This window comes from Bradyrhizobium sp. JR4.3 (assembly GCF_040547695.1).
GTDB lineage: Bacteria > Pseudomonadota > Alphaproteobacteria > Rhizobiales > Xanthobacteraceae > Bradyrhizobium > Bradyrhizobium canariense.
Window position 1 is genome coordinate 276133 of record NZ_JBEPQF010000001.1, and the last position, 111309, is coordinate 387441.

The 111309-nt window shown below is 63.9% G+C and carries 107 protein-coding genes and 4 tRNA genes (1 of these 111 only partly in view); 60 read left to right on the top strand and 51 right to left on the bottom strand.

Features of this window, described 5'->3' with window-relative positions:
* Positions 1-137 precede the first annotated feature (137 nt).
* Together ABIB91_RS01430 and ABIB91_RS01435 are read left to right on the top strand one after the other, a co-directional pair.
* Positions 138-419, top strand: a complete 282-nt coding sequence (locus ABIB91_RS01430) for a hypothetical protein (RefSeq protein ID WP_354158909.1) — start codon at positions 138-140, stop codon at positions 417-419.
* Positions 420-1456: 1037 nt separating this feature from the next.
* The gene (locus ABIB91_RS01435) at positions 1457-3919 is read left to right on the top strand and encodes a putative bifunctional diguanylate cyclase/phosphodiesterase (protein ID WP_354158907.1); all 2463 of its coding nucleotides are present in this window, start codon (positions 1457-1459) and stop codon (positions 3917-3919) included.
* Here ABIB91_RS01435 and ABIB91_RS01440 read toward each other — a convergent pair.
* The 3 genes from ABIB91_RS01440 to thrS all read right to left on the bottom strand — a co-directional run bounded on the left by ABIB91_RS01440 (position 3905) and on the right by thrS (position 7975).
* Positions 3905-5173, bottom strand: coding sequence for a serine hydrolase domain-containing protein (locus ABIB91_RS01440; RefSeq protein ID WP_007602606.1), 1269 nt, complete (start codon positions 5171-5173; stop codon positions 3905-3907). The two genes, ABIB91_RS01435 and ABIB91_RS01440, sit on opposite strands and share 15 nt — an antisense overlap.
* A gap of 63 nt (positions 5174-5236) precedes the next feature.
* Positions 5237-5800 carry a nitroreductase family protein gene (locus ABIB91_RS01445; RefSeq protein ID WP_354158904.1) on the bottom strand — a complete coding sequence of 188 codons (564 nt, stop codon included), beginning with the start codon at positions 5798-5800 and terminating at the stop codon, positions 5237-5239.
* A gap of 93 nt (positions 5801-5893) precedes the next feature.
* On the bottom strand, positions 5894-7975 hold the full coding sequence (gene thrS / locus ABIB91_RS01450) for a threonine--tRNA ligase (RefSeq protein WP_354158902.1): 2082 nt from the start codon (positions 7973-7975) through the stop codon (positions 5894-5896).
* Positions 7976-8161: 186 nt separating this feature from the next.
* Between thrS and ABIB91_RS01455 the strand changes: the two genes are divergently transcribed.
* Both ABIB91_RS01455 and ABIB91_RS01460 read left to right on the top strand, forming a co-directional pair.
* Positions 8162-9334: an MFS transporter gene (locus tag ABIB91_RS01455; RefSeq protein ID WP_354158900.1), complete on the top strand. Its 1173-nt coding sequence runs from the start codon at positions 8162-8164 to the stop codon at positions 9332-9334.
* Positions 9335-9426: 92 nt separating this feature from the next.
* Positions 9427-9819 (top strand): hypothetical protein, encoded by a 393-nt coding sequence (locus ABIB91_RS01460; protein WP_007602613.1) that lies wholly within the window; start codon positions 9427-9429, stop codon positions 9817-9819.
* 33 nt (positions 9820-9852) lie between these two features.
* Here ABIB91_RS01460 and ABIB91_RS01465 read toward each other — a convergent pair whose 3' ends face one another.
* Positions 9853-11196 (bottom strand): alpha/beta hydrolase, encoded by a 1344-nt coding sequence (locus ABIB91_RS01465; protein ID WP_354158897.1) that lies wholly within the window; start codon positions 11194-11196, stop codon positions 9853-9855.
* A gap of 329 nt (positions 11197-11525) precedes the next feature.
* On the opposite strand from ABIB91_RS01465, the gene ABIB91_RS01470 reads away from it, so the two are divergent.
* Both ABIB91_RS01470 and ABIB91_RS01475 read left to right on the top strand, forming a co-directional pair.
* Complete coding sequence (locus tag ABIB91_RS01470; protein WP_007602618.1) at positions 11526-12893, top strand: APC family permease; 1368 nt, start codon at positions 11526-11528, stop codon at positions 12891-12893.
* A gap of 2 nt (positions 12894-12895) precedes the next feature.
* Positions 12896-14110 (top strand): hypothetical protein, encoded by a 1215-nt coding sequence (locus tag ABIB91_RS01475; protein ID WP_354158895.1) that lies wholly within the window; start codon positions 12896-12898, stop codon positions 14108-14110.
* Between the two features lie 20 nt (positions 14111-14130).
* Here the strand turns inward: ABIB91_RS01475 and ABIB91_RS01480 are convergent, their stop codons facing one another.
* A complete protein-coding gene (locus ABIB91_RS01480) occupies positions 14131-14694 on the bottom strand; it encodes a helix-turn-helix domain-containing protein (protein WP_354128745.1) in 564 nt (187 codons plus the stop codon).
* 357 nt (positions 14695-15051) lie between these two features.
* Here ABIB91_RS01480 and ABIB91_RS01485 point away from each other — a divergent pair, with 357 nt between their 5' ends.
* The 3 genes from ABIB91_RS01485 to ABIB91_RS01495 are packed head-to-tail and all read left to right on the top strand — an operon-like array spanning position 15052 to position 17895.
* The gene (locus tag ABIB91_RS01485; RefSeq protein WP_219683823.1) at positions 15052-16365 is read left to right on the top strand and encodes an MFS transporter; all 1314 of its coding nucleotides are present in this window, start codon (positions 15052-15054) and stop codon (positions 16363-16365) included.
* A 55-nt stretch (positions 16366-16420) separates the two neighbouring features.
* On the top strand, positions 16421-16942 hold the full coding sequence (locus ABIB91_RS01490; protein ID WP_354158892.1) for an MOSC domain-containing protein: 522 nt from the start codon (positions 16421-16423) through the stop codon (positions 16940-16942).
* The gene (locus tag ABIB91_RS01495) at positions 16939-17895 is read left to right on the top strand and encodes a PDR/VanB family oxidoreductase (protein WP_354158890.1); all 957 of its coding nucleotides are present in this window, start codon (positions 16939-16941) and stop codon (positions 17893-17895) included. Before ABIB91_RS01490 ends, ABIB91_RS01495 begins: the two co-directional genes overlap by 4 nt.
* Positions 17896-17904: 9 nt before the next feature.
* Here ABIB91_RS01495 and ABIB91_RS01500 read toward each other — a convergent pair whose 3' ends face one another.
* Both ABIB91_RS01500 and yidD read right to left on the bottom strand, forming a co-directional pair.
* Positions 17905-18117, bottom strand: coding sequence for a hypothetical protein (locus ABIB91_RS01500; protein WP_354158888.1), 213 nt, complete (start codon positions 18115-18117; stop codon positions 17905-17907).
* 90 nt (positions 18118-18207) lie between these two features.
* Positions 18208-18546: a membrane protein insertion efficiency factor YidD gene (gene yidD, locus ABIB91_RS01505; protein WP_035994626.1), complete on the bottom strand. Its 339-nt coding sequence runs from the start codon at positions 18544-18546 to the stop codon at positions 18208-18210.
* A gap of 241 nt (positions 18547-18787) precedes the next feature.
* Here yidD and ABIB91_RS01510 point away from each other — a divergent pair, with 241 nt between their 5' ends.
* Positions 18788-19687: a COG3904 family protein gene (locus ABIB91_RS01510; protein ID WP_354158886.1), complete on the top strand. Its 900-nt coding sequence runs from the start codon at positions 18788-18790 to the stop codon at positions 19685-19687.
* A gap of 62 nt (positions 19688-19749) precedes the next feature.
* On the opposite strand, the gene ABIB91_RS01515 is transcribed toward ABIB91_RS01510, so the two are convergent.
* Entirely contained in the window at positions 19750-20205 is a 456-nt protein-coding gene (locus ABIB91_RS01515) for an iron-sulfur cluster assembly scaffold protein (RefSeq protein WP_007602629.1), read from the bottom strand.
* A gap of 231 nt (positions 20206-20436) precedes the next feature.
* Between ABIB91_RS01515 and folE the strand changes: the two genes are divergently transcribed.
* The 4 genes from folE to ABIB91_RS01535 all read left to right on the top strand — a co-directional run bounded on the left by folE (position 20437) and on the right by ABIB91_RS01535 (position 24127).
* The gene (gene folE / locus ABIB91_RS01520; RefSeq protein WP_007602630.1) at positions 20437-21129 is read left to right on the top strand and encodes a GTP cyclohydrolase I FolE; all 693 of its coding nucleotides are present in this window, start codon (positions 20437-20439) and stop codon (positions 21127-21129) included.
* 27 nt (positions 21130-21156) lie between these two features.
* Positions 21157-21579 carry a phosphoribosyl-AMP cyclohydrolase gene (gene hisI, locus ABIB91_RS01525; RefSeq protein WP_354158883.1) on the top strand — a complete coding sequence of 141 codons (423 nt, stop codon included), beginning with the start codon at positions 21157-21159 and terminating at the stop codon, positions 21577-21579.
* 87 nt (positions 21580-21666) lie between these two features.
* Positions 21667-22746 carry a lytic transglycosylase domain-containing protein gene (locus ABIB91_RS01530; RefSeq protein WP_354158881.1) on the top strand — a complete coding sequence of 360 codons (1080 nt, stop codon included), beginning with the start codon at positions 21667-21669 and terminating at the stop codon, positions 22744-22746.
* A 205-nt stretch (positions 22747-22951) separates the two neighbouring features.
* Positions 22952-24127: a DUF2336 domain-containing protein gene (locus ABIB91_RS01535; protein ID WP_354158879.1), complete on the top strand. Its 1176-nt coding sequence runs from the start codon at positions 22952-22954 to the stop codon at positions 24125-24127.
* A 122-nt stretch (positions 24128-24249) separates the two neighbouring features.
* On the opposite strand, the gene ABIB91_RS01540 is transcribed toward ABIB91_RS01535, so the two are convergent.
* The 3 genes from ABIB91_RS01540 to ABIB91_RS01550 form a co-directional block, all read right to left on the bottom strand.
* A complete protein-coding gene (locus ABIB91_RS01540; protein ID WP_007602646.1) occupies positions 24250-24828 on the bottom strand; it encodes an Hpt domain-containing protein in 579 nt (192 codons plus the stop codon).
* Positions 24829-24859: 31 nt separating this feature from the next.
* Positions 24860-25405 carry a response regulator gene (locus tag ABIB91_RS01545; RefSeq protein ID WP_007602647.1) on the bottom strand — a complete coding sequence of 182 codons (546 nt, stop codon included), beginning with the start codon at positions 25403-25405 and terminating at the stop codon, positions 24860-24862.
* An 88-nt stretch (positions 25406-25493) separates the two neighbouring features.
* Entirely contained in the window at positions 25494-26273 is a 780-nt protein-coding gene (locus tag ABIB91_RS01550; RefSeq protein ID WP_354158877.1) for an NAD kinase, read from the bottom strand.
* A gap of 255 nt (positions 26274-26528) precedes the next feature.
* Between ABIB91_RS01550 and ABIB91_RS01555 the strand changes: the two genes are divergently transcribed.
* On the top strand, positions 26529-28106 hold the full coding sequence (locus ABIB91_RS01555) for a S10 family peptidase (protein ID WP_354158875.1): 1578 nt from the start codon (positions 26529-26531) through the stop codon (positions 28104-28106).
* Here ABIB91_RS01555 and ABIB91_RS01560 read toward each other — a convergent pair.
* Both ABIB91_RS01560 and ABIB91_RS01565 read right to left on the bottom strand, forming a co-directional pair.
* On the bottom strand, positions 28093-29481 hold the full coding sequence (locus ABIB91_RS01560) for a serine hydrolase domain-containing protein (protein ID WP_354158873.1): 1389 nt from the start codon (positions 29479-29481) through the stop codon (positions 28093-28095). The genes ABIB91_RS01555 and ABIB91_RS01560 overlap by 14 nt on opposite strands.
* Positions 29482-29589: 108 nt before the next feature.
* On the bottom strand, positions 29590-30132 hold the full coding sequence (locus tag ABIB91_RS01565) for a tetratricopeptide repeat protein (protein ID WP_354158871.1): 543 nt from the start codon (positions 30130-30132) through the stop codon (positions 29590-29592).
* Between the two features lie 252 nt (positions 30133-30384).
* Here ABIB91_RS01565 and ABIB91_RS01570 point away from each other — a divergent pair, with 252 nt between their 5' ends.
* Positions 30385-30768 (top strand): His-rich protein BRANT, encoded by a 384-nt coding sequence (locus tag ABIB91_RS01570; RefSeq protein WP_354158869.1) that lies wholly within the window; start codon positions 30385-30387, stop codon positions 30766-30768.
* A 73-nt stretch (positions 30769-30841) separates the two neighbouring features.
* Here ABIB91_RS01570 and ABIB91_RS01575 read toward each other — a convergent pair whose 3' ends face one another.
* Positions 30842-31057, bottom strand: coding sequence for a hypothetical protein (locus ABIB91_RS01575; protein ID WP_354158867.1), 216 nt, complete (start codon positions 31055-31057; stop codon positions 30842-30844).
* A 100-nt stretch (positions 31058-31157) separates the two neighbouring features.
* Between ABIB91_RS01575 and ABIB91_RS01580 the strand changes: the two genes are divergently transcribed.
* The 3 genes from ABIB91_RS01580 to ABIB91_RS01590 all read left to right on the top strand — a co-directional run bounded on the left by ABIB91_RS01580 (position 31158) and on the right by ABIB91_RS01590 (position 33046).
* Entirely contained in the window at positions 31158-31553 is a 396-nt protein-coding gene (locus ABIB91_RS01580; RefSeq protein ID WP_035961651.1) for a hypothetical protein, read from the top strand.
* 289 nt (positions 31554-31842) lie between these two features.
* Complete coding sequence (locus ABIB91_RS01585; protein WP_219683804.1) at positions 31843-32550, top strand: outer membrane protein; 708 nt, start codon at positions 31843-31845, stop codon at positions 32548-32550.
* Positions 32551-32803: 253 nt separating this feature from the next.
* Positions 32804-33046, top strand: coding sequence for a hypothetical protein (locus ABIB91_RS01590; protein WP_345946858.1), 243 nt, complete (start codon positions 32804-32806; stop codon positions 33044-33046).
* Between the two features lie 54 nt (positions 33047-33100).
* On the opposite strand, the gene ABIB91_RS01595 is transcribed toward ABIB91_RS01590, so the two are convergent.
* Together ABIB91_RS01595 and ABIB91_RS01600 are read right to left on the bottom strand one after the other, a co-directional pair.
* Positions 33101-33355 (bottom strand): hypothetical protein, encoded by a 255-nt coding sequence (locus ABIB91_RS01595; RefSeq protein WP_007602660.1) that lies wholly within the window; start codon positions 33353-33355, stop codon positions 33101-33103.
* A 305-nt stretch (positions 33356-33660) separates the two neighbouring features.
* A complete protein-coding gene (locus ABIB91_RS01600; protein ID WP_354158864.1) occupies positions 33661-34026 on the bottom strand; it encodes a hypothetical protein in 366 nt (121 codons plus the stop codon).
* A 102-nt stretch (positions 34027-34128) separates the two neighbouring features.
* Between ABIB91_RS01600 and ABIB91_RS01605 the strand changes: the two genes are divergently transcribed.
* Complete coding sequence (locus tag ABIB91_RS01605; RefSeq protein ID WP_007602663.1) at positions 34129-34293, top strand: hypothetical protein; 165 nt, start codon at positions 34129-34131, stop codon at positions 34291-34293.
* Between the two features lie 3 nt (positions 34294-34296).
* Here ABIB91_RS01605 and ABIB91_RS01610 read toward each other — a convergent pair whose 3' ends face one another.
* Entirely contained in the window at positions 34297-34476 is a 180-nt protein-coding gene (locus ABIB91_RS01610; protein WP_354158862.1) for a hypothetical protein, read from the bottom strand.
* A gap of 246 nt (positions 34477-34722) precedes the next feature.
* Here ABIB91_RS01610 and ABIB91_RS01615 point away from each other — a divergent pair, with 246 nt between their 5' ends.
* Positions 34723-36420, top strand: coding sequence for a methyl-accepting chemotaxis protein (locus ABIB91_RS01615; protein WP_354158860.1), 1698 nt, complete (start codon positions 34723-34725; stop codon positions 36418-36420).
* Positions 36421-36636: 216 nt separating this feature from the next.
* On the opposite strand, the gene ABIB91_RS01620 is transcribed toward ABIB91_RS01615, so the two are convergent.
* Complete coding sequence (locus ABIB91_RS01620; protein WP_354158859.1) at positions 36637-37398, bottom strand: dienelactone hydrolase family protein; 762 nt, start codon at positions 37396-37398, stop codon at positions 36637-36639.
* A gap of 85 nt (positions 37399-37483) precedes the next feature.
* Here ABIB91_RS01620 and ABIB91_RS01625 point away from each other — a divergent pair, with 85 nt between their 5' ends.
* Positions 37484-38167, top strand: a complete 684-nt coding sequence (locus tag ABIB91_RS01625) for a class I SAM-dependent methyltransferase (RefSeq protein WP_354159288.1) — start codon at positions 37484-37486, stop codon at positions 38165-38167.
* A gap of 59 nt (positions 38168-38226) precedes the next feature.
* Entirely contained in the window at positions 38227-38640 is a 414-nt protein-coding gene (locus ABIB91_RS01630; RefSeq protein ID WP_354158857.1) for a GFA family protein, read from the top strand.
* A gap of 17 nt (positions 38641-38657) precedes the next feature.
* On the opposite strand, the gene ABIB91_RS01635 is transcribed toward ABIB91_RS01630, so the two are convergent.
* Positions 38658-38732: transfer RNA gene (locus ABIB91_RS01635), tRNA-Thr, on the bottom strand.
* A gap of 165 nt (positions 38733-38897) precedes the next feature.
* Positions 38898-39398, bottom strand: coding sequence for a hypothetical protein (locus ABIB91_RS01640; RefSeq protein ID WP_007602678.1), 501 nt, complete (start codon positions 39396-39398; stop codon positions 38898-38900).
* A 283-nt stretch (positions 39399-39681) separates the two neighbouring features.
* Between ABIB91_RS01640 and ABIB91_RS01645 the strand changes: the two genes are divergently transcribed.
* Together ABIB91_RS01645 and ABIB91_RS01650 are read left to right on the top strand one after the other, a co-directional pair.
* Positions 39682-40167 (top strand): hypothetical protein, encoded by a 486-nt coding sequence (locus tag ABIB91_RS01645; protein WP_354158855.1) that lies wholly within the window; start codon positions 39682-39684, stop codon positions 40165-40167.
* Between the two features lie 43 nt (positions 40168-40210).
* Positions 40211-40744 carry a hypothetical protein gene (locus ABIB91_RS01650; protein ID WP_354158853.1) on the top strand — a complete coding sequence of 178 codons (534 nt, stop codon included), beginning with the start codon at positions 40211-40213 and terminating at the stop codon, positions 40742-40744.
* Between the two features lie 66 nt (positions 40745-40810).
* On the opposite strand, the gene rlmB is transcribed toward ABIB91_RS01650, so the two are convergent.
* Positions 40811-41641, bottom strand: coding sequence for a 23S rRNA (guanosine(2251)-2'-O)-methyltransferase RlmB (gene rlmB, locus ABIB91_RS01655; RefSeq protein WP_354158851.1), 831 nt, complete (start codon positions 41639-41641; stop codon positions 40811-40813).
* A 206-nt stretch (positions 41642-41847) separates the two neighbouring features.
* On the opposite strand from rlmB, the gene ABIB91_RS01660 reads away from it, so the two are divergent.
* Positions 41848-41933: transfer RNA gene (locus ABIB91_RS01660), tRNA-Tyr, on the top strand.
* A gap of 113 nt (positions 41934-42046) precedes the next feature.
* Here ABIB91_RS01660 and ABIB91_RS01665 read toward each other — a convergent pair.
* The gene (locus ABIB91_RS01665) at positions 42047-43078 is read right to left on the bottom strand and encodes an LLM class flavin-dependent oxidoreductase (protein WP_354158849.1); all 1032 of its coding nucleotides are present in this window, start codon (positions 43076-43078) and stop codon (positions 42047-42049) included.
* 150 nt (positions 43079-43228) lie between these two features.
* Entirely contained in the window at positions 43229-44158 is a 930-nt protein-coding gene (locus ABIB91_RS01670) for a LysR family transcriptional regulator (protein ID WP_354158847.1), read from the bottom strand.
* Positions 44159-44264: 106 nt separating this feature from the next.
* Here ABIB91_RS01670 and ABIB91_RS01675 point away from each other — a divergent pair, with 106 nt between their 5' ends.
* From ABIB91_RS01675 to ABIB91_RS01685, 3 genes are read left to right on the top strand one after another with little or no spacing between them, the layout of a single operon-like run.
* Positions 44265-45623, top strand: coding sequence for an MFS transporter (locus tag ABIB91_RS01675; protein ID WP_354158845.1), 1359 nt, complete (start codon positions 44265-44267; stop codon positions 45621-45623).
* On the top strand, positions 45620-46117 hold the full coding sequence (locus ABIB91_RS01680; protein WP_354158843.1) for a GAF domain-containing protein: 498 nt from the start codon (positions 45620-45622) through the stop codon (positions 46115-46117). Before ABIB91_RS01675 ends, ABIB91_RS01680 begins: the two co-directional genes overlap by 4 nt.
* A 17-nt stretch (positions 46118-46134) precedes the next feature.
* Complete coding sequence (locus tag ABIB91_RS01685) at positions 46135-47382, top strand: metal-dependent hydrolase family protein (RefSeq protein WP_354158841.1); 1248 nt, start codon at positions 46135-46137, stop codon at positions 47380-47382.
* A gap of 6 nt (positions 47383-47388) precedes the next feature.
* Here ABIB91_RS01685 and ABIB91_RS01690 read toward each other — a convergent pair whose 3' ends face one another.
* Entirely contained in the window at positions 47389-49446 is a 2058-nt protein-coding gene (locus tag ABIB91_RS01690; RefSeq protein ID WP_354158839.1) for an ATP-dependent helicase, read from the bottom strand.
* A gap of 127 nt (positions 49447-49573) precedes the next feature.
* Between ABIB91_RS01690 and ABIB91_RS01695 the strand changes: the two genes are divergently transcribed.
* On the top strand, positions 49574-50164 hold the full coding sequence (locus tag ABIB91_RS01695; RefSeq protein WP_007602905.1) for a TMEM175 family protein: 591 nt from the start codon (positions 49574-49576) through the stop codon (positions 50162-50164).
* Between the two features lie 9 nt (positions 50165-50173).
* On the opposite strand, the gene ABIB91_RS01700 is transcribed toward ABIB91_RS01695, so the two are convergent.
* Positions 50174-50554, bottom strand: a complete 381-nt coding sequence (locus ABIB91_RS01700; RefSeq protein ID WP_007602906.1) for a YciI family protein — start codon at positions 50552-50554, stop codon at positions 50174-50176.
* Positions 50555-50752: 198 nt separating this feature from the next.
* Here ABIB91_RS01700 and ABIB91_RS01705 point away from each other — a divergent pair, with 198 nt between their 5' ends.
* Complete coding sequence (locus tag ABIB91_RS01705; RefSeq protein WP_354158837.1) at positions 50753-50944, top strand: hypothetical protein; 192 nt, start codon at positions 50753-50755, stop codon at positions 50942-50944.
* Positions 50945-50993: 49 nt separating this feature from the next.
* On the opposite strand, the gene ABIB91_RS01710 is transcribed toward ABIB91_RS01705, so the two are convergent.
* Entirely contained in the window at positions 50994-51707 is a 714-nt protein-coding gene (locus ABIB91_RS01710) for a substrate-binding periplasmic protein (RefSeq protein WP_354158835.1), read from the bottom strand.
* Positions 51708-52088: 381 nt separating this feature from the next.
* On the opposite strand from ABIB91_RS01710, the gene ABIB91_RS01715 reads away from it, so the two are divergent.
* From ABIB91_RS01715 to ABIB91_RS01740, 6 genes are all read left to right on the top strand, one after another.
* Positions 52089-54491, top strand: coding sequence for an ATP-binding protein (locus ABIB91_RS01715; protein WP_354158833.1), 2403 nt, complete (start codon positions 52089-52091; stop codon positions 54489-54491).
* 369 nt (positions 54492-54860) lie between these two features.
* Positions 54861-54934, top strand: a tRNA-Gly gene (locus ABIB91_RS01720).
* A 364-nt stretch (positions 54935-55298) separates the two neighbouring features.
* Positions 55299-55751, top strand: coding sequence for a DUF2231 domain-containing protein (locus ABIB91_RS01725; protein WP_354158831.1), 453 nt, complete (start codon positions 55299-55301; stop codon positions 55749-55751).
* Entirely contained in the window at positions 55748-57082 is a 1335-nt protein-coding gene (locus tag ABIB91_RS01730) for a PQQ-dependent sugar dehydrogenase (protein WP_354158829.1), read from the top strand. The genes ABIB91_RS01725 and ABIB91_RS01730 overlap by 4 nt, the downstream gene beginning before the upstream one ends.
* A gap of 18 nt (positions 57083-57100) precedes the next feature.
* Positions 57101-57304 (top strand): hypothetical protein, encoded by a 204-nt coding sequence (locus tag ABIB91_RS01735; RefSeq protein ID WP_007611681.1) that lies wholly within the window; start codon positions 57101-57103, stop codon positions 57302-57304.
* 36 nt (positions 57305-57340) lie between these two features.
* Positions 57341-57511 carry a hypothetical protein gene (locus tag ABIB91_RS01740; RefSeq protein ID WP_219683770.1) on the top strand — a complete coding sequence of 57 codons (171 nt, stop codon included), beginning with the start codon at positions 57341-57343 and terminating at the stop codon, positions 57509-57511.
* A 58-nt stretch (positions 57512-57569) separates the two neighbouring features.
* Here ABIB91_RS01740 and ABIB91_RS01745 read toward each other — a convergent pair whose 3' ends face one another.
* Together ABIB91_RS01745 and ABIB91_RS01750 are read right to left on the bottom strand one after the other, a co-directional pair.
* Positions 57570-57953 (bottom strand): type II toxin-antitoxin system VapC family toxin, encoded by a 384-nt coding sequence (locus ABIB91_RS01745; RefSeq protein ID WP_007602914.1) that lies wholly within the window; start codon positions 57951-57953, stop codon positions 57570-57572.
* Positions 57950-58207, bottom strand: a complete 258-nt coding sequence (locus tag ABIB91_RS01750) for a type II toxin-antitoxin system Phd/YefM family antitoxin (RefSeq protein ID WP_007602915.1) — start codon at positions 58205-58207, stop codon at positions 57950-57952. The genes ABIB91_RS01745 and ABIB91_RS01750 overlap by 4 nt, the downstream gene beginning before the upstream one ends.
* A gap of 370 nt (positions 58208-58577) precedes the next feature.
* Here ABIB91_RS01750 and ABIB91_RS01755 point away from each other — a divergent pair, with 370 nt between their 5' ends.
* The 6 genes from ABIB91_RS01755 to ABIB91_RS01780 all read left to right on the top strand — a co-directional run bounded on the left by ABIB91_RS01755 (position 58578) and on the right by ABIB91_RS01780 (position 64566).
* The gene (locus ABIB91_RS01755) at positions 58578-59969 is read left to right on the top strand and encodes an MFS transporter (protein WP_354158826.1); all 1392 of its coding nucleotides are present in this window, start codon (positions 58578-58580) and stop codon (positions 59967-59969) included.
* 122 nt (positions 59970-60091) lie between these two features.
* Positions 60092-60940 (top strand): 3-oxoadipate:acetyl-CoA acetyltransferase, encoded by an 849-nt coding sequence (locus tag ABIB91_RS01760; protein ID WP_354158824.1) that lies wholly within the window; start codon positions 60092-60094, stop codon positions 60938-60940.
* Positions 60941-61054: 114 nt separating this feature from the next.
* The gene (locus ABIB91_RS01765; protein ID WP_354158822.1) at positions 61055-62260 is read left to right on the top strand and encodes an MFS transporter; all 1206 of its coding nucleotides are present in this window, start codon (positions 61055-61057) and stop codon (positions 62258-62260) included.
* A 169-nt stretch (positions 62261-62429) separates the two neighbouring features.
* The gene (locus ABIB91_RS01770; protein WP_354128763.1) at positions 62430-63659 is read left to right on the top strand and encodes a CaiB/BaiF CoA transferase family protein; all 1230 of its coding nucleotides are present in this window, start codon (positions 62430-62432) and stop codon (positions 63657-63659) included.
* Between the two features lie 190 nt (positions 63660-63849).
* Positions 63850-64065: a hypothetical protein gene (locus ABIB91_RS01775; RefSeq protein WP_007602925.1), complete on the top strand. Its 216-nt coding sequence runs from the start codon at positions 63850-63852 to the stop codon at positions 64063-64065.
* A 96-nt stretch (positions 64066-64161) separates the two neighbouring features.
* Positions 64162-64566, top strand: coding sequence for a RidA family protein (locus tag ABIB91_RS01780; protein ID WP_354158819.1), 405 nt, complete (start codon positions 64162-64164; stop codon positions 64564-64566).
* Between the two features lie 175 nt (positions 64567-64741).
* Here ABIB91_RS01780 and ABIB91_RS01785 read toward each other — a convergent pair whose 3' ends face one another.
* Positions 64742-65404 carry a TetR/AcrR family transcriptional regulator gene (locus ABIB91_RS01785; RefSeq protein WP_219683762.1) on the bottom strand — a complete coding sequence of 221 codons (663 nt, stop codon included), beginning with the start codon at positions 65402-65404 and terminating at the stop codon, positions 64742-64744.
* Positions 65405-65627: 223 nt separating this feature from the next.
* Here ABIB91_RS01785 and ABIB91_RS01790 point away from each other — a divergent pair, with 223 nt between their 5' ends.
* From ABIB91_RS01790 to ABIB91_RS01800, 3 genes are all read left to right on the top strand, one after another.
* Positions 65628-66863 (top strand): acyl-CoA dehydrogenase family protein, encoded by a 1236-nt coding sequence (locus tag ABIB91_RS01790; protein ID WP_219683761.1) that lies wholly within the window; start codon positions 65628-65630, stop codon positions 66861-66863.
* Positions 66864-66995: 132 nt separating this feature from the next.
* Positions 66996-68054, top strand: coding sequence for a phosphotransferase family protein (locus ABIB91_RS01795; RefSeq protein ID WP_007611655.1), 1059 nt, complete (start codon positions 66996-66998; stop codon positions 68052-68054).
* Positions 68055-68143: 89 nt separating this feature from the next.
* Positions 68144-68770 (top strand): LysE family translocator, encoded by a 627-nt coding sequence (locus tag ABIB91_RS01800; protein WP_354158816.1) that lies wholly within the window; start codon positions 68144-68146, stop codon positions 68768-68770.
* Positions 68771-68872: 102 nt separating this feature from the next.
* On the opposite strand, the gene ABIB91_RS01805 is transcribed toward ABIB91_RS01800, so the two are convergent.
* From ABIB91_RS01805 to ABIB91_RS01815, 3 genes are all read right to left on the bottom strand, one after another.
* Positions 68873-69229, bottom strand: a complete 357-nt coding sequence (locus tag ABIB91_RS01805) for an immunity 8 family protein (protein ID WP_354158814.1) — start codon at positions 69227-69229, stop codon at positions 68873-68875.
* Positions 69230-69432: 203 nt separating this feature from the next.
* The gene (gene argE / locus ABIB91_RS01810; RefSeq protein WP_354158813.1) at positions 69433-70605 is read right to left on the bottom strand and encodes an acetylornithine deacetylase; all 1173 of its coding nucleotides are present in this window, start codon (positions 70603-70605) and stop codon (positions 69433-69435) included.
* 1061 nt (positions 70606-71666) lie between these two features.
* A complete protein-coding gene (locus ABIB91_RS01815; protein ID WP_219683755.1) occupies positions 71667-72452 on the bottom strand; it encodes an SDR family NAD(P)-dependent oxidoreductase in 786 nt (261 codons plus the stop codon).
* A 134-nt stretch (positions 72453-72586) separates the two neighbouring features.
* On the opposite strand from ABIB91_RS01815, the gene ABIB91_RS01820 reads away from it, so the two are divergent.
* Both ABIB91_RS01820 and ABIB91_RS01825 read left to right on the top strand, forming a co-directional pair.
* Complete coding sequence (locus tag ABIB91_RS01820; protein WP_354158811.1) at positions 72587-73285, top strand: histidine phosphatase family protein; 699 nt, start codon at positions 72587-72589, stop codon at positions 73283-73285.
* Positions 73286-73360: 75 nt separating this feature from the next.
* Positions 73361-74128, top strand: coding sequence for an SDR family NAD(P)-dependent oxidoreductase (locus tag ABIB91_RS01825; protein WP_219683752.1), 768 nt, complete (start codon positions 73361-73363; stop codon positions 74126-74128).
* A 162-nt stretch (positions 74129-74290) separates the two neighbouring features.
* Here the strand turns inward: ABIB91_RS01825 and ABIB91_RS01830 are convergent, their stop codons facing one another.
* The gene (locus tag ABIB91_RS01830) at positions 74291-75544 is read right to left on the bottom strand and encodes a serine hydrolase domain-containing protein (RefSeq protein ID WP_354158809.1); all 1254 of its coding nucleotides are present in this window, start codon (positions 75542-75544) and stop codon (positions 74291-74293) included.
* Between the two features lie 150 nt (positions 75545-75694).
* On the opposite strand from ABIB91_RS01830, the gene ABIB91_RS01835 reads away from it, so the two are divergent.
* A tRNA-Trp gene (locus tag ABIB91_RS01835) sits at positions 75695-75770 on the top strand.
* A 73-nt stretch (positions 75771-75843) separates the two neighbouring features.
* Here the strand turns inward: ABIB91_RS01835 and ABIB91_RS01840 are convergent.
* The 18 genes from ABIB91_RS01840 to ABIB91_RS01925 all read right to left on the bottom strand — a co-directional run bounded on the left by ABIB91_RS01840 (position 75844) and on the right by ABIB91_RS01925 (position 95411).
* The gene (locus ABIB91_RS01840; protein ID WP_354212978.1) at positions 75844-76572 is read right to left on the bottom strand and encodes a site-specific integrase; all 729 of its coding nucleotides are present in this window, start codon (positions 76570-76572) and stop codon (positions 75844-75846) included.
* A gap of 1918 nt (positions 76573-78490) precedes the next feature.
* Complete coding sequence (locus ABIB91_RS01845) at positions 78491-79546, bottom strand: acyltransferase family protein (protein ID WP_354212979.1); 1056 nt, start codon at positions 79544-79546, stop codon at positions 78491-78493.
* 550 nt (positions 79547-80096) lie between these two features.
* Positions 80097-81131 (bottom strand): Gfo/Idh/MocA family protein, encoded by a 1035-nt coding sequence (locus ABIB91_RS01850; RefSeq protein WP_219684105.1) that lies wholly within the window; start codon positions 81129-81131, stop codon positions 80097-80099.
* Positions 81128-82339: a class I SAM-dependent methyltransferase gene (locus ABIB91_RS01855; RefSeq protein ID WP_007602944.1), complete on the bottom strand. Its 1212-nt coding sequence runs from the start codon at positions 82337-82339 to the stop codon at positions 81128-81130. Before ABIB91_RS01855 ends, ABIB91_RS01850 begins: the two co-directional genes overlap by 4 nt.
* The gene (locus ABIB91_RS01860) at positions 82332-83549 is read right to left on the bottom strand and encodes a class I SAM-dependent methyltransferase (protein ID WP_354158627.1); all 1218 of its coding nucleotides are present in this window, start codon (positions 83547-83549) and stop codon (positions 82332-82334) included. The genes ABIB91_RS01855 and ABIB91_RS01860 overlap by 8 nt, the downstream gene beginning before the upstream one ends.
* Positions 83542-84162, bottom strand: coding sequence for a WbuC family cupin fold metalloprotein (locus ABIB91_RS01865; protein ID WP_007602946.1), 621 nt, complete (start codon positions 84160-84162; stop codon positions 83542-83544). The genes ABIB91_RS01860 and ABIB91_RS01865 overlap by 8 nt, the downstream gene beginning before the upstream one ends.
* The gene (locus tag ABIB91_RS01870) at positions 84140-84805 is read right to left on the bottom strand and encodes a class I SAM-dependent methyltransferase (protein WP_007602947.1); all 666 of its coding nucleotides are present in this window, start codon (positions 84803-84805) and stop codon (positions 84140-84142) included. Before ABIB91_RS01870 ends, ABIB91_RS01865 begins: the two co-directional genes overlap by 23 nt.
* 25 nt (positions 84806-84830) lie before the next feature.
* Positions 84831-85223: an LIC12192 family sporadic carbohydrate cluster protein gene (locus ABIB91_RS01875; protein WP_247396583.1), complete on the bottom strand. Its 393-nt coding sequence runs from the start codon at positions 85221-85223 to the stop codon at positions 84831-84833.
* Entirely contained in the window at positions 85216-86022 is an 807-nt protein-coding gene (locus ABIB91_RS01880) for a sporadic carbohydrate cluster 2OG-Fe(II) oxygenase (protein ID WP_354158624.1), read from the bottom strand. Before ABIB91_RS01880 ends, ABIB91_RS01875 begins: the two co-directional genes overlap by 8 nt.
* Positions 86019-87137, bottom strand: a complete 1119-nt coding sequence (locus ABIB91_RS01885) for a DegT/DnrJ/EryC1/StrS family aminotransferase (protein ID WP_354158622.1) — start codon at positions 87135-87137, stop codon at positions 86019-86021. The genes ABIB91_RS01880 and ABIB91_RS01885 overlap by 4 nt, the downstream gene beginning before the upstream one ends.
* Positions 87127-88233: a DegT/DnrJ/EryC1/StrS family aminotransferase gene (locus ABIB91_RS01890; RefSeq protein WP_354158620.1), complete on the bottom strand. Its 1107-nt coding sequence runs from the start codon at positions 88231-88233 to the stop codon at positions 87127-87129. Before ABIB91_RS01890 ends, ABIB91_RS01885 begins: the two co-directional genes overlap by 11 nt.
* Before the next feature lie 8 nt (positions 88234-88241).
* Positions 88242-89201 (bottom strand): transketolase family protein, encoded by a 960-nt coding sequence (locus ABIB91_RS01895; protein WP_007602952.1) that lies wholly within the window; start codon positions 89199-89201, stop codon positions 88242-88244.
* A 10-nt stretch (positions 89202-89211) separates the two neighbouring features.
* Positions 89212-90060, bottom strand: a complete 849-nt coding sequence (locus ABIB91_RS01900; protein WP_354158618.1) for a transketolase — start codon at positions 90058-90060, stop codon at positions 89212-89214.
* Positions 90057-91085, bottom strand: a complete 1029-nt coding sequence (locus tag ABIB91_RS01905) for an aminoglycoside phosphotransferase family protein (protein ID WP_354158616.1) — start codon at positions 91083-91085, stop codon at positions 90057-90059. The genes ABIB91_RS01900 and ABIB91_RS01905 overlap by 4 nt, the downstream gene beginning before the upstream one ends.
* The gene (locus ABIB91_RS01910) at positions 91082-91693 is read right to left on the bottom strand and encodes an HAD family hydrolase (RefSeq protein ID WP_354158614.1); all 612 of its coding nucleotides are present in this window, start codon (positions 91691-91693) and stop codon (positions 91082-91084) included. Before ABIB91_RS01910 ends, ABIB91_RS01905 begins: the two co-directional genes overlap by 4 nt.
* A gap of 5 nt (positions 91694-91698) precedes the next feature.
* Positions 91699-92700, bottom strand: coding sequence for an NAD-dependent epimerase/dehydratase family protein (locus ABIB91_RS01915; RefSeq protein ID WP_354158612.1), 1002 nt, complete (start codon positions 92698-92700; stop codon positions 91699-91701).
* Between the two features lie 27 nt (positions 92701-92727).
* A complete protein-coding gene (locus ABIB91_RS01920) occupies positions 92728-94299 on the bottom strand; it encodes a PfkB family carbohydrate kinase (protein WP_354158610.1) in 1572 nt (523 codons plus the stop codon).
* Positions 94300-94382: 83 nt separating this feature from the next.
* The gene (locus tag ABIB91_RS01925; protein WP_354158608.1) at positions 94383-95411 is read right to left on the bottom strand and encodes an SDR family oxidoreductase; all 1029 of its coding nucleotides are present in this window, start codon (positions 95409-95411) and stop codon (positions 94383-94385) included.
* A 162-nt stretch (positions 95412-95573) separates the two neighbouring features.
* Here ABIB91_RS01925 and ABIB91_RS01930 point away from each other — a divergent pair, with 162 nt between their 5' ends.
* From ABIB91_RS01930 to rpoC, 11 genes are all read left to right on the top strand, one after another.
* The gene (locus ABIB91_RS01930) at positions 95574-96161 is read left to right on the top strand and encodes an SIS domain-containing protein (RefSeq protein WP_354158606.1); all 588 of its coding nucleotides are present in this window, start codon (positions 95574-95576) and stop codon (positions 96159-96161) included.
* 76 nt (positions 96162-96237) lie between these two features.
* Positions 96238-97506 (top strand): methyltransferase domain-containing protein, encoded by a 1269-nt coding sequence (locus ABIB91_RS01935; protein ID WP_354212980.1) that lies wholly within the window; start codon positions 96238-96240, stop codon positions 97504-97506.
* A gap of 376 nt (positions 97507-97882) precedes the next feature.
* Complete coding sequence (gene secE / locus ABIB91_RS01940) at positions 97883-98074, top strand: preprotein translocase subunit SecE (RefSeq protein WP_007602984.1); 192 nt, start codon at positions 97883-97885, stop codon at positions 98072-98074.
* Positions 98074-98628, top strand: coding sequence for a transcription termination/antitermination protein NusG (gene nusG / locus ABIB91_RS01945; protein WP_007602985.1), 555 nt, complete (start codon positions 98074-98076; stop codon positions 98626-98628). Before secE ends, nusG begins: the two co-directional genes overlap by 1 nt.
* Before the next feature lie 130 nt (positions 98629-98758).
* Positions 98759-99187: a 50S ribosomal protein L11 gene (gene rplK, locus ABIB91_RS01950; protein WP_007602986.1), complete on the top strand. Its 429-nt coding sequence runs from the start codon at positions 98759-98761 to the stop codon at positions 99185-99187.
* Between the two features lie 6 nt (positions 99188-99193).
* Positions 99194-99886: a 50S ribosomal protein L1 gene (gene rplA / locus ABIB91_RS01955; protein ID WP_354158601.1), complete on the top strand. Its 693-nt coding sequence runs from the start codon at positions 99194-99196 to the stop codon at positions 99884-99886.
* 90 nt (positions 99887-99976) lie between these two features.
* Positions 99977-100924: a 2-hydroxyacid dehydrogenase gene (locus tag ABIB91_RS01960; protein WP_354158599.1), complete on the top strand. Its 948-nt coding sequence runs from the start codon at positions 99977-99979 to the stop codon at positions 100922-100924.
* A 576-nt stretch (positions 100925-101500) separates the two neighbouring features.
* Complete coding sequence (gene rplJ / locus ABIB91_RS01965) at positions 101501-102019, top strand: 50S ribosomal protein L10 (RefSeq protein ID WP_035995742.1); 519 nt, start codon at positions 101501-101503, stop codon at positions 102017-102019.
* Positions 102020-102073: 54 nt separating this feature from the next.
* Positions 102074-102451, top strand: a complete 378-nt coding sequence (gene rplL / locus ABIB91_RS01970) for a 50S ribosomal protein L7/L12 (RefSeq protein ID WP_007602994.1) — start codon at positions 102074-102076, stop codon at positions 102449-102451.
* Positions 102452-102933: 482 nt separating this feature from the next.
* Positions 102934-107049, top strand: coding sequence for a DNA-directed RNA polymerase subunit beta (gene rpoB / locus ABIB91_RS01975; RefSeq protein ID WP_007602996.1), 4116 nt, complete (start codon positions 102934-102936; stop codon positions 107047-107049).
* A gap of 128 nt (positions 107050-107177) precedes the next feature.
* Positions 107178-111309, top strand: partial view of a DNA-directed RNA polymerase subunit beta' gene (rpoC, locus tag ABIB91_RS01980; protein ID WP_007602997.1) — the 5' portion only. It continues 65 nt past the right edge of the window; only the first 4132 of its 4197 coding nucleotides appear in the window; the start codon lies at positions 107178-107180; the stop codon falls past the right edge of the window.

Sequence of the window (111309 nt, forward strand, 5' to 3'; positions counted from 1 at the left end):
TGGCAGCGCTACCAAGCAGGACCGATCGACACCGGCATCGGCGGCTTATTCCGGCGGCGCCGCGACTTCCTCACAGCTGGTGCAAGATACCTATTTCCGATAATCAATTTTATTCGCTTTCCATCCTGCCGCGTTATATGTCGGGCATCACTCCAACGGGGGAGGCCGGAGCAGGCTCGTGCATCTGCGAGACCGGCAAGGAGCAGGGGACCAAGCTCGTCGGCATGTTCGAAGTGATCCTCACCAGGCGTAAGCGGTTCGGCTGGCGGTGGCAGGTGTGCGACCAATCCGGCAAGAAATTTGCCGATGGCTTCGAGCGCACCCGGCCGTCCGCAAAATATCATGGCGAGCGCGCATTGTTCTTCCTGTTGTCGCAGGCCCATCTGCGCAATCGCTTGGCGACGTCCAGCGAGGACTAGTCGCGACTCGCGTGCAGTCCGGTAGGTCTCGTAGCCCGGGTGAGCGAAGCGATACCCGGGACAGCTCGTGGTAGAATCCCGGATGTCGCTTCGCTCATCCGGGCTACAAGATATCGCGTTGCCCGTCGGGCAAAACACCCAAGCTGCCGGTCAACCCGCGTGGCTCAAAATATTCCACTTTACCGAATTTCGGAATTGCGTATATTCCGCCTCACTCCGGCCCAAGAAAGAGGGGCGTATCGCGATCGTCACGAACGCGGGCCGGACGGCGGTGGACGTGGGCCACATCGGCGCGAAGGGTTTCGCAGGGCGGGCAACCGTGAGCGAAGCCGCCGCGCACACGACCGGTGTGATCGGCGTACGGCGAAATCGTGTGGTCCTGGCGCCCGGGGTCTGTGCGCCAAGCGTTGCGGTGATGTCGCGGCCCAACCGGGGCGCGTGCATCAGCCATCCGCAAGGCGACGGGGGCAATAGTGCATCGCTCCCCGGGGAGAGCACGACATAAGCCGTAAAGCCACTGCGCAGGGAAGGCCGGATGTTGGGCTTCACCTGTATGCCGCTGTGCAATCTCGTTACGACAATCTCGCACAGTGGACCGCGGGTGCCAGCCGGCACCCGGTCTTCCCTGCGCCCTCTTCATTTGAGGGTGAGGCATCGAAGCAAAGCTCGGGCGAATGCGCCGCGAGGATGCGAAGGTGTGTCTGCGATCCGCAACGCGAATGGAAGCGCGACACTGCCGCCCAGAGACTCCGTCATTGCGAGCGCAGCGAAGCAATCCAGTCTGCCGCCGCGGAAAGATTCTGGATTGCGTCGCTGCGCTCGCAATGACGCTGCTGATGCAGCGGTGCGCCAAAGCTTCGGTCTCACGCGCCTCCTACGCAACGCCTTCGCACAACCGTCATAGTCTCTAACGCCCACTAACCAACGCCCGACTTTAAACTGTCATAATCGCCGAACAGAACCCGCACTCGCGCGGTCTTTACACGCCGTTAAGCGCGGCTGCATTGGATGCAGCGGAAAGTGCGTTGGGGACTGCCATGAGTGCCGTGAAGAAAGTGTCGGGAAAACCGGCCGCCGAAATGTTCGACGACATCCCGGTGCTTCAGCGCAAATGGCGTGCCGCGTTGAAGCCGGGCGAACGGCTGCCGCGCTACGAGGACGTGATGCTCGGCAGCCTGGGACGGCTCGCCGACCACATCGCGCTGCTCAAGGGCGACGGCGCGCTCGAACTGTCGCGCAGCGGACGCTACGTGCAGAAATGGCTCGGCGAAGAGCGCTGGGACATCCCGGTCGCCGCGCTCTCGCCCGATTGCGCTACCGCGCTGTCGGAAGCCGCGGCGAGCGCGCTCGCCAACGGGCGGCCACACCTGGCCAGCGCCCATTGCGTGCGCGACGGCATGGTCAGGACGTTTGATGTGCTGGCGCTTCCGACCGCATCGCGCTGGGGCGCGACGCTGGTCGGCGCCTACATCAACGAACGCGGCGCGCAATACAATCTCCTGGACGCGATCTTCGCTTCGACCGACGACGCGGTGGTCTCGCTGGCGACGCTGCGCGACGCGGGTGGCAAGCCGTTCGATCTCCAGATCGTGCACCACAACAAGAGTGCGGCGCTGCTGCTGAAGGCCGAAGGGGCGAGCCTGCTGTGGCGCCGGATCGGCGAGGGCGACACGCTGCTGGCCTCGGTTGAAGTCATGGAATTCTTGCTTAAGGCCGTCTCCGGCGGTCGCGGCGAGCAGCTCGAGATCGAGAGCGACGGACGCCATCTCCGGCTGAGCGCCACCGCGTTTGCCGACGTGGTCTCGCTGACGATCTCGGATGTCACTGTGTTGAAGCGGCGCGACGCCTCTTTCCGCCTGCTGTTCGACAACAACCCGATGCCGATGTGGGTGTTCGACGCCGCGAGCAGGCAGTTTCTCAGCGTCAACGACGCCGCGGTCCAGCATTACGGCTACAGCCGCGCCACCTTCCTGCGCATGAAATTGCACGAAATCTGGCCGCAGGACGAATGGGGCAGCCACGCCGAGGCGCTCGAACGCGTCGGCGACGCCTATCACTCCTCGCGCAACTGGCGGCATCTGCGCGCCGACGGCAGCGAGATCGAGGTGTTGACCTTCGGCCGCCGCGTCGCCTTCGACGATCGCGACGGATATCTGGTCGCGGTGGTCGACATCACCGAACGGCGCAAGGCCGAGGCGCGGATCGCCCACATGGCGCACCATGACGGGCTCACCGATCTGCCGAACCGCGAATATTTCCAGGAGCGCTTGAAGCAGGCGCTCGACCAGGCCAGCGGAAAGCGGGTCGGCGTGCTCTACCTCGATCTCGACCTGTTCAAGAACGTCAACGATTCCTTCGGCCATCCGGTGGGCGACCGTCTGTTGAAGGAGGTTGCCGCCCGTCTGAGCACCGCGGTCCGCGGCGCCAATCTCGCGGCCCGGCTCGGCGGTGACGAGTTCGCGGTGATCCTGGCGGCCGACGTCACGCCCAACGAGGCCAGCGCCTGCGCGGGCTTGCTGATCGACCTGCTGAAGGCGCCCTACGAGATCGACGGTCAGGAGATGGTGATCGGCGCCAGCATCGGCATCGCGCTGTCGCCGGGCGATGGCGTGACGTCGGAGGAGTTGATGCGCAACGCCGATATGGCGCTGTACCGGGCGAAATCCGACGGCGGCGGCGTGCATCATTTCTTCGAGCGCGAGATGGATCTGCAGGCGCAGAAGCGCCGTGACATGGAGCTCGATCTGCGCCGCGCGTTTGCCAATGGCGAGTTCGAGCTGCACTACCAGCCGCTGGTCTCGATCGCCTCCGACCGCATCTCCGGCTTCGAGTCGCTGCTGCGCTGGCATCACCCCGACAAGGGCATGATCTCGCCGGCGGAGTTCATTCCGGTCGCCGAGGACATCGGCCTGATCACCCAGCTCGGTGAGTGGGTGCTGCGCGTAGCTTGCTCCGAGGCGGTGAAATGGCCCGTCGACGTCAAGGTCGCGGTTAATCTGTCGCCGGCGCAGTTCCGAAGCCGCAATCTGGTTCAGGTCGTGATCTCGGCACTGGCGCAGTCCGGTCTGTCGCCGAAGCGGCTCGAGCTCGAGATCACCGAGTCGATCTTCCTGGCCGAGACCGATGCCAATCTCGCCATCCTGCACCAGTTGCGCGAGCTCGGCGTCAGCATCTCCATGGATGATTTCGGCACCGGCTATTCCAGCCTCAGCTATCTCCGCAGCTTCCCCTTCGACAAGATCAAGATCGACCGCTCCTTCGTCAAGGATCTGGCAGGGCGGCCCGATTGCGTCGCGATCGTTCGCGCGATCTCGGGGCTTGGCCGCAGCCTCAACATCACCACGACCGCGGAAGGCGTCGAGACCGAGGATCAGCTCGATTGGTTGCGCGCCGAAGGCTGCAACGAAGTGCAGGGCTTCTTGTTCAGCGCGGCGCGGCCCGCCGCCGAGATCGCAAAGCTGCTCGCCGATTTCGGCCAGCGTGCTTCACGGGCGGCGTAACTCGGACGGATAACAATCATAGACCAGCGCTTTGAAGGCGGGCGTGATGCGGCTGCGCTCGTTCTGGGTCTGCTGCATCAGCAGGTAGACCATGTCGAGCTTGGGATCGACGCCGAAATAGGTGCCGCTGCCACTGTCCCATTTCAACTCGCCGAGCGAGCCCGGCGGCGGCGGTCTGGCGTTGCCGGGATCAGTCCGCACCGCGAGGCCATAGCCATAGCCAAAGCCGTCGCCCGGAAAATAGAAATAGTCGCGTCCGACGCCCGAGCCCGGCCCGACGTGATCGGTCGTCATGGCCTTGAAGGCGGCAGGGCTCAGATAGCGCTTGCCGTCGAACTCGCCGCCATTGAGCAGCATCTGCGCGAAGCGCTGATAGTCGGTGATGGTCGAGAGCAGCCCGCCGCCGCCGGACTGCCATTCGGGATGGTCGAGGCGCTCGCGCTCGGCGGCGAGCAGGATGTTGTCGTTCGGCAGCGGCCGCGCCATCCGCGCGAGCTCGTCCTCGGTCGCCAGCGCGAACTTGGTGCTGCTCATGCCGAGCGGATCGAAGATGCGCTGCTTGAGGAATGCGTACAGCGTCTGGCCCGAGATGATCTCGATGACGCTGCCGAGCACGTCGGTGGAATGACCGTAGCGCCACAGGGTCCCCGGCTGCCGCGCCAGCGGCAGCTTCGCGATGCGTTGGGCGAATTCCCTGTTGTCGAATTGACCTTCGAAGATATTGGCGGCCTTGTAGGCCTGCTCGACCCATTTGCCCCCGATGTAGTCGTAGCTGATGCCGGAGGTGTGCCGCAGCAGATCCTCGATGTTGACGGGACGGATCGGCGCCACGAGATCCAGATGCAACGTGCCGTCGGGATTGGTGACCTCCAGGCCCACCTTGGTGTCGGCGAAGAGGGGAACGTATTTCGACACCGGGTCGGTGAGCGCGAGCTTACCCTCGTCGATCAGCATCATCGCGCCAAGGCACGTGACCGGCTTGGTCATCGAGTGGATGGCGAAGATCGTATCGGGCGTCATCGCGAGGCCCGTCCTGGTGTCGCGCACGCCGAAAGTCTTCAGATAGACCGGCTTGCCGTGCTGCTGGACCAGGACCACGGCGCCCGGCAGCCGGCCGCTCGTCACCTCGTTGTCAAAGTACGCGGTGATGCGGTCGAGCCCCTCGGACGACGGAGCGGGGATGTCGGCGGCGCGGGCCCGCGCCATCGTGCCGGCCAGCAGCGCGGCTCCGACCAGAAATTCACGACGCTTCATCCGGGCTTCCTCCCTTGCCGGGATCAAAGCCGCAAGACGTCGAAGGCGTCAACACGCCTTCGACTAAAATCGCGTCACGATTTCGGAAAGGACCGGTCGCGGACGGTCCTCGCTCGGCCTGGTCGGCTTGCCGATATGGACGAAGCCGGCGAGTTTCTCGTCCGGCTTGAGGCCGAGGCCATCCAGCACGTCGCGATCGAACGCGAACCAGCCGGTCAGCCAGCAGGCGCCGTAGCCGAGCGCGGTCGCGGCCGTGACGATGTTCATGACGCTGGCGCCGGCCGACAATTCCTGCTCGAAGGGCGGCACCTTCGGATGCGGCTTGGTGAAGCTGACGATGCCGATCACCAGCGGCGCATCCGTGAGGCGCTTGCGCTCGGTCTCGACATCGGCCGCCGCCGCGCCGGGATTCTTCCGGGCAAACACCTTCGCGATCACCTCGCCGGCGCGCTGGCGCGCATCGCCCTCGAAGATGATGAAGCGCCAGGGCGCGAGCTTGCCATGGTCGGGCACGCGCGCGCCGATGGTGAGGATGGTCTCGAGCTCGGCCGGGGAGGGGCCGGGTCCGGACATCTCGCGCGGCTTGACCGAGCGGCGGGTCTTCAGGAGTTCGATGGCATCGGGCACTGCGGTTTCCTCTTCGGCTGGTCGTCGGGCGTGCAGTCCCCACATAGGAATGCACGCCCGCAACCGAAAGCGAGTTTAGACCGATTTCAGATGTCAGGCCGCGCCACGCGCCCGCTTCACATCCGGCGGGGTCGCCTCGTCGACGAGGGCGGCGATGGCCTCCGCCGTCGTCGTCACCGTCTGGCCGTCGCTGCCGAGGCGGCGGATCGAGACCGACTGCGTCTCGGCCTCTTTCTTGCCGACCACGAGCAGTGCCGGAATCTTGGCCAGCGAATGCTCGCGGACCTTGTAGTTGATCTTTTCGTTGCGCAGGTCGATCTCGGCCCGAAGTCCCGCACGCCGGACTTGCTCCAACACCTGCTTGGCGTACTCGTCGGCTTCCGACGTGATGGTGGTGACCACCACCTGCACCGGCGACAGCCAGAGCGGGAAGTTGCCGGCATAGTGCTCGATCAGGATGCCGATGAAGCGCTCCATCGAACCGCAGATCGCGCGGTGCACCATCACCGGCGGCTTCTTGCCGCTGTCGTGGTCGATGTAGAACGCGCCGAACCGTTCCGGCAGGTTGAAGTCGACTTGCGTGGTGCCGCACTGCCAGTCGCGGCCGATGGCGTCGCGCAGCACATATTCGAACTTCGGCCCATAGAAGGCGCCTTCGCCCGGATTGATCTCGGTCTTGATGTGATTGTTCTGCGACTGGATCTCGCGCAGCACCGTCGCCATGACGCGCTCGGCGTGATCCCACATCGCGTCGGTGCCGACGCGTTTCTCCGGCCGGGTCGACAGCTTGACCGTGAGATCGCCGGTGAAGCCGAAGTCCGCGTAGGTCGACAGGATCAGCTCGTTGATCTTCAGGCACTCGTCGGCGAGCTGATCCTCCATGCAGAAGATGTGCGCGTCGTCCTGGGTGAAACCGCGCACGCGCATCAATCCGTGCATCGCGCCCGACGGCTCGTAGCGGTGCACCACGCCGAACTCGGCGAGGCGCAGCGGCAGGTCGCGGTAGCTCTTCAGGCCATGCTTGAAGATCTGCACGTGGCCCGGGCAGTTCATCGGCTTCAGCGCGAACCAGCGCTTGTCCTCGGCCTCCTCGCCGGCCGACTGCGCCGCGAACATGTTTTCGCGGTACCAGCCCCAATGGCCGGAGGTCTCCCACAACGACTTGTCGAGGATCTGCGGGGCGTTGACCTCGCTGTAGTCGCCGGCGAGGCGTCGCCGCATATAGGCGATCAGCTGCTGGAAGATGGTCCAGCCCTTGGCGTGCCAGAACACGACGCCCGGGCCTTCCTCCTGGAAGTGGAAGAGGTCGAGCTCGCGTCCGAGCTTACGATGGTCGCGCTTCTCCGCTTCCTCGATCTGCTTCAGATAAGCGTCGAGGTCCTCCTGCTTGGCGAAGGCCGTGCCGTAGATGCGGGTCAGCATCGGGTTGTTGCTGTCGCCGCGCCAGTACGCGCCGGCCACCTTCATCAGCTTGAAGGCGTTGCCGACCTTGCCGGTCGAAGTCATGTGCGGGCCGCGGCAGAGATCGAACCAGTCGCCCTGGTAATAGATCTTGATCGGCTCGTTGCCGGGAATGGCGTCGACCAGCTCGACCTTGAACGCCTCGCCCTTGTCGCGGAACACCTGTTTCGTCTTTTCGCGATCCCAAACCTCCTTCGTAAAAGGCTTGTCGCGCGCGATGAGCTCGCGCATCTTTTTCTCGATCGCGGCAAAGTCTTCCGGCGTGAATGGCTCGTTGCGGAAGAAATCGTAATAGAAGCCGTTCTCGATCACGGGGCCGATGGTGACCTGGGTGCCCGGCCACAGCGTCTGCACGGCTTCGGCCAGCACGTGGGCGCAGTCATGGCGGATCAGTTCGAGCGCGCGCGGATCGTCGCGGTTGATCAGCTCGATCCTGGCATCGGCTTCGATGGGATCGTCGAGGTCGGAGACCACGCCGTCGAGCGCCATCGCGACCGTGCGCTTGGCCAGCGACGGCGAAATACCCTTGGCGAGTTCGAGACCGGTGATGCTCTTGGCGTATTCGCGCCGGGCGCCGTCGGGGAAGGTGAGGGTGATTTTTTCCGGCGGGGTCACGGGTCTCAAATTGCTGAGGCTGTACTGAAAGCCGGATTCGGATTTGGGCTGCTCGGACTTGGATTGGTCCTTGGATTGGTCCGTGGGCTGGTCGGTCATGGCATGTCTCCTGAGGCTCACTCCTGCGAACGAGCGCAGGTAAGCGGGAACGAGCGATATATCAGGCGATTCGGCCTGCGCAATCCGGCATTTCCAAGAAAACGGCGCGCAAAAGCGGGGGCGCTGCACGAACTATCCCGGGCAATGCCCTTTAACTGGTCGCAAGGCGGTTCTACATGCGTTTGCATGGAAAATGCACGCGCCGGCCGTTTCGCGCCAACCGCCCTGATGCTCGGCAATCTCGTCACCGGCTGCTCGGTCTTGGCACCGGCCGGCATGCTGCCGGAATTGGCGACGGGGCTCGACGTCAGCATCCATGCGGCCGCGCTCCTGATCACTTTCGGGGCTGTCATCCTGTGCATCGGCTCGCCGCTGACGGCCTGGCTCACCGGCCGGACCGAGCGCCGGACGCTGCTCACCACGACGCTGGCGGTGCTCGCCTTTGGCAATCTGGCCTCGGCCTTTGCGCCCGACTATGCAAGCCTCCTCGTCATCCGCCTGGTGATGCTCGCGGTCGGCGCGCTTTACACGCCGCAGGCTGCCGGCACGGCGGCGCTGATCGTGCCGGTGGAGCGTCGCGGCAGCACGATTGCGTACATCTTTCTCGGCTGGTCGCTCGCTGCCGCCGTCGGCCTGCCGCTGATCACCTTCATCGCCAGCCGCTATGGCTGGCGCGCGGCCTATGGCGGGATCGGCGCCCTCGGCTGTGTCAGCCTGCTGCTGTTGCTGATACGGCTGCCGGCGGGCTTGAAGGGGGCGCCGGTGGACCTGAAGACCTGGAGCGCGGTCGGTCGCAACAGAACGATCCTGCTGCTGCTTGCGATCACGATGTTGCAGATGTCCGGGCAGTTCGTGGTGTTCACCTTCATGGGGCCGCTGCTCAACAAGCTGACCGGCGCAGGGCCCGATGCGATTGGCCTGGTGTTCGCTCTCTATGGCGTCTGTGGCTTCCTCGGCGTTGTCATCGCGACCCGCATCGTCGACACATCAGGGCCCTATCGCACCTCGCTGTTGTTCACCTGCCTGCTGCTTGCGGGGATCACGGGCTGGGCGCTCGGCGCCGGCACGCTCGCGTTGATGGCGGGTGCGGTCGCGATCTGGGGCCTCGGCTTTGCCTCGACCAATTCGATGCAGCAGGTGCGGCTGGTCTCGGCCGCACCGCCGCTGGCATCCGCGACCGTCGCACTCAACACCTCCGTCCTCTATATCGGCCAGGCGGTCGGCTCTGCCGTCGGCGGACTGTTGTTCGCTCGCGAGCTCCTGCATACGCTCGGCTTCGTCGCGGTCGGTTTCGTCGTGGTCGCGCTGATCCTGGTGGTCCTGACCCGGCCCCGGCCGGCAACTGCCGCCCCGGCCTGAACGGAAGCGTGTCCGTGTGCGCAAGGTGCTTGGCAAACCGCGCGCGGGAGCGCTAGAAGGCGAGGCATGGGGACCAAAGAGGGTTGACTGAAATGAGGATGATTCTGGCGGTTGTCGCGGTGCTCTATTCAGCCTCCGCGTTTGCACAAGCCGACAAGCCACCACCGATGGTCGGGGACAAGCCGCTGGTTCAGGTCAAGCCCAAGGGCACCAAGGCGGGGACCAAGGAGGCGGCGGCCAAGCCGGCCGCCGCGCCGAAGGGCAAGCCACAATCGATCGCGGCGCGGCTCCAGGCTTGCCTCGACCTCGATGACGGCACCAAGGACCGGCTCAATTGCTACGACGCCGTGATCGCGCCGACGCCGAAGCCGAAGCCGCCGAAGGCCAAGGGCTACGCCGATTGCCGTTTCTTCAAAGAAGAGGACGAGCGGCTGGCCTGCTTCAACGGCTTTGCCGAAAGCATTCCGAAGCTGCCAAAGAGCTGAGCGACAGACGTAGGCTTAGCGAGTCACGTCCAATCAGCGACTCGATGCGGATGACGCCGTAGCTGCGACGCGCGTCAGCGCCAGTGCCGGCGTCGCTGACATCTTCACCAGCACGTCCTTGAGCGGATATTGCGTCCACGCGCGATTGACATAGTCGCGATGAGTGATGCCGTCCCCGGTTTCGACGAACACCACGCTGCCCGGACGCAAGGGGCCGTCCATGTCTTCGGAGACGGTGATGCCCTTCTGCCGCAGCGTGCTCATCAGTTCGCGGTCGCGCCGCGCGGTGTAGCGGGTGTAGGAGCTGACGAAGAAGCCGGAGCGGTGGCTCTCGATCCATGAGGCGAACTTGTCCATCTCGCCATAGACGGCGTCGAGCAACACGACGCCGCGGACGCGGTCGCTGATGCCACCAACCTCGAGACTCCAGGCGGTCGGCAGGAAGCCGCCGCTGTAGCCGACGATCACGATCGGCATGTTGGCGAAGGCGCGGGCGCTGTTGGGATCGCCCGTGAGCCGGGCCAGATGGTTCGCCGACTCGTCGATGAAGCGCTTGAGGCCGCCGGCCTGCCAGAATTTTCCTGCGCTGGAATCGGCGGCGTCGACCGCCATCTGCGGTGCGAGCAGGATGGCATTGGCGCCGGAATCGGTGATCTGTTGCGGCACCAGCTGGCGGTCGCGCACGTCGCGCTCCAGCGTCGCGCCATTGCCGTGGAAGAACACCACGATCACGCCGGGCTTCCGCACGTCGAAATGTTCGGGCACGTGCATCAAGACGCGGTTATCGTTGTAAGTCTCGTCCTGCCAGAACACGCGCCCGGAATAGCTGCGGTGGCCGCGGCGGTCGCCCTTGGAGATGTTGAGGAATGGCGCGTCGGAGGCAGGGTTGTTGCCGAAATAGGGGAAAGCTGACGACTTCATGCCGACGAGCGTCGTCAGGTCCTCGCGCGGCGGACGCTGGTAGGGGGCCTGCGGCGCGAGCGAAGCGACCTTGTAGGGCGCCTGCTCCGGCTGCTGCTGCACGGCGCGCTTGGGTGAGAAGTCGGACATCTGCCGTTGCAGAAAACCCTCGCTCGCGGATGGGAAGCGCTCCTTGAACTGGGGGGCCGGGAAGCGATCCTCGAACGTGTCGCCGCTTGCGACTTGCTGGCTTGTCTTCGCGACGACCTGGACGTTGGCTGGGACGTTGCCTTGGACATTGGCCTGCGAGTTCGCCGCGAGCGCTGCCGGATTGGGCGCCTTGCCGCATTGAACCAGCGTCAGCGACAACGGCACCAAGGCTGAGATCAGAGCGGTCCGAAGCGCACGACCGCGTGCGCCGGACGTGGTCCGGTCGGCGCGGATGTCAGCTCTCGGTTTCGGAACGGCCCCGACCATTCACCCATGACCCCAAGTCATGACCACAAGTCCATCGGCAATCATTAAGGCAATTGAGCCGACGGGCGTTTAGGCGACGTTAAGTGTCCGGAGAAACTTCCCCACATCCGGAACGCTCGAAGGGACCACGCAATCGTGTCGTGATTGTGGGGGAGGGAGGCGGGATGTCCCGGTGTTTACGAAGCTTTATTGCCCGGATGGTGCATTAATGGTGCTGCAGTACCGATTTGGCCCCGCCTCATTTAACCCTTGTTAACCCTGCTTGAATTGACTGGACCGAGCTGCACGATGCTTCCCACGAGGCGTGACGCCTGAGGTTGAGGACGGCGATGACGGCATCAGATGCGGGTACTGCACCCTGGACCGGCCGGCTGACCGGACGCGGGTCGGGGGTCTCCGTTCTGGTCGCAACCGCCATCGTCGTGGCCGACATGATCGGGGTCGGCGTCTTCACCAGCCTCGGCTTCCAGGTCAAGGACATCCCCTCAGGCTTCTCGATCCTCTTGCTGTGGACCGTCGGCGGCATCGTCGCGCTATGCGGGGTATTCTCCTACAGCGAGCTCGGCGCGATGTTTCCGCGCTCGAGCGGCGAATACAATTTCCTCGGCCGTGCCTATCATCCCGCCTTCGGCTTTCTCGCCGGCTGGGTGTCGGCGACCGTTGGCTTTGCAGCACCCGTCGCGCTCGCCGCGATGGCCTTCGGCGAATACGCCAAATCGGTCGTGCCCGGTGTGCCGCCGATCCCGCTTGCCATCGCCGTGGTGTGGCTGGTCTCGCTCGTGCAACTGACCGGGGTCAGGCACTCCTCGACCTTCCAGTTGATCTCGACCATCCTGAAGGTCGTGCTGATCGTTGCCTTCCTGGTTGCAGGATTCATTGTCGGCGTGCCGCAGCCGATCGCCTTCACGCCGCAGGCGGGCGATCTCGCGCATATCGTCAGCGCGCCCTTCGCGATCGGGCTCGTCTTCGTGATGTATTCGTTCTCGGGCTGGAATGCCGCAACCTACATCATCGGCGAGATGAACATGCCGCAGCGGGACCTGCCGCGCGCGCTGCTCGCGGGCACGCTGATCGTGCTCGTGCTGTACGTCGCGCTGAATGCGGTGTTTCTCCATTCGACGCCGGTCGGCGCGCTCGCGGGTCAGCTCGACGTCGCCAGCGTCGCCGGCAGCGCGATTTTCGGCAATCTCGGCGGCCGGATCGTCGGCGCGATGATCTGTTTCGGCCTGATCTCCTCGATCAGCGCGATGATGTGGATCGGCCCGCGCGTGATGATGACGATGGGGGAGGATATTCCGGCGCTGCGCGTGTTTTCGCAGAGGTCGGTGCGCGGCGCGCCGGCCTATGCCATCCTGTTTCAGCTCGCCGTCGCCAATCTGCTGTTGTTCACGCGCAGCTTCGAGGCCGTGCTCGACTTCATCCAGTTCGCGCTGCTGTTCTGCTCGTTTTTCACGGTCGCCGGCGTCATCAAGCTGCGCATCACGGATCCCGATTTGCCGCGGCCCTATCGTGCCTGGGGATACCCGTTCACGCCGCTCGTTTTCCTGCTCGTGACCGGGTTCATGATGTACTATTTGTTGACCGAGCGGCTCGTGCAATCGCTGTCGGGGATGCTCGTCATGCTCTCGGGCCTGTTGATTTATGCTGTTTTCCGCAGGCGGCCGGTCGCCGCTGGCACGTCACACAATCGCGAATAGACATGTTTCGACCCATGAGAATTGCGGCCGTGGCTCTCGCCTTGCTGGCTGCGGCCGTCCCGTCCGCACGTGCTGCCGAGGCAACCTTCGACGACACCGCGCGCTTCCTCGCGGGCATGCAGCCTTCGGCGGATTCGCCGCTGGTGCCGCTCACAAAGGACCCGGGCTGGCAGCGCCACGCGAGATTCTTCGACGGCGCCTTCGCCCAGCTTGAGGAGCGCCAGCTCTCGAAGATCCGCAACTGGGCCGACGTCAATCTGGCGGCGCCCAGACCGACCATGTTTTATTTGTTCAGCGGCCCCGACTTCCTCTACGCCAACGCCTTCTATTCGAAGGCCAGCACTTACGTGCTCGGCGCGCTGGAGCCGGTCGGTGCGGTGGCTGACCTGACGCGATTGCCACGCGGTTCGGTCGGCGCCGCGCTCTACAATGTCGAGCGCTCGCTCGGCTCGATCCTGAGTTTTTCCTTCTTCATCACCAAGCAAATGAAGGTCGACCTGCACACCAACCAGGTCAACGGCACCTTGCCGATCCTCTACGTCTTCCTCGTCCGCTCCGGCAAGACCATCCGCAATGTCGAAATGGTTGCACTCGACGACAAGGGCGGGATGCATGTCGGCAACGACAACCCCGGACCGAACGCGACGCGCGGCGCCCGCATCACCTTTGCAGGCCCCGACGGCGAGGCGCGCACGCTGTATTATTTCTCGACCGATCTCTCCAATTCAGGTGCACGCGCAGCCGGCTTCCTGAAGTTCTGCGAGACGCTCGGCCCCGGCAACAGCTTGATCAAGAGCGCGTCTTATCTGCTGCACTCCGGCAATTTCACCGTCGCGCGCGACTGGTTGCTCGCCAACAGCGCGACCATCGTCCAGGACGATTCCGGCATTCCGCTTTCGAACTACAATTCGCGGCAATGGCGCTTCTTCCCGTTCGGCCGCTATCTCGGACCCATCAGCGAATTTCCCGGCCGCTACCAGGAACGCTACGCCGCGCTGTTCACGCGCGCCCAGCCGATCGATTTCGGCGTCGGCTACCGCTGGCGGATGCACGAATCGAACTTGCTGCTGGCGGTGAAGGTGCCGGCAAGCGAGACGGCGCCCGGCGCGGAGACCACCTCGTCCGCCGAGCCCTCGCCGAAACCACCGCGTCCGAAGCGGCCACGTCCGCCCGAGCCGGTCCCGCCGCCACCCGGGCGCTTTTTCTGGTCCCGCTAGGCCTGGTGCCAGGCCCGGCGTTATGCCGCCGGGCTCTGGGCGACGACGACCAGGACCTCCGCCTTCTGCCGGCCGAGGCTCCTGACCTCGTGCGGTGTCTCGCCTGAAAAATATAGGCAATCGCCCTTGCCGAGGACGAGTTCTTCGCCGTCGAGCTTGATCGCGATCTTGCCATTGATGACAAACAGCAACTCCTCGCCCGCATGCGAGGCGCGCGTCGCCGATTTGTGCGGCGGGCTCAGGAGGAACGGCTCCATCATCTTGCGGGTGCGGCCGGTTGCCAGTGGCACCACGCCAAAGGTGTCCTGAAACAGCGGCACGCTGCCGCCTTCACGGCGGAACAGCGTGTAGCGCGGCGCGGGCTCGGCGTTCGGGTCGAAGAAATTCGCGACATTGACCTCGAGCGCGGCTGCCATCCGTAGCAGGGCGGCGAGCGAAGGGATCTTCAGGTTGCGCTCGACCAGGGAGATATAGCCGCGCGTGAGATCACTCTGTTTGGCAAGCTGGTCCAGTGTCAGGCCCTTGGCGATCCGCGCCTGGCGAATGTTGGCCCCGACGGCTGCCGCTTTGCTGACGTCAAGCACGCATGAGTCTCCCGAATTGCTGACGTCTCTTTTGCAACAGATGCCGCTCGACTGCCAGTCCGGCGGGTGCGCGCTGTCCCTTCCGTGTACGCGCCGGCTGTATTCCAAAGGAAAACATGTGCGCAGAAATTTAGAGCAAGGTCGCAGATATTGTAAGCAAAGACTCTAGTTTATCGCCAAAATCAGCTCAATTAAAGGGCAATAAGCGTGCTTTGCCGCTCCGGACGGCATTTGCCGCGTTCCACGCCGTTGATTTCCAACAGTAAACATGATCGATTTTTACCGTCCGGGCTGCCGATGGGCTCCGCGGACAGAACCAACTGCTTTCCCTGGCGCCGGTACTTTTTGGAGACATCGATGACCGTAGCAGACGACGTAACCCTGAACGTAGCGCCGGACGAGGCGGCGAGCTTGCGGCGGATCGTGTGGTCGAGCGTGATCGGCACCGCGGTCGAATGGTACGACTTCCTCATCTACGGCACGGCGACCGCGCTGGTCTTCAACAAGGTCTTCTTCGCTGCCGGCAACCCCGCGCTCGCCACGATCGCGGCCTTCGGCACTTATGCGGTCGGCTTTCTGGCGCGACCGCTTGGCGCCGCGATCTTCGGTCACTACGGCGACAGGGTGGGCCGCAAGGCGATGCTCGCGATCACGATCATGGTGATGGGCATCGGCACCTTTCTGATCGGCCTGCTTCCGACCTATCAGCAGATCGGGATCGCCGCGCCGCTGCTCTTGATCGGCCTGCGATTCCTCCAGGGCATTGGCCTCGGCGGCGAATGGGGTGGTGCGGTGCTGATGGTGGTGGAGAATTGTCCGACGCACCGCCGCGGCCTGCTCGGCAGCATGGTGCAGGTCGGCAATCCCATCGGCAATCTCGCCGCGATCGGCATGTTTGCGCTGGTGGCGAGCCTGCCGGAAAGTGAGTTCATGTCCTATGGCTGGCGCATTCCGTTCCTGATCTCGATCTTGCTGGTCGGCGTCGGTCTCTACATCCGCCTCAACATGGAAGAGACCGTGGCCTTCCGCCAGGTCCAGGCCAAAAAGGAGGTCGCAAGTCTGCCGCTGGTCGAGATCTTCAGGCATCACCGCCGTCCTTTCTTTACCGCGGTCGGACTGAAGATCTCGGAGATCGCCTATGCCAGCATCGGCGGCGTGTTCGTGATGTCCTACGCCACCGCGAATCTTGGCTTATCTCGTACGGTGGTGTTGAACGGCGCCTTCGCGGCATCGCTGGTCGCGCTGCTCGCCATTCCGCTGTTCGGCTGGCTGTCCGACATCGTCGGCCGCAAAAAGATGTTCTATGCAAGCTGTCTGTTTTCGGCGCTGTTTGCCTTTCCGCTGTTCTGGCTGCTCAACACCCGCGATCCCACCATCGTCATCTGGACCATCGTGGTGGCGATTACTTTCGGGCAGATGGTGATGTTCGGCATCGGCGCGCCCTGGTACTCCGAGCTGTTTTCCGCGCGGCTGCGCTATAGCGGCGCCTCGCTCGGGTTCCAGGTCGGGGCCGCCATCAGTGGCGGATTGACGCCGCTGATTGCGGCGGCTCTGATGGGCTGGAGTGGCGGCGCCACCTGGCCGGTTTCGCTGCTGCTGATTGGCTGCGCCGCCATCACGGCGACCGCGACCACGTTCGCGCCGGAAATGGCGAACAAGGAACTGACCTGATCCCGCGGCGCGCCGCTGCCGGCGGCGCGCCATCGCTTCTCACAAGGATTTTGTCATGCTCGATGAGATAGGCGCCGGCTCGGCCGATAGCACAGCACGCCTCGGCTGGACTGGCTTGGTCCGCTTCCTCCATCTCGCTCCACGCGCGTTCCTGCCAATGCGCGCGATGGAGCAGCTCGTTCTCGTCGCCGGCCAAGGGATAGAAGGTGACCGCTACATGATCGGGCGCGAGGAAGGATTTTATTCGCACAAGCCCGAAGAGGGCAGGCAGGTCACCTTGTTCGAGCTCGAAACCTTGGTTGCGCTCAAGCGCGACGCGGGAATCGAACTCGGTCCCGAGGAGCATCGCCGCAACGTGACGGTCGAGGGCGTGCCGTTGAACCATCTGGTCGGCCGCCGCTTCTGGTTAGGTGAGACCTTGCTGGAAGCGACCCGATTGTCGATTCCGTGCCGGCATATCGAGGAGATCACCGGCAAGGCGATCTTCGATCCGCTCATCAACCGCTCGGGCCTCAACTGCAGGATATTGCAAGGCGGCATCGTCAGGGTCGGCGACACCGTGCGGAACATGGCATGAGCGCACGGCCCATAACGACGATCAAGACGGTTGTCGCCGGCATCGAGGGGGCCGGTGCGGGGATCAAGGTGTTCACGCTGGCCGATCCCGACAGTTGGGACCTGCCGCCGTTCAAGCCCGGCGCCCACATCGACCTGCATCTGCCGAACGGTCTCGTGCGGACCTATTCGCTGTGCAACGAGCCCGCCGATAACTCGCGTTACGTCATCGCGGTCAAACGCGAGGCCGATGGGCGCGGCGGTTCGCGCGCGCTTCACGACGAGGTTGGCATAGGCGACGTCATCGGCGTGTCACTGCCGCGCGGCGGGCTGGAGCCGGGTGCGGACATTGCGCATCATGTGTTCGTCGCCGGTGGCATCGGTGTAACGCCGTTCTTGTCGATGGCCCGTCACCTCCTGCAGATTGGCAATGCAGATTTTGTGCTGCACCTCATCGTGCGCGAGGAGGTGCCGCTTGCCGCACATCTCGCGCCGCTGATCGATGCGGGGCGTGTCGTCGTGCACCGCACGTCCTGGGCCGGGCGTCCGGATCTGGCGTCGCTGGTCGGAAAGGTTGGAGTCCAGACGATGGTCGCCTGCTGCGGGCCGGAAGGCATGACCGACGAGTTCGAGCGCCTGACCGCAGCCTGGCCCGCAGCCAATGTTCACATCGAGCGTTTCGTCGCGCCGCCACCGGTGATCGACCCTGACGCAAAGCCCTTCACGCTGTCGCTGGCGCGTACGGGGACCGAAATCCCGGTTCGCGCCGGCCAGACCATGCTGGCCGCCTTGCAGGAAGGAGGCATCGATATATCGACGTCCTGCTGCGGCGGCATTTGCGGCGCCTGCAAGGTCGGCTGGATCGAGGGCAAGCCCGTGCACCGCGATCGCGTCCTGTCGCCGTATGAGCGCGAACGCTTTCTCATGATCTGCGTCGCCGGATCGGATGCCGACCGGCTGGTGCTTGACCTCTAAAGTCTAGCTCTACCAGTGCACGCTCTGGCTCGGCACGATGAACGCCGTCGTACTGGGCGGCGTGGCAGTGCTCGTCGCCAGATACCAGCCAGAGCCGGCCGCGAGCGTCAAGAGGACGATGATGGCGAGCATGTCGAGGGTTCTGGGATCGTGGCCTCGCGAACCAATCCGCGAATCCGGTCCAGACCTGAAGTGAAAATGAGGGCTGATTTTCCAGCGCATTGTTTTTCCTCCCGCGGGAGCATCACATCAACGCGAGGGGAGAATTTCGGTTCCACTCAAGGTAGCGACGCGTGAGGCGCCGCGCCGTGCTTAGGATGCATTGACACCGCGCCAGCGGCCGTAGCGCCAGGGCGAGTACCAGCGCGCGCCCTGTGGCGCGGTGAGGGGCACGTTGTCGATGCCCGAGGTGCCGAAGGGATTGCAACGGAGCAGGCGCGCCAGCGTCATCCAGCCGCCGGCCCACAGCCCGAACCTTTCGATCGCCTCGTCGCCATAGGCGGAGCAGGTCGGCAGGTGCCGGCAGTTGTAGCCAACCAACGGCGAGAGCGTGTGGCGGTAGATCCAGATCAGCGCGCGGCCGAATCTGCGCGGAAGCCGGAGCGCGCCCGCGACGGAATTGGAACAGTGTTCGCAGGCTGATTGCTTCATGGGCGCTTTGCTGAGATCGTAGGCGAGGTTTTGCGTGGTTCCGATGCAGGGAACTGTAAGCTGTTGTTTGCACGCCATATTTTGCGTGCTTTTTGGGAGCAGTGCAGCAAGTACCTATGGACGATCTGTATTCCCCCGGATACCATTTTTGTGACGCCCATGTGAGACTCATGGAACGTCAGAACGGGGCTTGCCTGAATCGGCTTTGGCTTATTGCTTTGGGCTTGGGGAAGGGACCAGTTTGAAACTTCTGAAGTCGCTCAAACTTCGCGGCTGGTTGCTGGTAGGAACCGCTGCTTGTGGAGTCGTGTTGGCTGGCGCCGTCGCGACGCTCGGGTCGTCGGCCCGGGCCGGTGCTGCCCTCGAAGAGCGCAAGCTGCCGATGAAGTTCAATTGGGTCGCCTGCGAACCGAATTGCCGCGGGTGGGTCAGTGCGGTCGGCATCATCACCGCCGATACGCCCCGGGACTTCGAAGAATTTTCCCGCGGACGCCAGCTCGGCGGCGCCACCGTGGTGCTCGATTCCAGTGGCGGTTCCGTCAACGACGCGATCACGCTCGGCCGGCGCTTTCGCAATCTCGGACTTTTGACCACGGTTGGTATCAGCATTCAGACCCGCGGCGGGCAGACGGTTCGGCCGGCGGTCGCGCCCGAGGCCTATTGCGAATCCATGTGCGTGTTCCTGCTGCTGGCGGGCAAGAAGCGCTACGTGCCGGAAGCGGCCCATGTGCGGGTCCATCAGATTTGGATGGGTGATCGCGCCGACGATGCCAAGGCCGCGAGCTACAGCGCGCAGGACCTGATGATCGTGGAGCGCGACATCGGCCGGCTCGCCAAATACACGTTCGACATGGGCGGTGCCGGCGATCTGCTGTCGCTCGCGCTCAGCGTCCCGCCGTGGGAAGATTTGCACGAGCTCGATGCGGGCGAGCTCAAGCTTACCAATCTCGTGACGACGGATCTCGTGGCCGACGTGTTGCCGCATGTCGATATCTCCGCGCCGGCAATGGCGGAGCTTGCACCGAAGACCCAGGCGAGGTTCGGTGCGGAACCGGAGCAGCCTGCCAAGTCGACCAAGACGGCGGAAGCCCTGGTGCCGACGGGCCGCGTGGCCACGCCGGTCGCGGCATCGCAGAAGTAGCCTCGGAATCTCTGATCTATATCCGGGCCGAGCGACGAGCCCGGGATCAACCTCCGCCGGAATCAGCCTTGCGCCGCAGCCGGCTGCTTCGCCTTCGCCTCGATCTGGCCGATGGCATCGACCACGGCATCGAAGGTCAGGAGCGTCGAGGCGTGGCGCGCCTTGTAGTCGCGGACCGGCTCGAGGAACTTGATCTCTTCCCATTTGCCTTCAGGAGGCGCGCCGTTCTCCTTCAGCATCTTGCGAACAGTTTCGCGTAACTCACGGAGTTCGCTCGCAGTCGATCCGACGATCTGACTTGCCATGATGGATGAAGAAGCCTGTCCCAGCGCGCAGGCCTTCACGTCGTGGGCAAAGTCGGTGACCTTCTCGCCCTCCATCTTGAGGTCGACCTTGACGGTCGAGCCGCACAGCTTGGAATGGGCGGTGGCGGTGGCATCGGGATCCGGCAACCGCCCGAGCCGCGGAATATTCCCGGCCAGTTCGATGATCCGCTTGTTATAAATGTCGTTCAGCATGTGATGGAGTCCAGCAGGATCGGCCTTGGCGTGCGCCGTCCACGGCCTTATATAGGGTCGGAACTGGCGGAAAAACAGTCCAGCGCTGCAGCAGTGGTGTGATGCAGAACCCTGCTGCCGGCGTTACAGCTTGCAGATTTTTTCGCCGAAACTGTTCTCTCAGGCGTCCGGCGGTTCGCCGCCCCGTCTGCCGGTGACACTCCGGCCGCAAGGCCGTCGAACGGAGTCGACATGGACGCTACCATCAAATCCATCCGCCCCAACAAGCCCTCCGACCGGCAGCCCGAGAGCCGTCCGGCGGAGCTTGATCCTTCCGAATTCCTCGCCGCCGCCGTCCGGGCCGACCAGCCGCGCCCCGCGCGCGCCGAGGCCGAGCAGGCAGTGAAGACGCTGCTCGCCTATATCGGCGAGAACACCAACCGCGAGGGCCTGCTCGACACGCCGCGCCGCGTGGTCGAGGCTTTCGACGAACTCTATCAGGGCTATCACCAGTGCCCGGCCGAGGTGCTCGATCGCACCTTCGGCGAGACCGCCGGCTATGATGATTTCGTGCTTGTGCGCGACATCGAGTTCACCTCGCAATGCGAGCATCACATGATGCCGTTCTACGGCAAGGCGCACATCGCCTACACGCCGGTGGAACGCGTGGTCGGGCTGTCGAAGCTTGCGCGCCTCACCGACATCTTCGCCCGCAGGCTCCAGACCCAGGAGCACATGACCGCGCAGATCGCGGCGGCGATCGACGAGATACTCAAGCCGCGCGGCGTTGCCGTGCTGATCGAGGCCGAGCATACCTGCATGTCGGTGCGCGGCGTCGCCAAGCATGGCGCCTCCACCTTCACCAGCCGCTTCACCGGCATGTTCCGCGACAATCCGGCGGAGCAAGCTCGTTTTCTGTCTCTGGTGCGAGGCCTGCAGCGCTGACCTCGCGAATAGACCGGCGAGGGCGTTGTGTCTGCTCACTCCCATGAAATCGAGGAAGGTCTCGCCTTCCTTCCCAGATTCGACGCGGCCGGGCTCGTGACGGTCGTCGCGACCGATGTTGCCAGTGGCGACGTGCTGATGGTCGCGCACATGAATGACGAGGCGCTGCGCAAGACCATCGCGACCGGCGAGGCCTGGTACTTCAGCCGCTCGCGCAATGCCTTGTGGCGAAAAGGTGAGACCTCAGGTCAGACCCAGCGCGTGGTCGAGATCCGCACCGATTGCGATCAGGATGCGATCTGGATCCGCGTCGAGCAGATCGGCGCAGCGTGTCACACCGGCCGCCGGTCCTGCTTCTACCGCAAGGTCGAGGCCGAAGACGGCGGCGCCAGGCTCGTCTTTGTCGATGCGGACAGGCTGTTCGATCCGGACGCGGTGTACAAGAAATAATCCTGCCGTCATTGAGGGTAGGGCTGACGGCCGAATTAACCCCGCATTAACCATACCTGTCCCACGGTGAGACGACAGGGCGCCGAATTGCCGGCGCCACTCAACGCCGTGCGGTGCGGGCACTTCATTATGTCGGTCGACAACTCCAGTGCCTCTCAGACGGCGGTTCTCGATCCGTCGCGGGCACGCGTCGCCGGTGCGATCAATCAGGTCTCCAACCGGACCGGCATCAGCTTCCAGTACATGCTGACCACCGCCAAGATGGAATCGGATTTCGATCCCACGGCGGGGGCGACTACGTCATCCGCGCACGGGCTCTACCAGTTCATCGACCAGACCTGGCTCGGCACGGTGAAGGAAGCCGGCACCCAGCTCGGCTATGGCAATTATTCCGACGCCATCACCAGGACGTCGTCGGGCACCTACATCGTCGATGATCCCGCGATGAAGCGGTCGATTATGAAACTGCGCGACGATCCGGAGGCCGCCTCCAGCATGGCGGCCGCGCTGACGCAGTCGAACAGTTTCAAGCTCACCGGCCTGCTCGGCCGCAGGCCGTCCGACAGCGAACTCTACATGGCGCATTTCATGGGCGTCGGCGGCGCCGCGAAACTGATCGCCAATGCCGAGGACAATCCGCAAGCGGTCGGCGCGCGTTTGTTTCCCAACGCGGCGTCCGCCAATCGCTCGATCTTCTACGCCAAGGACGGCCGCGCGCGCAGCGTTTCCGAGGTCTATTCGGTGCTGGATGCACGCTACGCCGGCGCGGCAAATTCGAAAACCACCCGCAGCGCGATGGCGATGTATGGCGGCACGCCGTCGACCACGCAGGTCGCGAGCGCCAACGGCGTACAGCCTGCCGCGCCTCTGATCGACAATGCCGCGTATCTCCAGTCCTTTCCGAACACACGCGCGGTGACGCCGGTCAGCGCGACGGCGCCGACGACGGTCGCGGACAATGCACCGAGCACGCCGGTGTTTCGCTCGATCTATCAGCCCGGCGACACCACCCAGCCGGTCTCGACGACCGTGCAGAAATTGTGGGGCAGCAATGCCTCGCTCACTTCGGTCGCACCCGCGACCTCGGCCGCGTCGGCAACGCCCGACGTCCGGCCGCCGCAGCCCCTTGATCTCTTCAGCGATCGCAGCGGCACGTTCTCAAGCTAATTCGCGCGCCCGTGTCTCGGATACGTCGCAGCGTGAACGCTGCGCGCAGGTCCCGGCGCGTGAACGGGCCGCCTTTGTTCCCTTAACAAAACGTCAATAAAACCAGCCAGTTATGGTGAACGCTTTGTTAAGCGTCGTGGTTTATTTTGTGTTGCAGGTGACAAGCCGTCACCGCTTCGTCTTCGTTGCGTAAGCCGGAAGCACCATGATTGTTCGGCAGTTCATCAATTGGATCAGGACGGCGCCCGCTGGCGAGCGGGCCGAGGCAACGCGGGCGCTGGCCCGGGCCTGGCTGATCTCAGACCTTTCCCATGATGACCGTGTTGCCGCTGAAGGCGCGCTTCTGATGCTGCTCGACGATCCCTCGCCGCTGGTGCGGCAGGCGATGGCCGAGGCGTTTGCGCGCAGTACCGAGGCGCCCGCGTCGATCGTGCGGGCGCTGTCGGGGGACCAGCCGACCGTCGCGTTGCCCGTGCTCGAACATTCTCCGCTGCTGATCGACGCCGATCTCGTCGACATCGTCGCGACCGGCAACGACGAGGTGCAGTGCGCGGTCGCGCGCCGCATCGCGCTGCCGGTATCGGTCTGCGCCGCCATTGCCGAAGTCGGCTGCGCGGCGGCAGCGCTCGAGCTGATCGAAAATCCTCATGCCGAGCTTGCGCCGTTCTCCTGGGATCGCATCGTCGAGCGTCACGGCCATCTCGCCGCGATCCGCGAGGCGATGCTGGTGCTGGAGGATCTGCCGTCCGCAACGCGCGCCGCGCTTGTGGCAAAACTCTCGGAGACGCTGGCTCAATTCGTCGTCGCCCGGAACTGGCTGACTGCCGACCGCGCCGAGCGCATCGCGACCGAGGCCCGCGATCGCTCCACCATGAACATTGCGGCGCGCTCGCGCGGCGAAGACATGGAAGGGCTTGTTCGGCACCTGCGCATCACCGGCCAGCTCACCGCGGGTCTCATTCTGCGCGCGCTGCTGTCGAGCAATCTGGATCTCTTCGATGCGGCGCTGGCTGAGCTCGCCGAGCTGCCGCTGGCGCGCGTGTCCGCGCTGCTGCACGATCGCGGCGGCAATAGCCTGCACGCGCTGCTCCGCCGCGCCGGGCTTCCCGAGGCGACGTTTGCGGCCCTCCAGGTCGCCCTCGATGCCTCCCACGAGCAGGGCTTCGTCGACAGCGATGACAATGCGGCGAGGCTGCGCCGCCGCATGGTCGAGCGCGTGCTCACCCATTGCGAGACCGACCGCGGCGCGACCGAGCCGCTGATGGTCCTGCTGCGCCGCTTCGCCACCGAATCCGCACGCGAAGAGGCAAGGCTGTTCTGCGACGAGCTGGTCGCGGAGGAGATGGTTGATCCGGTGTATGGCGAGCTGATTGCAGCGTAACGAGACGACGTAGGGTGGGCAAAGGCGCATTGCGCCGTGCCCACCGTCTCTCCGCACAATTCATGGCGACTGGTGGGCACGCTTCGCTTTGCCCACCCTACCCCACCTCGCGAACGGCGAAGCTACCCCGCCGGCGCGATGCTCGGCGCCAGGATCACCTCGAGATGCTCGGGGCGATCGCGGTTGGCGTCGGCGAGATAATCGTCGGCGACCTTGCGCAGGCGCCGGCTGAGCTCGGCGGAGACGCTGATGCTGTCGAGCTTGGTGTTCTCGTGCACGATGGCGAGGATGGCGTTGATGTGGTGCGTGAACAGCTCGGCCGGCACCTTTTCGAGATCGGGCGCGTGCTCGATGACGCGGCACAGGCTCTCGGCTACGCCCGCGGCCACCGGATAGCCGAAAGTCGCGGCATCGCCCTTGATGTCGTGCGCGGCGCGAAACAACTCGTCGCGCCTGTCCTTGGTGAAGCCGTCGTGCCGGATGGCGACGTAGGCCGCCGACAGCCGGTTGATCTCGGTCGCCATCCAGTCCTTGAACTCGCCGGCAAGGCCCGCGAGCGCCTGTTCGGCGCGGCCGACCGGATCGTCCATGTCCTTGTCTTCGACGCGGCGCAGGACCGACCGCAGCGGGTTGGGCTGCGTGATGATTTGATGTGTGGCGAAGGCCGTGATCTCGATGTCTCTTGCGCTGTTCTTCGCCATGATATCGGCCTCGATCGTGAGAGACGTTGCGCTAGATGGTGGAGCGGGCCTTGTCGAGCAGCGAGGGCTGCTGCAGCACCTCGTGCTTTTCGCCGACGCGGCGCTCGGGGCCCATATAGGCGGAGTTGATGTTGCGGCGCCGGTCCGGGCCGAAATAGGTCTTGGTTTTGATGAAGGGGCGGGGACTGGCGACCACGTTGAGGATGCGCTGGTAGAGTCCCTTGGCCGAGATCGGCTTGGCCAGGAATTCGGTGACGCCGGCATCGCGCGCCACCGTGACGCGGCGCTTCTCGGAATGGCCGGTCAGCATGATGATCGGCGCATAAGGATTGCCCTTGGATTCCGGCTGCCGGATCATCTGCGCCAGCTCGAGCCCGTCGAAGATCGGCATCGCCCAGTCGGTGATGACGATGTCGGGCACGTAATGGCTGTACATTTCCAGCGCCGTGGCGCCGTCCTCGGCCTCGTAGACTTCGCGCGCGCCAAAGGAATGCAGCAGCGTCCGCAGGATGCGGCGCATGTGCGGATTGTCGTCGCAGACGAGGAAACGCAGCTTGTTGAAATCGATGCGGAACATGGAGCCCGGGCCGGAGCGGTCAACTTTCGTTAACCATATCTCGCCGGGGGTTAATGAAGGGTTGCGATCGGCAGTCCGGCGAGGCGGCTCAGGACCCGAACTGCTCGCGCAAAATGCGCTCTTCCAGGCTGTGACCGGGGTCGAACAGCATGCGCATCGAGATGGTCCTGTCGGACAGCACCTCGACGCGGCGAACGTCGCGGACCTCGTCGTGGTCGGCGACCGCCGCCACGGGGCGCTTGTCGCCCTCCAGCACCTCGATCACGACATAGGCCGTGTTCGGCAGCAGCGCGCCGCGCCAGCGTCGTGGGCGGAAGGCGCTGATCGGCGTCAGCGCCAGGAGCGCGGCGTTGATCGGCAGGATCGGTCCCTGGGCGGATAGATTGTAGGCGGTGGAGCCGGCCGGCGTTGCCACCATGATGCCGTCGGCGATCAGCTCGGACATCCGCTCGCGCTCGTCGATCAGGATCCGCAGGCGCGCCGCCTGGTAGGTCTGCCGGAACAGGGCGACCTCATTGATGGCGTGGTGCAGGTGGACGCGGTCGTTGGCGTCGGTCGCGCGCATCAGAAGCGGATGGATTTCCGACTCCTGCGCCGCCTCGAGACGGGCTCGAAGATCGACCGTCGAGTACTCGTTCATCAGGAAGCCGACGGTGCCGCGGTGCATGCCGTAGATCGGCTTGCCCGTATGCATGTGCTGATGCAGCGTCTGGAGCATGAGCCCGTCGCCGCCGAGTGCGACCACGATGTCGGAGTCCTTCGGATCGCAATTGCCGAAGTCTCTGGTGAGCTGGCCGAAGGCGGCTTGCGCCTCGCTGCTCGGGCTGGCGACGAAGGCGATCCGGTCGTATCGCGCTGGCTTGGTCATGGCTTCCGGGCAGGGCCGCTGGCTGGAGGAAGTTCCGCCGGGCTCGTCTAACGATCTCGACCGGGATTGTCGAGGATGACCGCCCTTCACGGCAGACCGGCAACTGCCCATTCCGGTTTGAGGACGAAACCGGGTCGGTTTGTGCCCAACCGGGCTCTTCAGGCACCACCGGAGCCATGATCCCCCAAACCGTCGCAATTCCGCGCTAGCCTTACGGTCCGCACCGGCGGTCGTCGCCGGGCAGGGAGAACGATCATGGCCACGAATGTGCCGGCGCTCCGCCGCGCGACCCTGGTGCTGGCGGTGTCGGCCTTCGCGCTCGCAGGATTGGCGCGCGCCGACGATCCGCCGCAGCCGCGCGCCGAGGCGGCGGCACCAGCCGGACAGAAGGGCGGACGCGGCGGTGCACAAGGCGCATCGCAAAATTCATCGTCATCCGCCGAGCCGCACCGTCTTCCGTCGGATTCAACCACGAAACAGACGCTCGATCTTCCCGGCCGCAGCCTCAATTTCGCAGCGACCGCCGGATCGATCCGCGTGTTCGACGGCAAGGGCGAGCCGGTGGCCGACATCGCCTATACATCCTATGAGCTCGACGGCGCCGACCGTGCGACGCGCCCCGTGACGTTCCTGTTCAACGGCGGGCCCGGTGCGTCCTCGGCATGGCTCCAGTTCGGCGCGGCCGGGCCTTGGCGGCTGCCGCTCGATGGCGAAGCGCTGTCGCCGTCCGCCTCGCCCGAGGTGAAGCCGAACGCGGAGACCTGGCTCGACTTCACCGATCTCGTCTTCATCGATCCCGTCAGCACTGGCTATAGCCGGTTCGTCGCGACCGGCGATGACGCGCGCAAATCGTTCTACTCCGTCGACGGCGACGTCAATTCGATCGCGTTGGTGATCCGCCGCTGGCTCGAGAAGCACGACCGGCTGACCTCGCCGAAATACGTCGCCGGCGAAAGCTATGGCGGCATTCGCGGGCCGAAGGTGGTGCGCCAGTTGCAGCTCCAGCACGGCGTCGGCGTCAGGGGATTGATCCTGGTGTCGCCGCTCCTGGACTTCCGTGAGTTCACCGACACCAGCCTCCTGCAATATGTCGCGACGCTGCCGAGCTATGTCGCGGTCGCGCGCGAAGCCAAGGAATCGACCAAGGGAGCTATCAAGCGCGCCGATCTCGCCGATGTCGAGGCTTACGCGCGCGGCGAATTCCTGGCCGACCTCGTCAAGGGTGAGGCGGACAAGGAAGCGACCAATCGTCTTGCCGACAAGGTCGCCGAGCTCACCGGCATCGACCAGTCGGTGAGCCGTCGGCTTGCGGGCCGCTTCGACGTCGGCGAATTCCGCCGCGAATTCGACCGCAAGAACGGCAAGGTGACGGGGCGCTACGACGCCTCGGTGCGCGGCTTCGATCCCTATCCGGATTCCAGCAGCTCGCGGTTCGGTGATCCCTCCGGCGATGCGCTGCAGGCGCCGCTGACGAGTGCTGCGGTCGACCTGTTGACGCACAAGCTCAACTGGCGGCCCGATGGCTCCTACGAGGTGTTGAACGGCGCCATCGAAGGCCACTGGGATTTCGGCCGCGGCATCAACCCGCCGCAGTCGGTCTCCGAGCTGCGCCAGATCCTCGCCACGGATGCGAAGCTGAACGTGCTGGTCGCGCACGGCCTGTTCGATCTCGCCACGCCCTATTTCGGATCGAAGCGGGTGCTCGACCAGTTGCCGGCCTTCGCAACGCAGCGGGTCAAGTTCGTGGTCTATCCCGGCGGCCACATGTTCTATTCGCGCGACGGCTCGCGGCGGGCCCTTCGGAGCGAGGTCGAGACTCTCATTCGGGAGTAGGCGGGCGCTTGCGCGGCTTGTATCTCCGCGCGATCTCGCGGGCGACGGCGGCCGCAGGCTTGATGTTGGCGCCAGCGATCCAGACGTCACTAACCTTGCCGCGCTTGTCGCGGACGCGGCGCACCGGCTCGCTGTGGCTGGAGTAGCCAGCGGCCCAGGCGAGCTTGCCGGTGTCGCGGCCGGTGACCTCGATCTCGCCGGCATCCATGAACGGGTTGTTGAACTGAGGATTGGCGACCAGCACGCGGTTGCCCACGGGTACCAGATCGGTCGCGCCCCAGATTGTCCACCAGCGGCCGGTCCAGTCGCTCACGCGGCGGTCGGGTGCGCCACGGGTCTGGAAAACGCGCAGGATCTGCATCGCGCCGTCCATCCAGAACGGCGCTGCGCCGTCGATGGAGTTGCTGATGATGCTGATCGCGAGTTCGCAGGCGGGAATGGCGCAGGTCCGCGAGATATAGCCCTGGAAATGGCCGCCGTGGCCAAACCAGTCCCAGCCGTCGAGCCTGCCGGCGCCGATACCCAAGCCGTAATAGGCCTCGAAACTCTGCGGGATGCGCCAATGATGTCGCGTCATCTCGCGGCGGCTTGCGACCGACAGCAGGCTCTTTCTTGCGTTGGGCGCGAGCTGCGCGAAGAAGCGGGCGGTGTCGGCGGCGGTAGCGGCAAAGCCCGTGGCGGAAGCCATCGCGTGGGTAGGATTGTCGCCGGGGATCACGCATCGCTCTCCGTAGGGCACCCTTCGTGTGTGGCCGCGCGCGAACGGCGCCCCCTTGGGAAGCGGTGCATCCGGCTCGGTCTCGCGCAGGCCCGCGGGTTCGATGATCTCGCGCTTCATCCAGGCGCGGTAAGGCTCCTTCGTCACGGACTCGATGACGAGACCAATCAGCCCAAAGCCGTGGTTGGAATATTTGAAGCGTGTGCCCGGCTCGATTACGGTCGGCAGCTTCAATTCCGCGAGCAACTCGCTCGCGTCGAGATAGGGACGGCTGTCGATGAATTGACCGGAATCGGCGCCGTCGCGCGTCAGTCCCGCGCTGTGCGACAGCACTTGCGCAATCGTCGTTTCCGCGACGCGCGGATGCAGGCCTCCGACATATTGGCCAATGGGATCGTCGAGCCGGAGCTTGCGCTGCTCGCGCAGCTTCATGATGCCGGCCGAGGTAAAGCTCTTCGAGTGCGAGGCGATGCGGAAACGGTGGCGCGGGGTGAGCTTCTCGCCGGTGCCGAGATTGGCGAGGCCGAACGCGTGCTCGGCGACGATTTCGCCGCGATGGGCGAATGCGATGACGACGCCGGGCTGCTGGATTGTGGTGTGCTGGAATTCGATCCAGGAGCCGATGTAGTCGATCGCGGATCGCAGCCAATTGTCCATTGCGCACCGGTTTGCGAGGGGAGGATTGGTGGGCAAGCTAGCCGAGAACGCAGAACGGGCACAACCCTGCGGTTGTGCCCGTTCGCCTCGTGCGAAGATGCGATGCGTTTAATAGACGAGGGTCGCCCCGGTCGGCTTGTCGAGCGCGGCGGCGAGCGAGCGATATTCGGAGCTGTCGGTGCCGGCGAGCGAGGCGAGCTTGTTCAGGTGATACTGCGCCTGCTCGCGATTGCCCTGTTCGAGCTGCCAGAGGCCGTAATACTGCCAGGTGCGGACGTGGTTCGGATCGTCCTTCAGCGCCAGCTCGTAATAGACCTTCGACGACTGGTAATCGCCGAGCTTACGATAGGAGTAGCCGATCAGATTGGCGACGTCGGCGACGTCGTCGCGCTTGAGCGACTTCAGCTGGCCGATCGCGCCGGTGTAGTCGTGATTGTCATAGATCGTGGTGTAGGCGGTGCGATAGGCAGCAAGGAATTTCGGATCGCTGATGGAGGAGCTCTTCTTCTTGCCCTTCTTGGTCGAGGTGTCCGACGATGGCGGCGACGAGGGGGTGTCGCCACCTGCGGCATAAGCGCTGGTCAGAGCCGGCCCGGCCGCCAATGTCATGGCGACAAGTCCCGGCACAAGAAGCGTTGAGAGTTTGCGCATCTAAGTTCTCCGGTATGGAACGTGGCGATCCTACACGATTGCCCAAAGACCGGAACACCCATCAGGCAAAAACATTCCCGGCATCCTGGCCTATTCGCCCTGCGGGCGGATGACAAACTTGTCATCCAGATGAACGGAAGCCTGCTGCGGGCTTCAGATTGGGTTCAGTGCGTGCCCCCTAGGCTCCAACCTACGATCAAAGGGTTGGCGAGAGGGCGCCCGCCTCAAGATCCTTCAAAGAGGAGACCAACCATGTTGAAGACCATTTCCGCAGCCTTGCTCGCAGCTTCCGTGATCGCAGCCCCGGCCTTCGCAGCCGAGGCCGGCAAGACCACCACGACCACGCCGGTGATCAAGGCAGACCAGAGCCAGACCAAGGTGTCCACCACCGCCGCGAAACCCGATGCCGGCCTCAAGCCCGATGCCAAGGCTTCAAACGTCAAGGCTTCGGACGTCAAGGCGGACGCCAAGGTGGACACCAAGTCGAAGGCGATGAACGCCAACGCCGCGGTCACTCCCGACGAGCACAAGACCGTGCGCTCGCATCGCCACCACCACAAGCATCTCTCAGCGAAGAAGTCGCTGAAGACGCAGCCGGACGTGACCAAGCCGGCGACGATGGAGAAGCGCAGCTAACGACTGATCCTGCGCGGCGGCGTCCTAGCATTGCCCCAACCGCCGCGTGAGGAATTCAGGACCGGCCCGTTCGTCACGCCTTGGGCGAAAGCTCGAGGTGCTGGCGGCGGGCCGGTACGACCATGCTGAAGCCCGCGAGCAACGTCCCAGGTTTGGCGGCCGCAAACAAAACCTCGAAAACAACCCCATGCACAGTAGCGGGTGGTAGATAAATCAATGGTTTGACGGGTGGCTCATCTGCGGATTTTACGAAGCCGTTTGACTCGTCGGGCAAAACACCTGTAGACATGCATCATTGCAACCTTGGGGCTGGAACGTCTCCGAGACTGATGGAGCGGAGAGCGTAAGCGGTGCGGCGACTTGCGGAACGCGCAGTGAGCTTGGCGTTGATGCTGGCACTGCCGCTGGCGCTCACGGGATGTTTCGGCAGCGATGGTGACCGTCCAACTCTGATGGACGGGACTCAGGCCGGAGGTCCACAACCGTTCCCGGATAATTTCCGTGGCGACACGCTGGCCTTGATGCGCAGCTATTTGAACAATCCTGTCGGCGTGCGTGACGCCAGCATGGCTGAGCCGGTGCAGCGCGAGGTCGGAGGCCGGCAGTTCTATGTCAGTTGCCTGCACTTCACCCCACGCGAGACCGACGGCACCTACAAGGCCATGAGGGAGCGCGCCGTGATCTTCGTCAACGGTCGGGCGGACCGCGTCGTCGATCGTGCCAGCGAGCTGTGCGCGGGCGCGGTTTACGTACCCTTTCCGGAACTTGAAAAGATGACGCGGTAGCGCAAAGCCCACCTTCATCGCTCGGTGATAGGAGAAAGCCCGCCGGAGCTGCCGGATCACATTTCGGGGAGCTTTGAACGGAGTGGTTTTGCGTTGCGACTAATCGTTACGGCGGGTTCTGTTTCCGACGGAAAAAAACCGTCGGCACGCGCCTGCGGGACGGAACAAAATCGCGTTGTTGCCGCTCCGTCACAGTCACGAACGATCAACGTTCCGGCATCGCCTCGAAGCAACCCAATTCACGCCACGTTGTTTCCTGAGTGTCGAATTTGAAAGAACGGGGATGATCATGAAAAGGATTTTGCTGGGTGCAGTTGCCCTGCTTGCGCTGGCCGCGCCGGCTGCAGCAGCCGACATGCAGGCGCGCACCTACACCAAGGCTCCGGCCTACACGCCGCCGCAGGTGATCTACAACTGGACCGGCTTCTACATCGGCGGCCATGTCGGCGGCGCCTTTGCGGGCGACAGCAGCTTCCAGTCGAGCGACGCGCGCTTCCTCGGCGGTGTCCAGGGCGGCTTCGACTACCAGTTCGCGCCCAATTGGGTCATGGGTGTCGAGGCCCAGTATTCCTGGCTGCCGACCAACAACGGCGGTGCCACGTTCCCGCTGGGCACGCAGGTGACCTCCAATACCGACCAGCTCGGCTCGGTGACCGGCCGCATCGGCTACACCTGGGGTCCGGCGCTGCTTTACGCCAAGGGCGGTTATGCCTGGCGCAATGGCGGCCTCGGCGTCAATATTGCCGGCGTGCCGCAGCCCTTCACCGCGACCGGCAACAGCAAAGACGGCTATACCGTTGGCGCTGGCCTCGAATACATGTTCGCGCCGAACTGGTCCGCCAAGGCCGAGTACCAGTATTACAACTTCGGCAGCACGACGATCACCTCCGGTCCGGTCGACGTTGTCGGCGTCCGCGGCCGGGAGGACGAGCATACCGTCAAGGTCGGCGTGAACTACCGCTTTGGCTGGGGCGGTCCGGCAGCCTCGCGCTACTGACGCGCCACCAACAACCACGATCTGACAAAGGCCGGCTCCCGCCGGCCTTTCGTTTGCCGGGCTCCGGTTGCCACCTCCTGTCGTTTGCATTGCGTCAACCATCTGGCGCGTCATTTGCAAGCAAACGTTTTGGCGCGCGCTTTCTCACGCGCGTCATGGAGCTCGGGTAAAGCAAAAATAATTTTTGCAGCTTACGGAACTCGCGCGCCGGAACGCGTTATATGAGAATTACCGGGCTGGTGGGACGACGGACATGCGTATCTTGGTGTCGGCTGTGGTGCTCTCGTGCTTCGTCAGTTTGCCATGCGCTGCCCAAACAATCCTCAAATCCGAGCCTCTGATGCTGGCACCCTATGAGGTGGCCTTCGTCAAGGACGCCTCGTGCTCCTTCGGCAAGGTGCTGAAGGTCACCGGCGCGATCCGTGGGCTGCATCGCCGGAAAGCCTGCGTGGCCCTGGCGGGCGAGCAGGCCTCGCTGGCCACCGCGACGCCCTGAGATTCACCAGGGCTCTGACTTTTGGGCTCTGACTTTCCAGCTTCCGGCCGGGCCTTACGAATTCAGCTCGAGCTCCATCCTCGCCTGGCGATCAGCCTCCGCCTTGTTCCGGGCCGGGTCCTCGCCCTGTGCGGCCCGGCAGGGCTTGATCTCGTAATCGTTGTCGAGCACCCGGCGTGGCCCGGGGCGGTTGTCATCTGCGGATACGTCCACGACGAGGCCACTTCGCTGCGCGAGCCTCCAGACGTCGGACTCATCAGGATAGGCCTTGCTGATCTGGGCGTCGTTGCAGAACAGGGCGTAGGGCATTCTTCCCGCTCCCGGAAAACGCGTTAACGACTTTGCGGAGGAGGGGTTCCACTGAACCGGTCGGTCACGCGGCCGTGATCGGGGGCGCCGGGCCCTGAGTCCTTAACGAGTCCTGAATCCCGAAAAAAAGAATCCCCGGGACTCATTTGGCGGAATCAGCGGATGTTTTCGGCCATGACGACGGACCTGAAAACCTCTTGCGGGCGCATGCTGCTGCCCCTCACGTTGGCCCTGTTCGGCGCCTGCGCGGCCAATCTCTGGCTGGTGTGGTCCTGGCTTTAGGCCAGCGACGGGAGGCCCCGGCTTTACTTTTCAGCCGGTGGCCGGGGGGAGGCGTCGCGAATGGCGGCGCGCAGTTTGGTCAGGGTGGCCGCGCAATACTCCTCGCGCTCGCGCTCGAACCGCTCCTGATGCTTGCGGAAATTGGCGATGCGAGCATGCATCTCGGTGCGGACGTCGTGGCTCGCCGCGCGCTGCGGCGGGAGAGGCAAGGGTTGGGGCGGAAGTGGCTTGCTCTCGACGACGGTGTTGACGGGGACGATCTGCACCGACGCGGCCACTGTCGCCATCGGGATCTCCGGTGGATGCAAGTCATCCTTTTTGCCGGTCACCGATTGGACGAAGGCCATTGTCTGCGCGATCAACGCGTCGCGTTCCGTGATCCACTTCATGGTGCACCCCTGTCGGGGCTATTCCAGCAAAGCTGGCCGGCCGAATCAAGAAGCTGTTGCGTGGGGGATTGCATATTTTTCCCGGCCGCCCGACAGTGGGGAATGGATGCCAAAGCAGACCATTCAGCCGAAGCCGAGGGCTTGAGGCTCGTCCGCGCGTTCCTCTCGCTGCCGCCCGACAAACGGGCGGAGGTGATCGCGTTCGTTGAGGAGTTGGCCCGCGCCAAACGCCGTCCCGAGGAGGGCGCCGACGTCTCGCCGGGGTGAGCGCTAGCGCTCCCGCGGATTGAGGTTGGGCTTGAACGGAGCCCCGACCACCCGAACCGGCGTCGGAGCGGTCACATCGATCACTGCCCGTTGGGCCTGCTGCTCTGCCGGAGCCGGTTCGAACAACGCAATTGCCGCGGCCAAGGCGCTACAGCACAGCGTCACGGTGGCCAGCAGAAACATGTTTCGGTTTTCTTCCCTGATCCGCATGGGCCGACAACGGAGGACACCGGCGACCGGTTCCGGCATTCCACGCCCGGCTCGCGCCCCGGAATAGGCCGAAGCTTACGCGAAGCTTACGGCGGAAGCCAAAATAGTTAGTTTTCCGTAAGACTACCCGGGACATTTGGCATCAAATCTTAACGTCAGCTGGTTCCAATGCACGGTGCTGGGAATATGCATCGGCAGAAAATCACTGGGGCGGCTGCAATGAGCGTTTTGAACAATCTGAAAATCGTGTGGAAGGTCGCGCTGATCGTCGCCGTGATGGGCTTTGCCATGGTCGCCGTCGCCGGCTTCGGCACGCGCGAACTCTCGGCAACTGTCGACGGCTTCGCCGAGCTTTCCGCAGCACAATCCTCAGCGCTCAACCTGACGCGGGCCCAGCGCCGCGCAGAGACCTATCATGCCGCGCTCTATGCGGTCTTCACCGAGGCGACGGAGGCGGGCAACGCCAACCGTCTCAAGACCGCGACGCAGAACCGCGATGAGATCCGTCAATTCCTGGAGGCGGCGGAGCAGGACGATCAGCCGCGTGCGAGCCAGATCAAGAGCATCGGCGACCAGTTGAAAGCTGTGTTCGCCGGCTGCGATCCGGTGCTGAAGGCAGGCTCGCTCGCAAGCAGCCCGGAAGAGAATGCCAAGGCGGCCGAGCGTGCGCACAAGGAGTGCGATCCGGTGATGGATGCGGCCCTGGGGCGCATTGCCAAGTTCGTGGGCGAGACCGCAGAGGCGGTCGCCAAGAGCAAGGACGCCATCAACCGCGACGCCAGATCCGCGACCTGGACGGTGATCGGCGTCAGCGCCGGCGGCCTGATCATGGGTATCGCGATCGCGCTGTTCATCGGCCTCAACGCGATGTCCCGGCCGATTGCCCGCCTCAAGCTCGCCATGGAGGGCTTTGCCCGCAACGATCTCAAGACCGAAGTGCCCGAGAAGGACCGCCGCGACGAGATCGGCGACATGGCCAGGACGGTCGAAATCTTCAAGACCAACGGGATCGAGGTCGAGCGCCTCAAATCTGCGCAGGTCGAAGTGGAGAAGCAGGCCGCCGATCAGCGCAAGCGCGACATGGTCAACCTTGCCGACGGTTTTGAGCGCGCGGTCGGCGAGATCATCGAGACGGTGGGCTCGGCGTCCACCGAGCTCGAAGCGTCGTCCTCGACGTTGGCCACTACGGCGCAGCGTGCGCAGGAACTGACCTCGGTCGTCGCGGTTGCCTCGGGCGAAGCCACCAGCAACGTGCAGTCGGTCGCGACCGCCACGGAGGAGCTGTCCTCCTCGGTCAACGAGATCAGCCGGCAGGTGCAGGAATCCGCGCGGATGGCGGGCGAGGCCGTCACCCAGGCCCGCACCACGACGGTGCGTGTCAGCGAGCTCTCGGTTGCGGCGACGCGCATCGGCGACGTCGTCGAGCTGATCAACACGATTGCCGGCCAGACCAACCTCCTGGCACTCAACGCCACGATCGAGGCGGCACGCGCCGGCGAGGCCGGCCGCGGCTTCGCCGTCGTCGCCGCCGAGGTGAAGACGCTGGCCGAGCAGACCGCGAAAGCGACCGGCGAGATCAGCCAGCAGATTTCCGGCATCCAGACCGCGACCCAGGAATCCGTCAACGCGATCCGCGACATCTCCGCGACGATCGAGCGGCTCTCGGAAGTGTCGTCGACCATTGCCGCGGCCGTCGAGGAGCAGGGCGCCGCGACCCAGGAGATCTCGCGCAACGTGCAGCAGGCCGCCCACGGCACCCAGCAGGTCTCCACCAACATCGCCGACGTGCAGCGCGGTGCAGCCGAGACCGGCTCGGCCTCCTCGCAGGTGCTTTCCACCGCCAAGATGCTGGCGACCGACAGCAACCGGCTGAAGGACGAGGTCGGGAAATTCCTCCACACGGTGCGCGCCGCCTAAGTCAGCGCGGCGGCATCCGTCCGCCGCGTTGCGCACTCATCGCGCCAGCAGAAATCCCATTGCGAATGCGAACGGTACGGCCGTCATGACGACGGCCGCCGCCGCGCCGGCGGCGATCCTGGCTTTTTCTTTGATGGTGGGGCGCATGGGGCATGCATCCTAGTTCAAGTCGACCGTCGATCCAATCCGCATGGCGGTCCGCACCAGAAGGTTCGGTCAGGTGGTGAGCTTTCGCTGGAAGAACCGTGTGACGCGATCAATCGCATCCGGCGTCGCCGGATCGGTGTCGGAAAAGTCAAAGCCGTGGGCCTTGCCCGGATAGGGCACGAACTCGGCTTCGGCGCTGGCGCTCTTGCCGAGTTCGACGAGCCGGTGCCCTTCGGCGATCGGCACGTTCCGGTCCTCCTCACCATGCAACACGATCAGGGGCGGCAGGTGCTTGATCTTGGCGATCATGGCCTTGGGCATGCCGCCATAGAGTACGGCGAGCGCAGCGATGCGGTTATCGCGCGCCGCGGCGTCGGCGGCGATGTAACCGCCGAGCGAGAAGCCGAGCAGGCCGATACGCCCCGAACTGTCGGGGCGATTCAGGATGGCGGTCATGGCCGCGGATACCGTATCGGCCCAACCGTCGTACCGCGCCGTGTAATAAGCATCGCGGCTTTCATGCGTGCTGGATTTCGGCGTCAGCGCAGCCGTGTCGGCCGGCGTCATGTAGCGGAGAAAGTATGCGTCGATGCCCCTGGCCGCCAGCGCCTCGGCATATCGCTCATAAGCACGCGGCCTGAGCTCGATGCCGCGCGATCCGTGCAGCGCGATCACGGCGGGCCGTTTCCCGGCCGCTGCTGCCGCATAGCGCGATACCGGCAGGCTGTCGGGGCCGGAAGCGACGCTGAATTCCTCGCCCGACGCGGCGCGTACGGCGACGGGTGCCAGCAGGGCGGCAATGGTGGTCAGCGCCGTTCGTCGGGTGATCATCGGTGTGTTCGTGCGAGGGATTCGGACGATGGCGCGCTTGCTCTATGCTAGGCTTGCGACGGAATTTTGACTCATGTCTGGTCCGATGGCCTCAAATCGTCCACCCGTGCTCGCCCATGAGCGGTTCGCCGCCGACCGCGACAATTTCGCGGGCCTCGATCTCGCCGCGCGGTTCGAGCGGATCGAGCGGACCAACCTGTGGGGCGCGGCCACATCGGTGTCGGGCCTCGGCTCGGAGGATCCCGCGACCGCCGCGGTCCGCAAGGCGCTTCCTGCACTGCTGCAACGGCTCGGCGCGCGCTCGCTGCTCGATGCGCCCTGCGGGGACGCGGGCTGGATCGGCCGCATGAAGCTGGATCTCGACTACACCGGCATCGACATCGTGCCGTCGCTGATCGCGTCCAATCGCAAGCGCATCGCTGGCAGCGAGCTGTCCGGCCGGTTTCTCGTTGCCGACATCACGCGCGATGCACTGCCGCGCGCGGATGTCGTTCTGTGCCGGGACTGCCTGGTGCATTTGAGTTTCGGCAATATCGCCCGCGCCGTCGCGAACTTTCGCGCCAGCGGCGCGCGTTTCCTGCTGGTCACGACGTTTCCCGAATGGGACGACAATCGCGATTGCGAGGACGGCGACTGGCGCGCGCTGAACATGGAGAAGGCGCCGTTCGACTGGCCGGCACCGCGCGAGCTGATCAAGGAGCATTGCGAGGAGGGCGGTGGCGGCTGGCGCGACAAGAGCCTCGGGCTGTGGCGGCTCGATCAATTGTAGCCCGGATTGCGCTGCGCTCCCTCCGAACTAGAGGACCAACGCAGGTGGAGTGAATCCCGATGATCGATGCCCAATGCAGGTGCGGCGCTCTCGCGCTGTCGCTTCCAGGACCTTCCAGCCTCGTCGTTGCCTGCCACTGCATTGACTGCCAGCGCCGAACCGGCGCGCCGTTCGGTGTCGGTGCCTTCTATCCCACAGAGGTTATTACGATCTCGGGAACGTCGAAGGAGTACGTCGGGACAGCCGCAAGCGGCGGCAAAGTCCGCAGCTATTTTTGTCCCGAGTGCGGTTCGACGGTCTATTGGAAGGCGGACAATCTGCCTGCGATGATCGGCGTTGCCGTGGGCGCGATCGCGGATCCGGACTACCCGGCGCCCATCCGCTCGGTTTTCGAGCAGTCGAAACATGCCTGGGTGGAAATATCAGGCGCTGAGCACTTCGAGCAAGGCAGCGCACCTAAGCATTCGAAGTGAGCCTTGCGCTCAAAAGCTGGTGCCGGCTGAGGGGATTGAACCCCCGACCTTCGGTTTACAAAACCGCTGCTCTACCGCTGAGCTAAGCCGGCGACGCCTGGAGAAGCGGGCAGGGACCAGCATACGCCGGAGCCGTCCGCCCGTGCGCGCCGCAATACCAGACTTGACCGGAAAGTGCCAGAACCCGCGATGCCCGATGCAGACATGAATCAGGCGGCCCGAAGGCCGCCTGATCTGTCGCGTTCGGTTGAATCGCCTTATTGGCAGATGTGCCGGCGGCCGTCTTCGCCCTTGAACCAGGTGCCGGGCGTGCAGACGAAGCCGTTGCGCTGGGCGTAGGTGCGGGTGTCCCAACCGCGATTGTCCCAGCCGCGGTTATCCCAGCCATTGTCGTAGGCGTAGGCGTCGTTCGTGGCACGGAACGGGGCGGTTGCGATTGCGCCTGCAGTCCCGATGGCTGCGCCGGCCACGCCCGCGGCTGTTCCGACCGCGCCGGCGGCGACGTCGGTCGGCCAGAAGCCGGTGCGGCTCCTGTTCCAGTCGTTATTCCAGTCGCCGTTGTTGGTCTGGCGATAGGACACGCGACGATGCCGATAGCCGCTGTCGGTGTACGGATTTCCCGGTCCGACGTTCTGGCAGTTGGCGTTGGGGAATTGCGCCGCGCAACGGCCGGGATTGGTGATCACGGCCTGCGCCATGGCAGAGCCCGTCACCAGGGTCGCCGCAATCGCCGTGGCTCCGAGAAGTTTGACGTTCATGATTGTTTGGCTCCCGTTTTGTTGACGGGGGCTAAACGCCGAAGACGCCGGACGTTCCGCTGAAACCGGCGGATTTTCGTCGGCGATAGTCAAACGGAAGTGAGCACGCGCTATGGTTCCGGACTGCAGGATCCGGCGGCGTTAATGCTTCGCTAGTTCGCTTTGCAGCATTTGAGCGGCGCGCAATCCTTACACATTAGGCTTACCGGCAATTGGTGAGAGGACCTTAACCCTCTCTGCGGCGCCATCGGGTAGGTTGTCGCCGGATAAATGGGATCCCCTCATGCGCGCATCTGCGCTCGCCGCCTTTCTGATCGGACTGCCCGCGACGGCGTTTGCCGGCGGCGGCTTCGATATCGTCGTTCCCGGCCGGCCGGGCGTCCCCATCATCATCAACAACATCGACGCGTCCTATGCCGTGGTCGAGGGGACCTGGGGCCTGGGGAAGAACGTGCAGGTGCAGCCCACGATCTATGGCGGACGCTATGTCGCCGAGCGCCAGCCCACGGACGTCGGCCACTACTACCCGACGCTGGGCCTGCGGCCCGGCTATGGCCGGCTCGAGGTCGAGCCGCCCGCGAACCGCAAAATGCCCAAGCCAGCCGAGAGCTATCACCAGAGCTGGGGCGCGCAATCGGCGCCGCTGCCGCCGCAGATGGACGTGCCCGTCAATCCGCCGCCGGTGATCCTCGCGCCTGAGATCAACGACTATCCGCGGCGTCCTCGGCCGCGGCCGCGTGCAGAGATGCCCGGCAAACCGCCGGGTTAAGAAACGACAAAATCCAAAAAACGGAAATCAACAGGAGAGAGTAATGCGTCAGATGATTTCGGGACTGGTCGCGGCGGCTGCCGTGATGTTCATCGGGGCCGCGCCCGCCGCGGCCTGCGGCTTCGATCCGTGCCAGCCGGTCGCGCCGGTCTATTCCGGCTGCAACACCGGCTGCGGCGGTTATGGGGCCGGCTACGGCTACGGCTATGGCGCCTATGAGCGTCTCGCCGAGCCCACCACGCAATATTATCATGTCAACCAGGGCCCGACCTACACTGGCCCGGGCGCCTTCGCGCCGTATCCGACCTACCGTGAGGACGCGGTGGTTGCGCCTGCCAATTACGGCTACGGCCGTGGCTATGGCTATGGGCACGGCTATGGCTATCGCGCCGCCGCGGTCGAAGCGCCGGCTGCCTATCCCTACCGCCGCCCGTATTACCGTCCGTATCGCTACGGCTACGGCCCGCGCGCCGGCTATCTGCCGCGCACACACTACGGCTACGGTCCGCGCTACGGCTACGCCCCGCGCCATGCGCCGTACTATGGCGGCCACCGCGTGCTGCGCCGCTATTATTGATCGCTTGATCGGTTAAACCAACGAGACGCCCGTCCGCGATGCGGCCGGGCGTTTTCTTTTGTTTTGTTACAGCTTCATCAGCCCGAGCCGGCTGGCGCCGACATAGAGCGAGAGCACGGCGGCATTCGAGACGTTGAGGCTCTTGATCTCGCCGGGCATGTCGAGCCGCGCCACGACGCTGCAGGTCTCGCGCGTCAATTGCCGCAGGCCCTTGCCTTCCGCGCCCAGCACCAGCGCGAGCGGCTCGCGCAGGGTGACCTCTGAGAGATCCGCGCTGCCTTCACTGTCCAGTCCGACGGTCTGGAAGCCGAGCTCGTTCAGCGTGGTCAGTGCGCGGGCGAGGTTTTGCACCGTCACCATCGGCACCAGCTCCAGCGCGCCGGAGGCGGCCTTGGCCAGCACGCCGGTCGCTTCCGGACTGTGGCGCGCGGTGGTGACGATCGCCTTCACGGCGAACGCCGCAGCCGAGCGCAGGATGGCGCCGACATTGTGCGGATCGGTGATCTGGTCGAGCACCAGCACGATGCCGTCCTGCTCCAAATCCTCGATGTCGGGAGAGGGCAGGGGATCGGCCTCGGCGAGCAGGCCCTGGTGCACGGCGTCGGGCGACAGCAGGCGGTCGATCTCCTGGGGCCGGACGATCTCGGGCGTGATGCGGGTTGCGATGTTCTCGTCCGCCAGACGCCTTGCGGCATTCTCGGTCAGCGTCAGCTTGCGGATCTGCCGCTGGGGGTTGGCGAGCGCCATGGTGACGGTGTGCCAGCCATAGAGGATGACGGGACCGTCGGTGTCCGAATCGCGATCGCGCCGGGCCGGGCGACCGGCCGATTTTCCGGGCCTGTTGAAGGGCTTAGACCCGCCGCGGGGGCCCCTCGGGTTGAATTTTCGATCCTTCATGGGCTCGCTTGTGTCACGGGTCCCGGAATATGGCAATTTGGGTGGTGTCGGGGGCGATTTTAGCTGTTCGCCTCGGTTGACTTTACCCCATCGCTTCGCCGATAACCGCGCCCGGTCGCGCCCCCATCCGGGCTGTCGCGGCCTTCACGTTCCATGGCCGTCTTCGGTCGCCGGCAAGGTCCGGCCCGATTGTGCTGCCGTCGAGCGGGGGAGTGTCCCGAGTGGCAAAGGGAGCTGACTGTAAATCAGCCGCCTTATGGCTTCGCAGGTTCGAGTCCTGCCTCCCCCACCACGCTTCGCCCTTCGGGCTTCGCGTGGCGCAGCCAACGTGATGCGCGCGAAGGACGGAGCGTGGTGTCCGGCGAAGCCCGTAGGGCGAAGACGGACTGAGCGGATCCGATCGCCTTACCCCGTCATCTCCCGCACCATCGGCACCACCTTCCGGCCGTACAGCTCGATGCTCTTCATCAGCTTGCCATGCGGCAACGGGCCCGCCGAATACTTCAGCTGAAACCGCGATATGCCGAGTGCCTTTGCCGTCTTGGCGATCTTGCGCGCGATCGTCTCCGGCGAGCCGACATAGAGCGAACCGTGCTCGGCCTCGCTCACGAATTCGTCGCGGCCCATCGGCGGCCAGCCGCGTTCCTTGCCGATGCGATCGCGCATCGCCTTGTAGTCGGGCCACAGCTCCTCGCGCGCCTGTTCGTCGGTCTCGGCGATGTAGCCTGGCGAGTGCACGCCGATCGGCTGGGCCGGGCGGCCGAACTCCCTGAACGCGCGGTGATAGAGATCGACGAAGGGCGCGAAGCGCGCGGGATCGCCGCCGATGATCGCGAGCATCAAGGGCAGGTCATAATGCGCGGCGCGCACCACCGATTGCGGACTGCCGCCGACGCCGATCCAGGTCTTGAGCGTGCCGTTCGCGACCGGGGGATAGACCAGCTGTCCCTTGAGCGGCGGACGCAGCTTGCCTTCCCAGGTCACCGGCTTCTGCGACAGCAGCGCTGCGAACAGATCGAGCTTCTCTTCGAACAGCGCTTCGTAAGCCCGCAGGTCGAAACCGAACAGCGGAAAGGATTCGGTGAATGAGCCGCGGCCGAGGATCACCTCGGCGCGCCCGTTCGAGAGCGCGTCCAGCGTGGCAAAGCGCTGGAAGACGCGGATCGGATCATCCGAGCTCAGCACCGTCACGGCCGAACCGAGATGGATGCGCCTGGTCCGCGACGCGATGGCGGCCAGCACGGTCTCAGGGGAGGAGATCGCGAAGTCGGCGCGGTGATGTTCGCCGAGGCCGATGAAGTCGAGGCCGAGCTCGTCGGCCAGCACCGCCTCGTCGACGACGTTGCGGATCACCTGCGCGTGCGGAAGCGTCGCGCCGGAGGCGTCTCTGGTGACGTCGCCAAAGGTGTCCAGTCCGAATTCAAGCGGTGCGGTCATTGATGAGGTCTCTGCGGGCGCGGCTTGCGCGCCTGTCACTGGGGGAGGGGATTGGTTTGGTTGGAGCTAAGCAGCCGGGTCTGATGCGCAATGCTGCTTCGAGAAACCCATTGTTTCCCTTTCTTCTTGGTGTCGGGGGGGCCCGCGGCTTCAGTCGGACCTGGCGAACATCTCGACCAGGGTCTCGCGCAGCCAGCGCTGCGCCGGCACGGTGTCGTTGCGCTGGTGCCAGAACAGGCTGACGATGCGCGGCGGCGCCTTGAGCGGAAGCGGCATGGCGTGCAGGAACGGCGCGTGCCGGGATTGCGAGCGCAGATCGCTCGGCAGCACCGCGATCAGGTCCGACTGGCGCACGATTTCGTAGGCGGCGCTGTAGTGATTGACGGTCGCGACCAGGTTGCGCGATAGCCCGCGCGAGGCGAGGAAGAGGTCGTAGGACGGCAAGGTCTTGCCGGCGAGGCTCACATCGACATGCCCCGCGTTGAGGAAGCTGCGCGTGCTCAACCGCTTCATCGCCGCGAGCGGATGGCCACGCCGCATGAAGCAGGCGTAGTCGACGGTCCACAGCGAGCGCGAGCGGATGGCGGCCGGCTGCTGCGCCTCGTTGACATAGACGCTGAGCACGCAATCAACGCGATTGTCTTCGAGCTGGTCGGCGATCTCCACGACGGTGTTGGGAACGGTGTGGATTCGCGCCTTGGGCGCGACCTTGCCGAAATGGTTCAGCAGGTTCGGCATCACCAGCGAGGCGACGTAATCCGACATCGACAGGCTGAACTCTGTCTGCGCACGGTGCGGGTCGAACACCTGCTCGTCGAGCGCGCCGCGGACGGTTTCGAGCGCTTCGCCGATCGGCTCCCACAGCACCACGGCGCGTTGGGTCGGACGGATGCCGGTGCCGGACCTGACGAACAGGGGATCGCCGAGCGCGTCCCGCAGGCGTGCGAGCGCGTTGCTGACCGCAGGCTGCGTCATCAGAAGCGCGTTGGCGGCGCGCGTGACGCTGCCCTCGGTCATCAGGGCCTCGAAGACTTTCAGCAGGTTGAGGTCGAGCGTTCGGAACGACAGAACATTCACCATAGTGATGTACTAGATCATGATTATAAATTATGACGATAATATCTCCTTGTCTATGGTTCCCCAGGGATGAGCGGAGTGCCGGGCCGCCAGACAGAGGGGGACTTTCATGTCGATGATTTCGGCGCGCATCGAGCGCCTTCCATTCGCGCGCTTCCATCAGCATCTGCTGCTGATGGGCGGGCTCGGCTATACGTTCGACGCGATGGATGCGGCCGTGCTGGCGTTCATCCTGCCGGTGCTGCGCACGACCTGGAATCTGTCGAGCGTTCAGATCGGCGTGCTCGGCAGCAGCACCTATATCGGCTTCCTGTTCGGCGCGCTGCTGGCGGGCACGCTGGGTGACCTGATCGGCCGTCGCGCGGTGATGATGTCGGCGCTGGCGCTCTATTGCGTCGCATCCATCGTCAGCGCGGCGGTGAACGACTGGTCGTTCTTCTTCGCCGCCCGCGTGGTCGCGGGCATGGGCACCGGCGCGGAGAGCGCAATCATTGCGCCCTATCTGGCGGAATTCGTCGCACGGCGTTACCGCGGCAGCTTTACCGGCGCGCTAGCCGGATTCTTCTCCTTCGGTTTCGTCGCGGCGGCCTTGCTCGGCTATTTCATCGTGCCCGCCTATGAGAATGGCTGGCGCATCGTTCTTGTGATCACCGCGGTGCCGGTCGTCATGCTGCTGTGGTGGCGCAGGGCGCTGCCGGAATCGCCGCGCTGGCTGGAAAGCCGGGGCCGGGAGAAGGAAGCCGCAGCCGTGCTGGACAGGATCGAGGCCGGCTTTGCGAGCCAAGGCCATGTCCTGCCGCAACCGGTCGTCGAAGCCGCGGCGCCTGCCGTGACTGGTGGGACGCTGCTTGCCAATTTCGCCGCGCTCCTCGCCGGCCGCCAGGCGCGCATCACCATCATGACCTGGATCATGTGGCTTGCGATCACGTTCAGCTACTATTCCTTCTTCGTCTGGATCCCCGGCCTTCTGGTCCAGAACGGCATGAGCATCACCAAGAGCTTCGCCTATTCGATCGCGATCTATTGCGCGCAGATTCCCGGCTATTTCAGCGCCGCCTGGTTCAACGAGCGCATCGGTCGGCAGGCGACCATCGCATCCTACATGGTGCTCGGCGGCGCCAGCGCGCTTGGACTTGCGTTCGCGCAGAGCGACCAGCACATCATGGTGGCGGGAATTCTACTGTCCTTCTTCATGAACGGCACCTATGCGGGCGTCTATGCCTATACCGCCGAGGTATTTCCGACGGCGGTCAGAACCACCGGCGCCGGGCTCGCTTCCGCGATCGGCCGCATCGGTGCGATCGTCTCGCCGATCCTGGTCGGCTATCTCTATCCCAATTTCGGCTTCGCCGGCGTCTTCGGCCTCACCACAAGCGTGCTGCTGTTAGGCGCGCTCACCGTGGTGCTGATGGGCGTGCCGACACGCGGCCGTTCGCTGGAAGAGATCGCGGCGGGTGAAGTCGCATGAGGGAGACAAAACGCCGGTGCGATCCGCTGCTCTGCGCCGTGGCGGCCGCGCAGGGAAGGGCGGATCAGCCGGATGCCCTGTACTCGGCGCTGGACGACGCCTTGAAATCGGCGATCGGCCACAAGCTGTTCACGATCCTGACTTATGACGACGACACGAGGGAAGCAGCGCGGGTGTATTCCAATCTCCCCGGACCTTACCCGGCGGGCGGACGCAAACGCCTGGCGCCGGGGCCGTGGACCGAGGCTGTGCTCGACCGCGGCGAGGCCTATGTCGGCCGCACCCGGGACGATCTGCGCGAGGTGTTTTCCGATCACGAGCTGATCGCTTCGCTCGGCTGCGAAAGCGTGCTCAACATGCCCGTGCGCTGGCGCGGGCGCACGCTCGGCTCGCTCAATCTGCTCCATGAGGCAGGCTGGTACGGCGAAGACGATATCGCTACGTGTCTTCCATTCGCCCAGCTCGCCTTGCCCGCGTTGCTCGTCCAGTCCTGATCAGACAGGAAGTCGTCATGTCCCGTGTGCTCTTCAAGAACGCCGCTCTGCTCGATCCGCTTCAGCCGGACCTCCTGGAGGATCATCATGTGCTGGTCGAGGACAGTCTGATCAAGGAGGTCTCCGATCGGCCGCTCCAAGTGGAAGCCGACCGCACCGTCGATCTGAAGGGCAAGACGCTAATGCCCGGCCTGATCGACCTGCATGTGCATGCGATCGCCGTCGAGCTCAATCTGGCGCAGCAGGTGCACATGCCGAACGTGCTGGTGACGCTGCGTTCGACACTGCTGCTGCGCGGCATGCTGCGGCGGGGCTTCACCACCGTGCGCGACGCCGGCGGTGCCGGCCATGCGCTGAAGCAGGCGATCGAGACCGGGCTCACCGACGGACCGCGGCTGTTCGTCTCGGGACGTGCGCTCAGCCAGACCGGCGGCCACGGCGACATGCGAGCCCGCTCGGACTACCTCGCCAGCGACGCACCGTGCCCGTGCTGCGTGCGTGTCGGCGCGCTGGCGCGCGTTGCCGACGGTGTCGATGGCGTGCGAAGGGCGGCGCGCGAAGAGCTCCAGATGGGCGCCGACCAGATCAAGATCATGGCCTCCGGCGGCGTCGCCTCACCGACCGACCCGGTCGGCGCCTTCGGCTACTCCGAGGACGAGATCCGCGCCATCGTCGAGGAGGCGCGCGGGCGTCAGACCTATGTGCTCGCCCACGCCTACACTGCTGCCGCGATCGAACGCGCGGTGCGCTGCGGCGTGCGTACCATCGAGCACGGCAATCTGGTCGATGCTCCGACCGCGCAGCTGATGGCCGAGAAGGGCGCCTATGTGGTGCCGACGCTCGTCACCTACGAGGCGCTGGCCAACGAGGGCGCCCAATACGGCCTGCCGCCCGAAAGCGTGGCCAAGATCGCCGATGTCCGCGACGCCGGCCTGCGTTCGCTCACGATCTACCGCGACGCCGGCGTGAAGATGGGGTTCGGCAGCGACCTGCTTGGGCCGTCCCAACGGCTCCAGAGCGACGAATTCCGCATCCGTGCCGAAATTCTCGGGCCGCGCGCCGTCATCGCCAGCGCGACATTGGTCGGCGCCGAGGTGCTCGGCATGGAGGGCAAGCTCGGTCGCATCATGCCCGAAGCCACTGCGGACCTGCTGGTGGTTGATGGCAATCCGCTCCGCGACGTGGCCTGCCTGCTCGGCCAGGGCGAGCACATCCCGATGGTGATGAAGGCAGGCAAGGTCCAGTTCGACCGGCTGGGCGCGTAGCCGGCGTTACCGCCACATTCCGCGCATTCGAGCGCCGATGTCGACCTTCGGGCCTTGCGCGGCGGTGCGCGCTGCGCTTGCCCCGGCCTTCGGCCAGGCAGTGCGCTCGAACAGATAGACCAGCTGCTCCGGGATGAAGCGGGTGCGCGAGGCGTAGACATGGCGGTCGCCCTTGGCGGCCTGGCCGTGAGTGAAGAAGCGCTGCGGCACCACGAGGTGCAGATCGTCCTTGGCGCGCGTCATCGCGACATAAAGCAGGCGGCGTTCCTCCTCGAGTTCGGCGCTGGTGCCGGCGCCGAGATCCGACGGCATGCAGCCGTCGACGACGTTGAGCACGAACACCGATTTCCACTCCTGGCCCTTGGCGGAGTGGATGGTGGAGAGGATCAGATAGTCCTCATCGCGCAAGGGTGGCCCGGATTTGTCGCTGGTCGCATCCGGTGGATCGAGCGTGAGCTCGGTCAGGAATTTCTCGCGCGAGGCATAGCCGCTCGCGATCTGCTCGAGCTGCATCAGATCGGCGCGGCGCGTCTCGGAATCCTCGTGCAGGCGATCGAGATGCGGTTCGTACCAGAGCCGCACGCGTTCGAGGTCAGCCGGCCATTCCGAATAGCGCAAATTTTCGATGGTGCGGACGAAGCCGGTCCAGTCCGCGCCGGTGCGCGGCGGCACCGGGAGCTGGCCGAGCGCGGCGAGCGGATCGGAGCTCTCCGCCATCTGGTCGAGCACACGCTGCGCCGTCGCAGGTCCGATGCCCGGCAACAGATGCAGGATGCGAAAGCCGGCGACGCGGTCGCGCGGATTCTCAGCGAAGCGCAGCAGTGCCAGCACGTCCTTGACATGCGCGGCATCGAGAAACTTGAGCCCTCCGAACTTGACGAAGGGAATGTTGCGGCGGGTGAGCTCGATCTCCAGCGGGCCCGAATGCGAGGACGTTCGGAACAGCACCGCCTGGTGCTTCAACAGCGCGCCTTGCTCGCGAGTGGCCAGCACTTGCTCGACGATGTAGCGGGCCTGGTCGGCCTCGTCGTGCACGGTGACGAGCTGTGGTTTTTGCGTGCCGGCGCGGTCGGTCCAGAGGTTCTTTGTAAAGCGCTCGCGCGCCAGGCCAATGACGCCGTTGGCCGCTGCCAGCACGGGTTGCGTCGAGCGGTAATTGCGGTCGAGCGTGATCATCTCGGCGCGCGGCGAGAAGCTCTGCGGAAAATCCAGGATGTTGCGGACAGTGGCGGCGCGGAACGAATAGATCGACTGCGCGTCGTCGCCGACGACGGTGAGGCCGCGCCCGTCCGGCTTCAGCGCCAGCAGGATCGAGGATTGCAGGCGGTTGGTGTCCTGATATTCGTCGACCAAGACGTGATCGAAGCGGCCGCCGATTTCTTCCGCGATCGTCGCATCGCTCATCATCTGCGACCAGTAGAGCAGGAGGTCGTCGTAATCGAGCACGTGCTGGGCCTGCTTGGCCTCGACATAGGCCGCGAACAGGCCCTTCAGCTCGGCCGCCCAGCCTGCGCACCAGGGATAGTGCGCCCCCAACACCTTCTCGATCTCCATCTCGGCGTTGACGCAGCGCGAGTAGATCGACAGGCAGGTGCCTTTGGCGGGAAAGCGGCTCTCCGTCTTTGACAATCCGCGCCCGTGCCGGACCAGGTTCATCAGGTCGGCGGAATCCTCGCGGTCGTGGATGGTGAAGGCAGGATCGACGCCGATCCGCTCGGCATATTCGCGCAGCAACCGTGCGCCGATGCCGTGGAAGGTGCCGGTCCAGTTGAGCGCGTCACGCATGATCGCGGCATTGTTCTCGCCGAGCACTTTTCGGGCGATGCGCTCGACCCGGCCGGCCATCTCGGCCGCGGCGCGCCGCGAGAACGTCATCAGGAGGATGCGGCGCGGATCGCTGCCCGCGACGATCAGGTGCGCGACGCGATGGGCCAGCGTGTTGGTTTTGCCGGAGCCTGCACCGGCGATGACGAGCAGGGGCGCGCCCACGGTCGCACCATCGGCCACACCATGCTCCACGGCGCGGCGCTGCTCCGCATTGAGCGTGTCCAGATATGTCGCCACGAATCGCCCCGGTGAAACAGCCAGACTCGGCGATCCCGCTGCGAATCGCAATGCGTCTGGACGGGACCGATGTTAAGACCTAGGGACAAGACGGCCCAAGGTTCCATTCCGAAAAGCGCCACCCGGCATGACCGAGCTCAAATCCGACCAGTTCGAGATGCGACGGCTGGAATCGCTCAGCAACACCATTTTTGGCGTTGCCATGACGCTGCTCGCCTACGATCTGCCCAGGGCCGCGGTCTTCACAAGCGCGCCCGACTGGAACGATCTGGCCCGGGTCTATTCCGGCAAGCTCGCGGGTCTTGCGCTCAGCTTCATCATCGCCGGCGTGTTCTGGATCAGCCATCACCGCCGGCTGGCGCGCCAGCCCGTCGGCAGCCGCGGCGCGGTGATCCTCAATCTGTTTTTCCTGCTGTCGATCGTGCTGCTGCCGGTGACCAACGGCCTCTACACCAACTACCCCACGAGCAGTGCGGTCGCCGTGCTCTACGGCCTGCACCTGACCACCATCGCCGGCCTCAATGCCTGGCTGTGGTGGAGGATCCTGGGCGGCTGGCGCCACGAGATCATGGCCTCGCTGTTTCCGCTGCTGGTGTTTATTCCGGGCACGGTCGTTGCGGCGTTCGCGCCGCAGGTCGCGCCGTTCGTGTGGTTCATCGCCTTCGGCGGCCTGCTGATCCAGCGCTTCTATGTCGGGCCGACCGGGACGGACGCGTAGGGCCGCGGCTCAGCCTTGCGTCGTGCCGAACCCGTCGGCCGGCACGTAAAGCTTGACCGGGCGAATTTCGTAGACCGCTGACGGATTGACCTGACGCAGCGTCCGCGCGGCCGCGATCGCCTCCTCGTCCGTGTCGTATTCGACGAGGTGGAAGCCCAGAAGCTGCTCCTTGGTTTCGGCAAATGGGCCGTCCAGCACGACGCCCGCGCCGGGGCCACGCAAGGTGCGGGCCTTTCGGGTCTCATCCAGGCGGGCGGCCGGGCCAAAATGCCCGCTTGCCCGCAGCGGTGCCTGAACCTCGATGACTTTGGCCACGACCGCGGCGTCCTTCTCGGGCGTCCAGGACAAGATCTCGTCTTCCACGTGATAGGCCAGGATGGCGTAAAGCATCGTCACCTCGTTGATTTTCGCTGCGCGCGTCCGAAGGACGTATCACCACCGTCGCAGCCGACAATGGGGGCTGCGGAAAATATTGCGTCGCGGGGTGCGGCGACGAAACCTTCCCGAAACCCGATTGCGGCCGAAAGGTGTGAACGCCGCTCGAAATCGGCGCGACTGATGGCCACTAAGAACACTTCGGAGGCGGCCATGTCGACCATCAAGATCATCTGCAATATCATCTGCGACGCGCGTCGGGCAGGAAAGTCGGACGCTGCGGATCTGCACGACCAGAGCGGCCACCACCGCTATTACGGCAGCTCGGCCGAGAGCGGCGGCGAGCGCATCGTCGAAAGCCGGCGCGGCAAGCGCCCGCGCGCAATGAGCGTTTGCGGCTTCTAAGCCGCCGCGGTAGCGGTGAGGGGGCGGCCTCGCTCGAACTGACCGCGTGTCACATCCCGCTCAGCACCTGCTTGATCAGGGTTTCCCGCAACCGGGCGAGTTCGCCGGTCGCCTCCATCTGCTCGATCATCCTTCCGACCTTCGGCACGAGATCGCGATGCCGTTCATGCAGATGGTGGTAGATGCTGATGCGCTCGAGAGGCGGTGAGAGCGGATGGATCCTGGCCTGGAGATTGAGCTTCCTCACCGCGGCCAACCCGCTGAAGAGGTCGGTGACCATCACGTCGAAGCGGTCGGCATCGAGCATCTTGACCATGTTGTCGAGGCTTGTCGTCGCCGTGACCCGGGTCATGCCGCGCGTACCGGCTTCCGACGAGCCGACGCCGCGTACGATGCCGATGCTGTAGTCCCTGATTGAATTCCAGCCGGCGACGTCGAACTGCAGTTTCGTGGTGAAGACAGCGGGCTCGATGTAATTGATCGCAGGTGTCACCTGGATCAGCGTCGGGTAGTCGCGAGAGAGAGTTCCGATCCGCTGGACCTCGCCGTCGACCTGGCCGGTGCTCGACAGCGCGAGCGCGCGCTTGCCGGGGACATCCTCGAATTCGAGCTTGATGTTCAGCCTGGCATAGACCGCGCGGAGCATCTCGCCGCCGACATATTGATCGGGAATATCGGCGATGCGTGCGAGCCGGATGACTTCTTGCGCCTGCGACGGGCCTGCCGCGAGCAGCAACAGGCAGACCACGACTATCCGCCTCATGACGCATCTCCCTGGCCATGCCTCTTGGGCGTGCCCTGCCACCATCGGATTCCGGTGCCGCGCGATCTACCGGAGATGGCAGCTGCGCCGGTCCGCAACGTTGACAGCACGTTCGCGCTGTGCGGGCGGCTCCGGGCTTTCACCGATGTCATTCTAGCACGCGAGGTGGTACTTTGCCCGGGAATCCTGCTGCTGGGCGCAAGATATGACCCCGTCGAACTCAGGCCGCCCAAGGGCCGACAGGATCAAGGGCCGATAGGATCATCGGCCGACAGGATCGCCACGCGCACCGCGTGCTGAGGCAGGGCCTCAACCGTTCACTTTGCTCGCGGTTGCGGTCGGCAGGCTGAGCAGGTGCCGCCATTTTCGGGGACGTGGTGCATGGGCAACGCAGGTGACGATGATACCAAGCGCCGCCGCGCCATTGCGCCGGTGGCTGCGAAGCAGGATTTGACCGGCATCGGCGCCGCGCTCGCGCCTCCGATGTTCGCGGCGCTCCTGTCGCGGATCTTCAACTGGTCGCGCAGCGGCGTCGGGCCCCGGCTGCTTGCCGCCGTGCTGCTGTTCTCATCGGTCGTGACGCTGACCCTGACTGCGCTCCAGCTCTATCTGGATTACAATCGTGAGGTCGGACTGATCGAGACGCGGCTGGACGAGATCGGCCGCAGCACCACGGGCAGCCTTGGAGAGAGCCTATGGAATCTCGACCAGAACCAGCTCAAGCTCCAGCTCGATGGCATTCTGCGGCTGCCTGACATCCGTGCGGCGGAGGTCCGCGAGATCGTCGATCGGCCCAATCCGATCCGTGTCGAAGTCGGCGAGCGAAACACCCGTTCGATCATGACCCGGGAATTTCCGCTGAGCACCATGGTGCAGGGGACCTCGCGCGCCATCGGCACGCTGCGGGTCGAGGCGACGCTGACCGACGTCTATCAGCAATTGCTGAACAGGGCCCTCGTCATTCTGGCAAGCCAGGCGGCAAAGACGTTCCTCGTCTCGTTGTTCATCATCTACATGTTTCATCTGCTGGTGACCCGGCATCTCGTCGCCATCGCCGAGTACGTCGGCAAGTACAGCCTCGGACGGCCGCCGCCGGCTCTGCGCCTGGAGCGCCGGCCGCCTTACGAGGCCGACGAGCTGGACAAGGTGGTCGTTGCTTTCAACGCCATGTGCGCCAACCTCGAACATGCCTATGGCGAGCTGCGCGAGGTCAATGGGAATCTCGAGCGTGACCTGAAGATCCGGCAGCACGCCGAGGAGAACGCCCGCGCGAGCGAGCAGCGCTTCCGTGACTATGCCGAGACCGCATCCGACTGGTTCTGGGAGACCGGGCCGGATCACGTGTTCACCTACATTTCAGATCGGGCCGATGCTTTCGGCATGGACCACAAGGCGCTGATCGGGAGGCGCCGTTCAGACGCCGCCTTCGACCGCGATGCCGAGCCCCAGAAATGGCGCGGTCACCTGGCGACGCTGGATCGCCACGAGCCGTTCCGGAAGTTCGAATATCGCGGCCGCGATGCGGCTGGCCGCGCGCGCCATTTCAGCGTCAACGGCCGGCCGGTGTTCAGCGCCGATGGACGCTTCATGGGGTATCGTGGTTCGGCCACCGATCTGACCGAGCAGCACGAGACCGAGGAGCGGCTTCGCCAGTCGCAGAAGATGGATGCGATCGGCCAGCTCACCGGCGGCGTCGCGCATGACTTCAACAACGTGCTCACTGTCATCACCGGCACCATCGAGATCATCCGTGAGGGGCTGGCGGACAAGCCCGACCTCGCCGCGATCGCCCAGCTCATCGACGATGCGGCGGCGCGAGGCGCGGAGATCACCTCGCAGCTCCTGACCTTTGCGCGTCGCCAGCCGCTGGAGCCGCGCGAGATTGACGTCAACGGCCTCGTGCTCGAGACGGCGAAGCTGTTGAAGCCGATCCTGGGCGGAAACGTCGAAATCGTCACCCGCCTCGCGGACGACGCCTGGGCGGCGATGGCCGATCCGTCGCAGCTGTCGTCGGCGATCATCAATCTCGCCGTCAATGCGCGCGATGCGATGGCTGGCGGCGGCACGCTGACGCTCGAGACGGCAAACCGCGAATTGGATGGTGCTGGTGACGGCGACGCTACGTGCGGCGCCTTCATCATGGTCGCGGTGGCCGACACCGGCCACGGCATCCCCGCCGACCTCCGCGACCGCGTGTTCGAGCCGTTCTTTACCACCAAAGGGGTCGGTCGCGGCACCGGGCTCGGCCTCAGCATGGTCTACGGCTTCGCCAAGCAGAGCGGCGGCAGCGTTGCGATCGAGAGTGAGGAAGGCCGCGGCACCGTGATTCGGCTGTTTCTGCCGCGATCTGCGGGCGGAGCGCAGACGAGGACCGGGCCACTGCAGGCGCCCGCGGCGGCACGCGGGCACGAGACGATTCTCGTCGTCGAGGACGATCCGCTGGTGCAGGGCTATGTCATCGCCCAGCTCGGCAGCCTCGGCTATCGCACCCTCGCAGCCGGCGACGGCGCAACCGCGCTTGCGCTGGTGCAGCAGGGCGCCCAATTCGATCTGCTGTTCACCGACATCATCATGCCCGGCGGCATGAACGGGCAGGAATTGGCCGAGGCCGTGCGGCGCCTCCGCCCGGGGATGAGGGTGCTCTATACGTCCGGCTATACCGACAACGCCCTCGACCACGAGGGTCATCTCGGTTCCGGCGTTGCGTTGCTGAGGAAGCCGTACCGGAAGGCGGACCTGTCACTGAGGATCCGCGAGGTGCTCGCCGGCGAGGCGCTCCCCTGAACAGCAGGCGCGATGCCAACGAAAAAGGCGCGGCGGAGAGGCCCCCGTCGCGCCCGATTTGTTGCTCGCTGGTCCAGGGCTGAGAGCGCCCCGATGCCAAGCCTTTATTCAAAGCTTAGCGGGCGATCCCAGCGAGGTGACAGCGCTTGGTAAAAGACACTGGATCACCTCCTTTCGTTGGTTGCGGAAGATTTCAATATAGGCAGCAATTCCGGTGTTGTTAAGGGGAGGCGGGTCGGGAGGAACCAGCGGCTGTTCGCAGGGCCGGGAAGGCGCTGGAAAGCCGACTCTTGGGCAGTTGATCTTGTGTTGGGCCGTTGATCTTGGGCAGTTGAGACCGCCGCCCGGCCGTGTTAGGGAGCCCCTGTCGCGGGTGTAGCTCAATGGTAGAGCAGCAGCCTTCCAAGCTGAATACGAGGGTTCGATTCCCTTCACCCGCTCCATCCCAACAATTGTTGCATCTCGATGGACCGACCCTCTCCGGGGGCAGGTCAGTCCCAATGTCGGCTGGAGCTTGGCATTTCGACAGGACGGCCGGTGACGGTGTGGGCGGCATTGCGATAACCGGTATCGGCGTTGCGGGGATCGGGGATCACTGAGTTCAAATTGCGTTGCGTTTTTCGAGGGCACGAGCTCGCGACGACATGGCGGATGCCGGCGTGCATCTGATGCAAATCGTCGGTTAGCCCGGGGAAGCGGGCGTCCGCGGCGTATCAGGCGGCACGCCGGTGACTGCGCAAGCGTAGGAACCTTCACCGCCAGCATGAGTTGGCCGTCGGGCGGGGCGAAAGTCACACGAGGTCAATCGTGCAAGACAATTTGCGTGTGCGCTCGACCGCGCAAATCGCAGGCCATCCGATTCATCCGATGCTGGTGCCGATCCCAATCGCGTGCTTCATCGGGGCGCCGCTGACCGACATCGCCTATGTCGTCAGTGCCGAGATCATGTGGGCGGATTTTTCGGCCTGGCTTCTGGTCGTCGGCGTCATCTTCGGCGTGCTGGCCGCCATCGCCGGCCTGACCGATTTCCTCGGCAACCGCCTGGTGCGGGCACAGGCGCCAGCCTGGCCGCATCTGATCGGCAACGCGCTGGCGCTGATCCTGGCAACCATCAATGCGTTGATCCACACGCGCGATGCCTGGACCTCGGTGTGGCCGACCGGGCTCATTCTTTCAGCCATCACCGTATTGATCCTGCCGGTCACCGGCTGGCTCGGCTGGGCCATGGTGTATCGCCACGGTGTAGGAGTTGCGCGATGAACTCCGCAATCGCTAGGGCGCTGTTGTGCGCCTCGCTGCTGTGTCTCGCCGGCTGCAATGACGGCAGTGGCGATCCCAAGGCGCAAACCGGCGCCAACCCGACGCTGCCCGACATCCAGCAATATTGGCTGCCCCCGATGCACATCGCCCGCATCGTCGGCTGGAAAAAGGACGAGACCCCGGCCGTTGCGCAGGGCTTGCAGGCCAAGGCCTTCGCGACCGGCTTGCAGCACCCCCGATTTCTCTACGTGCTTCCCAACGGCGACGTGCTGGTGGTGGAATCCAAGGCGCCGAAGGGTGCTCCGATCAAGCGGCCCAAGGAAATCGTGATGGGATATGTCGAGTCCTGGGCGACATCCGGCGGCGACACCGGCGAGAGCAACCGCATCACGCTGCTGCGCGACAGCAACGGCGACGGCGTCCCGGATACGCAAAGCGTCTTCCTCGACCATCTCAACTCGCCGTTCGGCGTCGCGCTGGTCGGCAACGATCTCTATGTCGCCAACACCGATGCGATCGTCAGATATCCCTACACCGAAGGCGATACCAAGATCACCGCGCCGGGCACGGTACTGACGCCGCTGCCGGGCGGACCGATCGACCATCACTGGACCAAGAGCCTGGTCGCGAGCCCCGACGGTTCAAAGTTGTATGCCGGCGTCGGCTCCAACAGCAACATCACCGAGAACGGCATGGAGGCCGAGCACAATCGCGCCGCGATCCTCGAGGTCGACCGTGCCAGCGGCCGCTGGCGCATCTTCGCGAGCGGCTTGCGCAATCCCAACGGTCTCAGCTTCGAGCCGCAGACCGGGGCGCTATGGACGGTGGTGAACGAGCGCGACGAGCTCGGTCCCGATCTCGTGCCGGACTACATGACATCGGTGAAGGACGGCGGCTTCTATGGCTGGCCCTACAGCTATTACGGCCAGCACGTCGATCCTCGCGTCAAGCCGGAGCGACCCGACCTCGTTGCCAAAGCGATCGTGCCTGACTACGCGCTGAGCTCGCATGTCGCGCCGCTTGGAATGGCTTTCAACACGAGCGCGAGTTTGCCGCCCGCCTATCGCGGCGGCGCCTTCGTCGGCGAGCACGGCAGTTGGAACAGGCAGGTCTTGAACGGCTACAAGGTCGTGTTCGTGCCGTTCACGGACGGCAAGCCGAGCGGCCCGCCGCAGGATGTCGTCACCGGCTTCCTCAACAGCGACAACCACGCGCGCGGGCGGCCCGTCGGTGTCGCCATCGACAAGACCGGCGCGCTGCTGGTCGCCGACGACAGCGGCAACACGGTTTGGCGCGTGACCGCCGCGCACCCGCAGCTCACGCAGCGATAGATCTCGAGGAGTTACACCATGGGCCTCGCGCAATACACGATCGTGCCGGTGCAGGACGAATGGGGCGTGCTGCACGACGGCGACGTCAAGAACAGATACAGCACCAAGGAGGCGGCTTTCGAGTCGGCGGTTGCCGCAGCATCGCTGGCGCTTCGCGAGGGACACGAAGTCCATGTCAGCGTGCCCGGCCGCGAAGCCGGCGAGAACGCGCTGGGAATTTGACCGGACACTCCGAGCAGAACACTTCAGGAGGCTGCGATGACCAAGCCCCGTGAGCCGAACGGCATTGAACCCTCCCGCTCCGAAGACGACATTCAGCGCGACCAGCTCGGGCCGCGTGGCGTGCCGGATGCGCCGGATCCGGCCAAGATGACGCCCCAACGCGACAAGAAAACGCCGAAGCACGTCGATCCCGGCCATACAGCCTGACGGGTGCCCCGCGGCTTTTCTGTTCGGCCGGTAAGTCGCCGCCCCGGCAGTCGTCGACTTACGCCGCCGCAACGATATCCGTCTTGGCAAAGTCGTCGCCGACGTAAAGAAGTGCGCAGCCATGCTCCTTGGCGACATCGTAGGCGAAGCAGTCACCAAAGTTGAGACCGGCAGGACGAATGCCTTTGCCCCAACGCGAGTAGATCTGCGCCACGCGTTCGGCCGATGCTTGGGTCACCGAGATCACGTTCAAACCGAGATCGTTGATCAGCTTGTTCATTTCTTCGTCGACGCCCCGCCGTGCCGCGACGATCAGGCTTTCTGCAATGGAGGCCGCCGAGATCAGGATTTCGTCGGCGGTTTCCAGCGCGGTGATGCAAGCATCGGCCTGCGGTTCGTCGAGCACGATCGCCATCAGCGCGGAGGTATCGAGCGCGATCATTCCGGCAGTCCGTCATCGCCGAAAAGAAAGTCCTGACTGCGCGCGGCGCTCGGTCCGGGGATAGCTTTGGCCCCGCCGGTCCTTCGCGCCGCCTCGAGCACGGTCCGGCGGGCGGCGCGGTCCGGCGGAAGCCTGACCGGGACGAGCCGCACCGCGGGATGTCCATGCCGCGTCAGGATCACCTCGTCGCCGGCCTCTGCGCGGCGGACAAGATCGGTCAATTGTCCTTTTGCGTCGGTGACGGAGACCCGCATCTCATTGTCCTTCCTCACGTTTCATAAAATGGACCATGCAATGGTCCAATGTCAACCGCCTCCCACCCCGCTGTTCTGCGAAGGGCGCTCCACACCATTCGGAACCGACATTCCTCTATTCTGCGATTTGCAGCTAAGAGGACCCTAGAGGCGTGATCTGCGCCTGGCGCGCAAATAACATCATGTTAGGTTTGTCGCATAACTGGGTAATTGTGTTAGCCCGGCGAAAGCCTATCGTCGCCACCAAGCAGACACCCATCGGCAATGACAAGCGCTCGCGAAACTCCGCAGAGCGGCCGGAGAGTGCTGCCCAATTTTGAGCGAAGCCCGTCAACGGGACGTCAGCAAAACCCAAGGGAGGAATCTTGAGATGACCGCGATCCATCAGATGAGTCAGTCCAGGAAAGCCGCTGCCAGCGGCTGGATCGGGTCGGCTCTCGAATATTATGACTTCTTCATCTACGCGACCGCCGCGTCGCTGATCTTCCCGCAAATCTTCTTCCCGTCGGAGAATCCCACCGTCGCGATCGTTGCGTCGCTGGCGACCTATGGCGTCGGCTATGTGGCTCGTCCCATCGGTGCCTTCGTGCTCGGACAGTGGGGCGACACCCATGGCCGCAAGACGGTTCTCATCATCTGCATGTTCCTGATGGGCATCTCGACGATGGCCGTGGGTATCCTGCCGACCTACCAGCAGGTTGGCATCCTGGCGCCAATTCTGCTCGTCATTCTGCGCCTCGTGCAGGGATTTGCCGTGGCCGGCGAAATCTCAGGCGCAAGCTCGATGATCTTGGAGCACGCGCCGTTCGGTCGGCGGGGCTTCTATGCCAGCTTCGCCCTTCAGGGGGTGCAGGCCGGACAGATCCTCGCCGCAGCAATCTTCCTGCCGTTGGCGGCCTATATGCCGACCGAGGCCTTCAACAGCTGGGGCTGGCGGATTCCCTTTCTGCTCAGCTTCTTCGTCATCGTCGCGGGCTACATCATTCGTCGTGAAGTCGACGAGACCCCTGCTTTTGCCCGCGAGGGCGAGCGGGGAGAAGCTCCGCGCGCGCCCATCGTCCAGGCCATCAAGCTGAGCTGGCGCGACATGCTCAGGGTCATCTGCATGGCGCTGATGAATGTCATTCCTGTCGTTGCGACCATCTTCGGCGCGGCCTATGCGGTGCAGCCGGCCTACGGGATCGGTTTTGCCAAGGACGTCTATCTTTGGATCCCGGTCCTCGGAAACATGCTGGCCGTGTTCGTCATTCCCTTCGTCGGCAATCTCTCCGACAAGGTCGGCCGCAAGCCTCCGATCATCGTAGGCGCGCTTCTCTCCGGTTTGCTCGCCTTTTGTTATCTCTATGCCATCAGCATCAGGAATGTGCCGCTCGCGATATTGGTGTCGCTGCTGATGTGGGGCGTCGTCTATCAGGGCTACAACGCGATTTTCCCGAGCTTCTACCCCGAACTGTTTCCGACCCGCACCCGCGTGTCGGCCATGGCGATCTCGCAGAACATCGGCACGACAATCACTGCATTGCTTCCCGCCCTGTTTGCGACCGTCGCGCCTCCCGGCTCGACCAACATTCCGTTGACGGTGGGGGCGATTGCCTTCGCTATCACGATCATCGCCGCGCTGGCGGCCCTGACCGCGCGGGAAACCTATCGGATCAGGATCGACGATCTCGGCAATCCCAATGCGGTTCCGATGCCGCGGGCAGATTATGACCGTCAGCGCGCCGGCGATGCGGTGAGCGGGGCTGCCACGGTTCGGACCTGACGCGTATGATAGAGGCAACTGCCGCCGCGATCGATGATGTTCGCGGCGGCAGGGCCTCACTGCATAGTCAGGCTGCCGATCCGAATTTGTGCGCGTGAGCGCAATCAATATGAGGTTGCAAGATGAACCCTGCTGTCATTGCCGTCGCAATCACCGGCTCCGTTCCGCGCAAGAAGGACAATCCCGCCGTCCCGATCCTGCCGTCCGAGCAGATCGAGTCGACGCACCAGGCGTTCGAAGCCGGTGCCACGCTCGCCCATATCCATGTGCGCAACGATGACGAGACGCCGTCCTCCGATCCCGAGCGTTTCGCCCTGGTGCAGGCGGGGATCAAAAAGCACTGTCCTGGGATGATCGTTCAGTTCTCGACCGGCGGGCGGGGCCGCGATCCCTCGGCGCGCGGATCGTCGCTCTACCTGAAGCCGGACATGGCCTCGCTGTCCACGGGATCGGTGAACTTTCCGACCATCGTCTACGAGAACAGTGCCGCGCTGGTCGAGACGCTCGCCACCGGGATGAAGGCGAATGGCATCCGGCCGGAAATCGAGATCTTCGATTTGTCGCATCTGCATGGTGCCCGCCGTCTGATCGAGGCGGGGCTGATCGACCAGCATCCGCACGTGCAGTTCGTCATGGGCGTCAAGAACGCCATGCCTGCGGACGAGCATGTCCTCGACATCCTGCTGGGAGAGCTCAGGCGCCTGATCCCGAAGGCGACGTGGACGGCAGCTGGGATCGGACGCCACCAGGCCGAGGTCATGGGCTGGGCGCTGGCGCGGGGCGCCGATGCGGTCCGCACCGGACTCGAGGACAATATCAGGATCGACAAGGCGCGCCTCGCGGCCAGCAACGCGGAGCTCGTGGCCATCGCCGGTGAGGCTGTCGCGCGCCACGGCCGGCGCGTGGCGACTGCGGCCGAGGCGCGATCCCTGCTCGGGCTCGCGGGGCAGGGAGCTCCTGCCGCCTCCTGACATGCTCCCGGCCGCCTGCTGCCATTCGTCGGCCGGCGTTTCCGTGCGCTGAGTCTCCGGGTAAGACTGCCGTCACAGGCGTGATCTGCGCCTGCCGGGCAGGCGACAGTTGGAATGCGGTTTCTGAAATCTGACAGCAGGCTCATCGGGGTCCTGCTGGTGCTCGCGGTCTCCCAGCTTGTCGGGTGGGGGACGATCGGCCTTCCCGCCATTGTCGGACGCGATCTCGCGGCCGATCTCGGCATGAGCCTGCCGGCGGTGTTCGCCGGGACGTCCGTTCTCTATGTGTCGATGGGGCTGTGCGCGCCCTGGCTCGCCAAGTCGTTTGCGCGGCACGGCGCACGAAAGGTGATGATCTCAGGCACGGTCCTCACCGTGCCGGGCTTCATACTGCTGTCCCTCGCGCGCGAGCCGTTGCTGTATTTCGCGGCCTGGATCGTCCTTGGCATCGCCGGCAGCGCCACGCTTTCGACCGGTGCCTATATCATGCTGAACGAGGTCGCCGGGCGGCAGGCCAAGAACGCGATCGGCGCGCTCATGCTGGTGACGGGCCTGTCGAGCAGCATCTTCTGGCCGACGACGTCGTTCCTCAGCGGTCTGCTCGGCTGGCGCGGCACGTGCCTCGTCTACGCGGCGATGATGATCGTCATCAACCTTCCGCTCTATGCATTCTTTGCACCGCGCCGGAAAATCGCCGGTGATCATGGCGGTGAGCCGGTGAAATCCTCGCCGCCGCCTGCGATTCCCAGGAGCACCTTCAGCCTCGTCGCCGCCGCGATCACACTGAACGCCTTCGTCAATTTCGGCATCGGCGCCATCATGATCGAGTTGCTCCGGGCGGAGGGGCTTCCCCCGGCGCAGGCGCTTGCGTTCGGCTCGATGCTGGGCGTGATCCAGGTCAGCGCCCGCGGGCTCGATTTTCTCGGCGGAGGGCGATGGGATGGAATCACGACCGGGCTCGTTGCCGGTACGGCGCTCCCGGTCGCCATGCTGCTGCTGATGACGAGCGAGGGCGCGACCTGGGCGGTTGCGGCCTTCATCCTGCTCTATGGCGCCGGCAGCGGTGCAATGGCGGTGGCGCGGGCGACGATCCCGCTCGTGTTCTACGATCAGACCGAATTCGCCAAGGCGATGTCGATGATCGCGCTGCCGCTCAATCTCGCCTCCGCGGTCTCGCCGCCGCTCCTTGTCGGCCTGCTCACCCAGTTCGGCAGCCGCGGCGCGCTCGGTCTCACCTTGGTCTGCTCCTGCGCCACGGTGCTGATCCTGGTCCTGCTCGGCCGCCGACGGCCGCAGGTGGCCGCAGCGGCCGTGACCTGAGAATATTCGCGCGGCGGAAATTCACCGCACTGTGACCTGCGCCGGGCGGGCGCGCGGATGGCCGTATGCCCACAGTGCAGTGCTCGGGCCGCCAAAATGGTGTATCCGCAGGGAGCGCGGCCCGCGATCTCGCGGCCGCGCCAAGATCCAGTTCCCGGAGGAATTCGACATGTCGGCCCTGCCGCTCTCAGGCATCAAGATCCTTGACCTCACCCGCGTGCTTGCCGGGCCTTTGTCGGCCCAGATGCTGGGCGATTTGGGCGCGGAGGTGATCAAGATCGAGCGGCCGGGCACCGGCGACGACGCGCGCGCCTTCGGCCCGCCCTATCTGACCGACCCTGATGGCGGAGCCAACAACAACAACTCGTTTTACCTCTGCGCCAACCGCAACAAGAAGTCGGTCACGGTCAACATCGCCAAGCCCGAGGGGCAGGCGATCATCCGTGAGCTCGCCAAGGACGTCGACGTCTTCATGGAGAACTACAAGGTCGGCGATCTCAAGCGCTACGGCCTCGACTACGAGACCATCAAGGCGATCAATCCCGGCATTATCTATTGCTCGGTGACCGGCTTCGGCCAGACCGGCCCCTATGCGCCGCGCGCCGGCTACGACGCCATCCTGCAGGCGATGGGCGGCCTGATGAGCGTCACCGGCCATATCGACGGCGAGCCCGGCGAGGGCCCGATGAAGGTCGGCCCATCGATCGTCGACTACATGACCGGCATGAACACCTCGATCGGGATTCTCTCGGCGCTCTATCATCGCGACGCCAATGACGGCGTGGGACAGCATATCGACGTCTGCCTGTTCGACACCGTCATCGCATCGTTGTCGCACTGGCTGCAGATCTACCTCGTCAACGGCAAGACGCCGCCGCGCCGCGGTACCTGGGGCAATGGCGGCATGCCGGCCGGCGTGTTCCGCTGCACCGACGGCGAATTGATGCTGGTGGTCGGCAATGACGGCCAGTTCCAGCGCACCTGCGCCGTGCTCGGCGAGCCCGAGCTCGCCAACGACAAGCGCTTCCTCAAGAACAACGACCGTGTCGTTCACGGCAAGGAGATCATGGCGATCTTCGCCGGCCTGTTCCTGAAGCAGCCGGTCGCCTACTGGCTGGACAGGCTGGAGGAGGCCGGCGTGCCCTCGGGCCCGATCAACAATTTCGAGCAGGTGTTTTCGGATCCGCACGTCCAGTCGCGCGGCATGCGGGTGAAGGTCGACCATCCCTTCCAGCCCGATCTCTCGCTGATCCGCAACGCGCTGACGCTCTCGGAAACCCCGATCAAGGATTACCGCGCCCCGCCGCTGCTCGGTGAGCACACCCAGGAGGTGCTCGCCGGCAAGCTCGGCTACGATGCCGGCAAGATCGAGGCACTGAAGCAGCAGGGCATTATCTAGCTTCGGCGAAGCGGCCCTCGCAGTTTGGCCTGATCGCCATTGGATAAAAAAGTGACGTCAGCATGACGCGCCTGCGGCCTTGTGCGAGCCTTGCGCGCAATCCCCAGATAATCCCGGTCCGTACTCACACAGGCTTCCGCTTGGCGCGCGACTCAGATTCGATCGGTCCACTCAGTCCGGGAGGGAACGCATGTCCTACACGATCGGGTTTCAGGCCAAGAACCAGAAGGCAATTCTGGCGACCGAGGCGGCAACGGCCAACCAAGCCGTCGCGATCGTTGCCGCATTGCGGCAAAGCGCCGACGAAATAAAGTTCATCCGCTCGCCGCAGGAAGGCGACATGGGCATCGAGATGCTGCTGCTGCTCGCCAAGGAAGAGGCCGAGGAGATGCCGCAGCACGCCTAGGCGGCTTGGCGGGCAAACTTCGATCAGAAGCGAAGCATGACGGCTGCATGATGATGTAGCAAGCCGTCATCTCGCTTGCACCGAAGGTGACCGCCCATGAATCTCGAAATTAAACGCGAAGCGCTCCGCGTCGACCCGATCTCGACGTTCCTTGACCGCTGGAAAGCCCCGGTCTCGGCGGTCACGCGCGCCGGCAACATGATCTTCGTCGCCGGCCTGCCGCCATTCGACCCCGAGACGGGCGAGATCGCGGACGTGCCGATCGAGCGGCAGAGCGAGCTGATCATGGAGCAGATGAAGCTGTGCCTTCAGACGGCGGGCGCGAGCCTCGACAATGTCATGAAGTGCAACGTCTACTGCACCTCGACCAAACACTTCGCCGCGTTCAACGCCGTCTATGCGCGCTATTTCCCGCGCGATCCGCCGGCGCGGATCTTCGTCTGCACGCCGGAATGGTTCGGCCCCTTCGACGTCGAGATCGACTGCATCGCGATGATGTGACCGCGCTTACTTACCTCGCCCCGCTCGCGGGGAGAGGTCGGATCGCGTCAGCGATCCGGGTGAGGGGGTGCAGGTCCCTCGACGATCTCATGCGCGGAGAGAGGCCCCTCACCCCAACCCTCTCCCCGTAAGAACGGGGCGAGGGAGCGCACCGTTAGTGCGGCAACGAGTTGCGCTAACGCGCAGCCAGCCGTGACGGTGCCTTCGCCTCCGTCCGTCCCGCCGTCAGCGCCATCGTCGCCACGCTGACGACGCGCGCGACCACGTCCTCGACATCGTCGAGATCGCATTTGCCTTCCGACAGTTTCGTCAGCCGCTCGCTCTCGCGTATAGTGTGGTGCGCCATGGCGAGCGCGAAGTTCAGACCCCAGTAGATATCGATGTCGCTGCGGTCGGGCAGGGACCTTCGCATCGCGCCGGCGAACTTGCGCAAATGGTCGATCTCGCGATTCTTGATGCGGCGGATCGGCGGCACGGATTCGATCGAGGCGCGGATCATGAAGCGCGCCGCGGTCGAGCGCTGGTTCTCGGGGCCAAGGCAGCCGCGCAGCGTCGGGCCGACCAGGGCATGCAGGATCACCTCGATCGGCGCGCGGCCGCCGCCTTGTTCTTCCGCCGCCTTCAATTCGCGCAGGCGCTCGCGGTTGGTGGCGATCGAGCGTGTCACGAACAGCTCCGCGATCAACTCGTCCTTCGAGCCGAAATGATAATTCACCGCCGCGAGGTTGACGTTGGCCTCCGCGACGATGTCGCGCAGCGTCACGTCGCCGAACCCGCGGTCGGCATAGAGCCGTTCGGCGGCGGCGAGGATGGCAGTCCGGGTATGATCGCTGGCCATGGGAGCCCCTCGGGGAGGGAGTTGCAATTCAAACAGTTGTATGAAACTATCGTTTGAAGGCCGGCAAAGTCAATCCGCAATCGGGACTCGTTCGCAAATGCGCGAGTGGGTTCCGGAGCATCCGCAAACCGCGCATTCGCACTTGCGGGTCGCACAATGCGGGTGGACAGTCCGGCGCAAAACAAGTTCGCCAAAACAAGTTGGCAAAGACGAGGAGCGTCCCATGGATTTCGATCTGTCGCCGAAGCAGAAGGAATGGCTCGACCGCGTGCGGTCTTTCATGACCAAGCACGTGCGCCCGGCGGTGCCGGTCTATGATGAGCAGGATCGCACGGGCGAACGCTGGAAGGTGATCCCGGTTCTCGAGGATCTCAAGAAGAAGGCGAAGGCCGAAGGCCTCTGGAACATGTTCATGCCGCCGAACGAGCATGAGGACGACGAATTCCGCGGCGCGGGACTGACCAATCTTGAATACGCGCTGCTTTCCGAGCAGATGGGCCACATCTCCTGGGCTTCGGAAGTCTTCAATTGTTCCGCGCCCGACACCGGCAACATGGAAGTGTTCATGCGCTACGGCTCCAAGGAGCAGAAGCGCAAATGGCTGCGTCCGCTGATGGACGGCGAAATCCGCTCCGCCTTTCTGATGACGGAGCCGGCGGTGGCCTCGTCTGACGCCACCAACATCGAGACCAGCATCGTAAAGGACGGCGACCATTACGTCATCAACGGCCGCAAATGGTGGTCGTCCGGCGTCGGCGATCCCCGCTGCAAGATTGCGATCCTGATGGGCAAGACCGATTTCAAGGCGGCCAAGCACCAGCAGCAGTCGCAGATCCTGGTTCCGCTCGACACTCCCGGCATCAAGGTCGAGAAGATGCTGCCCGTGTTCGGCTTCGACGACGCGCCGCATGGCCACGCCCAGGTGCTGCTTGAGAACGTGCGGGTGCCGAAGGAGAACATCCTGCTCGGTGAAGGCCGCGGCTTCGAGATCGCGCAGGGCCGGCTCGGTCCCGGCCGCATCCATCACTGCATGCGCACCATCGGCAAGGCCGAGGAGGCGCTGGAGAAGATGGTGAAGCGGCTCACCTCGCGCACCGCTTTCGGCAAGCGGATCGTCGAGCATTCGGTGTGGGAGCAGCGCATCGGCGAGGCCCGCACCAATATCGAGATGACGCGGCTGTTGTGCCTCAAGGCCGCCGACATGATGGACAAGGTCGGCAACAAGACCGCGCAGGCCGAGATCGCCATGATCAAGGTCGCAGCCCCCAACATGGCGCTGAAGATCATCGACGAGGCGATCCAGGCCTTTGGCGGTGCAGGCGTCTCGGACGAAGCCGGCCTTGCCAAGGACTACGCCCACATCCGCACGCTCCGTCTCGCCGACGGCCCGGACGAGGTGCACAATCGCGCCATTGCCAGGCTCGAGGTTCGGAAGTATGCAAACTCTTCCAGTCATTAAGCGGGAGAGCATGCTGGCGCTCCCGATTTGAAGAAACGACAGGGCATGATCCGTGATCGGATGACCGCTTGACGCAAGTGCGCTGGGGGTTACCGATTAGGATCATGTCCGGACTGAAGAGGGAGCGTCATCGTGGCTGACGGCGTCAGGAAAGACGAAGAATTCTCGGGTACCAAGCCCGTCGAGGAGCGTCATCGTATCGACGAGATGCGGCTCGAAGCCTGGATGCGCGACAACGTCGAAGGCTATGAGGGACCGCTGGTCGTCCTCCAGTTTAGGGGTGGCCAGTCCAACCCGACCTACCGGCTCGACACGCCGAACCGCTCCTATGTGATGCGCAGAAAACCGTTCGGCAAATTGTTGCCGTCGGCGCATGCGGTCGATCGCGAATATCGGGTGATCGCGGCGCTGGGAAAGCAGGGCTTTCCGGTCGCGAAGGCCTATGCGCTGTGCCAGGACGACAGCATCATCGGCTCGGCCTTCTACATCATGTCGATGGAAGACGGCCGGGTGTTCTGGGATCCGACACTGCCGAGCCAGACGCCGGAAGACCGCCGCAAGATATTCACAAGCAAGATCGAGACGCTGGCCAAGCTCCACATGTTCGATCCCGTCGCAATCGGTCTTGGCGACTTCGGCAAGCCCGGCAATTATTTCGCGCGCCAGATCGATCGCTGGACCAAGCAGTATCGCGCGTCCGAGACCCAGACCATCCCGGAGTTCGAGAAGGTCGCCGAATGGTTGCCGAAGACCGTGCCGGAGCAGGCCCGTGTCTCCATCGTCCACGGTGACTATCGCCTCGACAACATGATTTTCCATGCGACGGAACCGCGCGTGCAGGCCGTGCTCGATTGGGAATTGTCGACGCTCGGCGATCCCATGGCCGACTTCACCTATCTGCTGATGCAGTGGGTCATGCCCGGCCTGGACGGCGCCGACCTCAAGGCGCTCAACATCCCGAGCGTGGAGGAAGCCGCGCAGATCTATTGCAACGTCACCAAGATGACGGTGCCTGATCTCAATTGGTACTTTGCTTACAACCTGTTCCGCCTCGCCGGCATCACGCAAGGCATCGCCGGCCGCGTCCGCGACGGCACCGCAGCGAATGCCAAGGCGCTCGAATCTGCCAAGCGCACCGTGCCGCTGTCGAAGGCATCGTGGGAATACGCGCAGAAGGCGGGCGCGGTTTAAGGAATCCGAAGGCGCGGCTGACGGCCGCGCCATTGCTTGCGTTCCTCTCGTGTCTGGACACGAGATAGAATGACGAGAGAGCTGCCCGCATGATCGACCACACCACGCTCATCACCTACATCCTCATCGTCCTCGGCTTCGTCTTCATTCCCGGACCGGCGACACTCCTCACCATGGCGCGCGCCGCGAGCTCGGGAACCAGGGTCGGCATCGCGACGGGCGCGGGAATTGCGGCTGGTGACGTGGTCCACACCACCATGGCAATCGTCGGCCTCTCTGCGATCATCGCAACCTCGGCGCTGCTGTTCAGCCTCGTCAAATACGCGGGCGCAGGCTTTCTGATCTACCTCGGCATTCGCGCCATGCTCGACAAGACGCCGCTCGAGGTGAATGGCGGCGCGCCCGCGATCAGCGCAGTGCGGGCATTCCGGCAGGCCGTACTGACCGAGCTGCTCAATCCGAAGACCGCGTTGTTCTTCCTTGCGTTCCTGCCACAGTTCGTCCGCCCCGAGCATGGCTCGACGACGCTGCAGCTCGCGCTGCTCGGCGCTGTGTTCGTGTTGCTCGGCCTCGTCAGCACGGTGGTGTTCGCCGTCGGCGCCGGCCGTCTCGGCAATTCGCTACGCCGCCATCCAGCCATCGTGAAATGGCAGGGCAAGGTGGTCGGGACCATCTACTGCGCGATCGGCGTGCGGCTGGCGTTGCAGGAGCGCTGAGACGTAAGGCGGAGATCAATCCGCCGCGCTCGTGTCCCGGACGCTGGCGGAGCGCGCAGCGCTGCTCCGCAGAGCCGGGACCCAGTCACGTCGCCAAGGTGTTCAGCTCAGGGGAATGTAGTCTTCAAATTCCCACTTCCCGAGGCGGGCCACTTTTTCTGCCGCTTCCTTCCAGGACTTTCCCGAGCATTCAGCGCAATAAGCTTCGACAAAATCTCGCAGTCGAGAATAGTCGAATTGCTTTGTGAAGACATAATGCCGCCCAATCGTGATGTCGTTCTTCATCTTGGAGCCGTACCAGTCAGGTGTGCAGAGCATGAAGTCGAACGACTCTTGTCCTGGCCCATCGGCGGGGCCGACCATAGCAGTGACCAAAATCCCGAAGGGCCCGCTTGGCGCAAACGCCTCAAGCGGATCCGCATCAGGGCTGTCTAGAAATCTCAGTTTCGCCGTAACCATAGGCGCTCCATTGTAGGTGGTTCGTAGCCCGGATGAGCGCAGCGATATCCGGGACAGCGGTCCCGCATGTCGCTACGCTCATGCGGGCTACGGTGTCTCCACACGCTCGTCATTGCGAGCGAAGCGAAGCAATCCAGAATCTTCGCACGGTGGCAGTCTGGATTGTTTCGTCGCAAGAGCTCCTCGCAATGACGAGAAGGCGCTCACCCCTTCACGCAATGCGCGATCAGCTTCTCCACGAAGCCTGCGCATTGCTCCAGCTCGGCCATTTCCACGAATTCGTCCGGCGTATGAGCCTGTGCGATCGAGCCGGGGCCGATCACGACGGACGGGATATCGGCCATGCTGGCGAACAGGCTTGCCTCGGTGCCGAAGGCGACCTTGGCGTGGTCGTTGCGCCCCGCAAGGCTCTTGGCCAGCGTGACGATGGCCGCGTCGGCTGCGGTGTCGAGCGCGGGATAGTCGAGGATCTCCTCGAAATCGATTCCGCACTCCGGATGCCGGGCCTTCATCGCGGGTTCGAGCTCGGCCTTGGCCCAGGCGACGATCGCATCCGTCACTTCGCGCGACTCGGTGATGCCGATGCCGCGGCATTCGAAATCGACCGTGCAAGTGTCGGGCACGATGTTCAGCGCGGCGCCGCCATGGACGATGCTGGTGAGCAGCGTCGAGTGCGGAACGTCGTAGAGACTGTCGGTCGCTCGCACGGCCGCGAGCTTCACGGCGCGGCGGCGGATCTCGGTAATCAGCTCGGCCGCATATTCGATCGCATTCACCCCGTCGGGCGCGATCGAGGAATGGCGCGCAAGCCCCCGAAACGTCGCGCGAACGCCGTGCTTGCCCTTGTGGCCGATGATGACCTTCATCTCGGTCGGCTCGCCGATGAAGGCGCCGAGCGGCTTTACCGGTTTCTTCGCGACCTCGCGCAGCATCGGCCGCACGCCGACGCAGCCGATCTCCTCGTCATAGGAGATTGCCAGGTGAATCGGCGTCGCGAGCTTCGCTTCCAGCATCTCCGGCACCATGGCGAGGCACACCGCGACAAAACCCTTCATGTCGGTAGTGCCGCGGCCATAGAGCCTGCCGTCGCGCTCGATCAGCTTGAACGGATCATGGCTCCAGTCCTGGCCGACCACGGGCACCACGTCGGTATGTCCCGACAGCACCATGCCGGGGCGATCCTCGGGGCCAATGGTGACCCACAGCGAAGCCTTCTGTCCGGTCTCGTCGACGATGCGCTCAGCCTTGACGCCGAGCGCGGCGAGATAGCTCTCGATATGCGCGATCAGGGGCAGGTTGGAGCGATCGCTGATCGTGTCGAAGCCGACGAGGTCGGCGAGCAGCTTGCGAATACGGTCGGGTCTCGAGCTTGGCATTTTCACGTTCTTGTCAGGGGGGTTGAAGCCGAAGTGCTTGCAGGAACCATACCAATGTTGCGCTCCTGTGAGCAAATCAACATGTCGGTCCCGTAGCCCGGGTGAGCGAAGCGATACCCGGGACAGCTCGTGGTCGGAATCCCGGATGTCGCTTCGCTCATCCGGGCTACAAGACGTTGTATTGCCCGACGGGCAAAACACCTCAATTGTCGGTCAACGCGCGTCGTCAAAAATATTCCACTTTACCGAAATTCGGAAACGGCGTATGTGTCGCGACAACCCGGCCCAAGGAAGAGGGGCGTATCGCGATCGTCACGAACGCGGGCCGGACGGCGGTGGACGTTGGTCACATCGGCGCGAAGGATTCGCAGGGCGGGCAACCGTGAGCGAAAGTGTCGCGCACACGACCGGTGTGATCGGCGTACGGCGAAATCGTGTGGTCCTGGCGCCCGGGGTCTGTGCGCCAAGCGTTGCGGTGATGTGGGTTGCCCAACCGGGCACGCGCATCAGCCATCCGCAAGGCGACGGGGGCAATAGTGCATCGCTCCCCGGGGAGAGCGCGACATAAGCTGTAAAACCACTGCGCAGGGAAGGCCGGATGTTTTGGCTTCACCTGTATGCCGCTGTGCAATGTTCTTACGACACCTCCGCACAGTGGACCGCGGGTGCCAGCCGGCACCCGGTCTTCCCTGCGCCCTCTTCATTTGAGGGTGAGGCGATGAAGCAAAGCTCGGGCGAACACGCCGCGAGAGGGCGAAGGTGTGTCTGCAAATGGGATTGCGAATTGAAGCGCGACGCTGCACCCACAGACTCCGTCATTGCGAGCGTAGCGAAGCAATCCAGACTGCCGCCGCGGAAAGACTCTGGATTGCTTCGCTGCGCTCGCAATGACGATGCTGATGGAGGCGCGCGCTATCTCCCCAACGTCGTCCCGGCGAAGGCCGGGACCCATAACCACAGGGAGCAGTTTTGCGAAGACCTGTTGTTCGGGATCGGCACCGTGCGCAAGCCGATAGACCTCGCGGTATGGGTCCCGGCCTTCGCCGGGACGACACTGAGCGCTAAACCGGCTTCCCCGTATACGGCATCGACGCCGTCAGCCCGCCGTCCACCGGGAAGGCCTGGCCATTGACATACGACGCCTCGTCGCTGGCCAGAAACAATCCCATCGCGGCGAGCTCGTGCGGCTGGCCGGGGCGCTTGAGCGGATTGAGCTGGCCGATCTTGTCGGCGGTGCCGCGCTCCTTGGCGCGGTCGAAGATCGGCTTGGTCATGCCGGTCTCGATCAGACCGGGGCACACCGCGTTGATGCGCACACCGGTGCCGGTGAGCGAATACGCCGTGGTCTGCACCAGGGAGATGACGCCGGCCTTGCTCGCGGCATAGGGATGACCGCTGGCGCCAGCCTTGAGGCCCGCCACGGACGCGGTCAGCACGATCGCGCCGGACTGCTGCTTCACCATGTGCGGCATCGCATGCTTCACCGCGAGAAACGGCCCGATCAGATTGATGCGCAAGACCTCCTGCCATTGCTCGACGGTCTGCTCGCCGAGCGGGACGAGTCCGCCTGAGACGCCGGCATTGGCCCAGATCACGTCGAGCCGGCCGTGCGTCTTCACCGCCTTGTCGATCACGGCCATGACGTCCTGTTCGGAACCTGCATCCGCGATCATCGCTTCCGCGACACCGCCGGCCTTCTTCACCTCGTCGACGGTCTCCTTCACCGCCTCGGTGCGATCGACCGCGATCAGCTTGGCGCCTTCTCTGGTGAACAGCAGCGCGGCCGCGCGGCCGATGCCGCTGCCGGCACCGGTGATGATGACGGATTTGCCTTGCAGACGGCCCATGCGGTTTCTCCCTTTGGTTCGCACGCGACGCTTGCCGCGCGACGGAATTTCAAACAAGATTTCAAACGGTAAAGTGTCTTGAGACACGTTCGCTACTGACGTACAGCGACATCAAACGGGATGGAAGGGTTTCGATGGCAGGTGCAGACAAGCCCAAAGTGGTGACGACACGCTGGTGGTGGGTCCGTCACGCGCCCGTGCGCAATGACGGCGGCAACATCTACGGTCAGTCTGATCTCGCCTGCGACACCAGCGATACCTACGTCTTCAATGCTGTTGCCAAGGTGCTGCCACGCAAGGCGGTCTGGTATTCGAGCAATCTGATGCGCACGCATCAGACCGCCGAAGCCATCTGGGCGGCCGGCTTCCCGAGGCCTGCGGCGATGACATGGGAAGCGGACCTCGCCGAACAAAATCTCGGGCGATGGCAGGGCATGAATCGCGCCGAGTTCATCGCCAGCCGTCCCGTTGGATCGAGCTGGTTTGCCGACATCAACGAGCCCGCGCCCGGCGGTGAGAGCTTCATGGATCTCTACAACCGGGCCCGCCGCGTCATCGATCGGATCAATCTCGAGGCAGCCGGGCAGGACGTGATCGCCGTCGCACATGGCGGCACCATCAAGGCGGCGCTGGGGCTGGCGCTCGACAATCAGCCGGAGCGGGGGCTCGCGTTCGATATCGACAATTGCTCGGTGACGCGGCTCAACTATTTCGTAAGCCCCGAGCGCAATGTCTGGCGGCTGCCGATGGTGAACCAGCAGCCGTGGATCGCGGACGATGCGCACGCGGCGATGCATCAACCCGCGGGACCGGAAGTCAAGAAGCTCGCCTGACTGAGCAGTCATTCCGGGTTCGGCTTCGTCGCCCCGGAATGACAATGAACACGAAGATCAATCTGGGAGAGAACCATGACCTTGTTCGACATGAAGGGGAAAGTCGCCGTCATCACCGGCTCGACGCGCGGCATCGGGCTTGCGATCGCCGAGCGCATGGCCGAGCACGGCGCCAAGGTGGTGATCTCCTCGCGCAAGGCCGACGTCTGCGACCAGGTCGCGAAGGGCATCAACGACAAGTTCGGCAAGGGCACGGCAGTGGCGATCGCCGCCAACATCTCGTCGAAGGAAAACCTGCAAAACCTCATCGACGAGAGCAACCGCGCCTTCGGCAAGATCGACGTGCTGGTCTGCAACGCCGCGTCGAACCCGTATTACGGACCGCTCGCCGGCATCTCCGACGATCAGTTCAGGAAGATTCTGGACAACAACATCGTCGCCAACAACTGGCTGATCTCGATGGTGGTGCCGCAGATGATCGAGCGCAAGGACGGCTCGATCATCATCGTCTCCTCGATCGGCGGCCTGAAAGGCTCGACCATCCTCGGCGCCTACGCGATCTCGAAAGCCGCCGACATGCAGCTCGCGCGCAATTTGGCCTGCGAATACGGCCCGCACAACATCCGCGTGAACTGCATCGCGCCCGGTCTGATCAAGACCGATTTCGCGAAAGCGTTGTGGGACAATCCGGAGAATCTGAAAGCCTCGACCGCGCGTTCGCCGCTGCTGCGCATCGGCATCCCCGACGAGATCGCGGGTGCTGCGGTGTTCCTGGGCTCGAAGGCCGGCGACTTCATGACCGGCCAAACCATGGTGATCGACGGCGGCGCGACGATCAGTTGAGGCCCCAGTAGCTGTCATCGCCCGCGAAGGCGGGCGATCTAGTACTCCGCGGCCTGCCTTGCAGAGCTCGCTCTCACCACATCCGACACGGAGTACTGGATGCCCCGCCTTCGCGTGGCATGACAGAGTGTGAAGGTGCGACGCTACGACGAGGCGAAGCCCTCAATCCACCGCCGCGTACACCAGATCCCGCACCAGCGTCCGCGTAAAATCGCGCTGTCCCGGGCCCTGGCTCATGAACACGACGAACAGATCCTCCTTCGGATCGATCCAGAAGAACGTTCCCGCGATGCCGCTCCAGAAATACTGGCCGACGCTGCCGGGGAAGGGCGCGATGCCGGCCTCGCGGCGCACCGCGAAGCCGAGGCCGAAACCGTGGCCGGGCGACAGCAGCGTGCCGTTGGTCTGCACGTTCGGCCCGAGATGATCGGAGGCCATCAGTTCCAGCGTCTTGCGGCCGATGATCCTGTTGCCGTCGAGCGTGCCGCCATTGCGCAGCATCAGCGCGAAGCGGGCATAGTCCATGGTGGTGGAGACGAGGCCGCCGCCGCCGGACTCCATGATTGGCTGTTCGAGCATGTTGAACAGCGCGACCTTGTCGCCGGTCCAGGGATCGGCCGCGAACGGCTCGGCGAGCCGGCCGACATTGGCCTCAGCTGTCGAGAAACCGGTCTCGGCCATCTGCAAGGGCGCGAGAATGCGCTCAGCGAGGTACGTGCCGAGCGACTTGCCGCTGACGATTTCGATGATGCGCCCGAGGATGTCGGTGGAGCGGCTGTAGTTGAACTCGTCGCCGGGATGGCAGACCAGCGGGAAGCTCGCCACCAGCGCGGCGTGCTCGGCATTGGTGATCTTGCGGCTGCGGACGCGGGACTCCTGGTAGAGCTTGTGCACGGGGCCGTCGCCCTGGTGCTCGTAGGTCAGGCCGGAGGTGTGGCGGAGCAGGTCCTGCACCGTCATCGCGCGTTTCGGCGAAACCAGTTCCAGCTTGCCGCCGCTGACCACACCGACCTTTTGGTCAGCGAACTCCGGAATGAATTTCGCGACGGGGTCGGCAAGAATCAGGTGGCCGTCCTCGACCAGCGTCATGATGCCGACCGACACGATCGGCTTGGTCATCGAGAATATGCGGAAGATCGAATCATGCGCCATCGGCGCCGAGCCCGTCGGGCTCTGCCGGCCGAGCGCCTCGAACCAGCCGACCTGGCCGTGCCGTGCCACCAGCACGGTGACGCCCGGCACGGTTCCATTGTCGATCTCGCGCTTGAAGGCGTCCGACATGGCCTGGAGGCGGGTGCGCGACAGCCCCAGCGTCTCAGGGCGGGATTCCGGCAGAGGCGGGGTCTTCGGCGAGGTCGAGGGGCGGTGGGCGGCTGTCGGGGACGCTTGGGCGGTCGCAAAGGCTTGGGCAGTCATGGGCACTCCCAGTTACTTATTATTGTTCGGAGCGGACTGTGGCCCAGAAGGCGCGGCACAAACAAGCGAGGCCAGCGCGCTTCACCCTTGCAATCCGGCCGCCCCCTGTGCTTCAAAGCGGCCTGATCCGGGCGGCAACGCAGGGTCCGTAGGAGTGTAGCTCAATTGGTAGAGCACCGGTCTCCAAAACCGGGGGTCGCAGGTTCGAGCCCTGCCACTCCTGCCAGATATTTCAATGGCTTAAGCGGTTGTTTGCCTCGAACAGACGCTGAACTGGACCCAAGCTGGACCCAAGCGGCTTAGGACTCAAGAATTCCGGCAGAGATGGCGTTGATGACTGTCGCGACCGAGGTGTCGGCCGTCTGCTTGCGCTTGCGCTTCGCATAGTTCCTGAGGAGGACCGCCGGATCGTCGCCGATGCGCTCGGCCACGGTGTGCACCGGCATGCCCTTGTCCAGGAGCAGGGTAGCGTGTGTGCCGCGCAGGTGGTGAAACTCGAACCCGACGAAGCCGAGCGCGTCTGCACCGCGGCGAAACGACTTCGAGAACGCACTTGGATCCCGTGGCTTGGCGAAGTCGAAGCTCTCGCCGGGGCCCGGCGCACCCGGGAAGATCAGAGCGTCATCCGGCAGCCGGACGAGGCTCAGGTCGACGACGGCGCCGTCAGGGATGCCCGCCAACACGCGCTGGTGCTTCTCCCGCTCCGCCGTAAGCAGCGCGGCCGTTCCATCGTCCAGGGCGATCGTGCGCTTGCCCCGCCATGTCTTGGGCACCTTATACCGAACCCCGAACTTCTTGGTCACCTCCAGCGCACGCTCGACCCTGAGCGTCTTCGCCTGGGCGTCAAAGTCCGTCCAACGAAAGGCGAGCAATTCGTTGCGCCGGACACCCGTAGAGGCGTCGACCGCGATCGGGACATACATCGTCGCCGACGGCTTGAAGCCGCTCACCAGCGATTTGAGGATCTCCTCCAGACCGTTCGCTTGTCGCTTCGTGAGATTGCGAAGTACGGAAAGCGGGGGGCACAATGAAGCGCCGGCGCAGGATCCACCGAAAGCGAGACCGGCAGCGGCTGATGACGCACCGTCGGCGGTTGAAGCGGTAACCTGACGTCAATGGGTACCGCTTTACGATGTACCATCGCGGATTGGTGACGAGTACCGCGGTACGCATGGGCATTGAGAACCCGTCGGCTACCGGAGCCGGCGGGTTTTTCTGTTCGGAATGAGTTAGCGCCGCACTCACTTGCTACCTGTGCCGGGGCAACGCCCTTGTCTCTCGTTGGAGGCGGCCGGTTCGTTCGGATGCCTACAGGAAAGACTCGCCGATCCATTTGCTCTGGAATACGTTGCTCGAGCTACGCGCATTTCGCGTGGCGAATTTTGAACAACGTATATTGGGAGCAGCAAATGTCGATTATGAGAGCTTTTGCCCTGTTCGTAATTCTTGCATTCGGAGGCGCCGTGATCGCCGCCGGGTTCATGACATCGCCGGCATCGGCTAACAAAATGGATGGTAAGCCTGGGGGCTATGGCTCTCGTACCACAGCGAATTATGGTACCCCGAAGAGCGGCACAGCGAAACCGCCAACCGCGACGAAGAAGCCTCCGCAGTAAGCCGTACGGCCCGCCGGTTCGCTGGCGGGCCTCTCTCCCAGGGCGAACTAGTGCTATAATGTGAGGATCGATTCTTCGGCAATCGGTTGGATGAGTCAATGCGCATCCATGTCCTTATGTGGGCAGGTTCGTTGACCCTCTGCGGTCTCCTCATCTCAGCTTGCGCGCATTCAACTGATTCCAACTCGCCGTCAGCTATTCGCGCTGGGGCACCATGGGCGCGAGACCTCAACGAGCCGCCGCCAAGTAGAGAACCCGCTGGTGCGGCAATGCCGCAGATAAAGGCCGATCTAGATGCTGCGCGTGTGAAAGCTTCTCGCTAGCTAAAATGCCAGCGTAAGTGGCCGGCCGGTTCACCTGGCGGCCCCGCTGTTCTCCGGGCGAGAACAGATCGTGATAATAATAAACCTTCGTTTGTTCCCACCGCGTGTATTTATAAGCGGAACACCCCAGAAGCCGCCTCAGTTGGCGGCATGGTCAGATCAACGCCAATTTGCGTCAATCGACTGGCTGGTCGAGCGGATATTTCCTGGCCAAGCGATTAAGAGGCTTGTGTGCCTCAGTATCAGTGAGCTCGCGGACTGCGAGGGCTCGATCCTCTGATCGTTTGCGGTAAATTTCGCTGTGGTCTCGCCAGATCTCAGCAGTCGGACCGCGCAAACCGCGAAGCCACACTAAGTAAGCCATCGTTCAACTCGACTTCAGCTAAACAGGAACGTCCCTACTTGCCGGCCTAGCGCTATTCGTTGCGCTCTATCTTCCTGGGTAGTGCAATTTAAACTCGCCCAAGTTCGCGCTCGAATACTGCTGTTGCTCGCAGTTTTCCAGAATGACGGACAATCGCAAGTCCTTGTAACCCTCATCGAAGAACACGGAATACGTTGGGCGTGGCTTGTCGGGCAACGGGTTCGCCTCTCGCAGGCAGACAAAGTAATCTCCTGGCCCGTGGTCAGCCTTCCGTAGGGCTGAGACCTCAAGCGGCATAGCTAGCTTTGCTGCTTTGGCGGCAATCTGAACGCCCTTTTCTATCGTTTCTTGGTTGGGTGCTTGCACCGGCTGTAACTCTGGCACGGGCCCCGACGTATCGGCCCAAATTGAAGAGCAGGCAGTCAGGAGCAAGCATAACAAAGGGCTGTAACGCATTAACAATCGAACCCGCGGTGGAAGTTGTCGCAAGATATAGGATCAGTCACCGAGCACGGCTAGTCACATGCGGACTACCAAATTGCCGATCCGTTTGACCTAGTAAAGCGCGAGCTACTTCGTGCTGGGTGTGGGAAAGCGCGGTCGGGTCCACGATTAAATCAAGAAGAAGGAAAGATGCGTCGCGCTAATCTTTGACGTGTTTTAGATCGGGCACCATGCTCGGCGATGCGGGCCATAAACTGCCTTGCCAAGACAATGGACGGATCCGCTTTCGCACTCGAAGCATAGGCTGCTCGATCAATAGCGCCGAAAGTGTACCCATCAGGAGCGTGACCATGAAAGCGAAAAGGCCCTTGCTCCAGAAGCTTAAAGGCAGGTCTGACGTTAGGTGTTGTATTGGAAGAGCATAGAGATAGACGCCATACGAGATATCGAGCTTGGGCGCAGTCCACCGGGGCAGCGGGATAGTGTTTAGTACGACACAGACCGGTGCGATCGCCACGAGTGCAAAGGTTTCTTTATGGCCACACCACAGGAGCAACACCGCGATCGACGTAAAGCAGGCAACTGCAATCGTCTTCGTTAGGCAACGTTCTAACAGAGCAACGCCGACCCCACCGGCGAAAAGAATTGCGCATGTCAGGCCCCGCTCGCCGAGCCAGATCGGCAATAGCTCGCTCCAAATGCCGGAGATTGCAAAGCCGCCAAGAACAACAAAAACGGCGCCTCCAATGGCGCGGGCATCGAACCGGCAAACTAATGCAACGATGGCCAAACAGACATAGAGCTTTGCCTCCTGGGGAAGCGTCCAGAGCGGTGTTAGCACCTCAGTTGTGCCTAGGCTCGACTCGAAAACTCCCGGAAGCTTGTAATCCAACCCGAAGAAGAGAATCGAGTCCCGCCATAAGAACGAAAATGGCGTGTTTCGACCATTGAATCCCAAACCTGGCGGAGCAAAGTAATCGCTTAACGGGAGGGTTGTGACGACAGCACCCATCAGGACGCACAAAGAGACGCAAACGATCAGAGCAGGAAAAATTCGAAACGCGCGACTGATGAGGAATTGCGCCGACGAACGCGATCGGACCACGCTTAGAGAATTCAAATAACCGCTAATCGCAAAGAAGGCGAAGACTGCAAATCCACCCAGCGAGCCAACCCACGGCACGGCGGGCTCAGGGAACCCTGTAATTTGATACTGGTGCGACCAAAACACAAGGGAAGCGGCGACGAGCCGCATCAGATCGAAATTCCCGGCCCGCGGATTCATTGCCGCAACTTATTCGAACGAAAAAAGCAGCGCAATGTACTGCATTGGCCGACACTGTCTGTGTGGCCCGGGCCATGGGCGGACTCCTAGACTTTACGGCGACCACCCGTGGGATCCTGAGCCGCCGCATGGGGCGAGATCAGCGCATCATCGACAAGCTACGGGCATTCGAGCGGCTTTGCATTGAGCTGGCGGCCGACGCGACCATGCCGGAGGAGCCGGCAGGCTCGAGATGGCAGCGAACTATCGCGCCGAGGCTGGCCGCTGCTGGACCCAATCCCGGACCCCAAAGGCGAAAGTACAGGACAGAACTGAACGGATAGGGTGGATCAGGGGGCGAGGAGAGCCGCTTGATTTCATTACGCAAACGAATTTGGCGGCACCGGATGATACGATGCCGCCCGTACTCCAAAACCGGGGGTCGCAGGTTCGAGCCCTGCCACTCCTGCCAGCGAAATCAAACGCTTAGCTAGGATGTGGCGATCAGCGATCGGCTGGATATTGCTAGATGGCGTGAGCCCTAGGCGATGACCTGCCGTTTCCAGATCGCCTCCGCAAGGGCGATATCGGCCACAGACTCTGCGCCGGAAGCCAGCGGCGTCCTCCGTTCCACGATATCGGCGACGAATGCATCGGCTTGACGCCGAAACGCCCAGCTCGTGTCGCGCCGCAATTGCGTGCGTTGTCCTTGCTGATCGAGGATGACCTCCGCCTCCTGCTCGGCAAAAGGCGGGGGCAATTCGATGGTCAGCGCGCCCCGCTCGAACGCGATGCTCAGCCCCTCGCGCCAGACGCCTTCGGATCCGTTCGCGAGTTGCAGCGCGCAGGCGACGCCGTCGAAGTCGAGCGTCACGGTCGCCGCGCCCGAGCTCTCGATGGTGCTTTCCGCGACTGTCGGTGACGATCCGAGCATGTAACGCGCGAGGTTGATGATATGGCTGAACACATTCAAAAAATTGTCGTAGCCGGGTAGCATCACGCCCGGCATCCAGTCTGGGCCGTCCTGCCAGAGCTCGAGCCCGTCCGGCCGCACTTCGCCGGTCATGACGAAATTGTCCTGCGACCGGCCAGTGCTGCCGCCGAAGCACCAGCCTCGCGCGCCGACAATGCGTCCAAGCGACTGATCCGTTCGCAGGCGCGCCAACTCGGCCAGCGCGCGCGCCACGCCGGCGTCGTGACGCTTCATGTAGCCGATGCTGTAGACGAGGTTGTGCCGCCGCGCCGCCTCGGCCAGCGCAACGGCCTGAGCCGCGGTGTAGGCCATCGGCTTTTCCGACAGCACATGGCGGCCGCTGTTCAACGCATCCAGCACGATCGGGCCGGTGGCGCGACGCTTCGTAACGACGACGACGGCCGACACCTCGCTATCCGCCAGCAATTCCCGGTGCGTGCCGTAGACCCGCGCGATGTCGAATTTCTGCGCCGCTGCGGCGGCGAGATCAGGCCGGAGATCCGCGATCGCGACAACGCGGCAGGCGGGGTTCGCGGCGAAATTGGCGAGGTGGCACATCTGGCCGACCATGCCCGTTCCGATGATGCCAATGCCCGGCCTCATTTGCTAGGACCCTCGAAGCGTTTCCGGAGAACGAGGAAATGCGCCGGCTGTCCCCAGGTGTTGATGAACGCCCGGTCTGACTGGGTGAGGGCGGTGACTGTGGACGCATCCCGTCGCCCGATCGCGTCAAAGATGCGATGGAAGCTGTCGAGGGTCGCGATGATGGCGTCGATGTCGGACGCATCGTCGGCAAGAATGTCCGTCGCCGGTATCGTCTCGCGCAGTGACGCGAGGTTCGCGATCACACGGGGCAGGCTGGCGCCGAAGGGATCGTCGATCATCGCATCGACATCGAGAACCAGTGTCTCGATCGAAGCCGAGATCGCCTCGACCGCTTCGGTCTTGCCGGCCAGATAGAGCTTCCGTCCGCCGAGAAAGCTCAGACGGCTGCGACCGAGGTGGCGCGTCGCGCGGCGCAGCTTCTCGTCGTCGGAGAGGACCTTCTTGTGCCAGTAGACGTCCAGGCTGTCGCGATAGACGGGCCACCCCGAACAGATATCGAACCCCTGCTCGTGCGCCGCCGTGCACAAGGCCCCGGCGTCGAGGAAGTAGCGGTGCCGGACGAAAGGGTTCTCGAGCACGTCCATCAGCCAGGATTCGAAGCTGCGCGTGTGCGGAATGCTGTTCCATTTCGCGTCGAACAGCAGCTTCGCCGTCTCGAGCCCGGGACGGCCCGTCAGTGCCTTGCCGGCCGCATGAATCGCCTTGAGCGCGAGCTCGAAGAAGCCGCCGTAGCGCTCGTAGTAGGAAACGACGGCGTAACCGTCCGGATTGAGCAGCCGGTGAAAGATGCCGAGCCAATTTTCAGTCGGCTGCACCGTGTAGATGAATCCTTCGGCATCGATAATGTCGAAACGACGATCGCTACGAAATCCTTCGACGTCGAACGACACGAGTTCGCGGAGACGTTGGGCTTGGCTGAAATGCGCGAAGTAAGCCTGGATTTTTGCGTGCGCATGCCGGTTCGGCTCGGCGAGCGTCATGTTCGCGCCCCAGCTCGCAAACACGAGCGCGTTCTCGCCGGAATCAGGGCCGAATTCGAGCATGTCGGCGTCGCGGAACAACCGCGGCGGCAGCACCAGCTTGTCCGAAAACAACTCGCGCCGCAGGCCGGCATAGGCTTCGAGTTCGGCGGCGGATTTGAAATTCCCGAACGTCGGTAGGACGTCCTGACGTTCGTAATAGTTGAAGAGCTTGTCCTCAGCCATGCCGCGACCCTGCGGCCGCCTCGAGACGATCGAGCTCGCTCCAGATGTCGGAGGGCGCGAAGATCGAAACGATGTGGAGCGGACGCTTCACGTTTTCACGCAGCCCGCTGCCGACCTTGTCTTCGTTCTCCTGGTTCACGGCCAGAAGACAGACGAGCGGCTCCGACTTGCCGGCGAGGTCCTCCGGCGGGCGGATCGGAATGCCGGTGCCGGGCAGGAACAAGCCCTGGCGCTCCTTCTGGTCGTCGACCGAGAGGTCGACAAGATCCGCAAATTCATGGGCATTGGTGAAGGTGCAGGCGCGGCAGCCGGCGCCGTAGATGGCAATCTCGGCGCCGTCGGCGCGGGCCTTGGCGAGGATCGGGCGAAGACGCGCGCCGTACTCCCTGGCGCGCCGACCGAATTTCTCGCCGACGCCGGACGGCGCGGCCGGCGTCGTCACGTCGCGCGTCGCGCGTCGCGCTGCAATCGCGAGGCTGCCGCCGCTGAAATTGTACTTCTTCACCGACACCGCCTCGAAGCCGTGGCGCGCCAGCAGCGACAGCAGCGTCGGCTCGGTGAAATAGCTGACGTGCTCCTCCCACAGGACGGAGAGGTCGCCCGCCGTCGAGCCGGGCGCGAAATCAGGCACATCGATGAACAGCAGCCCGTCGTCGCGTAGCGCGATTTTCACGCAGTCGAAAAAGTTCTCGAAATCGACGATGTGCTCCAGCACCTGGCGCGCCACGACGAGGTCGAACTTGCCGGCCTCGGCAACCGCGTCGTGAGACAGCGCCGGGCTGATCATGTCGGCATAGACCTTGACGCCACGCTCGCGGGCGATCTTGCCGGACACCGGGTTGGGCTCGACGCCCACCAAAACCTTCGCGCCGCGTTCGCGAAGCCTGTCCATGAACAGGCCGTCGTTGCATCCGATCTCGAACACGGATTGGTGGCTCGAGAATTTGGCGATGGTGTCGAGTTCGTCGACCTGGTGCGGCTCCGGCTTCCAGCTGCTGAAATTGTAGTTGAACTGCCGATACAGAATGTCGGGATCGATCGGCTTCACGATCTGGGGCAGGCCGCACTCGCCGCAGGCGAACACCTCGAACGGATACCGTTCGTCCTGTTCGTCGCGGCTGTGCCGAAGCCGATGCGCAATCGGCATCTGTCCGAGGTCGATGACCGGGCGCAAATTGGTCGAATGGCAGAGGCGGCAATGATTAGTCATCGGTAGCAACCTCTGCTGGAATGGCTCGTGAAGTATGGCGATGGGCCAGATGCTTCGCGGCGAGCGCACCGGTCCTAGTGACATAGTCCTGCACTTCCGCGGCATCGCCGCCATCCGGAGCCCAGTCGGGAAACGCCGTGCGGGAGGGATCGAACGGACCGGCGGTGGTTTCGTGAAACACCAGCCACTCCGAGGTGATCAGGATCGAGTGAAGCACCTGCTCGGGCATCCGGTAGTAGCAGAGCGCGCCCCGACCGTACGGCGCCATCTCTAGCACGTCGCGAATGTGGCCGTCGTCCTCGAAGATCACGACCTGCGCGGTACCCTCGATCAAATGAAACGACTCAGGTTTGCCAAAATGCTTATGAGGCCGCACATAGGCCTCGCGATGATGCACGATCAGCATCTCGTGCAGGCCGGACGAGGGATCGGGATGCATGCACAGCCGGCTGCGCAGACGCGGATTGCCTGCGGCGATGCGCTTCAGTTCCGCGATCGTGGCGTCGTCCGCCGTGACGATGGCGTCGTCCGAATAATACACTTCAAGATTTTGCGCTCGCAGCGAGGCCGGCCGGCGCAGGCCCGTTGCTTCATTCGAAGAAGATGAACCCATGGTCGCCCCGGTAGCCGCATTTGTCGTAGATCCAGGCCCAGGTTTTCGGACCATGGAAACTCAGGCAGGTGAGCTGCCAGTAGAGCAGGTTCGCCTTCTCGCGCTCGTCGCGGAACGATTCCACCATCAGATATTTCGAGGTGCCGCGTCCAACGCGCTCGATCTCCGACACGGCGCGGAAGACGTCCTCGAGCGGAAGATTGTGGAGCACGCCGAGCGACACCACGAGATCGAAGCTGTGGTCGGGGTAGGGGAGCTCGACGGCGCTGCCGACCTTCAATTGCGGTCGCACCTCTTCCTTGGCATTGGCGATGCCATAGTCGGAGATGTCGATGCCGGCGATGGTGAGGCCAGGGACGAGTTGGGTGAATTCGTAGAGCAAATAGCCCTTGCCGCAGCCGACATCGAGCACGCTCATCCCGGGCTTGATGCCGTAGCGGTCGATCAGGGTCTGGGCGAGCGGCCGCCACCGTCCGTCGTAGCTATAACCGCCATAGCCATAGCGGCGGTCGCCGTCCCAGTAGTCGCGTCCCCATTGCCGCGCGACAGTGGCAGATTCCGCCTTGTCGTGCTCGACGACCCGCTGAACGTAGTGCCGCTTGGTCGATGCGTGCATTGGCTGGAGCAGGTTGATCTCGGTCATTGTTTTCAACCGGTCCGCGGCATCGTCACAGGATGGTCGCGAATTTGTTGACGAGCAGGATGTCCTCGACGGCCTGAATGTTGTCGCGCGAGGACAGCGTGATCTCCTCGACGGCCGCGTGCAGGTCGCAGCCCTCGCTCAGCACGCGGTCATAGATCTCCCGCCGCCTTGCCTCGTCGGGCGGCAGCATGAAGATGCTGTAGAGAATCAAGCCGCGCAATCGAGGCAACTCGTCCAGGATGTCCTCGAGCACCATGTAGCTGCCGGGCATAGTGTGCTCGGCGGCGCTGAGCAGATAATGCAGGTTCTTCCGCCGCGCGTAGTCGCGGATCACGATGTTCTGGACGTGCTGCGGGGTGCGGCTGCCGTTCAGCGGCCGGGCGCCGATATAGCCGCGATGGCCGGCTCGCTCAGCCATGGAAGCCTCCCGGGAGCTTGTATTGCATGCCGACGCGGGTCGCCGGACGTAGCAGGATCGGTTCGAAGAATTCGCCGAATCGCTTGTCCGCATAGGGCGACATGATGCTCTTGAAGCGGCAGTTCATGCTCCAACGCGAGCCGGCTTCCTCGTTGACGCGATTGCCGTGCATCAGGGTCTGGTTGAACAGCATCACGTGACCGTAGGGAATCTCGATGAAGGTCGCGTGCGGCTTGATGGTCTGGTAGAGTTCCTCGGCGCTGCGCAGGCTGGCCATCCGGTCCTGGATGTCGCCGTTCAGGGATGGCGGCAGCAGATACATCGATTTGGTGCGGTGGACGTCGACCAGCGGTACCCACACCACGACCTCGAACGGCGAGTCGCCCGACCAGACGTCGGAATGGGTGGCGAGGAGCGACGAATCGTCTCCGGGCAGCTGGATGCTGAGATTGACGCGGCGCTGCATGCAGAGTTCGTTGCCGACGATGGTCTCGATCGTCGAGCGCGCCAGACGGAAATAGGTCGGCCGGAACCAGGGTTCTGCATTGAGGCCGTTGAAGACGTGCAGCCGCAGGCCGTTGAGATCATCGACGCTCACCCGCGTGTGGATGGTGTCGAGCATCGCGTAGGGGTCGTTGCCGTGTGGCAGCTTCAAAAAGTCCGCCGCGAGCTCGGCGGCGCGCCGCTGGATCCGGTCGAGCCCGGCGCGATCGTCGGCCGGCGTGGTGACGAAGCCGTCATCGATGAAACGTTGCGCCAATGCCTGCTCATCGGCCTCGAGGAAAGCCGTGTCCGTCATGCAAAGTACTCCCGGGCGGTCGCGCAAATATAGCTGATGTCCGAGGTCGAGAGGAACTGGTTGATGGGGAGCGTGAGGATCTGATCTGCCTGCCGCTCGGTCGCCGGGAACGCGCCGCGACCGTGGCCAAGATGCGCAGCCGCCTCCTGGAGGTGGATCGGTACCGGATAGTGGATCGCGGTCTCGATACCTTTGTCGGCAAGATATTTTTGGAAGCTATCGCGACGGTCCGTCTGCACGACGAAGGTGTGGAAGGTGTTGAACTCGATGTTGCGACAAACCGGGATGAACAGGGGAAGGCCGGCGAGCTCGGCGCGGTATTGCGCGGCGTTGCGGCGCCGGCGTTCGATGACAGAGGGCAGGTGACGCAAGCGAATCCGGAGCACCTCGGCCTGGACCGTGTCGAGGCGTGACACGATGCCCCATTCCTGGACGTCACTGCGATTGATCAGGCCATGATTGCGCAGGCGGCGAATTCTCGCGGCAAGCTCGGCGTCGGCGGTGACGACGAAGCCGGCGTCGCCCGCGGCATTGAGGTTCTTCAGCGGGTGGGCGGAGAAGCAGCCGAACGTTCCGATGGTCCCGCTCATCCGCCCGTCATAGGTCGAGCCGACGGCCTGCGCGCTGTCCTCGATCACGGCGAGAGCGTGCTTGGCCGCGATCGCCATCAGCGGGTTCATGTCCGCCATGCGTCCGGTCAGGTGCACCGGCATGATCGCTTTGGTGCGCGAGGTGACGGCGGCCTCAACTGCGGCGGGATCGATATTCTGGTCCGGCAGCACGTCCGCAAACACGGGCTTGGCGCCGACGGCAATGATGGCCGCGGTCGATGCCACGAAAGAATTGGGTGGGGTAATCACCTCGTCCCCGGGACCAATGTTGAGCGCCCTCAAGGACAGGATCAGCGCATCGGTGCCGGAATTCAGCGTCACCACATGCGGCGAGCCGACATAAGTGGTGAGCTCCTCTTCGAACTTGGCAATGGCCGCGCCGCCGATGAAATCGCCGCGCCGGAATACGCCCTCGACCGCCTGCATGATCTCAATGCGCTCTTCCTCGAATTGGGCGGGAAGATTGACGTAATCGATGCGCCGGCGGCCGGTGTCAGCGTCCATGGCAGAACGCCCGAACGATCTCGATGACGCGGTCCTGCTGCGCCCGTGTCAGATGCTGGTCGACGGGGAAGCTGATGACTTCCCGGGCATGGCGGTCGGTGACCGGGAAGGTGCCTGGCGCGTAGCCGAGGTGTTTGAGGCCTTCCTGCTGATACAGCGGGATGGGATAGTGGATCTTCGCTTCGATGCCGTTGTCCAGGCAGTGTTTGTAGAGCTCGTCGCGGCGCTCGGCGAACACCATGTAGAGATGGTAGACGTGCTTCACGTCAGGCCGGCGCGGCGGAATGCGCAGGCCGGGCAGGCACGCGAGGCCTGCATCGTAATAGGCCGCGTTCTCGATTCGACGGCGCGTGATCTCGCTGGTCTGGCCGATCAGCCAGTTGCCGACGACCGCCTGGAGGGAATCGATCCGCGAATTGCAGCCGAGAATCGCGATTTCGTCGCGATTCTTCATGCCGTGGTTGCGGATCAGGCGAAGCCGCTCGTTCATCCCGTCGTCGTTGGTGACGACGACGCCGGCATCGCCCCAGACGTTGAGGTTCTTCAGCGGATGCAGGGAGAAGCCGGCCGCGATACCGTGGGTGCCGGACCGCTTTCCCGCGAATTCCGACAGGATGCCCTGGCAGGAATCCTCGACCACGGGGATGTTGTGACGCTGGGCGATCGCCATCAGCCTGCCCATGTCGGTGACCTCGCCGGTCAATTGAACCGGCATGATCGCCTTGGTTTTCTCCGTGATCGCGGCTTCGACGTAGTCGACGTTCATGCAGAAGGAGTCGTCGCAGTCGACCAGCACCGGGGTCGCGCCGGTCTCGGCGATGGCGCCGACGGTGGCGATGAAGGTGTTGGCGGCCGTGATGACCTCGTCCCCATGGCCGATGCCGAGCGCCTTGAGCGGCAGCTTGAGCGCATCGGTGCCCGATCCGACGCCGATGGCGTGACGCACGCCGATCAGCTCGGCAAAGCGCCGTTCGAATTCCGCGACCGGCTTGCCCAGAGTGAAGTCACCCGTCGCCACCAGTCGGCCGATCTCGGCCAGGATCGGTGCTGGGTCGGAGAATTGCTCGAGCAGATAGGAATATCGAACGTCGTGCATGGGACCCGTCAGGTGGAATGAAGTTGCGGAGAGGAGGTGTATGAGGCGGGAAGCGCGCGCGCGATCGAGGTCGCAATGGCGTCGGCGGAAAGTCCGTGCTTCTTCAGCAGCGAGTCCTGCGATCCGTAATTGTGCATGAACCGGTCCGGCAACGACAACCGCAGCATCGCGGGCAGGCCAGAGCCGAGCTTGTCGATCAGCGTCTCCGCGACCGCGCTGCCCAGGCCGCCCGAGGGCACGTGCTCCTCCAGCGTCGCCACTAGCCTGATACCCCGGATCGCTTGCAGCAGCGCCTTGGTGTCGAGCGGCTTGACCGTGTGCATGTGCAGGATGCCGGCGCGAATGCCTTGCGCGGCCAGCAGGTCGGCCGCAGCGAGTGCCCGCTGGAGCATGATGCCTGTCGTGATCATGACGACGTCGCCTGGCGGCCGCATCAGGATGGCCTTGCCGATCTCGAAGCCGTGCTCGGCCTTTGAGACTACGGCGTCGCCACCTTTGCCGAGCCGGATGTAGATCGGCCCGGTCCAGTCGAGCGTTTGCCCCATCAGCCGCGCCGCTTCGTCGGCGTCGCACGGGCAGACCACCGTCATGTTCGGCAGCGCCCGCATGATGGCGATATCCTCGATCGCCTGGTGGGTGGGGCCGAGCGGGGCGTAGACGAGCCCGCCGCCATTGGCGATCAACCGCACCGGCAGATTGTGCAGGCACAGATCGACCGCGACCTGCTCGTAGCAGCGGCGGGTCAGAAACGTGGCGATGGTGTTGACGTAGGGCACGAAGCCTTCCATCGCGAGACCGGCCGACATGCCGATGATGTGCGCTTCCGAAATGCCTTCGATCAGGTGGCGCTTGGGAAACTCCTTGCTCATCGCGCGCAAGGTACCTGCGCCGGGATCGGAGCCGATGTAGAGCACACGCTCGTCGCGCGCGGCGAGCTTGTGGACCATGTTCATCGCGGTGTTGCGCATGAGAAGCCGATCAAAAATCCCCGACGGCGACGCGGATGGCGTCGAGCTCGCTGTCGGTGAGCTTGTTCTTGTGATGCCAATCCGCGTTGGATTCCGCGGCCGGCAGACCCTTGCCCTTGACGGTATGGCAGATGATCGCTGTGGGTTCTCCCGGAACGGCCGGGACCTGCTTCAGGACAGTGCGCAGGGCGCCGACGTCGTGGCCGTTGAGCTCCTGCACGGCAAAGCCGAAGCTGCGCCATTTGTCCGCGAGCGGCTCCAGCGGCAGGACGTAATCGGTGGGCCCGTAGCTCTGCAGCTTGTTGTAGTCGATCAGCGCGACAAGATTGTCGAGCCCGTGCTTGGCCGCGCCCATGGCAGCTTCCCACACCGATCCCTCGTTGATCTCGCCGTCGCCGAGAAGGACGAAGGTACGGTAGGTCCGCTCGCGCATGCGCGCGGCGAGCGCCAGGCCGACACCGATCGACAGTCCGTGTCCGAGCGCGCCGGTCGAGGCCTCGACCCCCGGCACCATTCCGTATTCGGGATGTCCGCCCAAAATGCTGTCGGGGCCGCAGAAACCGTCCAGCTCCGACAGCGGAAAGAATCCGCGATCGGCCAAGAGCGCATAGAGTGCCAGACACCCGTGTCCCTTGCTGAGGATCGCGCGGTCGCGGGTCGGATCGCGCGGATTGCTCGGATCGATCCGCAGCACGTCGTCGTAGAGCACGCGGACCATCTCGATCAGCGACAATGCCGGACCGACATGTCCGCGTCCCGCAGAGCGGACAGAACCGAGCACCAGGCGGCGCAGATAGAGGCTGCGCTCATCCAGCGTGCAGGCGAGGGCGGCTTCAGCGTGGGGTGAGATCCGGGTCACTTCGGTAAATCGGTTGGGCGAATCGTCTGGTGAAGTCGGCGGGCTTTGTCGAGCTGACCGGCGAGGCGGATCCTAACATCGCCACCTTGCGCAGGCATTGCGCGCCGGGAGCGGCTGTCCGGCAAATACGCGTTCAGGACAATCAGGCACCAGATTCCCTTGAACACAGGATATAGTACGTCAAGGCGGATCGCAAACGCGTCATCGCTCGCCTCGAAGGCGCGCGACAGCCGTTCGATCAAGCGATTCGCGCTCGCTTCCGGCAGGTCGCTGCCGGGGTGAATGGCGGTGTCGGACACGAGCTTGACCGGATCGTCCCAGCCAAAATATTCGAGGTCGATGAATCGCAAGCGCCCGTCTTCGGCGCGCAGCGCGTTGTGCAGTCCGAAGTCGGACGGACTCAGCGCGCGATGGGTGGGCGCAAGGTCCGCCGAGGGACCCCGGCCCAGTTCCGCGTAGCGCCGGCGGAGCTGCCGAATCGCGACGGCAGTGCTGGGAACCAGGCTGCCTTCGATAAACGTGCGCAGGTCCGGATGATCATCCAATGCCCGCCTCAATGCGTCCAGGCGCTGCTCGTACTGGGCGATGGCCGCTTCTGGCGAAAAGATGCTGGCTGAGGCGTTGCGCAAATGCTGCGCGCCTTCGGCGTCGCGCAGCTTCTGCAGCCCGATGAGGAAATCGGCGAGTTGATCGGCATCGTCGCCCTGGGGGCGCAGCACCGCAGGTTCGCCGTCGAACCATTGGTACAGCGCGCAGAACGCATCCGCGTCCTTCGCGACCGGCCGTGGTGTCGACGTGATGCCGTGGCGCGCCAGGAACGAGAGTGCATCATACTCCTGTCCCAGGCGATCGCGTCCGTCGGACGGATAATGCTTGAGGGCGAGGGGCGGTCCCTCCGCCATCTCCAGCCGAAAAACCCTGTTGTTGCCGCCGGACCGTGCCGGCTGGGCGTCTGCGACACGCGCACCGGCCAGGCGGCTGCCGATTGCCATCGCATCCGGCGCGGTGATGTCGGTCTCGCTCATGCTGCAAACACCTCGCGGCGGATATCGGCCCATGTCGCGATCGGCTTGCAGTGTTCGGGGTGGGGAGGCTCCGACCGCGTGAACAGGATCGATCGCGTGGTTTTCGGAAAATGCGGTTGCTCGAAGACGTCGACCAGATCGTCGATGAAGACGTCCAGCTTCAGACTCGCGAGCCTCTCGACCTTGGCGGCCAGTGTGTGCTCGAAATAGACGTCGTCGACGGCCAGCGCCGCATCCGCAGCGTCGATCAGGCCGGCTCCCCGCAGCCAGCCGCGCGCCGCGTCGCGCAGGTCGGTGCGGTCGGGGTCCTGATGACCGAATCGGGTCTTGTGGCTGACGATGCAGACCTTCGAGCCGGCCCGCTTGCACGCCACCAGGAATTCCCGCACGCCCGGATAGATTTCGGCGCCGCCAATTCCCTTGCCGTAGACGAAGCCTTGCACTCCTTGCCAGGCGAGCTCGCCGCCCGCGCTGGACCGGAGATGATCCCGTAGGTCGGTCTTCAGCCCCTCCCACCCTTCCGGCACCAGCCCACGCTGAAGTGCGACGGCGGCAAAGACCTTGTCGTAGCAGATGATCGTGTTGTCGAAATCGATGCCGATCCGCACGCCGCTCACTTCAGGCTGATGTTCTGCATCATCTTGATGTTGAAGTACCGGGGGTCGTTAAGCGAGTTCGGCAGTTGGCCGGCCTTGAAAGCGTCAACGAGGCCGGACACGGCCTGCTCGATCGTATGGCACGGCGCAAAGCCGAGCTCGCGCCGGATCTTCTCCGAAGAGACGTGGTAGGAGCGGAGATCGTCGGTCGGCTCGACGACGACGTCGACATTGCTGCCGACCACCGACTTGACGATGTCGGCGATCTTCATCAGCGAGTGGTTCTCGTAGCCGATATTGTAGGTCTTGCCGTCGATCTTTGCGTCATCCAGCTGGAGCAGGAACAGATAGGCGGCTGACATGTCCTCGATGTGCAAATTGGGCCGGCGCTGCGTTCCGCCGAACACGCGGATGCGGCCGGTGTTAACCGCGAGATTAGTCAGGATGTTCACGACGACGTCGAGCCGCTGTCGCGGTGCGTAGCCGCAGACGGTGGCGGGGCGAACCGTGCAGGCGACGAACCCGGACGCGGCCTCGTCGGCTAAATCGGTCTCGCACATCGCCTTGAACTTCGAGTAGTCCGTGAGCGGCTCGCAGGACAGGTCCTCGGTCACCTCGGCTTCGTCCTTGATTCCGTAGACGCTGGACGAGGAGGCATAGATGAAGCGCTTGATGCCCGCCTTCTTGGCGGCGCGCACCATCGGCCGGAAGCAGTCGTAGTTGATGGACTTGCCGAGCCCCGGGTCCAGCTCGAACGACGGGTCGTTGGAGATGCAGGCGAGGTGGATTACGGCGTTGTTGCTGCGCAGGCCCTCGTTCATCGCGGCTTCGTCACGGATGTCACCCTTGATCAGGCGCAAATTGGGATTGTTGCGGACGGCATCGAACACGTCCTCGCCATACATGAACAGGTCGAGCACGGTGACCTTGTGGCCCGCAGCGAGCAACTGGGGAACCAGCACGCTACCGACATAGCCGGCACCACCGGTGACCATCACATTCCATTTTCGACCAATCACTGTCGTTCTCCAGTATCTGCCGTCGCGCTACTTCAACAGCGCGGTGACGAACTTGACTAGCGGCACCTTTTCGACCGAGCTGCGGTGGCCGACGATCCCGACCTTGATCGCGCCGGCTGCGTTCCCGATGAAGGCGACGTCCTCGATATTGCCGCCGGCGGCAACCAGCGGCGCAGTGATCGTCAGGAAGGCGTCGCCCGCGCCGACGGTATCGACGACGGTCTTGGTGAAGGCGGGGACGCGCGTGACGCCGGTTTTCGACGAGAAGGGGTAGCAGCCGAAGGAGCCGTGCGTGATGATCATGTTGTCGCAGTCGATCTTGCCGTGCAAGCCGGCCTCGATCACGGACGCGATGTCGCTGAACTTGTCGCTTGCAGCCAGACGCGCCTCCGGCGCGTCGATGCAGATGTAGTCGGCCCGCGGATACCTCGTGATCAGGTTGTAGCCGTGATTGCCGCTGTTGCTCTGGGCATTGACCGCCAGGAATCTGGAGTTGGCGATCAGGGTGTCGATCGTGCTCGACGCGATCATGCCGTGACCGAAATCGGTGGCGATCACCACGTCCGCGCCACGGACGCGCTCCGTCGTGATACGGTCGATCTCCTTCCGATCGGCCTCGTCGAGCGGCGTGTCGTCCATGGTGTAGACTTCGAAGAGCTTGTGCAGATATCCCAGCTCGACGTACCGCGATTTGCGGGTCGTCGGACGGCCCTGAAGGCGGATCGGCGTCAACGTGACGTTCGGGCGGACATGCGCCCGAATGAACTCCTCAGGGTAGTCGTTGCCACCAAGCGTCGTGACGACCTCCACCGACTTGCAGAAACTCGCCACATGGTTCGCCGCGGCAATGACGCCGCCCGCAAATTGCTCGCCGCTCTTGAACAGCGTGGCGACGATGTTTTCCTTCGAGGCCTTTCCGAGCGCCGTGACGTACTGGTATTCGTCGATGATGGTGTCGCCGACCAGCACGACGTGCATGTCCTGCACCCTGTCGATCAGCTTCAGCAGGCGATCGGCGCCGCCACCTTCACGGACTTTTTGCAGGTAGTCGCGGAGGGGAGGATCGTAGATGTCGAAATACCGGTTCACCAGCGACGAGGAGCTGAATGTCACGTCGCGGGTGAACACGATGCGTCCGCCGTGACGCTCGACGGTGTCGCGCTCGGTCCGGATCTTGCCCGTTACGTCGTCTTCGGGGTTTTCATAGTCGGACCCCTTCACATAGATGTCCGGCCGCACCGTATCCAGGATCGGCTCGGCGCTGGAGGTGTGATTGATGCCGACCCAATCGACGGTCGCGAGCGAGGCCAGCATCTCGGCCCGCATGTTTTCGGGGAAGATCGGCCGACCTGGTCCCTTGTTGACGTAACGGTCGGCGGTGATCGTGACCATGACGACGTCGCCCTCGTTGCGCGCCGCCTGGATGTGTCTGATATGGCCGAGATGCACGAGGTCGAAGACGCCGTGGCAGAGTGCAACCTTCCGGCCCCGCGCTTGCGCGGAGCGCGCGATCTTGCCCAGTTCCTCGATTGTCTTGATCTTTTCGTGCTCCACCAGTTGGTCGTTCAACGCGGGATTGTCGGTCGGAATATAGCCCATGTGAATTACCTAAAGCGCCGGCCGGCCTCAGCCGGGCGGCCCGGAATTGATCGATTCGCGGCAACGATACCCGGCGAACCTGTTCACTGGCTTGCCTTCTGCGGCGCGCCGGATGGCGCGTCGTTGTTGTCTGCGAGATATTTGAACCAGTCCTTCGTGGCGTCCGCGATCTTGTCCACTGTCCACAGGGGAGCGTCCTTGTACTGATCCATCGAATTCAGCATCGTCGCGACCCCGTCCTCAAATCTTACCTTCGGCGTCCATTTCAGGATCCGCTTGATCTTGGTGATGTCGGCATAGGTGCAATCGGGCTCGCCGGGACGCTTGGGAATGTGGACCTTGTCGCCGCCGAGAAGCTCAACCAGCCGGTTGACACTGTAGGTGTTGTCGGAGCCGACGTTGAAAATCTCGTTCGAGACCTCGGAGCTCGCGGCGGTCACGAAAGCATCGGCGACATCGCTGACGAAGGTGAAGTCGCGGGTCTGTTCGCCGTCGCCGACCACCGTGAAGGGCTTGCCGGCAAGCTTCTGCGCCATGAACACGCCGAACACGGCGCCGTAGGTGCCCGTGGTGCGATGGCGCGGCCCGTACACGTTGAACAGGCGCAGCGCGACCGCGGGCAGCTTGTAGACCTGGCACCAGTGCATGACGCACTGCTCGCCGAGATTCTTAGTGAGGGCATAAGGATACATCGGTCGGATCTCAGCGCTCTCCGGCGTCGGATAGACATCGGGAATTCCGTAGCAGGAGGACGACGCAGCATAAACGAAGCGGCTGACGCCGGCCTGCCGTGCAGCCTCGAGAACGTTGACCGTGCCGTCGACATTGGCGCGGTGATACGGGATCGGGGACTCGATCGAGGGGACGATGTCGGCCAGCGCGGCGAGATGAAACACCCAGTCGATGCCGTCGAAATGCGGCTTGATCGATTCGAGTTCGGTGACGTCGGCCCGCACGATCTTCAGTCGACCAGAATCGACACGCGAGGCCAGATTTTCGGGGCGTCCGATCACGAAATTTTCGAGCGCGACGACCTCATGGTCGTCGTCGAGGAGGCGGTCGACGAGGTGACTGCCGATGAAGCCCGCGCCACCGGTAACGATGCATTTCATAGGAACATCCGTGATGCGAATGCCCAGCGAAACAGGCCCGCCAATGTTGAGTGAAGGTGGAAACCGAATCGGCTGTTGGTCGACTTCGATGGTAATATAGCTTTGCAATCGCTGGTGATAGCCGGTATCAGGGGCGCCATGTCGCCGTCGAGCTGCCAACCCATGCCTGTGGAGCCCATCAATCCCGATCACAAGGCCTTCCTCGACGATTATGTGGGGCGCCTCCATCGCGCGACGGCGGTTGACGACGGGGTTTTCGCCAGGATTTCCGCCACCCGCACGGCTTGGTTGCGCGCGCGCGAGCAGGGCGGCCGAGTCATCTTCATCGGCAATGGAGGCTCGGCCGGCATCGCCTCCCATCTCGCGATCGATCTGGCGAAGAACGCATCGGTGCCCGCACTCTGCTTCAGCGATGCCAGCATGATGTCGTGTCTTGCCAATGATTACGGTTTCGAGGACTGGCTTGCGCATGCTGTGCGGCTGAGCGCTCGCGCCGGCGATTGCCTCGTCGCGATCAGCTCGTCGGGACGCTCGAAGAATATTCTCAATGCGGTCGCGCAGGCGCGGGCAATGAAGCTCGATGTGATCACGCTGTCGGGCATGAACGCCGAGAATCCGCTGCGCAATCTCGGCGACGTCAATTATTACGTCGACAGCCGCAGCTACAACATCGTCGAGACCACGCATCAGTTCTGGATGATGGCCGCGATCGACCTCATCATCGGTGGCGCGGAATATCCGGCGTCCTGAGGCGGTGCCGTCGATCTGATCACCACGGGGTGAGATTGCCTCACCCGCTCGCATGTCTCCGTTTTACGGTCCTACGATGAAAAACCTGTTTTACGTCCGCCATACCTGCCGCCTCTGTCATTCGGACAAGCAAGAGCTTGTCGTCCCGATGGCGGGCATGCCCATCGGCACCCCGAACTTCCAGGTGCCGGATGCAAGCGCCGACGATCCTGTCTTTCGGGCCGCGGTGCCGATGGCGCTGCACCTGTGCGCAGACTGCGGCCACCTGCAGATTCTCCACGTCGGCAATCCGGAGATCCAGTACCGCAACTACGTCTATACCACCTCGCTCTCGCTTGGCCTGCGAGAGCACTTCGCGGGCTACGCCAACGACGTCGTCAGCCGGTTCGCCGTCGCGCCGGGCTCGCTGGTCGTCGAGCTCGGCAGCAACGACGGATCGCTGCTCGGTTTCTTCAGGGAGCGCGGCATGCGGGTGCTGGGTGTCGATCCCGCCGTCGACATCGCGCGGCGTGCGACGGAAGCGGGAATCGAGACCATCGGCGATTTCTTCACCGATGCCATTGGTCGCCGCATCCTGCAAAGCCACGGCGCGGCCAGCGTCGTGATCGCCAACAACATGATCGCAAATGTCGACAATCTCGACCCGCTGGTGATCGGGGTTCGCGACGTGCTTGCGCCGGACGGGCTGTTCGTATTCGAAACGCAGTATGGCCTCGACGTCACCGAGAAGAACCTTCTCGACACCGTCTATCACGAGCATCTGTCGTATTTTAACATCAAGCCGCTGACGCGCTTCTTCGCGCGGCTCGGCATGGAAGTGATCGACGTCCAGCACATCGAGACCAAGGGCGGCTCGATCCGGGTGACGGTGCAGCGTGCCGGCGGCGCGAAGAAGCCGTCCGCTGAGGTCGCGCGCTTCATCGCCGAGGAAGATCGGCTCGGCGTCGACCAGCCGGGTTACTATGTGCCCTACGCGAAGAGGATCGCCGCCATCCGCGACGAGTTGGTCGCGATGGCCGATGCCGCCCATGCGCGCGGTCAACTCGTGGCCGGCTACGGCGTCTCGGTCGGGACCACGACCCTGCTGCCGCAGTTCGGCCTGGAGAACAAGATCGACTTCCTGGTGGACGACGATCCCAAGAAGGCGAACGTGATGGCCGGCCCGGGATACGACATCCCGATCCTGCCGCCCGCCGCCCTTTACGAGCGCAAGCCGGCGTTCGTCGTCGTCTTCGCCTGGCGCTACGTGGACCCGATCCGGGCCAAGTATGCCGGCTATTTCGCCGAGGGCGGAAAGTTCGTTGTGCCGTTGCCGGGCATTTCGACGATCGACCGGGCCGACTGACCTTGAGGAGGCGCTAATGGGGCGGCAGATGACGGGCCCGGTGGTCTCGTCCTGCCAGGAACCGGCTGCGCCCCTTGGGACGGCGGATTGCAGGCGGCAGATAAGCCCTTGATTGGCCTGATCTCTGGTCGGTCGCCTGTGGAGGTCGTTTTGCTCGCGCCAGCCCTCCCTGTCTTGACCTTTGGCCCCATCCGCAGTAGATACCGCGCACTCGCAGCCGGCCCGTTAGACGCGGATCTCCGGCGCGGCTTTGAAATCCCCGAACAATCGAGCCCGGATTCCGGCTCATCCTTCGAGACAGAGGGCTGGGCCAACGGCGGCTGTTCGGATCCCTGAAATTCATTCGCGTCTGTCGACGGACGTTGGACATCAAACGATGGCAGTCAGCCCGTTCAAGTTCTTGCAGGAAGTGCGCTCGGAGACCGCCAAGGTCACCTGGCCGACCCGCCGCGAGACCACGATCACCACCATCATGGTGTTCGTAATGGTCGCCGTGGCCTCGATCTTCTTCTTCGCCGCCGACCAGATCATCCGCGTCCTCATCACCTTCCTTCTGGGCATTCACTGATGGCAACAGCAACGGCTCAATTGTCTGACAAGCGCTGGTACATCGTCCACGCCTATTCGAACTTCGAGAAGAAGGTCGCCGAATCGATCCGCGAGCAGGCCAAGCAGCGCGGGCTCGAGGAGCTGTTCGAGCTGGTGCTGGTCCCGACCGAGAAGGTCACGGAAGTGCGCCGCGGCCGCAAGATCGATGCCGAGCGCAAGTTTTTCCCGGGCTACGTGCTGGTGAAGATGAAGCTGACCGATGAGGCGTTCCATCTGATCAAGAACACGCCGAAGGTGACCGGCTTCCTCGGCGCGGAAAACAAGCCGATGCCGATCTCGGAAGCCGAGGCCATGCGCATCCTGCACCAGGTGCAGGAGGGCGTGGAGCGGCCGAAGGCGTCGGTGTCGTTCGAGATCGGCGAGAACGTCCGCGTGGCCGATGGCCCGTTTGCCTCGTTCTCGGGTGTGGTCGAGGAAATCGACGAGGCGCGCTCGCGCGTGAAGGTCGCGGTGTCGATCTTCGGCCGCGCCACGCCGGTCGAACTGGAATTCGGTCAGGTCGAGAAGGTCTGATCGGGTAGGCGCGAGACTTCGGTCTCGCGCAACAAGAGGCCGTGGGAGGGAGAGGGCGGTTGCCAGCCGCATCCGACCCAGACCACGAACCTGAAACCGCCGGCCCAGGCCGGCCCAACAGGAGTGATACATGGCAAAGAAAGTGACCGGATACCTGAAGCTTCAGGTCCCGGCCGGTGCGGCGAATCCTTCGCCCCCGATCGGTCCCGCGCTCGGTCAGCGCGGTCTCAACATCATGGAGTTCTGCAAGGCGTTCAACGCCCAGACCCAGAAGGAAGAGAAGAACACCCCGATTCCCGTCGTGATTACGATCTACGCCGATCGTTCCTTCACGTTCGAGATGAAGACCCCGCCGATGTCCTTCTTCCTCAAACAGGCTGCCAAGATCCAGTCCGGCTCCAAGGCGCCGGGCCGTGACAAGGCCGGCGCGGTGACCAAGGCGCAGGTGCGCGAGATCGCCGAGAAGAAGATGAAGGATCTCAATTGCGACTCGATCGAGTCGGCCATGAAGATGGTCGAGGGCTCTGCCCGTTCGATGGGTCTGGAAGTGGCAGGGTAAGCGGTCATGGCAATCGGAAAACGTTTGAACAAAGCCCGCGAAGGTATTGATCGCGAAAAGCTTTACCCGCTCACCGACGCCATCAAGATGGTCAAGGAACGCGCGAAGGCGAAGTTCGACGAGACCATCGAGGTCGCGATCAATCTCGGCGTCGATCCGCGTCACGCCGACCAGATGGTCCGTGGTGTCGTGACCCTGCCGAACGGCACCGGCCGTACGCTCCGCGTCGGCGTGTTCGCCCGCGGCGCCAAGGCCGACGAGGCCAAGGCGGCGGGGGCCGACGTCGTTGGCGCCGAGGACCTGGTCGAGAAGGTGCAGAACGGCTCGATCGATTTCGACCGCTGTATCGCAACCCCCGACATGATGCCGCTGGTCGGCCGCCTTGGTAAGGTGCTCGGCCCGCGCGGCCTGATGCCGAACCCGAAGATCGGCACCGTGACCATGGACGTCACCGGCGCCGTGAAGGGCGCCAAGGGCGGCTCGGTCGAGTTCCGCGTCGAGAAGGCCGGCATCCTGCAGGCTGGCGTCGGCAAGGCCTCGTTCACCGAGGAAAAGCTGGTCGAGAACATCAAGGCACTGGCTGACGCTGTCTCCAAGGCCAAGCCGGCGGGTTCCAAGGGCACCTACATCCAGCGCGTTGCAGTGTCCTCGTCGATGGGTCCCGGCGTGAAGGTCGAGCCGGGCACCATTCTCGGCTAAGGTTCGGAAACGACATGAGGCGAGGGGCGGAATTGGGCAACCGATTCCGCCCCTCGTCGTTTGTGACGGCGTTCACCGGAAACAAGAACAATGACTGACAAGGTCCTGATCTACTCGCGCTTTCCCAAGACAATGATGGCGCGCTTCGCCGAGCGGTTCGAACTGCTCGACACCGGCGGCAAGCCGGCGCGCGAGGTGTTTTCGGCCGACGCGCTCGGCGGCATCCGCGTAGTGCTCACCGCCGGCGGCACGCCGCTGGGCGCGGAGGCGATGGACCTGTTTCCGAAGCTCGGTGCCATCGTCTGCTACGGCACTGGCTATGACGGTGTTGACCTGAAGGCCGCTGTTGCCCGCAACATTGCGGTCGGACATAGCCCGGGCGCCAATGCGGCCTCGGTCGCCGACATCGCGATGACCCTGATGCTCGCGACGACGCGGCGAATCCTGGTTGCCGACCAGTACGTCCGCAGCGGCGATTGGGCCGCGTCAAAGCCCTCGCCGATGATGCGCCCGCAGGCCGGGATGCCGGGCCGCCGCATCGGCGTCTACGGCATGGGTGAGATCGGCCGCAAGATCGCAGCGCGCTGCGCATCCTTCGAGAGCGAAATCGGCTATTTCAGCCGCAGTAGGTACGATCTGCCCTATCAATATTTCCCGACGCTGGAGGCGCTCGCCGACTGGTGCAGCGTGCTGATGATCGCGGTCCGGGCAGGGGCCGAGACCCAGCATGCCGTCAGCGCCGATATCCTCAAGCGCCTCGGGGCGGACGGCTATGTCGTCAACATCTCCCGCGGCTCGGTGATCGACGAGAAAGCCCTGGTGGTGGCGCTCACCGAAAAGACCATCGCCGGCGCCGGTCTCGACGTCTACGACCAGGAACCGCACGCCCCGGACGCGCTGACGGCGCTCCCAAATGTCGTGTTCGCCCCCCATATCGGCGGCCACACCCTCGAATCGCACGTAGCCATGCAGAACTGCGTGCTGGCGAACCTGACCGCGTTTTTCGAAGGCAGGCCGCTGCCTTATGAGGTCAAATGAGCGGAACCGGCCCTTGTCGGCCATGGTTAAGCGCGAGCGGCAACGGATTGGAACTGGTGTGAATTTTGCTCTTGGCAAGCAGGCCCCGAGCGGTTAAAGAACCGCTTCCGGACGTGCCGGCCTCGGCTGGCGCGTTCGTGCACGCATTCCGAAAACAAGCGATGGAGATCATTCCTTTTCAGGACGTCCGTGAGGATTGGCTGGAAAAGGAGGGAAATTCGTCGGGTGTGGGATGCGGGCAGAGGTCGGGCGGTTCGCCGGCTGACCTTGTCCTGTCCAAGACTGCAGGCGCCCGCGGGGAATTTCGATTTCTCAACGGCTTAATCGCATGGCCTGCATAGACGGGTGAAGACCGGATTTCACTTCGTGGCCACCTTAGGGTCGGTTGCGGAATGGGTTTGGTTCGGACCTCGACACGCCGTGGGCCCTAACGGGCTCCCGGAGGGCAGGCTTTGAATTGTCGTCTTGCCCGGCGTGTCCGATGGGTTTGGCCCTGAGGTTCAGGTTTGGGCGGGACGATGGGTGCAACCCGGCGGTCCCGCTTTCGCGATGACCGCCAACCGGAAAGAGCTTGCTGTGGAACGAGCGGCAAAAAAGGAAGCGGTCGAACAGCTCAATGGGGTCTTCAAGACCACGAGCGTCGCGGTCGTTGCCCAATATTCCGGCCTGACCGTTGCCCAGATGCAGAAGCTGCGCATGCAGATGAAGCAGGCTGGCGCCTCGGTGAAGGTCTCGAAGAACCGTCTCGCCAAAATTGCTCTTGAAGGCACTGACGTCGTTGCCATCGGCCCCATGCTGAAGGGACCGACCGTGATCGCCACCTCGGACGATCCGGTAGCGGCGCCAAAGGTCGCCGTCGAATTCGCCAAGGCGAACGAAAAGTTCGTCATCATTGGCGGCTCGATGGGAAAGACCGTCCTGAATGTCGACGGCGTGAAGGCTCTTGCCTCGCTGCCGTCGCTTGACGAACTGCGCGCCAAGATCGTCGGCCTGCTTGTGGCCCCGGCGACCAAGATCGCTCAGCTCGCCAACGCGCCCGCGGGCAAGCTCGCGCGCGTCATCCAGGCTTATGCCTCAAAGGGCGAAGCGGCCTGACGCCCTTCGCAAAACTCAAACCCGAACCAGACTTACATTCAAGGAAACTGAACAATGGCTGACCTGCAGAAGATCGTTGACGACCTCTCGAGCCTCACCGTGCTCGAAGCTGCCGAACTCGCGAAGCTCCTCGAAGAGAAGTGGGGCGTTTCGGCTGCCGCGGCTGTCGCCGTGGCCGGCCCGGCTGGTGGTGGCGCTGCCGCCGCTCCGGCCGAAGAGAAGACCGAGTTCACGGTCGTTCTTGCCGCCGCCGGCGACAAGAAGATCGAGGTCATCAAGGAAGTCCGCGCCATCACCGGCCTGGGCCTGAAGGAAGCAAAGGACCTCGTCGAGGGCGCGCCGAAGCCTGTCAAGGAAGGCGTGAACAAGGACGAAGCCGAGAAGCTCAAGGCCCAGCTCGAGAAGGCTGGCGCGAAGGTCGAGCTCAAGTAAGCAACGCTTACTGGCACGAGATCCCGGTGCGCGTCATCGCAACCGGGGTCTCGGTCCACTCCCCGAAAGGGTGGGCTGGATGCAAAAGGCGTGCGACGGAACGACCCGACGCAGGCCGAACACGAAAAAGTGTGGGGATTTGAGGGTTTGTCCCTCGAATCTGCACTAATGTCGCCCCATATCGGGTCGGCAGCACGAAAGCGCGGTGGGCAGGGATGCCGCATTCCCTGTAAGCCGTTGGGAGAGCAAGCTATTTCGGGCTTTTGCAGTCCGTGAAGAGGATGGTTGTGACGGGCGGGCGCGCTCTTGCGCCCCGCGCGTCGTTTTGCGTTTTGAAGGTCTGAAGAACAGATTCAGGACATTCCTGCCTGAAACTGAGTCTCCGGCCCCCAAGACGGGTTCGAAAAATTCAACCCGGGGAGCGGCGGTCGCCGCGTTCCGGAGGGCGCGCCCAAATCGGGCGACGAAAATGAGAGGCCACGATGGCGCAGCAGACATTCACCGGTCGCAAACGCGTTCGCAAGTTCTTCGGACACATCAAGGAAGTGGCCGAGATGCCGAACCTCATCGAGGTTCAGAAGGCGTCCTATGACCAGTTCCTGATGGTCGACGAGCCCCAGGGCGGACGGTCGGACGAGGGCTTGCAGGCGGTGTTCCGCTCGGTCTTCCCGATCTCCGACTTCTCGGGCACCTCGATGCTGGAATTCGTCCGCTACGAGTTCGAGCCGCCGAAATACGACGTCGACGAGTGCCGCCAGCGCGGCATGACCTTCGCGGCTCCCCTCAAGGTGACGCTGCGCCTCATCGTGTTCGATATCGACGAGGAAACCGGCGCGAAGTCGGTCAAGGACATCAAGGAGCAGGACGTCTACATGGGCGATATCCCGCTCATGACGATGAACGGCACCTTCATCGTCAACGGCACCGAGCGCGTCATCGTCTCGCAGATGCACCGTTCGCCGGGCGTGTTCTTCGACCACGACAAGGGCAAGACCCATTCGTCGGGCAAGTTGCTGTTCGCCGCCCGCGTGATCCCGTATCGCGGCTCCTGGCTCGACATCGAGTTCGACGCCAAGGACATCGTCTATGCGCGTATCGACCGTCGCCGCAAGCTTCCGGTGACGTCGCTGATGTTCGCGCTCGGTCTCGACGGCGAGGCGATCCTCAGCACCTTCTACAAGAAGATCCAGTACAAGCGGATCAAGGAAGGCTGGCGCGTTCCGTTCGACGCCAATCGTTTCCGCGGCTACTCGACCATCAACGACCTGATCGATGCCGATACCGGCAAGGTCGTGCTCGAAGCCGGCAAGAAGCTCACCGTGCGCGGTGCGCGTCAGATGCAGGAGAAGGGCCTGAAGGCGCTGCGCCTGTCGGATGCGGAGCTCGTCGGCAACTACATCGCCGAGGATCTCGTCAATCCCAAGACCGGCGAGATCCACGCGGAAGCCGGTGAAGAGATCACCGACAAGTCGATGAAGGCTCTCAACGAGCAGGGCTACAAGGAGTTGCCGCTGCTTGACATCGACCACGTCAATGTCGGCGCCTACATCCGCAACACGCTCTCGGCCGACAAGAACATGACGCGTGAGGACGCGCTGTTCGACATCTACCGCGTCATGCGTCCCGGCGAGCCGCCGACGCTGGATTCGGCCCAGGCGATGTTCCAGTCGCTGTTCTTCGACGCCGAGCGCTACGACCTCTCGGCGGTCGGCCGCGTCAAGATGAACATGCGCCTCGACCTCGATGCGCCCGACACCCAGCGCACGCTGCGCAAGGAAGACATCCTCTCCGTCATCAAGACGCTGGTGGATTTGCGCGACGGCAAGGGCGAGATCGACGACATCGACCATCTCGGCAACCGCCGTGTGCGCTCGGTCGGCGAGCTCATGGAGAACCAGTACCGCATCGGCTTGCTCCGCATGGAGCGTGCGATCAAGGAGCGCATGTCTTCGGTCGACATCGACACGGTCATGCCGCAGGACCTGATCAACGCGAAGCCGGCGGCCGCTGCCGTGCGCGAGTTCTTTGGCTCCTCGCAGCTCTCGCAGTTCATGGACCAGACCAACCCGCTGTCGGAGATCACCCACAAGCGCCGCCTGTCGGCGCTTGGACCGGGCGGTCTGACCCGCGAGCGCGCCGGCTTCGAGGTGCGCGACGTGCATCCGACGCATTACGGCCGCATCTGCCCGATCGAGACGCCGGAAGGTCCGAACATCGGCCTGATCAACTCGCTCGCGACCTTCGCGCGCGTGAACAAGTATGGCTTCGTTGAGACCCCGTATCGCAAGGTCAAGGACGGCCGCGTCACCGACGAGGTCGTGTACCTCTCGGCAATGGAAGAGGGCCGCTACACGGTCGCGCAGGCCAACGTACCGCTCGATCCGAAGGGCCGCTTCACCGAAGACCTCGTGGTCTGCCGTCACGCCGGCGAAGTCTTGCCGGTGACCCCGGACAAGGTCGACTACATGGACGTGTCGCCGAAGCAGCTCGTTTCGGTCGCAGCCGCGCTGATCCCGTTCCTCGAGAACGACGACGCCAACCGCGCGCTGATGGGCTCGAACATGCAGCGCCAGGCGGTGCCGCTGGTTCGCGCCGAGGCGCCGTTCGTCGGCACCGGCATGGAAGGCGTGGTTGCGCGTGACTCGGGTGCTGCGATCGCGGCGCGCCGTTCGGGCGTGATCGACCAGATCGACGCGACCCGCGTCGTCATCCGCGCCACCGAAGATCTCGATCCGACCAAGTCGGGCGTCGATATCTACCGGCTGATGAAGTACCAGCGCTCCAACCAGTCGACCTGCATCAACCAGCGTCCGCTGGTGAAGGTCGGCGACATCGTCAAGAAGGGCGACATCATCGCCGACGGTCCGTCGACCGATCTCGGCGAGCTCGCGCTCGGCCGGAACGTGCTCGTCGCGTTCATGCCGTGGAACGGCTACAACTTCGAAGACTCGATCCTACTGTCGGAGCGGATCGTGAAGGAAGACGTGTTTACCTCAATTCATATCGAAGAATTCGAGGTGATGGCCCGCGACACCAAGCTCGGACCCGAGGAAATCACCCGCGACATTCCGAACGTGTCGGAAGAAGCGCTGAAGAACCTCGACGAAGCCGGCATCGTGTACATCGGCGCGGAAGTGCGCGCCGGCGACATCCTGGTCGGCAAGATCACGCCGAAGGGCGAAAGCCCGATGACGCCGGAAGAAAAGCTCCTGCGCGCCATCTTCGGCGAGAAGGCTTCCGACGTCCGCGACACCTCGCTGCGCGTTCCTCCGGGCGTGCAGGGCACCATCGTCGAAGTGCGCGTGTTCAACCGGCACGGCGTCGACAAGGACGAGCGTGCGCTGGCGATCGAGCGGGAAGAGATCGAGCGTCTGGCCAAGGACCGCGACGACGAGCAGGCGATCCTGGACCGCAACGTCTACAACCGTCTTGCCGAGCTGCTCGAAGGACGGCAGGGCATCGCCGGTCCGAAGGGCTTCAAGAAGGACACCAAGATCACCCGTGCGGTGCTCGAGGAGTACCCGAAGTCGCAGTGGTGGCTGTTCGCTTCGCCGAACGACAAGCTGATGGCCGAGATCGAGGCCATGCGGAAGCAGTACGACGAGTCGAAGAAGGGGCTTGAACAGCGCTTCCTCGACAAGGTCGAAAAGCTTCAGCGCGGTGACGAATTGCCGCCCGGTGTGATGAAGATGGTCAAGGTCTTCGTCGCGGTGAAGCGCAAGATCCAGCCCGGCGACAAGATGGCCGGGCGCCACGGCAACAAGGGCGTGGTGTCGAAGATCGTGCCGATCGAGGACATGCCGTTCCTCGAAGACGGTACGCATGCCGACATCGTGCTCAATCCGCTCGGCGTGCCCTCGCGCATGAACGTCGGACAGATCCTCGAGACCCATCTCGGCTGGGCGTGTGCCGGCCTCGGCAAGCGTATCGGCCAGACGGTCGATGCCTATTTGTCGAAGCAGGACATCAGGCCGCTGAAGGAAACCTTGAAGAAGGTCTACGGCGAGGACGAGACGATCAAGTCGCTCAACGACAACGAGTTGATCGAGCTCGGCCACAATCTGAGCCGCGGCGTTCCGATCGCGACGCCGGTGTTCGACGGCGCCAAGGAAGCCGACATCGAGGAGATGCTGAAGCTTGCCGGTCTCGACGCTTCGGGCCAGTCGACCGTCTATGACGGCCGCACCGGCGATGCCTTCGACCGCAAGGTGACGGTGGGCTACATCTACATGCTCAAGCTGCACCATCTCGTCGACGACAAGATCCACGCGCGTTCGATCGGTCCGTACTCGCTCGTTACCCAGCAGCCGCTGGGCGGCAAGGCGCAGTTCGGCGGCCAGCGTTTCGGCGAAATGGAAGTGTGGGCGCTCGAGGCTTACGGCGCGGCGTACACGCTCCAGGAGATGTTGACCGTGAAGTCGGACGACGTCGCCGGCCGTACCAAGGTGTACGAGGCGATCGTGCGTGGCGACGACACCTTCGAGGCCGGTATTCCGGAATCGTTCAACGTGCTGGTCAAGGAAATGCGCTCGCTCGGCCTCAACGTCGACTTGCACAATTCCAAGGTCGGACCGGGGACGGCGGAAGCGGCCGAGTAATACGACCCTCATGCCCGGCCTGAATGGCCGGGCATCGGCGCCCAGTCCTCGAATCGCGAGGGCAGGGCGCCCCGCATAGTGATTTTCGAATTTGCTGCCGGAGGCGACCGGCACGCGAGGAGAAGACGATGAACCAAGAAATTATGAATCTCTTTAATCCGACGACGCCGGCTCAGGTCTTCGACCAGATCCGGATCTCGATCGCGAGCCCCGAGAAGATTCTGTCCTGGTCGTACGGCGAGATCAAGAAGCCGGAAACCATCAACTACCGTACCTTCAAGCCCGAGCGCGACGGCCTGTTCTGCGCCCGCATCTTCGGGCCGATCAAGGATTACGAGTGCTTGTGCGGCAAGTACAAGCGCATGAAGTACAAGGGCATCATCTGCGAGAAGTGCTCGGTCGAGGTCACGCTGTCGCGCGTCCGGCGCGAGCGCATGGGCCATATCGAGCTCGCAGCCCCCGTCGCCCACATCTGGTTCCTGAAGTCGCTGCCCTCGCGCATCGGCCTCCTGCTCGACATGACGTTGAAGGATCTCGAGCGGATCCTCTATTTCGAATATTACGTCGTGCTCGAGCCGGGCCTCACCGCGCTGAAGGACCGTCAGCTCTTGTCGGAAGACGAGTATCTGAAGGCGCAGGACGAATACGGCCAGGATTCCTTCACCGCCATGATCGGCGCGGAAGCGATCCGCGAGCTGCTCAAGGGCATGGATCTCGAGAAGCTCGAGCTGACCTTGCGCGCAGAGATGCAGGAGACCGACTCCGACATCAAGCACAAGAAGCTCGCCAAGCGCCTGAAGATCGTGGAAGCGTTCCGCCACTCCGGCAACAAGCCGGAATGGATGATCATGACCGTGGTCCCGGTGATTCCGCCGGACCTGCGTCCGCTGGTGCCGCTGGATGGCGGCCGCTTCGCGACCTCGGACCTCAACGACCTGTACCGCCGCGTCATCAACCGCAACAACCGCTTGAAGCGGCTGATGGAGCTGCGCGCGCCGGACATCATCATCCGCAACGAGAAGCGCATGCTTCAGGAGGCCGTCGACGCTCTGTTCGACAACGGCCGCCGCGGCCGCGTCATCACCGGCGCCAACAAGCGTCCGCTGAAGTCGCTCGCCGACATGCTCAAGGGCAAGCAGGGCCGGTTCCGTCAGAACCTGCTCGGCAAGCGCGTCGACTATTCGGGCCGTTCGGTGATCGTGGTCGGTCCCGAGCTGCGCCTGCATCAGTGCGGCCTGCCGAAGAAGATGGCGCTCGAGCTGTTCAAGCCGTTCATCTACTCGCGGCTTGACGCCAAGGGTCTGTCCACCACCGTGAAACAGGCCAAGAAGCTGGTCGAGAAGGAGCGGCCCGAGGTCTGGGACATCCTGGACGAGGTCATCCGCGAGCATCCCGTGCTGCTCAACCGCGCACCGACGCTCCATCGCCTCGGCATCCAGGCGTTCGAGCCCGTGCTGATCGAGGGCAAGGCGATCCAGCTCCACCCGCTGGTCTGCGCCGCGTTCAACGCCGACTTCGACGGCGACCAGATGGCCGTGCACGTCCCGCTGTCGCTCGAAGCGCAGCTGGAAGCGCGCGTCCTGATGATGTCGACCAACAACATCCTGCATCCGGCGAACGGCCAGCCGATCATCGTGCCGTCGCAGGACATCGTGCTCGGTCTCTACTACGTCTCCATCATGCGCGAAGGCCTGCCCGGCGAGGGCAAGATCTTCGGCGAGATGGCGGAGCTCGAGCACGCGCTGCACGCGAAGGTCATCCACCTCCACACCAAGATCAAGTACCGGTGGGAAGGCATCGACGAGACCGGCAAGATCTCCAAGCGCTGGATCGAGACCACCGCTGGCCGCGTCATGCTGGGCAATTTGCTGCCGAAGAACCCGCGCGTTCCGTACGAGATCATCAACAAGCTGATGACCAAGCGCGAGATCTCCGGCGTCATCGACCAGGTCTACCGCCACTGCGGTCAGAAGGAGACGGTGATCTTCTGCGACCGCATCATGGCGCTCGGCTTCTACAACGCGTTCAAGGCCGGCATCTCGTTCGGCAAGGACGACATGGTCGTGCCGCACTCCAAGTGGAAGATCGTCGACACCACACGTACGCTGGCGAAGGATTTCGAGCAGCAGTACAACGACGGTCTGATCACCCATGGCGAGAAGTACAACAAGGTCGTCGACGCCTGGTCGAAGGCCACGGAAGAAATCGCCAAGGCGATGATGAAGGAGATTTCCTCGACCAAGAAGACGGCGAGCGGGGCGGATGCCGACATCAACTCGATCTACATGATGGCTCACTCCGGTGCCCGCGGTTCGCCGGCCCAGATGCGCCAGCTCGCCGGCATGCGCGGCCTGATGGCCAAGCCGTCTGGCGAGATCATCGAGACGCCGATCATCTCGAACTTCAAGGAAGGCCTCTCGGTGCTCGAGTACTTCAACTCGACCCACGGCGCCCGCAAGGGCCTCGCGGACACCGCGTTGAAGACTGCGAACTCCGGCTACCTGACCCGTCGTCTCGTCGACGTCGCGCAGGATTGCATCATCACGCAGGACGATTGCGGCACCAAGCTCGGCATCAAGATGCGCGCCATCGTCGATGCCGGCACCGTGGTCGCTTCGCTCGGCTCGCGCATCCTCGGACGCACGGCCTGCGAAGACGTGCGTGACAGCACGGGCAAGGTGATCTTCAAGCGCGGTACGCTGATGGAAGAGAGCCATCTGGATGCCATTCATCAGGGCGGCGTCCAGGAGGTGAAGATCCGCTCGGCGCTGACCTGCGAGCTCGTCAACGGCATCTGCGGCAAGTGCTACGGCCGCGATCTCGCTCGCGGCACGCCGGTCAACCACGGCGAAGCGGTCGGGGTCATCGCGGCCCAGTCGATCGGCGAGCCGGGCACCCAGCTCACCATGCGTACCTTCCACATCGGCGGTGCGGCGCAGCTGAACGAGCAATCTTTCGTCGAATCCAACTTCGACGGCAAGATCGTGATCAGGAATAAGGCCATCGCCCGCAACAGCGACGGCCACCTGGTTGCGATGGTTCGCAACATGGTGATCGCGATCGTCGATGCCGACGGCACCGAGCGTGCGACGCACCGTATTCAGTACGGTTCGCGCCTGCACGTCGACGAGGGCGACATGGTCAAGCGCGGCCAGCGTATCGTCGAATGGGATCCCTACACCCGTCCGCTCCTCACCGAGGTCGAAGGCACCATCGGCTTCGAGGATCTGGTTGAGGGACAGTCGATCTCGGAAACGCTCGACGAGGCCACCGGTATTGCCAAGCGCGTGGTCATCGACTGGCGCTCGATGCGCGGCGGCGGGGACCTGCGTCCCGCCATCGTGATCAAGGGCAAGGACGGCAAGGTGCTCAAGCTCGCCCGTGGCGGCGATGCTCGCTACATGCTGTCGGTCGACGGCATTCTGTCGGTCGATGTCGGAGCCAAGGTCCAGGCGGGCGACATTCTCGCCCGTGTCTCGACCGAAAGCGCCAAGACGCGCGACATCACCGGCGGTCTGCCGCGGGTGGCGGAACTGTTCGAGGCTCGGCGTCCGAAGGATGCGGCGATCATCGCCGAAATCGCGGGCACCATCCGGTTTGGGCGCGACTACAAGAACAAGCGTCGCATCTCGATCGAGCCGATGGACAAGACCGACGAGGCGCGCGAGTACCTGATCCCGAAGGGCAAGCACATCCACCTTCAGGACGGCGACGTCGTCGAAAAGGGCGACTTCATCGTGGAAGGCAACCCGGCGCCGCACGACATTCTGGCGGTCAAGGGCATCGAGGAACTCGCGGCCTATCTGGTCAACGAGATCCAGGAGGTCTACCGGCTCCAGGGCGTGCTCATCAACGACAAGCACATCGAGGTGATCGTCCGGCAGATGCTCCAGAAGGTGGAAGTCACCGACCAGGGCGACACGGACATGATCTCGGGTGAGCAGATCGACAAGATCGAGTTCGACCAGATCAACGCGAAGGCCAAGGAAGAGGGCAAGAAGATCGCCACGGGGACGCCGGTTCTGCTCGGCATCACCAAGGCCAGCCTTCAGACCCGCTCCTTCTTCTCGGCGGCCTCGTTCCAGGAGACCACCCGCGTCCTCACGGAAGCGGCGGTCAACGGCAAGGTCGATCCGCTCGAAGGCCTCAAGGAGAACGTCATCGTCGGTCGGCTGATTCCGGCAGGCACCGGCGCCTCCATGGCGAAGATCCGCGAAGTCGCGGTGAAGCGCGACAAGATGATCCTCGACGAGCGCGAGA

What these genes read in the sequence shown, in the direction of transcription:
- ABIB91_RS01430 (WP_354158909.1), top strand. Translation starts at nt 138, where the DNA reads ATGTCGGGCATCACTCCAACGGGGGAGGCCGGAGCAGGCTCGTGCATC.
- ABIB91_RS01435 (WP_354158907.1), top strand. Translation starts at nt 1,457, where the DNA reads ATGAGTGCCGTGAAGAAAGTGTCGGGAAAACCGGCCGCCGAAATGTTC.
- ABIB91_RS01440 (WP_007602606.1), bottom strand. Translation starts at nt 5,173, where the DNA reads ATGAAGCGTCGTGAATTTCTGGTCGGAGCCGCGCTGCTGGCCGGCACG.
- thrS (WP_354158902.1), bottom strand. Translation starts at nt 7,975, where the DNA reads ATGACCGACCAGCCCACGGACCAATCCAAGGACCAATCCAAGTCCGAG.
- ABIB91_RS01455 (WP_354158900.1), top strand. Translation starts at nt 8,162, where the DNA reads ATGGAAAATGCACGCGCCGGCCGTTTCGCGCCAACCGCCCTGATGCTC.
- ABIB91_RS01460 (WP_007602613.1), top strand. Translation starts at nt 9,427, where the DNA reads ATGAGGATGATTCTGGCGGTTGTCGCGGTGCTCTATTCAGCCTCCGCG.
- ABIB91_RS01465 (WP_354158897.1), bottom strand. Translation starts at nt 11,196, where the DNA reads ATGGTCGGGGCCGTTCCGAAACCGAGAGCTGACATCCGCGCCGACCGG.
- ABIB91_RS01470 (WP_007602618.1), top strand. Translation starts at nt 11,526, where the DNA reads ATGACGGCATCAGATGCGGGTACTGCACCCTGGACCGGCCGGCTGACC.
- ABIB91_RS01475 (WP_354158895.1), top strand. Translation starts at nt 12,896, where the DNA reads ATGTTTCGACCCATGAGAATTGCGGCCGTGGCTCTCGCCTTGCTGGCT.
- ABIB91_RS01485 (WP_219683823.1), top strand. Translation starts at nt 15,052, where the DNA reads ATGACCGTAGCAGACGACGTAACCCTGAACGTAGCGCCGGACGAGGCG.
- ABIB91_RS01490 (WP_354158892.1), top strand. Translation starts at nt 16,421, where the DNA reads ATGCTCGATGAGATAGGCGCCGGCTCGGCCGATAGCACAGCACGCCTC.
- ABIB91_RS01495 (WP_354158890.1), top strand. Translation starts at nt 16,939, where the DNA reads ATGAGCGCACGGCCCATAACGACGATCAAGACGGTTGTCGCCGGCATC.
- ABIB91_RS01500 (WP_354158888.1), bottom strand. Translation starts at nt 18,117, where the DNA reads ATGCGCTGGAAAATCAGCCCTCATTTTCACTTCAGGTCTGGACCGGAT.
- yidD (WP_035994626.1), bottom strand. Translation starts at nt 18,546, where the DNA reads ATGAAGCAATCAGCCTGCGAACACTGTTCCAATTCCGTCGCGGGCGCG.
- ABIB91_RS01515 (WP_007602629.1), bottom strand. Translation starts at nt 20,205, where the DNA reads ATGCTGAACGACATTTATAACAAGCGGATCATCGAACTGGCCGGGAAT.
- folE (WP_007602630.1), top strand. Translation starts at nt 20,437, where the DNA reads ATGGACGCTACCATCAAATCCATCCGCCCCAACAAGCCCTCCGACCGG.
- ABIB91_RS01535 (WP_354158879.1), top strand. Translation starts at nt 22,952, where the DNA reads ATGATTGTTCGGCAGTTCATCAATTGGATCAGGACGGCGCCCGCTGGC.
- ABIB91_RS01540 (WP_007602646.1), bottom strand. Translation starts at nt 24,828, where the DNA reads ATGGCGAAGAACAGCGCAAGAGACATCGAGATCACGGCCTTCGCCACA.
- ABIB91_RS01545 (WP_007602647.1), bottom strand. Translation starts at nt 25,405, where the DNA reads ATGTTCCGCATCGATTTCAACAAGCTGCGTTTCCTCGTCTGCGACGAC.
- ABIB91_RS01550 (WP_354158877.1), bottom strand. Translation starts at nt 26,273, where the DNA reads ATGACCAAGCCAGCGCGATACGACCGGATCGCCTTCGTCGCCAGCCCG.
- ABIB91_RS01555 (WP_354158875.1), top strand. Translation starts at nt 26,529, where the DNA reads ATGGCCACGAATGTGCCGGCGCTCCGCCGCGCGACCCTGGTGCTGGCG.
- ABIB91_RS01560 (WP_354158873.1), bottom strand. Translation starts at nt 29,481, where the DNA reads ATGGACAATTGGCTGCGATCCGCGATCGACTACATCGGCTCCTGGATC.
- ABIB91_RS01565 (WP_354158871.1), bottom strand. Translation starts at nt 30,132, where the DNA reads ATGCGCAAACTCTCAACGCTTCTTGTGCCGGGACTTGTCGCCATGACA.
- ABIB91_RS01570 (WP_354158869.1), top strand. Translation starts at nt 30,385, where the DNA reads ATGTTGAAGACCATTTCCGCAGCCTTGCTCGCAGCTTCCGTGATCGCA.
- ABIB91_RS01575 (WP_354158867.1), bottom strand. Translation starts at nt 31,057, where the DNA reads ATGTCTACAGGTGTTTTGCCCGACGAGTCAAACGGCTTCGTAAAATCC.
- ABIB91_RS01580 (WP_035961651.1), top strand. Translation starts at nt 31,158, where the DNA reads ATGCTGGCACTGCCGCTGGCGCTCACGGGATGTTTCGGCAGCGATGGT.
- ABIB91_RS01585 (WP_219683804.1), top strand. Translation starts at nt 31,843, where the DNA reads ATGAAAAGGATTTTGCTGGGTGCAGTTGCCCTGCTTGCGCTGGCCGCG.
- ABIB91_RS01590 (WP_345946858.1), top strand. Translation starts at nt 32,804, where the DNA reads ATGCGTATCTTGGTGTCGGCTGTGGTGCTCTCGTGCTTCGTCAGTTTG.
- ABIB91_RS01595 (WP_007602660.1), bottom strand. Translation starts at nt 33,355, where the DNA reads ATGCCCTACGCCCTGTTCTGCAACGACGCCCAGATCAGCAAGGCCTAT.
- ABIB91_RS01600 (WP_354158864.1), bottom strand. Translation starts at nt 34,026, where the DNA reads ATGAAGTGGATCACGGAACGCGACGCGTTGATCGCGCAGACAATGGCC.
- ABIB91_RS01605 (WP_007602663.1), top strand. Translation starts at nt 34,129, where the DNA reads ATGGATGCCAAAGCAGACCATTCAGCCGAAGCCGAGGGCTTGAGGCTC.
- ABIB91_RS01610 (WP_354158862.1), bottom strand. Translation starts at nt 34,476, where the DNA reads ATGTTTCTGCTGGCCACCGTGACGCTGTGCTGTAGCGCCTTGGCCGCG.
- ABIB91_RS01615 (WP_354158860.1), top strand. Translation starts at nt 34,723, where the DNA reads ATGAGCGTTTTGAACAATCTGAAAATCGTGTGGAAGGTCGCGCTGATC.
- ABIB91_RS01620 (WP_354158859.1), bottom strand. Translation starts at nt 37,398, where the DNA reads ATGATCACCCGACGAACGGCGCTGACCACCATTGCCGCCCTGCTGGCA.
- ABIB91_RS01625 (WP_354159288.1), top strand. Translation starts at nt 37,484, where the DNA reads ATGGCCTCAAATCGTCCACCCGTGCTCGCCCATGAGCGGTTCGCCGCC.
- ABIB91_RS01630 (WP_354158857.1), top strand. Translation starts at nt 38,227, where the DNA reads ATGATCGATGCCCAATGCAGGTGCGGCGCTCTCGCGCTGTCGCTTCCA.
- ABIB91_RS01640 (WP_007602678.1), bottom strand. Translation starts at nt 39,398, where the DNA reads ATGAACGTCAAACTTCTCGGAGCCACGGCGATTGCGGCGACCCTGGTG.
- ABIB91_RS01645 (WP_354158855.1), top strand. Translation starts at nt 39,682, where the DNA reads ATGCGCGCATCTGCGCTCGCCGCCTTTCTGATCGGACTGCCCGCGACG.
- ABIB91_RS01650 (WP_354158853.1), top strand. Translation starts at nt 40,211, where the DNA reads ATGCGTCAGATGATTTCGGGACTGGTCGCGGCGGCTGCCGTGATGTTC.
- rlmB (WP_354158851.1), bottom strand. Translation starts at nt 41,641, where the DNA reads ATGAAGGATCGAAAATTCAACCCGAGGGGCCCCCGCGGCGGGTCTAAG.
- ABIB91_RS01665 (WP_354158849.1), bottom strand. Translation starts at nt 43,078, where the DNA reads ATGACCGCACCGCTTGAATTCGGACTGGACACCTTTGGCGACGTCACC.
- ABIB91_RS01670 (WP_354158847.1), bottom strand. Translation starts at nt 44,158, where the DNA reads ATGGTGAATGTTCTGTCGTTCCGAACGCTCGACCTCAACCTGCTGAAA.
- ABIB91_RS01675 (WP_354158845.1), top strand. Translation starts at nt 44,265, where the DNA reads ATGTCGATGATTTCGGCGCGCATCGAGCGCCTTCCATTCGCGCGCTTC.
- ABIB91_RS01680 (WP_354158843.1), top strand. Translation starts at nt 45,620, where the DNA reads ATGAGGGAGACAAAACGCCGGTGCGATCCGCTGCTCTGCGCCGTGGCG.
- ABIB91_RS01685 (WP_354158841.1), top strand. Translation starts at nt 46,135, where the DNA reads ATGTCCCGTGTGCTCTTCAAGAACGCCGCTCTGCTCGATCCGCTTCAG.
- ABIB91_RS01695 (WP_007602905.1), top strand. Translation starts at nt 49,574, where the DNA reads ATGACCGAGCTCAAATCCGACCAGTTCGAGATGCGACGGCTGGAATCG.
- ABIB91_RS01700 (WP_007602906.1), bottom strand. Translation starts at nt 50,554, where the DNA reads ATGCTTTACGCCATCCTGGCCTATCACGTGGAAGACGAGATCTTGTCC.
- ABIB91_RS01705 (WP_354158837.1), top strand. Translation starts at nt 50,753, where the DNA reads ATGTCGACCATCAAGATCATCTGCAATATCATCTGCGACGCGCGTCGG.
- ABIB91_RS01710 (WP_354158835.1), bottom strand. Translation starts at nt 51,707, where the DNA reads ATGAGGCGGATAGTCGTGGTCTGCCTGTTGCTGCTCGCGGCAGGCCCG.
- ABIB91_RS01715 (WP_354158833.1), top strand. Translation starts at nt 52,089, where the DNA reads ATGGGCAACGCAGGTGACGATGATACCAAGCGCCGCCGCGCCATTGCG.
- ABIB91_RS01730 (WP_354158829.1), top strand. Translation starts at nt 55,748, where the DNA reads ATGAACTCCGCAATCGCTAGGGCGCTGTTGTGCGCCTCGCTGCTGTGT.
- ABIB91_RS01735 (WP_007611681.1), top strand. Translation starts at nt 57,101, where the DNA reads ATGGGCCTCGCGCAATACACGATCGTGCCGGTGCAGGACGAATGGGGC.
- ABIB91_RS01740 (WP_219683770.1), top strand. Translation starts at nt 57,341, where the DNA reads ATGACCAAGCCCCGTGAGCCGAACGGCATTGAACCCTCCCGCTCCGAA.
- ABIB91_RS01745 (WP_007602914.1), bottom strand. Translation starts at nt 57,953, where the DNA reads ATGATCGCGCTCGATACCTCCGCGCTGATGGCGATCGTGCTCGACGAA.
- ABIB91_RS01750 (WP_007602915.1), bottom strand. Translation starts at nt 58,207, where the DNA reads ATGCGGGTCTCCGTCACCGACGCAAAAGGACAATTGACCGATCTTGTC.
- ABIB91_RS01755 (WP_354158826.1), top strand. Translation starts at nt 58,578, where the DNA reads ATGACCGCGATCCATCAGATGAGTCAGTCCAGGAAAGCCGCTGCCAGC.
- ABIB91_RS01760 (WP_354158824.1), top strand. Translation starts at nt 60,092, where the DNA reads ATGAACCCTGCTGTCATTGCCGTCGCAATCACCGGCTCCGTTCCGCGC.
- ABIB91_RS01765 (WP_354158822.1), top strand. Translation starts at nt 61,055, where the DNA reads ATGCGGTTTCTGAAATCTGACAGCAGGCTCATCGGGGTCCTGCTGGTG.
- ABIB91_RS01770 (WP_354128763.1), top strand. Translation starts at nt 62,430, where the DNA reads ATGTCGGCCCTGCCGCTCTCAGGCATCAAGATCCTTGACCTCACCCGC.
- ABIB91_RS01775 (WP_007602925.1), top strand. Translation starts at nt 63,850, where the DNA reads ATGTCCTACACGATCGGGTTTCAGGCCAAGAACCAGAAGGCAATTCTG.
- ABIB91_RS01780 (WP_354158819.1), top strand. Translation starts at nt 64,162, where the DNA reads ATGAATCTCGAAATTAAACGCGAAGCGCTCCGCGTCGACCCGATCTCG.
- ABIB91_RS01785 (WP_219683762.1), bottom strand. Translation starts at nt 65,404, where the DNA reads ATGGCCAGCGATCATACCCGGACTGCCATCCTCGCCGCCGCCGAACGG.
- ABIB91_RS01790 (WP_219683761.1), top strand. Translation starts at nt 65,628, where the DNA reads ATGGATTTCGATCTGTCGCCGAAGCAGAAGGAATGGCTCGACCGCGTG.
- ABIB91_RS01800 (WP_354158816.1), top strand. Translation starts at nt 68,144, where the DNA reads ATGATCGACCACACCACGCTCATCACCTACATCCTCATCGTCCTCGGC.
- ABIB91_RS01805 (WP_354158814.1), bottom strand. Translation starts at nt 69,229, where the DNA reads ATGGTTACGGCGAAACTGAGATTTCTAGACAGCCCTGATGCGGATCCG.
- argE (WP_354158813.1), bottom strand. Translation starts at nt 70,605, where the DNA reads ATGCCAAGCTCGAGACCCGACCGTATTCGCAAGCTGCTCGCCGACCTC.
- ABIB91_RS01815 (WP_219683755.1), bottom strand. Translation starts at nt 72,452, where the DNA reads ATGGGCCGTCTGCAAGGCAAATCCGTCATCATCACCGGTGCCGGCAGC.
- ABIB91_RS01820 (WP_354158811.1), top strand. Translation starts at nt 72,587, where the DNA reads ATGGCAGGTGCAGACAAGCCCAAAGTGGTGACGACACGCTGGTGGTGG.
- ABIB91_RS01825 (WP_219683752.1), top strand. Translation starts at nt 73,361, where the DNA reads ATGACCTTGTTCGACATGAAGGGGAAAGTCGCCGTCATCACCGGCTCG.
- ABIB91_RS01830 (WP_354158809.1), bottom strand. Translation starts at nt 75,544, where the DNA reads ATGACTGCCCAAGCCTTTGCGACCGCCCAAGCGTCCCCGACAGCCGCC.
- ABIB91_RS01845 (WP_354212979.1), bottom strand. Translation starts at nt 79,546, where the DNA reads ATGCGGCTCGTCGCCGCTTCCCTTGTGTTTTGGTCGCACCAGTATCAA.
- ABIB91_RS01850 (WP_219684105.1), bottom strand. Translation starts at nt 81,131, where the DNA reads ATGAGGCCGGGCATTGGCATCATCGGAACGGGCATGGTCGGCCAGATG.
- ABIB91_RS01855 (WP_007602944.1), bottom strand. Translation starts at nt 82,339, where the DNA reads ATGGCTGAGGACAAGCTCTTCAACTATTACGAACGTCAGGACGTCCTA.
- ABIB91_RS01860 (WP_354158627.1), bottom strand. Translation starts at nt 83,549, where the DNA reads ATGACTAATCATTGCCGCCTCTGCCATTCGACCAATTTGCGCCCGGTC.
- ABIB91_RS01865 (WP_007602946.1), bottom strand. Translation starts at nt 84,162, where the DNA reads ATGGGTTCATCTTCTTCGAATGAAGCAACGGGCCTGCGCCGGCCGGCC.
- ABIB91_RS01870 (WP_007602947.1), bottom strand. Translation starts at nt 84,805, where the DNA reads ATGACCGAGATCAACCTGCTCCAGCCAATGCACGCATCGACCAAGCGG.
- ABIB91_RS01875 (WP_247396583.1), bottom strand. Translation starts at nt 85,223, where the DNA reads ATGGCTGAGCGAGCCGGCCATCGCGGCTATATCGGCGCCCGGCCGCTG.
- ABIB91_RS01880 (WP_354158624.1), bottom strand. Translation starts at nt 86,022, where the DNA reads ATGACGGACACGGCTTTCCTCGAGGCCGATGAGCAGGCATTGGCGCAA.
- ABIB91_RS01885 (WP_354158622.1), bottom strand. Translation starts at nt 87,137, where the DNA reads ATGGACGCTGACACCGGCCGCCGGCGCATCGATTACGTCAATCTTCCC.
- ABIB91_RS01890 (WP_354158620.1), bottom strand. Translation starts at nt 88,233, where the DNA reads ATGCACGACGTTCGATATTCCTATCTGCTCGAGCAATTCTCCGACCCA.
- ABIB91_RS01895 (WP_007602952.1), bottom strand. Translation starts at nt 89,201, where the DNA reads ATGCGCAACACCGCGATGAACATGGTCCACAAGCTCGCCGCGCGCGAC.
- ABIB91_RS01905 (WP_354158616.1), bottom strand. Translation starts at nt 91,085, where the DNA reads ATGAGCGAGACCGACATCACCGCGCCGGATGCGATGGCAATCGGCAGC.
- ABIB91_RS01920 (WP_354158610.1), bottom strand. Translation starts at nt 94,299, where the DNA reads ATGGGCTATATTCCGACCGACAATCCCGCGTTGAACGACCAACTGGTG.
- ABIB91_RS01925 (WP_354158608.1), bottom strand. Translation starts at nt 95,411, where the DNA reads ATGAAATGCATCGTTACCGGTGGCGCGGGCTTCATCGGCAGTCACCTC.
- ABIB91_RS01930 (WP_354158606.1), top strand. Translation starts at nt 95,574, where the DNA reads ATGCCTGTGGAGCCCATCAATCCCGATCACAAGGCCTTCCTCGACGAT.
- ABIB91_RS01935 (WP_354212980.1), top strand. Translation starts at nt 96,238, where the DNA reads ATGAAAAACCTGTTTTACGTCCGCCATACCTGCCGCCTCTGTCATTCG.
- secE (WP_007602984.1), top strand. Translation starts at nt 97,883, where the DNA reads ATGGCAGTCAGCCCGTTCAAGTTCTTGCAGGAAGTGCGCTCGGAGACC.
- nusG (WP_007602985.1), top strand. Translation starts at nt 98,074, where the DNA reads ATGGCAACAGCAACGGCTCAATTGTCTGACAAGCGCTGGTACATCGTC.
- rplK (WP_007602986.1), top strand. Translation starts at nt 98,759, where the DNA reads ATGGCAAAGAAAGTGACCGGATACCTGAAGCTTCAGGTCCCGGCCGGT.
- rplA (WP_354158601.1), top strand. Translation starts at nt 99,194, where the DNA reads ATGGCAATCGGAAAACGTTTGAACAAAGCCCGCGAAGGTATTGATCGC.
- ABIB91_RS01960 (WP_354158599.1), top strand. Translation starts at nt 99,977, where the DNA reads ATGACTGACAAGGTCCTGATCTACTCGCGCTTTCCCAAGACAATGATG.
- rplL (WP_007602994.1), top strand. Translation starts at nt 102,074, where the DNA reads ATGGCTGACCTGCAGAAGATCGTTGACGACCTCTCGAGCCTCACCGTG.
- rpoB (WP_007602996.1), top strand. Translation starts at nt 102,934, where the DNA reads ATGGCGCAGCAGACATTCACCGGTCGCAAACGCGTTCGCAAGTTCTTC.